The 113257-nt window shown below is 71.0% G+C and carries 97 protein-coding genes, 1 tRNA gene, 2 pseudogenes and 1 other annotated feature (1 of these 101 cut by a window edge); of the genes and pseudogenes, 57 read left to right on the forward strand and 43 right to left on the reverse strand.

Annotation, left to right across the window (positions count from 1 at the left end):
* Positions 1–117: 117 nt before the first annotated feature.
* A complete protein-coding gene (locus tag J5Y10_RS18995; protein ID WP_209375681.1) occupies positions 118–2244 on the reverse strand; it encodes a sensor domain-containing protein in 2127 nt (708 codons plus the stop codon).
* A 175-nt stretch (positions 2245–2419) separates the two neighbouring features.
* Here J5Y10_RS18995 and J5Y10_RS19000 point away from each other — a divergent pair, with 175 nt between their 5' ends.
* Positions 2420–3064, forward strand: a complete 645-nt coding sequence (locus tag J5Y10_RS19000) for a TetR/AcrR family transcriptional regulator (protein ID WP_209375682.1) — start codon at positions 2420–2422, stop codon at positions 3062–3064.
* 25 nt (positions 3065–3089) lie between these two features.
* On the forward strand, positions 3090–4295 hold the full coding sequence (locus tag J5Y10_RS19005) for an MFS transporter (RefSeq protein ID WP_209375683.1): 1206 nt from the start codon (positions 3090–3092) through the stop codon (positions 4293–4295).
* 42 nt (positions 4296–4337) lie between these two features.
* On the opposite strand, the gene J5Y10_RS19010 is transcribed toward J5Y10_RS19005, so the two are convergent.
* Positions 4338–5252: a hydroxymethylglutaryl-CoA lyase gene (locus tag J5Y10_RS19010; RefSeq protein WP_209375684.1), complete on the reverse strand. Its 915-nt coding sequence runs from the start codon at positions 5250–5252 to the stop codon at positions 4338–4340.
* Positions 5249–6508, reverse strand: a complete 1260-nt coding sequence (locus tag J5Y10_RS19015; RefSeq protein WP_209375685.1) for a CaiB/BaiF CoA transferase family protein — start codon at positions 6506–6508, stop codon at positions 5249–5251. Before J5Y10_RS19015 ends, J5Y10_RS19010 begins: the two co-directional genes overlap by 4 nt.
* Positions 6509–6697: 189 nt before the next feature.
* Here J5Y10_RS19015 and J5Y10_RS19020 point away from each other — a divergent pair, with 189 nt between their 5' ends.
* Together J5Y10_RS19020 and J5Y10_RS19025 are read left to right on the forward strand one after the other, a co-directional pair.
* Positions 6698–8800, forward strand: a complete 2103-nt coding sequence (locus J5Y10_RS19020; protein ID WP_209375686.1) for a hybrid sensor histidine kinase/response regulator — start codon at positions 6698–6700, stop codon at positions 8798–8800.
* A gap of 168 nt (positions 8801–8968) precedes the next feature.
* Entirely contained in the window at positions 8969–10066 is a 1098-nt protein-coding gene (locus J5Y10_RS19025; RefSeq protein WP_209375687.1) for a trypsin-like peptidase domain-containing protein, read from the forward strand.
* 139 nt (positions 10067–10205) lie between these two features.
* Here J5Y10_RS19025 and J5Y10_RS19030 read toward each other — a convergent pair whose 3' ends face one another.
* Positions 10206–10841, reverse strand: coding sequence for a PAS domain-containing protein (locus tag J5Y10_RS19030; protein WP_209375688.1), 636 nt, complete (start codon positions 10839–10841; stop codon positions 10206–10208).
* Positions 10842–11491: 650 nt separating this feature from the next.
* Between J5Y10_RS19030 and J5Y10_RS19035 the strand changes: the two genes are divergently transcribed.
* Positions 11492–12178, forward strand: coding sequence for a winged helix-turn-helix domain-containing protein (locus J5Y10_RS19035; protein WP_209375689.1), 687 nt, complete (start codon positions 11492–11494; stop codon positions 12176–12178).
* Positions 12179–12190: 12 nt separating this feature from the next.
* Positions 12191–13624, forward strand: a complete 1434-nt coding sequence (locus J5Y10_RS19040; RefSeq protein ID WP_209375690.1) for a sensor histidine kinase — start codon at positions 12191–12193, stop codon at positions 13622–13624.
* A 278-nt stretch (positions 13625–13902) separates the two neighbouring features.
* On the opposite strand, the gene hrpB is transcribed toward J5Y10_RS19040, so the two are convergent.
* Positions 13903–16338 carry an ATP-dependent helicase HrpB gene (gene hrpB / locus J5Y10_RS19045; RefSeq protein ID WP_209375691.1) on the reverse strand — a complete coding sequence of 812 codons (2436 nt, stop codon included), beginning with the start codon at positions 16336–16338 and terminating at the stop codon, positions 13903–13905.
* Between the two features lie 120 nt (positions 16339–16458).
* Between hrpB and J5Y10_RS19050 the strand changes: the two genes are divergently transcribed.
* Complete coding sequence (locus J5Y10_RS19050) at positions 16459–17001, forward strand: DUF1003 domain-containing protein (protein ID WP_209375692.1); 543 nt, start codon at positions 16459–16461, stop codon at positions 16999–17001.
* Between the two features lie 172 nt (positions 17002–17173).
* Here J5Y10_RS19050 and J5Y10_RS19055 read toward each other — a convergent pair whose 3' ends face one another.
* Both J5Y10_RS19055 and J5Y10_RS19060 read right to left on the reverse strand, forming a co-directional pair.
* Positions 17174–18661: a mannitol dehydrogenase family protein gene (locus J5Y10_RS19055; protein WP_209375693.1), complete on the reverse strand. Its 1488-nt coding sequence runs from the start codon at positions 18659–18661 to the stop codon at positions 17174–17176.
* 205 nt (positions 18662–18866) lie between these two features.
* The gene (locus J5Y10_RS19060; RefSeq protein WP_209375694.1) at positions 18867–19520 is read right to left on the reverse strand and encodes a hydrolase; all 654 of its coding nucleotides are present in this window, start codon (positions 19518–19520) and stop codon (positions 18867–18869) included.
* A 152-nt stretch (positions 19521–19672) separates the two neighbouring features.
* On the opposite strand from J5Y10_RS19060, the gene J5Y10_RS19065 reads away from it, so the two are divergent.
* Positions 19673–20563: a LysR family transcriptional regulator gene (locus J5Y10_RS19065; protein ID WP_209375695.1), complete on the forward strand. Its 891-nt coding sequence runs from the start codon at positions 19673–19675 to the stop codon at positions 20561–20563.
* 190 nt (positions 20564–20753) lie between these two features.
* On the opposite strand, the gene J5Y10_RS19070 is transcribed toward J5Y10_RS19065, so the two are convergent.
* Positions 20754–22229, reverse strand: coding sequence for a SulP family inorganic anion transporter (locus J5Y10_RS19070; RefSeq protein WP_209375696.1), 1476 nt, complete (start codon positions 22227–22229; stop codon positions 20754–20756).
* Positions 22230–22298: 69 nt separating this feature from the next.
* Positions 22299–22354: a sequence feature (sul1 is cis-regulatory element that is thought to sense ions involved in sulfur or methionine metabolism; They are found in Alphaproteobacteria), on the reverse strand.
* A 112-nt stretch (positions 22355–22466) separates the two neighbouring features.
* Here J5Y10_RS19070 and J5Y10_RS19075 point away from each other — a divergent pair.
* The 4 genes from J5Y10_RS19075 (at position 22467) to J5Y10_RS28005 (ending at position 26154) form a co-directional block, all read left to right on the forward strand.
* Complete coding sequence (locus J5Y10_RS19075) at positions 22467–23420, forward strand: aldo/keto reductase (protein WP_209375697.1); 954 nt, start codon at positions 22467–22469, stop codon at positions 23418–23420.
* 44 nt (positions 23421–23464) lie between these two features.
* On the forward strand, positions 23465–25597 hold the full coding sequence (locus tag J5Y10_RS28535; protein ID WP_209375698.1) for a protein-disulfide reductase DsbD family protein: 2133 nt from the start codon (positions 23465–23467) through the stop codon (positions 25595–25597).
* Positions 25577–25661: transfer RNA gene (locus J5Y10_RS19085), tRNA-Leu, on the forward strand. The genes J5Y10_RS28535 and J5Y10_RS19085 overlap by 21 nt, the downstream gene beginning before the upstream one ends.
* Positions 25662–25821: 160 nt before the next feature.
* Positions 25822–26154, forward strand: a complete 333-nt coding sequence (locus tag J5Y10_RS28005; RefSeq protein ID WP_245214876.1) for a DUF2934 domain-containing protein — start codon at positions 25822–25824, stop codon at positions 26152–26154.
* A 50-nt stretch (positions 26155–26204) separates the two neighbouring features.
* Here J5Y10_RS28005 and J5Y10_RS19095 read toward each other — a convergent pair whose 3' ends face one another.
* A complete protein-coding gene (locus tag J5Y10_RS19095) occupies positions 26205–26630 on the reverse strand; it encodes a hypothetical protein (RefSeq protein ID WP_209375699.1) in 426 nt (141 codons plus the stop codon).
* 182 nt (positions 26631–26812) lie between these two features.
* On the opposite strand from J5Y10_RS19095, the gene J5Y10_RS19100 reads away from it, so the two are divergent.
* Positions 26813–27211 carry a DUF2934 domain-containing protein gene (locus J5Y10_RS19100; RefSeq protein WP_209375700.1) on the forward strand — a complete coding sequence of 133 codons (399 nt, stop codon included), beginning with the start codon at positions 26813–26815 and terminating at the stop codon, positions 27209–27211.
* A gap of 19 nt (positions 27212–27230) precedes the next feature.
* Here J5Y10_RS19100 and J5Y10_RS19105 read toward each other — a convergent pair whose 3' ends face one another.
* Positions 27231–27977, reverse strand: coding sequence for an SH3 domain-containing protein (locus J5Y10_RS19105; RefSeq protein WP_209375701.1), 747 nt, complete (start codon positions 27975–27977; stop codon positions 27231–27233).
* Between the two features lie 156 nt (positions 27978–28133).
* Here J5Y10_RS19105 and J5Y10_RS28910 point away from each other — a divergent pair.
* Both J5Y10_RS28910 and J5Y10_RS28785 read left to right on the forward strand, forming a co-directional pair.
* Positions 28134–28472: pseudogene (locus J5Y10_RS28910) on the forward strand (DsbA family protein); the annotation flags it as partial.
* Between the two features lie 32 nt (positions 28473–28504).
* Entirely contained in the window at positions 28505–28789 is a 285-nt protein-coding gene (locus J5Y10_RS28785; RefSeq protein ID WP_209375702.1) for a DsbA family oxidoreductase, read from the forward strand.
* Here J5Y10_RS28785 and J5Y10_RS19120 read toward each other — a convergent pair.
* The 14 genes from J5Y10_RS19120 to J5Y10_RS19185 all read right to left on the reverse strand — a co-directional run bounded on the left by J5Y10_RS19120 (position 28786) and on the right by J5Y10_RS19185 (position 45450).
* Entirely contained in the window at positions 28786–29991 is a 1206-nt protein-coding gene (locus J5Y10_RS19120) for a hydroxysqualene dehydroxylase (RefSeq protein WP_209375703.1), read from the reverse strand. The two genes, J5Y10_RS28785 and J5Y10_RS19120, sit on opposite strands and share 4 nt — an antisense overlap.
* Positions 29992–30235: 244 nt before the next feature.
* Positions 30236–31843 (reverse strand): squalene/phytoene synthase family protein, encoded by a 1608-nt coding sequence (locus J5Y10_RS19125; RefSeq protein WP_209375704.1) that lies wholly within the window; start codon positions 31841–31843, stop codon positions 30236–30238.
* 10 nt (positions 31844–31853) lie between these two features.
* Positions 31854–32951 carry a glycosyltransferase family 2 protein gene (locus tag J5Y10_RS19130; RefSeq protein ID WP_209375705.1) on the reverse strand — a complete coding sequence of 366 codons (1098 nt, stop codon included), beginning with the start codon at positions 32949–32951 and terminating at the stop codon, positions 31854–31856.
* Positions 32952–32992: 41 nt separating this feature from the next.
* Positions 32993–33787, reverse strand: coding sequence for a lysophospholipid acyltransferase family protein (locus J5Y10_RS28540; protein WP_209375706.1), 795 nt, complete (start codon positions 33785–33787; stop codon positions 32993–32995).
* Between the two features lie 6 nt (positions 33788–33793).
* Positions 33794–35392, reverse strand: a complete 1599-nt coding sequence (locus J5Y10_RS19140; protein ID WP_209375707.1) for a phytoene desaturase family protein — start codon at positions 35390–35392, stop codon at positions 33794–33796.
* Between the two features lie 5 nt (positions 35393–35397).
* Positions 35398–36945, reverse strand: a complete 1548-nt coding sequence (locus tag J5Y10_RS19145) for a phytoene desaturase family protein (protein ID WP_342452968.1) — start codon at positions 36943–36945, stop codon at positions 35398–35400.
* 100 nt (positions 36946–37045) lie between these two features.
* Positions 37046–38632: an acyl-CoA dehydrogenase family protein gene (locus tag J5Y10_RS19150; RefSeq protein WP_209375708.1), complete on the reverse strand. Its 1587-nt coding sequence runs from the start codon at positions 38630–38632 to the stop codon at positions 37046–37048.
* Positions 38633–38744: 112 nt separating this feature from the next.
* Entirely contained in the window at positions 38745–39749 is a 1005-nt protein-coding gene (locus J5Y10_RS19155) for a DUF3140 domain-containing protein (RefSeq protein ID WP_209375709.1), read from the reverse strand.
* On the reverse strand, positions 39746–40537 hold the full coding sequence (locus tag J5Y10_RS19160; protein WP_209375710.1) for a DUF5872 domain-containing protein: 792 nt from the start codon (positions 40535–40537) through the stop codon (positions 39746–39748). The genes J5Y10_RS19155 and J5Y10_RS19160 overlap by 4 nt, the downstream gene beginning before the upstream one ends.
* Before the next feature lie 61 nt (positions 40538–40598).
* Positions 40599–41438 carry an aldose epimerase family protein gene (locus J5Y10_RS19165; RefSeq protein ID WP_209375711.1) on the reverse strand — a complete coding sequence of 280 codons (840 nt, stop codon included), beginning with the start codon at positions 41436–41438 and terminating at the stop codon, positions 40599–40601.
* 6 nt (positions 41439–41444) lie between these two features.
* Entirely contained in the window at positions 41445–42287 is an 843-nt protein-coding gene (locus J5Y10_RS19170) for an NAD-dependent epimerase/dehydratase family protein (protein ID WP_209375712.1), read from the reverse strand.
* 325 nt (positions 42288–42612) lie between these two features.
* Positions 42613–43893 carry a TRAP transporter large permease gene (locus J5Y10_RS19175; RefSeq protein ID WP_209375713.1) on the reverse strand — a complete coding sequence of 427 codons (1281 nt, stop codon included), beginning with the start codon at positions 43891–43893 and terminating at the stop codon, positions 42613–42615.
* 22 nt (positions 43894–43915) lie between these two features.
* Entirely contained in the window at positions 43916–44449 is a 534-nt protein-coding gene (locus J5Y10_RS19180; protein ID WP_209375714.1) for a TRAP transporter small permease, read from the reverse strand.
* A 2-nt stretch (positions 44450–44451) separates the two neighbouring features.
* On the reverse strand, positions 44452–45450 hold the full coding sequence (locus J5Y10_RS19185) for a TRAP transporter substrate-binding protein (RefSeq protein ID WP_209375715.1): 999 nt from the start codon (positions 45448–45450) through the stop codon (positions 44452–44454).
* A gap of 150 nt (positions 45451–45600) precedes the next feature.
* On the opposite strand from J5Y10_RS19185, the gene J5Y10_RS19190 reads away from it, so the two are divergent.
* The 9 genes from J5Y10_RS19190 to J5Y10_RS19230 all read left to right on the forward strand — a co-directional run bounded on the left by J5Y10_RS19190 (position 45601) and on the right by J5Y10_RS19230 (position 54893).
* Positions 45601–46953, forward strand: coding sequence for an amidase (locus J5Y10_RS19190; protein ID WP_209375716.1), 1353 nt, complete (start codon positions 45601–45603; stop codon positions 46951–46953).
* 227 nt (positions 46954–47180) lie between these two features.
* Positions 47181–48263: a CgeB family protein gene (locus J5Y10_RS19195; RefSeq protein ID WP_209375717.1), complete on the forward strand. Its 1083-nt coding sequence runs from the start codon at positions 47181–47183 to the stop codon at positions 48261–48263.
* A gap of 280 nt (positions 48264–48543) precedes the next feature.
* Positions 48544–49299 carry a sugar phosphate nucleotidyltransferase gene (locus J5Y10_RS19200; RefSeq protein ID WP_209375718.1) on the forward strand — a complete coding sequence of 252 codons (756 nt, stop codon included), beginning with the start codon at positions 48544–48546 and terminating at the stop codon, positions 49297–49299.
* Positions 49296–50105, forward strand: a complete 810-nt coding sequence (locus tag J5Y10_RS19205; protein ID WP_209375719.1) for a TIGR04290 family methyltransferase — start codon at positions 49296–49298, stop codon at positions 50103–50105. The genes J5Y10_RS19200 and J5Y10_RS19205 overlap by 4 nt, the downstream gene beginning before the upstream one ends.
* Before the next feature lie 41 nt (positions 50106–50146).
* Positions 50147–50887: a PIG-L deacetylase family protein gene (locus tag J5Y10_RS19210; RefSeq protein WP_209375720.1), complete on the forward strand. Its 741-nt coding sequence runs from the start codon at positions 50147–50149 to the stop codon at positions 50885–50887.
* Positions 50884–51936 carry a glycosyltransferase gene (locus tag J5Y10_RS28545; RefSeq protein WP_209375721.1) on the forward strand — a complete coding sequence of 351 codons (1053 nt, stop codon included), beginning with the start codon at positions 50884–50886 and terminating at the stop codon, positions 51934–51936. Before J5Y10_RS19210 ends, J5Y10_RS28545 begins: the two co-directional genes overlap by 4 nt.
* A complete protein-coding gene (locus J5Y10_RS19220; protein ID WP_209375722.1) occupies positions 51921–52910 on the forward strand; it encodes a GNAT family N-acetyltransferase in 990 nt (329 codons plus the stop codon). Before J5Y10_RS28545 ends, J5Y10_RS19220 begins: the two co-directional genes overlap by 16 nt.
* On the forward strand, positions 52907–53773 hold the full coding sequence (locus J5Y10_RS19225) for a class I SAM-dependent methyltransferase (protein WP_209375723.1): 867 nt from the start codon (positions 52907–52909) through the stop codon (positions 53771–53773). The genes J5Y10_RS19220 and J5Y10_RS19225 overlap by 4 nt, the downstream gene beginning before the upstream one ends.
* 109 nt (positions 53774–53882) lie before the next feature.
* Positions 53883–54893, forward strand: coding sequence for an ATP-grasp domain-containing protein (locus J5Y10_RS19230; protein ID WP_209375724.1), 1011 nt, complete (start codon positions 53883–53885; stop codon positions 54891–54893).
* A 54-nt stretch (positions 54894–54947) separates the two neighbouring features.
* On the opposite strand, the gene J5Y10_RS19235 is transcribed toward J5Y10_RS19230, so the two are convergent.
* The gene (locus J5Y10_RS19235) at positions 54948–56033 is read right to left on the reverse strand and encodes a M15 family metallopeptidase (RefSeq protein WP_209375725.1); all 1086 of its coding nucleotides are present in this window, start codon (positions 56031–56033) and stop codon (positions 54948–54950) included.
* Positions 56034–56319: 286 nt separating this feature from the next.
* Positions 56320–57639, reverse strand: a complete 1320-nt coding sequence (locus tag J5Y10_RS19240; protein ID WP_209375726.1) for an FAD-dependent monooxygenase — start codon at positions 57637–57639, stop codon at positions 56320–56322.
* Between the two features lie 181 nt (positions 57640–57820).
* On the opposite strand from J5Y10_RS19240, the gene J5Y10_RS19245 reads away from it, so the two are divergent.
* The 3 genes from J5Y10_RS19245 (at position 57821) to J5Y10_RS19255 (ending at position 60729) form a co-directional block, all read left to right on the forward strand.
* Positions 57821–58159: a P-II family nitrogen regulator gene (locus J5Y10_RS19245; RefSeq protein WP_209375727.1), complete on the forward strand. Its 339-nt coding sequence runs from the start codon at positions 57821–57823 to the stop codon at positions 58157–58159.
* A gap of 26 nt (positions 58160–58185) precedes the next feature.
* Entirely contained in the window at positions 58186–59565 is a 1380-nt protein-coding gene (locus J5Y10_RS19250) for an ammonium transporter (protein WP_280855545.1), read from the forward strand.
* A 144-nt stretch (positions 59566–59709) separates the two neighbouring features.
* A complete protein-coding gene (locus J5Y10_RS19255; RefSeq protein WP_209375728.1) occupies positions 59710–60729 on the forward strand; it encodes a DUF808 domain-containing protein in 1020 nt (339 codons plus the stop codon).
* A gap of 277 nt (positions 60730–61006) precedes the next feature.
* Here J5Y10_RS19255 and coaE read toward each other — a convergent pair whose 3' ends face one another.
* Complete coding sequence (gene coaE, locus J5Y10_RS19260) at positions 61007–61603, reverse strand: dephospho-CoA kinase (protein WP_209375729.1); 597 nt, start codon at positions 61601–61603, stop codon at positions 61007–61009.
* On the reverse strand, positions 61600–62469 hold the full coding sequence (locus J5Y10_RS19265; protein ID WP_209375730.1) for a shikimate dehydrogenase: 870 nt from the start codon (positions 62467–62469) through the stop codon (positions 61600–61602). Before J5Y10_RS19265 ends, coaE begins: the two co-directional genes overlap by 4 nt.
* 186 nt (positions 62470–62655) lie before the next feature.
* On the opposite strand from J5Y10_RS19265, the gene J5Y10_RS19270 reads away from it, so the two are divergent.
* The 6 genes and pseudogenes from J5Y10_RS19270 to J5Y10_RS19295 form a co-directional block, all read left to right on the forward strand.
* A complete protein-coding gene (locus J5Y10_RS19270) occupies positions 62656–63936 on the forward strand; it encodes a DEAD/DEAH box helicase (RefSeq protein ID WP_209375834.1) in 1281 nt (426 codons plus the stop codon).
* Positions 63937–64039: 103 nt separating this feature from the next.
* Positions 64040–65152: a calcium:cation antiporter gene (locus J5Y10_RS19275; protein WP_209375731.1), complete on the forward strand. Its 1113-nt coding sequence runs from the start codon at positions 64040–64042 to the stop codon at positions 65150–65152.
* 97 nt (positions 65153–65249) lie between these two features.
* On the forward strand, positions 65250–66197 hold the full coding sequence (gene gshB, locus J5Y10_RS19280) for a glutathione synthase (RefSeq protein ID WP_209375732.1): 948 nt from the start codon (positions 65250–65252) through the stop codon (positions 66195–66197).
* Between the two features lie 140 nt (positions 66198–66337).
* Positions 66338–66688, forward strand: coding sequence for a hypothetical protein (locus J5Y10_RS19285; protein ID WP_209375733.1), 351 nt, complete (start codon positions 66338–66340; stop codon positions 66686–66688).
* A gap of 490 nt (positions 66689–67178) precedes the next feature.
* The gene (gene argC / locus J5Y10_RS19290) at positions 67179–68156 is read left to right on the forward strand and encodes an N-acetyl-gamma-glutamyl-phosphate reductase (RefSeq protein WP_209375734.1); all 978 of its coding nucleotides are present in this window, start codon (positions 67179–67181) and stop codon (positions 68154–68156) included.
* Positions 68157–68401: 245 nt separating this feature from the next.
* A pseudogene (locus tag J5Y10_RS19295) lies at positions 68402–68596 on the forward strand (transposase); the annotation flags it as partial.
* A gap of 276 nt (positions 68597–68872) precedes the next feature.
* On the opposite strand, the gene J5Y10_RS19300 reads toward J5Y10_RS19295, so the two are convergent.
* Positions 68873–69265, reverse strand: a complete 393-nt coding sequence (locus tag J5Y10_RS19300; RefSeq protein ID WP_209375735.1) for a hypothetical protein — start codon at positions 69263–69265, stop codon at positions 68873–68875.
* Between the two features lie 802 nt (positions 69266–70067).
* The gene (locus J5Y10_RS19305; protein ID WP_209375736.1) at positions 70068–70946 is read right to left on the reverse strand and encodes a LysR substrate-binding domain-containing protein; all 879 of its coding nucleotides are present in this window, start codon (positions 70944–70946) and stop codon (positions 70068–70070) included.
* A 122-nt stretch (positions 70947–71068) separates the two neighbouring features.
* On the opposite strand from J5Y10_RS19305, the gene J5Y10_RS19310 reads away from it, so the two are divergent.
* The 5 genes from J5Y10_RS19310 to J5Y10_RS19330 all read left to right on the forward strand — a co-directional run bounded on the left by J5Y10_RS19310 (position 71069) and on the right by J5Y10_RS19330 (position 77130).
* Positions 71069–72235: an acyl-CoA dehydrogenase family protein gene (locus J5Y10_RS19310; protein WP_209375737.1), complete on the forward strand. Its 1167-nt coding sequence runs from the start codon at positions 71069–71071 to the stop codon at positions 72233–72235.
* Between the two features lie 10 nt (positions 72236–72245).
* Entirely contained in the window at positions 72246–73376 is a 1131-nt protein-coding gene (locus J5Y10_RS19315; RefSeq protein WP_209375738.1) for an ATP-grasp domain-containing protein, read from the forward strand.
* Positions 73373–74242, forward strand: coding sequence for a succinate--CoA ligase subunit alpha (locus J5Y10_RS19320; RefSeq protein ID WP_209375739.1), 870 nt, complete (start codon positions 73373–73375; stop codon positions 74240–74242). Before J5Y10_RS19315 ends, J5Y10_RS19320 begins: the two co-directional genes overlap by 4 nt.
* Before the next feature lie 27 nt (positions 74243–74269).
* On the forward strand, positions 74270–75244 hold the full coding sequence (locus J5Y10_RS19325; RefSeq protein WP_209375740.1) for a Bug family tripartite tricarboxylate transporter substrate binding protein: 975 nt from the start codon (positions 74270–74272) through the stop codon (positions 75242–75244).
* 1298 nt (positions 75245–76542) lie between these two features.
* Positions 76543–77130, forward strand: a complete 588-nt coding sequence (locus tag J5Y10_RS19330; RefSeq protein WP_209375741.1) for a helix-turn-helix domain-containing protein — start codon at positions 76543–76545, stop codon at positions 77128–77130.
* A gap of 168 nt (positions 77131–77298) precedes the next feature.
* Here the strand turns inward: J5Y10_RS19330 and J5Y10_RS19335 are convergent, their stop codons facing one another.
* From J5Y10_RS19335 to J5Y10_RS19350, 4 genes are all read right to left on the reverse strand, one after another.
* On the reverse strand, positions 77299–77529 hold the full coding sequence (locus tag J5Y10_RS19335) for a hypothetical protein (RefSeq protein ID WP_209375742.1): 231 nt from the start codon (positions 77527–77529) through the stop codon (positions 77299–77301).
* 249 nt (positions 77530–77778) lie between these two features.
* Positions 77779–78834: an FkbM family methyltransferase gene (locus J5Y10_RS19340; protein WP_209375743.1), complete on the reverse strand. Its 1056-nt coding sequence runs from the start codon at positions 78832–78834 to the stop codon at positions 77779–77781.
* Between the two features lie 85 nt (positions 78835–78919).
* Positions 78920–79270, reverse strand: coding sequence for a hypothetical protein (locus J5Y10_RS19345; RefSeq protein ID WP_209375744.1), 351 nt, complete (start codon positions 79268–79270; stop codon positions 78920–78922).
* A 62-nt stretch (positions 79271–79332) separates the two neighbouring features.
* On the reverse strand, positions 79333–80106 hold the full coding sequence (locus J5Y10_RS19350; protein WP_209375745.1) for a prepilin peptidase: 774 nt from the start codon (positions 80104–80106) through the stop codon (positions 79333–79335).
* A gap of 105 nt (positions 80107–80211) precedes the next feature.
* Here J5Y10_RS19350 and J5Y10_RS19355 point away from each other — a divergent pair, with 105 nt between their 5' ends.
* The 10 genes from J5Y10_RS19355 to J5Y10_RS19400 all read left to right on the forward strand — a co-directional run bounded on the left by J5Y10_RS19355 (position 80212) and on the right by J5Y10_RS19400 (position 90277).
* Positions 80212–81939 (forward strand): GspE/PulE family protein, encoded by a 1728-nt coding sequence (locus J5Y10_RS19355; protein ID WP_209375746.1) that lies wholly within the window; start codon positions 80212–80214, stop codon positions 81937–81939.
* Positions 81939–83159 carry a type II secretion system F family protein gene (locus J5Y10_RS19360; protein WP_245214877.1) on the forward strand — a complete coding sequence of 407 codons (1221 nt, stop codon included), beginning with the start codon at positions 81939–81941 and terminating at the stop codon, positions 83157–83159. The genes J5Y10_RS19355 and J5Y10_RS19360 overlap by 1 nt, the downstream gene beginning before the upstream one ends.
* A gap of 1 nt (position 83160) precedes the next feature.
* Complete coding sequence (locus tag J5Y10_RS19365; protein ID WP_209375747.1) at positions 83161–83613, forward strand: GspH/FimT family pseudopilin; 453 nt, start codon at positions 83161–83163, stop codon at positions 83611–83613.
* Complete coding sequence (locus J5Y10_RS19370) at positions 83603–84007, forward strand: type IV pilus modification PilV family protein (protein ID WP_209375748.1); 405 nt, start codon at positions 83603–83605, stop codon at positions 84005–84007. The genes J5Y10_RS19365 and J5Y10_RS19370 overlap by 11 nt, the downstream gene beginning before the upstream one ends.
* Positions 84004–84630, forward strand: a complete 627-nt coding sequence (locus tag J5Y10_RS19375) for a prepilin-type N-terminal cleavage/methylation domain-containing protein (protein WP_209375749.1) — start codon at positions 84004–84006, stop codon at positions 84628–84630. The genes J5Y10_RS19370 and J5Y10_RS19375 overlap by 4 nt, the downstream gene beginning before the upstream one ends.
* 114 nt (positions 84631–84744) lie before the next feature.
* Positions 84745–85749, forward strand: a complete 1005-nt coding sequence (locus tag J5Y10_RS19380) for a PilN domain-containing protein (RefSeq protein WP_209375750.1) — start codon at positions 84745–84747, stop codon at positions 85747–85749.
* The gene (gene gspM / locus J5Y10_RS19385) at positions 85746–86327 is read left to right on the forward strand and encodes a type II secretion system protein GspM (RefSeq protein ID WP_209375751.1); all 582 of its coding nucleotides are present in this window, start codon (positions 85746–85748) and stop codon (positions 86325–86327) included. Before J5Y10_RS19380 ends, gspM begins: the two co-directional genes overlap by 4 nt.
* Positions 86324–87097 carry a hypothetical protein gene (locus J5Y10_RS19390; RefSeq protein ID WP_209375752.1) on the forward strand — a complete coding sequence of 258 codons (774 nt, stop codon included), beginning with the start codon at positions 86324–86326 and terminating at the stop codon, positions 87095–87097. The genes gspM and J5Y10_RS19390 overlap by 4 nt, the downstream gene beginning before the upstream one ends.
* 23 nt (positions 87098–87120) lie before the next feature.
* Positions 87121–89451, forward strand: a complete 2331-nt coding sequence (gspD, locus tag J5Y10_RS19395; protein WP_209375753.1) for a type II secretion system secretin GspD — start codon at positions 87121–87123, stop codon at positions 89449–89451.
* Positions 89438–90277, forward strand: a complete 840-nt coding sequence (locus J5Y10_RS19400) for a type II secretion system minor pseudopilin (protein WP_209375754.1) — start codon at positions 89438–89440, stop codon at positions 90275–90277. Before gspD ends, J5Y10_RS19400 begins: the two co-directional genes overlap by 14 nt.
* 21 nt (positions 90278–90298) lie before the next feature.
* On the opposite strand, the gene gspG is transcribed toward J5Y10_RS19400, so the two are convergent.
* Positions 90299–90712, reverse strand: a complete 414-nt coding sequence (gspG, locus tag J5Y10_RS19405; RefSeq protein WP_209375755.1) for a type II secretion system major pseudopilin GspG — start codon at positions 90710–90712, stop codon at positions 90299–90301.
* Between the two features lie 36 nt (positions 90713–90748).
* Between gspG and J5Y10_RS19410 the strand changes: the two genes are divergently transcribed.
* Positions 90749–91153 (forward strand): lytic transglycosylase domain-containing protein, encoded by a 405-nt coding sequence (locus J5Y10_RS19410; RefSeq protein WP_209375756.1) that lies wholly within the window; start codon positions 90749–90751, stop codon positions 91151–91153.
* 69 nt (positions 91154–91222) lie between these two features.
* On the opposite strand, the gene J5Y10_RS19415 is transcribed toward J5Y10_RS19410, so the two are convergent.
* Together J5Y10_RS19415 and J5Y10_RS19420 are read right to left on the reverse strand one after the other, a co-directional pair.
* Entirely contained in the window at positions 91223–92122 is a 900-nt protein-coding gene (locus J5Y10_RS19415; protein ID WP_209375757.1) for a ferritin-like domain-containing protein, read from the reverse strand.
* A 148-nt stretch (positions 92123–92270) separates the two neighbouring features.
* Entirely contained in the window at positions 92271–96980 is a 4710-nt protein-coding gene (locus J5Y10_RS19420) for an FkbM family methyltransferase (protein ID WP_209375758.1), read from the reverse strand.
* A 774-nt stretch (positions 96981–97754) separates the two neighbouring features.
* On the opposite strand from J5Y10_RS19420, the gene J5Y10_RS19425 reads away from it, so the two are divergent.
* Both J5Y10_RS19425 and J5Y10_RS19430 read left to right on the forward strand, forming a co-directional pair.
* Positions 97755–99062 carry a cation:proton antiporter gene (locus J5Y10_RS19425; protein WP_209375759.1) on the forward strand — a complete coding sequence of 436 codons (1308 nt, stop codon included), beginning with the start codon at positions 97755–97757 and terminating at the stop codon, positions 99060–99062.
* Positions 99063–99673: 611 nt separating this feature from the next.
* Positions 99674–101716 carry a TonB-dependent receptor gene (locus tag J5Y10_RS19430; RefSeq protein WP_342452970.1) on the forward strand — a complete coding sequence of 681 codons (2043 nt, stop codon included), beginning with the start codon at positions 99674–99676 and terminating at the stop codon, positions 101714–101716.
* 97 nt (positions 101717–101813) lie between these two features.
* On the opposite strand, the gene J5Y10_RS19435 is transcribed toward J5Y10_RS19430, so the two are convergent.
* On the reverse strand, positions 101814–102752 hold the full coding sequence (locus J5Y10_RS19435; protein WP_209375761.1) for an alpha/beta hydrolase: 939 nt from the start codon (positions 102750–102752) through the stop codon (positions 101814–101816).
* Positions 102753–102976: 224 nt separating this feature from the next.
* Between J5Y10_RS19435 and J5Y10_RS19440 the strand changes: the two genes are divergently transcribed.
* From J5Y10_RS19440 to J5Y10_RS19455, 4 genes are all read left to right on the forward strand, one after another.
* Positions 102977–103318, forward strand: coding sequence for a DUF3649 domain-containing protein (locus J5Y10_RS19440; protein WP_209375762.1), 342 nt, complete (start codon positions 102977–102979; stop codon positions 103316–103318).
* Positions 103315–104907 carry a PepSY-associated TM helix domain-containing protein gene (locus J5Y10_RS19445; protein WP_209375763.1) on the forward strand — a complete coding sequence of 531 codons (1593 nt, stop codon included), beginning with the start codon at positions 103315–103317 and terminating at the stop codon, positions 104905–104907. Before J5Y10_RS19440 ends, J5Y10_RS19445 begins: the two co-directional genes overlap by 4 nt.
* Positions 104904–105227 carry a DUF3325 domain-containing protein gene (locus J5Y10_RS19450; protein WP_209375764.1) on the forward strand — a complete coding sequence of 108 codons (324 nt, stop codon included), beginning with the start codon at positions 104904–104906 and terminating at the stop codon, positions 105225–105227. Before J5Y10_RS19445 ends, J5Y10_RS19450 begins: the two co-directional genes overlap by 4 nt.
* Positions 105228–105470: 243 nt before the next feature.
* Entirely contained in the window at positions 105471–106442 is a 972-nt protein-coding gene (locus tag J5Y10_RS19455; protein ID WP_209375765.1) for a Bug family tripartite tricarboxylate transporter substrate binding protein, read from the forward strand.
* A gap of 333 nt (positions 106443–106775) precedes the next feature.
* On the opposite strand, the gene map is transcribed toward J5Y10_RS19455, so the two are convergent.
* Positions 106776–107582 carry a type I methionyl aminopeptidase gene (gene map, locus J5Y10_RS19460; protein ID WP_209375766.1) on the reverse strand — a complete coding sequence of 269 codons (807 nt, stop codon included), beginning with the start codon at positions 107580–107582 and terminating at the stop codon, positions 106776–106778.
* 32 nt (positions 107583–107614) lie between these two features.
* Positions 107615–108232: a TetR/AcrR family transcriptional regulator gene (locus tag J5Y10_RS19465; protein WP_209375767.1), complete on the reverse strand. Its 618-nt coding sequence runs from the start codon at positions 108230–108232 to the stop codon at positions 107615–107617.
* 354 nt (positions 108233–108586) lie between these two features.
* Here J5Y10_RS19465 and J5Y10_RS19470 point away from each other — a divergent pair, with 354 nt between their 5' ends.
* Both J5Y10_RS19470 and J5Y10_RS19475 read left to right on the forward strand, forming a co-directional pair.
* Complete coding sequence (locus J5Y10_RS19470) at positions 108587–109606, forward strand: SPFH domain-containing protein (RefSeq protein ID WP_209375768.1); 1020 nt, start codon at positions 108587–108589, stop codon at positions 109604–109606.
* Positions 109603–110829, forward strand: coding sequence for a diacylglycerol kinase catalytic domain-containing protein (locus J5Y10_RS19475; RefSeq protein ID WP_209375769.1), 1227 nt, complete (start codon positions 109603–109605; stop codon positions 110827–110829). The genes J5Y10_RS19470 and J5Y10_RS19475 overlap by 4 nt, the downstream gene beginning before the upstream one ends.
* Positions 110830–111055: 226 nt before the next feature.
* Here the strand turns inward: J5Y10_RS19475 and J5Y10_RS19480 are convergent, their stop codons facing one another.
* The 3 genes in view from J5Y10_RS19480 to J5Y10_RS19490 are tightly spaced (each overlapping or abutting the next) and all read right to left on the reverse strand, a layout consistent with a single transcriptional unit that may run on beyond the window.
* Positions 111056–111547: a RidA family protein gene (locus J5Y10_RS19480; RefSeq protein WP_209375770.1), complete on the reverse strand. Its 492-nt coding sequence runs from the start codon at positions 111545–111547 to the stop codon at positions 111056–111058.
* Complete coding sequence (locus J5Y10_RS19485) at positions 111544–112014, reverse strand: c-type cytochrome (protein ID WP_209375771.1); 471 nt, start codon at positions 112012–112014, stop codon at positions 111544–111546. Before J5Y10_RS19485 ends, J5Y10_RS19480 begins: the two co-directional genes overlap by 4 nt.
* On the reverse strand, positions 112011–113257 hold the 3' portion of the coding sequence (locus J5Y10_RS19490) for a flavin monoamine oxidase family protein (RefSeq protein WP_245214880.1). The gene runs 271 nt beyond the window's last position; only the last 1247 of its 1518 coding nucleotides appear in the window; its start codon lies off the right edge, out of view — the gene reads right to left on this strand; its stop codon occupies positions 112011–112013. The genes J5Y10_RS19485 and J5Y10_RS19490 overlap by 4 nt, the downstream gene beginning before the upstream one ends.

Below are 113257 nucleotides of genomic sequence, written 5' to 3' on the forward strand. Positions count from 1 at the left end.
CCGCCCAGGCCTCATCAGACAGCCAGAACAAACGCGCCATGTCCACCTCCTGATCAGCCAAACCCGATCAGGAGACAAAAACGCCAACGAACGTAGAGAGTTGTTTGGGTTCCCTACCTAGGCCGCGTCCCGCAGCGCCCCCTCCCCCGGCTCGCCCCGGCGACTGCTGGCGAAGGCGGCGATCCAGTCCGCCACCTCGCCCGCCGGGCAGGGCCGGCTGATGAAGTAGCCCTGCACCTCCGGGCACCCCTCGGCCCGCAGCATCGCCACCTGCCGCTCCGTCTCCACACCCTCTGCCGTGGCGGAGACGCCGAGGCTGTCGCACAGCCCCGTCACCGCGCGCACGATCGCCGCCGCCTCCGGCTTCGTGCCGAGGTCCTTCACGAAGCTCCGGTCGATCTTGATGCGCGTGAAGGGAAGGTTCCGCAGGAAGCTGAGCGAGGAGTAGCCCGTGCCGAAATCATCCATCGCGATCTGGATGCCCAGGGCCCGCAGCTCCCCCAGGATCGCGGCGGCGCCCTGCACGTCGTCGATCATCGCCGTCTCTGTCACCTCCAGCTCCAGCCGGTCGGCGCCCAGCCCCGTCTCCTCCAGCGCGGCGGTCACGCGGTGCACCAGGTCGGGCAGGCGGAACTGCGTGGTGGAAAGGTTCACCGAGACCTTCACCGGTTCTGGCCACCCCGCGGCCTCCCGGCAGGCGGTCCGCAGGACCCAGTCCCCGATCTCCGGCATCAGCCCCACCTCCTCGGCGAAGGGGATGAACTCCGCCGGCGGCACCTGCCCGCGGGTCGGGCTGCACCAGCGCAGTAGGGCCTCGAAGCTCGTGATCCGGTCCCGCGCCATGTCCACCACGGGCTGGTAGTGCAGCGCGAACTCGCCGAGCGCGAGCGCCATGCGCAGGTCCCGCTCCAGCTCCCGCCGCTGCTGCATCACCAGCTCCATCCCCGCCTCGTAGACGCGCTGGCAGCCGCGCCCCGACTCCTTCGCTCGGTAGAGGGCAAGGTCGGCGTTCCGCAGCAGCAGGTCCGCCTCCGTCCCGTGCAGCGGCGCCAAGGCGATGCCGACGCTGGCGCCGATGGTCACCTGCACGCCCTTCACGTCGATCGGCCGCGCGATTTCCCGGATCAGCCGCTCCGCCAGCCCCGCCGCGTCCCGCTCGCTCTCGCAGGCGCCGAGGAGGATGGCGAACTCGTCCCCGCCCATGCGGGACACCGTGTCCTGCTTCCTCAACTGCGCCTGGATGCGCCCGGCCACCGCCTGCAGCACCGCGTCGCCCACGGGATGCCCCAGCGTGTCGTTCACCGGCTTGAACCGGTCCAGGTCCAGGTACAGCACCGCGCAGCCGCCCACCGGCCCGGCCAGCGCCGCGTCCAGCCGCGCGCCGAAGGTGGCGCGGTTCGGCAGCGCCGTCAGCGTGTCGTGATGCGCCAGGTGGACGATCCGGTCCTCGATCACCCGCCGCTCCGTGATGTCGTCCAGCGTCGAGACCCACCCTCCCTCCGCCAGCGCGCGGTGACTGATCGCGATGGACCGCCCCTGCCGCCGCATCTCCGAGGAGATGGTGCCCTGCGCTCGCGCCAGCCGGGCCAGATGGTCCTCCCTCGCCCGCGTCACCCGCTCCGCCGTCTCGGCGTAGTCCACCTCCCCGTTCCCGTGCAGCTGCCACAGGATGTCGGTGAAGGTCGCCACAGGCCGTCCCGCCTCCCCCTCCAGGTCCAGCATCTCGCGCAGCCGGTTGTTGGACAGCACCAGCCGCTCCTGCGCATCGAACAGCGCGAGCCCCTGCGACATGTTGTCCAGCGCCAGGTCCAGGTTCTCCCGCAGCCGCCGCACCTGCTCGTCCTGACGCCGCTGCTCCGTCAGGTCCCGCGTGATCTTTGCGTAACCCACCAGCACCCCCGTCTCGTCGCGGATCGGATCGATCACCACGTGCGCCCAGAAGCGTGTGCCGTCCTGCCGCAGCCGCCATCCCTGTCCCTCGAACTTCCCGGTGGCGAGCGAGGTGGCCAGCGCCCGCTGCGGCAGCCCGGCCCGGCGGTCCTCCGGCGTGTAGAAGCGGGAGAAGTGGTGCCCCACGATCTCCTCCGCCCGATACCCCTTCGCCCGCTCCGCCCCGGCATTCCAGTTGCTCACCGTGCCGTCCGGGGCCAGCAGGTAGATCGCGTAGTCCGTGACCCCCTGCACCAGCAGGCGGTAGAGCGTGTTGGCCTCGTCGGACGCAGGCGGCGGCGGAGTGGTGGGCACGTGCGGGTTCCCGGTGCGGCGGATGCGGCATCCAGTTGGCCGGCCGATCCAGTGGCGCGCCCGTCCTGGGTGCTGGGTCCGGAGGCTAGAGGCCATCGGTAAGCAGGACGTGAACGGGCCCCCGCCACCCGGCAGGCGCCTTGATTAGGAAATGATCGTTCCCTAATTTCCGGCCATGCCTGCCCCCTCCTCCACCCCGGACCTGGCCGCCCCTTCGGCAGATCCGCCGCGCCGCGGCCCCGGCCGGCCGCGCGCCTTCGACATGGACGTCGCGCTGGATAAGGCGCTCCTGGTCTTCCGGGAGCGCGGCTACAACGCCACCTCCGTCAGCGACCTGGCCGAGGCGATGGGGCTGGCCACGGGCAGCCTCTACAAAGCCTTCACCGACAAGCGCGGGGTCTTCCTCGCGGCCTTCGCGCATTACGAGCGCCGGCGCCGGGCCGAGCTGCAGGGCCTCATGGACCCGGAGCCGACGGGCTTCGGCAAGCTGCGGGCGCTGCTGCACAGCTACGCGGAGCTGTCCCACGACAGGGAGGGCCAGCGCGGCTGCCTTGTCACGGGCACGGCGAACGAGCTGGCGACGCTGGACCCCGAGATGGCCGCGCAGGTGCGCGCCACCGTCGCCCGGACGGAGGCGGCGATCCGCGACCTCCTCCGCCTCGGGCAGGTGGACGGCACCCTGTCCGCGGCCCTCGACATCGATGCCGCCGCGCGGCTGCTGCTGAGCGTGCTGCAGGGCTTCCGCGTGGTCGGCAAGCTCGGCCGCGCGCGCGACGAGATGGTGGCGGCCGCCGACCAGGCGCTGCGGCTGCTGGCCTGATCCTCTCCACCCAAGGACCTCCCCCGTGAGCACGGTACTTCTCGACGCGGCACCGGTACGGCCGGCCGCCGGCCTCCCCTCCTGGCTCACCCTGCTGCTGGCGACCGCCTGCGGGCTGATCGCCGCCAACATCTACTACGCCCAGCCGCTGGTCGGCCCCATCAGCGCCTCGCTCGGTCTCTCGCACGGCGCGGCAGGGCTGATCGTCACAGTGACGCAGATCGGCTACGTGGCCGGGCTGCTCTTCCTCGTGCCGCTGGGCGACTTGGTGGAGAGCCGGCGGCTGGTGATGGTGGTGGTCGGGCTCTGCGCGACGGCGCTGGCCGGGGCGGCGGTCTCCACCGGGGCGCTGCCTTTCCTGATCGCCTCGCTGCTCATCGGGCTCTGCTCCGTCGCCGTGCAGATCCTCGTGCCCTTCGCTGCCCACATGGCGCCGGATGCGACGCGCGGGCGCGTGGTGGGCAACGTGATGAGCGGGCTGATGCTCGGCATCATGCTCTCCCGCCCGGCCGCGAGCTTTGTCGCGGACCTCCTGGGCTGGCACGCGGTCTTCTGGATCTCGGCGGTGCTGATGGTGGGCATGGCCGCGCTGCTGGGCTCCGTCCTGCCCCGCCGCCAGCCGTCGGCGGCCCTGCGCTACGGCCGCCTGCTCGCCTCCATGGCCGGGCTGATGCGGGGCGCGCCCGTGCTGCGGCGGCGCGCGCTCTACCAGGCCGCCCTGTTCGGCGCCTTCAGCGTTTTCTGGACCACCGTGCCCCTCTTCCTCGCCGAGACCTACCACCTCAGCCAGAGCGGCATCGCCCTCTTCGCGCTGGCGGGCGTCGCCGGCGCCGTCGCGGCCCCCATCGCCGGACGCTGGGCGGACAAGGGATGGAGCCGGGGCGCGACCGGCCTCGCCATCGTCCTCACCGCCGCATCCTTCCTGCTCGGCCGCTTCGGGCTGGGCGGCACCACCGCCGGGCTCGGCCTGCTCGTCCTCTCCGCCATCCTCCTGGACTTCGGGTCCACGGCGAACCTCGTCCTGGGACAGCGCGCCATCTTCATGCTCAGCGCGGAGGCGCGGAACCGGCTGAACGGGCTCTACATGGCCACCTTCTTCCTCGGCGGCGCGGCCGGCTCCGCGCTCGGCGGCTGGACCTATGCCGAGGGCGGGTGGTCGCTCGCCAGCTGGGTCGGCTTCGCCCTGCCCCTGCTGGCGCTGGGCTACTACCTCACCGAGCCTCGACCCTGAAGGCCGCGAAGGGGGAAGGGGTCAGCCCCTTCCCCGCCCGTCCTAGGCCGCCTGCTGAGCCGCGCGCCGCGCCGCCGGCACCCCGCGCATCCGCCCGCCCGGCATCCCGCCGGGGATGGTGGCGGCAAGGTCCGCGGCCTCCAGCAGCCGGTCCCAGTCGATCCCCGTCTCCACCCCCATGCGCCGGAACAGCCAGGCCACGTCCTCCGTCGCCACGTTGCCCGTCGCGCCGGGCGCGAAGGGGCAGCCGCCCAGCCCGCCGGAGGCCGAATCGAAGATCCGGCACCCCGCCGCCCAGGCCGCGGACACATTGGCCACGCCCATCCCGTAGGTGTCGTGCCCGTGGAAGGCGAAGCGCTGCCCCCAGGAGGCGAAGGCCTTCTCGAAGACCCGCCGCACCTGGTCCGGCGCGGCATTCCCGGTGGTGTCGCAGAGCGCGATCTCCATGGAGGGATCGAGCGCGACGATCCGCTCCACCCAGTCCAGCGCCTCCTCGTCCGGGACCACGCCCTCGAAGGGGCAGTGAAACACGGTGGAGAGGTTGAAGCGCACCAGCAGTCCCGCCGCCCGCGCATCCCGCACGATGGCGGAAAGATCGGCGAAGGACTCCTCCCGCGTGCGGTTCAGGTTCGCCTCATTGTGGCTCTCCGTGGCCGACATGAACAGGCCCAGCCGCTGCGCGCCCGACCCCGCCGCCAGCTCGAAGCCGCGCCGGTTCGGCACCAGCACCGTGCACTCCAGCCCCGGCAGCTCCAGCGCCGCCTTCAGCACCTCGCCCGTATCCGCCATCTGCGGCACGGCGCGCGGCGAGACGAAGGAACCGATCTCCATGCGCCGGATTCCCGCCGCGTGGATGGCCCGCACCAGCGCGATCTTCCTCTCCGTCGGGACGAAGCCGCCGATGGACTGCAGCCCGTCGCGCGGGGCGACATCGCTGATCGTGGCCGCAAGACTCATCGGGCATCCTCCTTCAGCAGCGTGCCGAACACGTAGTCGTTGTGCTGCCCCACCGCAGGGCCGGGCCAGCGCACCATGTCGCGCGGCGGAATGCCCTCGAAGCGGAAGGGCGCGGCGGGATGCGGCACGGTGGCGCCCACCAGCGGGTCCTCCACCTCCAGCATCATGTCCCGCGCCTGGAAATGCGGGTCCTCCGCGCAGTCCTTCATGTCGTAGAGGCGGGAGCACGGCACCTGCACCGCCTCCATCGCCTCCTGCGCCTCCTTGGCCGTCATCGTCCGCGTCCAGGCGGCGATCGCCTCGTCCAGCTCCGCGGCATGGGCGCAGCGCCCGGAATTGCTCGCCATGCGCGGATCACCCGCCAGGTCCGGGCGGCCGATCCGCTCCATCAGCCGCCGGAAGATAAGGTCCGAATTCCCCGCGATGGCCAGCCACTTCCCATCCGCGCAGGGATAGGTGTTGGTCGGCGCCGCGCTCGGCAGCGCGGCCCCCATGGGCTGCCGCACCCGGCCGAGCAGCCCGAACTCCGGCAGCATCCCCTCCATCAGCGAGAAGACCGAGGAGACGAGGTCGAGATCGATCGTGACCCCTTTCCCGCCCTCTGGCCCATCCGCCTTCCGGTCCCGCCCCCAACAGGCCGAGACGAGCGACAGCGCCGCGTACATCCCCGCTAGGTCGTCGCTGATCGAAACGCCGCAGCGCGGCGGCGGCAGGTCCGTCCGCCCGGGATTGGCGGTCAGGTGCCGCAGCCCTCCCATCGCCTCCCCGATCGCGCCGAAAGCCGGCTTGTCGCGATACGGCCCGTCCTGCCCGTAGCCGGACACGCGCGCGATCACGAGGCGCGGGTTCTCCGCCCGCAGCACATCCGGCCCCAGCCCGATCCGCTCCAGGTAGCCGGGCCGGAAATTCTCCACCAGCGCGTCCGCCCGGGCACAGAGGGCACGAACCTTCTCCCGCCCCTCCTCGCTCTTCAGGTCCAGCACGACGGACAGCTTGTTGCGCCCGTGGATGGAGAACCACACGGCCCGCCCATTCACCCGCGCGCCCCAGTCCCGGTGCGGATCGCCCTCCGGCGGCTCCACCTTGATCACCTCCGCGCCCAGGTCGGCCAACAGCCGCGTGGCGAAGGGCGCGGCGATGTAGTGTCCCAGCTCCACCACCCGCAGCCCGGCCAGGGGCAGGCGGGGGTCCTGCGGCGGAACCTCCGGGGGCGGTGTCGGGCCAGCGGCATCCGGGCCGCCATGACCGTCCGACATGGGCATTCCTCCTGTATCGGCGCGGATGTTCCGCGCCGGCGCCGCCCTGGCAAGGGGCCGGGCGGCGGAAACCCGGGCCGCGACGGCCTCTTACAGCGGGGTTGCCGGCCCTGGTGGACGCCAGCCCCCATCCGGCGCAGAGAGCGGCCCAGCCGGCCTTTCCGCCGGACCGTCGAGAAGCAGGTGCGAATGGAGCCCCAGGGAGACCCTCAGGACAGGCCGGAACCCGAGGAGCACATCTTCCTCGCCGGTGGTGGCGAACTGGGGCGGCTGATCGCGGCCTATAACTGGACATCCACCCCCCTCGGCCCCCTCGGGTCCTGGCCCGGCCACCTCCGCACCACCGTCGGCCTCCTCCTCCGGTCCCACGTTCCCATCGTCACGCTGTGGGGGGAGGACGGCATTATGATCTACAACGATGCCTACTCCATCTTCGCCGGCGGCCGTCATCCCCGCCTTCTCGGCTCCAAGGTGCGGGAGGGCTGGCCGGAGGTCGCGGACTTCAACGACAACGTGATGAAGGTCGGCCTCGCCGGCGGCACCCTCTCCTACCAGGACCAGGAGCTCACCCTCCACCGCCACGGCCGGCCGGAGCAGGTCTGGATGAACCTGGACTACTCCCCGATCCCCGGGGAGGACGGCCGCCCCGCCGGCGTCATCGCCATCGTCGTCGAAACAACGGGCAAGGTGCGCGCGGAAGGCGACCTGCGCGTCACCGCCCAGGCCCTCGCCCAACTCAACGCCGAACTCGGCCAGCGCGTGGAGGAGCGCACGCGCGAGCGCGACCGGATGTGGCGCCTCTCGACCGACGTCATGCTCGTCGCCGACTTCAACGCCCGGGTGGAAGCGGTGAACCCCGCCTGGACCACCCTTCTGGGATGGGGCGAGACGGAGCTGCTGGGCCAGGACTTCATGGCCCTCATCCACCCGGACGACATGGAGGCCACCCTGGCGGAGGTGGCCAGCCTCTCCTCCGGCCGCACCACGCTGCGCTTCGAGAACCGCTACCGCCAGAAGGACGGCGCCTACCGCTGGCTCTCCTGGACCGCCGTTCCGGACGAGCGGTTCATCCACGCCGTGGGCCGCGACATCCAGGCCGAGAAGGAAGCGGCCGAGACCCTGCACCGCACCGAGGAGGCGCTGCGGCAGAGCCAGAAGATGGAGGCCGTCGGCCAGCTCACCGGCGGCATCGCGCACGACTTCAACAACCTCCTCACCGGCATCACCGGAAGCCTGGAACTGCTGCGCACCCGCCTCGCCCAGGGCCGGCTGGTGGACCTGGACCGCTACATCACCACCGCCCACGGCGCCGCGGGCCGGGCCGCCGCCCTGACGCACCGCCTCCTCGCCTTCGCGCGGCGCCAGACGCTCGATCCCAAGCCCACCGACGTGAACCGCCTGGTCTCCGGCATGGTGGACCTCATCCGCCGCACCGTGGGGCCGGAGATCACCGTGCAGGTGGTCGAGGCAGGCGGTCTCTGGCCCGCGCTGGTGGATCCGCCGCAGCTGGAGAGCGCGCTGCTCAACCTCTGCATCAACGCCCGCGACGCCATGCCCGACGGCGGGCGCATCATGATCGAGACCGCGAACAAGTGGCTGGACGAGCGCGCCGCGCATGAGCGCGACCTGCCCCCCGGCCAGTACCTCTCCCTCTGCGTCACCGACACCGGCACGGGCATGACGCCGGACGTGATCGCCCGCGCCTTCGACCCCTTTTTCACCACCAAGCCGCTCGGCCAGGGCACCGGCCTCGGCCTCTCGATGATCTACGGCTTCGTCCGCCAGTCCGGCGGCCAGGTGCGGATCTATTCCGAGCTGGGCCAGGGCACGACCATGTGCCTCTACTTCCCCCGCCACCACGGCGCGGAGAGCCCGGCCGAGCACGACGCCGCCCTCGCCTCCGCCCCGCGCGCGGAGCGCGGCGAGACCGTGCTGGTCGTGGACGACGAGCCCACCGTCCGCATGCTCGTGACGGAGGTGCTGGAGGAGCTCGGCTACACCGCCATCGAGGCGACCGACGGCAATGCCGGCCTGCGCGTCCTCCGTTCCGACGCACGCCTCGACCTGCTGGTCACCGATGTCGGCCTGCCCGGCGGCATGAACGGCCGCCAGCTCGCCGACGCGGCGCGGGAACTGCGTCCGGAGCTGAAGATCCTCTTCATCACCGGCTATGCCGAGAACGCGGCCGTGGGCCACGGCCTGCTGGAGCCGGGGATGCACGTGCTGACCAAGCCTTTCCCCATGGACACCCTGGCCGGCCGCATCCGGGACCTGATCGAGGACGGCGCCTGAACCGACACGCCCCCCCCGCGGCAGCCCGAACGAAAAAGATGACGGGCGGCCCCGGGGAGAGAGGATTCCTTCCCCCCTCACCGGGGCCACCCGCTTGAACCCCGGCCCGTTCTTCCCTCTCTATGGCGGGACGACCTCGCGCCGCACTCCGGAGAGCCAGAGCACCCCATGCGTTCCCCCTTGCCCCGCCGTGCCGCCCTTCTCGGCTTCGCGGCCCTGGCCGCCGCCCCCGGCTGCACCCCTCTCGACGCCCAAGCCCAGGGCACGGGCTCCCCGCGCCTCACCGTGGTCCCGGATTTTGCGGACTTGGCCGCCGCCGTCCTGCCGGCCGTGGTGAACATCGCCGTCACAGGCGAGCAGACCGCCCAGATCCCCCCCGAACTGAAGGGCACCCCCTTCGAGCGCTACTTCCGCGAACGCCGCGGCAACCGCCAGCAGGTGCAGGGCGCCGGCTCCGGCTTCATCATCGATTCCTCGGGCTACGTGGTGACGAACAACCACGTCGTCGGCTCCGCCGCCCGCGTCGTCGTCTCCCTACAGGACGGGTCCGAGCACCCGGCCCGCGTGGTCGGCACGGATGAGCTGACCGACCTCGCCCTCCTGCGGATCGAAAGCCGCACGCCCCTGACCGCCGTGCCCTGGAGCACCACCCCCGTCCGCGTCGGCCAGTGGGTCCTGGCCTGCGGCAACCCCTTCGGCCTCGGCGGCACCGTCACGTCGGGCATCGTCTCCGCCCGCGGGCGCGAGATTGGCGCAGGCCCCTTCGACGACTTCATCCAGACCGACGCCGCCATCAACCCCGGCAATTCCGGCGGCCCCCTGTTCAATACGGCGGGCGAGGTGATCGGCATCAACACCGCCATCTACTCCCCCTCCGGCGCCAGCGCGGGCATCGGCTTCGCCACCCCGTCCGACCTGGCGAAGGGCGTGATCGAGCAGCTCAGGCGCGACGGTCGGGTGGAGCGCGGCTGGCTCGGCGTCGCCGTGCAGGACATCGGCAACGAGGGCCCGCGCGGCCGCCGCGGCGTGCAGATCCAGGGCGTGGAGCGCAACTCCCCCGCCGCCCGGGCCGGCCTGCGCCAGGGCGACATCGTGAACACCCTGAACGGCGACAGGATTGAGACCTCCCGCGCGCTGATCCGCTCGGTGGCCGGCATCGCGCCGGGCCAGGGCGTGCGGCTCTCCATCACGCGGGATGGCCGGGCGCAGGACGTGAACGTGCAGGTGGGGCGCCGCCCGGCCGGCACGGGGACGCCGGCGCAGTAGCGTCCCCCGGAAGGGGCCGCGCACCTGACCGGCGGCCCATCGGCGGCAACCCATCGGCCTCGCGAACCCGGCAGCCGGCGGAGGCGGACCCAATGTCTGGAGCAGGCTTTCTCCGTGAAGCCTCTCCAGCCTTCCGCTCTCAGTGCATCGGCTTTGGCTGAGGCTCGCCTTTCGCCTCCTGCGCGCCCGTTGATCGCACCAGTTCGTGGCCGAGCGCGATCAGAAGAGGACGGGCAACCGCACGCAGGCGCCCACCTTCGGCCCCCATCTGCTCCAGTTCTTGGTAGGTCGAGATAGCCTTGTCGGTCGCCCGGATTAACGGGCTCAGTTCTCCCTCGGATTGCATGGTCAGGAAGACGGCCCCTTCCTCGACATGCCCCTCCTTCTTGCTCTCCGTGATGTCGATGACGATCCCACGGCCATGGATGACGAGACCGTTCTCACCGACCTCGAAGCGACCGCGAGCCAGAATCCAGCGCGTGTCGCTTGGGGAAGGGCAGGTCCGGTACTCGGCCACGAACAGCCCCCCACGCGCGAGGACATCGGTAATCTGGCGCTGAAAGAGGGGGTAATCATCCGGGTGGATCGCATCCGACGCGGCCTGGAGCGGGAGGCCTTGCTCGGCCTGGCGAACCGGAAGGCCAAAGAGGGCGGCGCAGGTCGCGTCAACCCGCATGCGGTCGCCGACGACCTCCCATTCCCAAACCCCGACCTTGGAGGCGGAAAGAGCGTCCGGCAGGAAATTGGGGTTCGACTTTCCGATCGCAAAGGCCATGCTTCCGTCTCCCCAAGCCTCCCAAAGGCCGTTTTCTTTGCACTTAGCGATACGACAAGTAAACTGAACGGCATTGTTGCACTATCGCGGTAGATTTGCATGCTGGCGGACATCTTATGATGGCTCAAGCCCTACTTGTTCTTACCTTCTTTGCTTGAAACAGCATCGAGCCCGCGGCCGCGTTCGATTTGCCAGATGAGCACTCGTCCCGCAGGGCACCGCAGGCTGTCCTGGCCGTCGTCGGGCTCATGGTCATGCCGCCGGTCATGGGCGTTACACATTCCCCAAAAGAAATGTTGGAGGAATGCCCGTCAGGTCGGGAAGTTTGCCCTGGCAATCCGGATATTTCCGCCGCGAACTGCCGAATCCTTTGTTTCATAACATGGTTTACTCAAACCGCCTTGTCCGAAGGCCGCCAAACTCCAGGCGTACCGCCGGATCCTACGCCCGGCAGCGGTCCCGTGATCCGTAAGCCGGTGGCCGACCCAGTTCGACAACCGGGTCCAACCCCGCCGCACCCGCCGGCAAGGCTCGTGCCCCGCCCCGAAAAACCAGCCCCCCGCCGCGCATGGCCGCCAGACCGGGGGTGGTCTGGCAACCAGCCCCTCCCCGCGCCATTGTGAACGCAAAGAACGAGCCCAAGGACCACCATGCGTATCCTGCTGGTCGAGGACGATCCCGAGGTCGCCCGCTTCGTCCGCCGCGGCCTTACCGAGGCCGGCCACTCCGTGGAGCACCGCGACAACGGCCGGGACGGCCTCTTCGCCGCCGCCGGCGAGCCCTTCGACCTGCTGGTGCTGGACCGCATGCTGCCCGGCGGCGTCGATGGCCTGCGCCTCGTCGAAACCCTCCGCGCCCAGGAGAACCGCACCCCCGTCCTCTTCCTCACCGCCCTCTCGGCGGTGGATGAACGGGTGCGCGGCCTGAAGGCGGGCGGCGACGACTACCTCACCAAGCCCTTCGCCTTCGCTGAGCTCCTCGCCCGCGTGGAAGCCCTGGGCCGCCGCCCCGCCGCGGAAGTCCCCGCCACGAAGCTCCGCGTCGCCGACCTGGAACTGGACCTCCTCTCCCGCACCGTCACCCGCGGCGGCAAGCGGATCGACGTGCAGCCCCGGGAATTCCGCCTGCTGGAGCACCTGATGCGCCACGCCGGCCAGGTCGTCACCCGCACCATGCTGCTGGAGAAGGTCTGGGACTACCACTTCGACCCCCAGACCAACGTCATCGACGTCCACGTCTCCCGCCTGCGCCAGAAGCTGGACCGCGGCTTCGACCGGCCGTTGATCCACACCGTCCGCAACGCCGGCTACATGATCCGGGCGGAGGAAGCCGCCTAAGGGCGCGGCCCGATGCCCACGGAGGAGGTCCGCCGCGCCCCCGTCCCCCGCCTGGTGGACAGCGCGGGCTTCCGCTTCGCCGTCTTCTTCGCCGGCATGTTCCTGCTGGGCGGCGTCGCCTTCGCCGGCATCGTCTGGTACAACACAGCCGGCGGGCTGGACCGGCAAACGGACGCCGCCATCCGCGCCGACGTCTCCGCCCTCCTCGCCCGCTACCGCGAATCCGGGCGCGACGGCGTGCTACAAGCCATCGCCTACCGCCTGACACGCGACGGCGACGACCAGGACCTCTACCGCCTGACGGACTCCGCCGGCACGATGCTCGCCGGCAACCTCGATCCCATGCCCGACGAGCTCTCCGGCCCCCCGCCAGAGAGCGAGGGGCTGCGCTGGCTCCGCGCGGGCATGGTGCGGGACGGCGTAGGAACCGAGGTCCGCATCTACCGCGCCGACCTGCCGAACGGCGACCGCCTCCTCGTCGGCCGCGACGAGGAGGAGCGGCTTCACCTGCGCGAGCTCCTGGCGCGCGGCCTCGGCTGGGCCGCCAGCGCCTCCGGCCTCATCGCCCTCATCGGCGCCCTGCTCCTGCGCCGCGCCCTGCAGTCCATGCTGCGCCCCGCCGCCGACACCGTCTCCGCCATCGCCGGCGGAGACCTCTCCCAGCGCGTCCCCCTCTCCGGCCGCGACGACGAGTTCGACCGCCTGGGGCGCACGCTGAACGCCATGCTGGACAAGGTCGCCACCCTGATGGCCGGCATCCGCGGCGTGTCCGACGCCATCGCCCACGACCTCCGCACCCCCGTCGCCCGCGCCCGCGGCCGTCTGGAGGAAGCCCAGGACGCCGACCCCGAAGCGATGCGCCGCGCCATCGAGCAAGGCATCGCCGACCTGGACGCCATGACCCGCATCTTCCAGGCCGTGCTCCGCATCACGGAGGCCGAGGCCGGCGCCCGCCGCGCCGCCTTCGCCGCCATCGACCTCACCCCGCTGCTCGCCGATGCCGCGGAGCTCTACGAGGCCATCGCGGAATCCCGCAGCGTGACCCTGGAAGTGGACCTGCCGGAAACCCTGCCCCTGACCGGCGACCGCGACCTCCTCCTCCAGGCCGTGGCGAACCTGCTGGACAACGCCGTGAAGTTCTCCCCCGCGGGCAGCCGCATCCGCCTCTCCGCCGAGACCCGGGGCAGCACCCAGCGCGTCACCGTCGCCGACGAAGGCCCCGGCCTGCCCGCCCCGGACCGCGCCCGCGCCGGCGAACGCTTCTTCCGCGCCGACAACGCCCGCACCACCCCGGGCTACGGCCTCGGCCTCTCCCTCGTCCGCGCCGTGGCCGGCCTGCACGGCGGCGCCCTGATCCTGGACGACACCCACCCCGGCCAGACCCCGCCCGGCCTCTCCGCCACCCTCTGCCTGGATGCGGGGCCGGTGCGCCCGGCCGCGGATTGATGGAGACCCAAAGGGTTCCGCCCCCTGCCCCCCCGCCGGGAGCCTGAGGCTCCTGGACCTGCATCGGGCTGCCGCGAAACTGACTTGAGCTGTCACCCCTTACGATCGGCACTCATCCCGCCTCTCCAGTCGCCCCAGGTCCAGGACCCGACGCGCACCGCCAGTGAAGCAAAACGAGCCTCTAGAAAAAGACGATGGTGAGGGGCCCGGGGAGAGGAGGAAGAACCCCTCCCTCCTCTCCCCGGGACAGACCACCAGCGCAGGAGCAGAACAAAGCCCTACCCCCGCGAAGGATCCTCCGGCCAGGCGTGCTTCGGATACCGCCCGCGCATCTCTCGCCGCACCTCCGCCCATCCCCCGCCCCAGAAGCCGGAGAGGTCGGAGGTGACGGCGATGGGCCGCCCGGCGGGGGAGAGAAGCGAGACCTGCAGGGGAATGCGCCCGCCCATCAGTGGCGGCGTCCCCGCCAGGCCGAACAGGTGCTGGGCGCGCGCCTCCAGGGCGGGAACCTCGCGGTCGTAGTCGATGGCGGCGCTGCGGCCCTCCGGCAGGTCCACCCGGGCGGGAAGCTCCGCGTCCAGGCGCCGCTGCATCTCCCAGGCCACCAGCCCGCGCAGGATCGCCACCGCATCCAGTGACTTCAGCTCGGAGAGCCGGGAAAGCCCGTTCAGGTACGGCGCCAGCCACTCCGTTGCACGGGCCGAGAGCGCGGCGTCGGACACATCCGGCCAGGGCGCGCCCTCCGTGACATGGGCCCAGCGCATCCGCGCGCGCAGCTGGATCGCCGCCTTGGACCAGTCCAGGTCGCGGAACCCGCGCCCCGCCGCCGCCCGCGCCAGCGCCTCCGCCACCCCGGCCGGATCGGCATGGGGAAGATTGGCTTCCTCCAGCACCAGCGGGCCGAAGCGCAGGCGGCGGCGGGTGACCACGGCATTGGCGCGCGCGTCGAACTCCGTCACCTCCTCCCGCACGAAGCGCTCGGGGAAGCGGGCCTCCAGCACGGCGCGGTCCAGCGGGGCGGCCATGCGGATGCGCGCCTCCGTCCCCGCCAGTTCGAGCGCCGCCACGGCCAGCAGGGGCGCCTTGCGGAGGGGATCATTCGCCGCCAGCCGCGCTCCCTGGCCGGAAGCCAGCCGGAACGCCCCCTCCATCGTCCCGCGCCGGGCCGCGATCCGGTCCGGAAAGCCCGCCGCCAGCAGCGCGGCGGGATCGCCCTCCGGCTCCGTCCGCTCCGGCACGGAAAGGCGGCGGCGATGCAGTTGCGCCGTGCGGCGGATGCGCTGCACGGTGGCGCGGTCCGCCTCCGGGTGGTCGCCGCCGCGCAGCAGGTCCAGGCGCGTGTTCAGGTCCACATGCGCTTCCCGGTTGCGGATGGGATCGCGCTCCTCCAGCAGGGCCGCCAGGTCGGCGGCCAACGCCCCTTCGCCCGCGCCCCGCGTCTCCACCATCACCCGTGCCAGCCGGGGGTGGGCGCCCAGCCGCGCCATGCGCCGCCCCGTGGCAGTGATGCGCCCTTCTCTGTCCAGGGCATCCAATTCCTGCAACAGCGCCCGGGCCGCCGCCACCGCGCCGGCGGGCGGCGGATCAAGAAAGGGAAGCCCGCCGGGCTCCGCGCCCCAGGCCGCGCAGTCCAGCACCAGCCCGGACAGCTCTGCCTCCAGCATCTCCGGCCGGTCCGCCAGGGGCAGCCCGCGATGCAGCGCCTCCGTCCACAGCCGGATCGCCACGCCCGGCTCCGTCCGCCCCGCGCGCCCCGCCCGCTGCTCGGCCGCGGCGCGGGAGATGCGGACGGTGACCAGCCGCGTCAGCCCCGTCGCCGCATCCAGCCGCGGCGCCCGGCGGAACCCGCCATCCACCACGATCCGCACCCCCGGCACGGTCAGCGAGGTCTCGGCAATCGAAGTGGCCAACACCACCTTGCGGCGGCTTGAGGGATTGAGCGCCCGGTCCTGCTCCGCCGGCGGCATCTCCCCGTGCAGGGGCAGCACCTCGGCCGCAACGCCCGCCAGCCGCTCCTGCGTCCGCCGGATCTCTCCCCACCCCGGCAGGAAGGCAAGCACGTCCCCGGGATGCTCCCGCAGCGCCTCCCGGATCGCACCCGCCATGGCCTCCGGCAGGTCGCGCGGCTCCCTGATGTCGCGCGGGCGGTTGTGGACGACCACGGGAAAGGCCCGCCCGGCGCTCTCGATCACGGGCGCCTCCAGCAGCCCCGCGAACCCCGCCGCGTCCAGCGTTGCGGACATGGCCAGCAGCCGCAGCTCCGGCCGCAGCGCCCGCTGCAGGTCCAGGCACAGCGCCAGCCCGAGATCGGTGTCGAGGTGCCGCTCATGCGCCTCGTCGAACAGAACGGCCGAAACCCCCTCCAGCCCCGGATCGGACTGCAGCCGCCGCACCAGCAGCCCCTCCGTCACCACCTCGATCCGCGTGCGGTCGGAAACCGCCCGGTCCAGCCGCGTCGAGAGACCCACCAGCCCGCCCGGCGCCTCCTCCCCCGCCAGGTCCGCCATGCGCCGTGCCGCGGCGCGCGCGGCTACCCGCCGCGGCTCCAGCACCAGGATCTTCCCCGTCGCCCAGGGCTCCTCGATCAGCACCAGCGGCACGATCGTCGTCTTTCCCGCGCCGGGCGGGGCCACCAGCACGGCGTTCGGCCCCTCCCGCAACGCCGCGGTCAGCGCCGGCAGGGCCTCGGAAACGGGAAGTTCGGGCAGGTCCATCGCGCGCCCGTCTCGGCGGGGCCGCGCGCCTTGTCAAACCTTGGGACGAAGCGGCCCGCCCGGCGTTCCCACACGGCGGCACAGCCGCCCCACCCCAGCCGCCCCGGGAAACACGCCACCATGCCGGCCAGCTCACCAACCATCCGACCACCCCGCCCGGAAGGCCTCGCCGCGGCCCTCACCCGCAACATCCAGGCGCTGGAGCAACGCCGCAAGCACGACGAGGCCTCCGCCACCCGGCAGGAGCGCGTGGCGGAAGCCATCACCCGCTTCACCGGCAGCATGACCTTCGTCTACATCCACCTGGTCCTCTACGGCACGTGGATCGCCATCAATCTCGGCCTCATCCCCGGCGTGCCGAAGTTCGACCCCTCCTTCGTCGTGCTGGCGATGGAAGCCTCGGTGGAGGCCATCTTCCTCTCCACCTTCGTCCTCATCAGCCAGAACCGCATGGCCGCCGCCGCCGACAAGCGCGCCGACCTCGACCTGCAGATCAACCTCCTGGCCGAGCACGAGCTGACAAAGCTCTCCCGCCTCGTCGTCCAGATCGCCGAACGCATGGACATCCCGGCCGAGGCCGACCCCGAAATGCGCGAGGTGGAGGAGGACGTGGCGCCGGAAGCCGTGCTGGACGAGATCGAGGCGCGCCAGGGTCAGCACTGACCTGTCGCGCGGGCGACCCTGCCGCGGACGCCACGGATACCATGCTTGCCACGAGGCAGCCGAGAGAAGCGGGCTCCCAGCCCGGGCGAGTGTTGTGTCACGCGGCTGAACTTCCCTCCCCCGGCTGCCCGTCTACCATCTCGTCCCGATGCGCCGGTTCCGGCCGTGGCGCCTAGGTTCCCAGGCCCATCTCCCGCACCGCCGCGTCCAGTGTCCTGGCGGCGCCGACGTCGTAGAGAGACCCAAGCCAGCGCCGCAGCGGGGCGACGAGGCGGTCCTCCTCGCCCAGGCGCCCGAAGAGCGGCTCGATCGACAGCAGTGGCGCCGGGTCGGGCCCGCCCTCCGCCGCCTTCGCCCTCAGCAGCTCCGCCATGGGGTGACGGATCTCGATCGGCACGCCGGCATCGTCCCGGCCGCGCAGACGCCTCATCCAGGCCGCGAGCGCCAGAGCCAGCAACTCCACCTTCCCGCCCATGGCCAGGCTCGCCTCGATCGGCATGAGAAGGAGGTTGATCGGCGCGTCCGTGTTGATCCGCTCCACCGTGTCGGCGATGGCGGGGTTGGCGAAGCGCGCGATCAGGGTGCGCTTGTAGTCGCCCAGGTCGATCCCCGGCACCGGGGGCAGGGTGGGCCCGGTCTCGCGGTCCATCAGCGCGGCCATGTAGGCGCGCAGCCCTGGGTCCGCCATGGTCTCGTGCACGTAGGTATGGCCGATCAGCCGCCCCAGCGCCGCGATCGCCAGATGGCTGCCGTTCAGCAGCCGCAGCTTCATCATCTCATAGGGCGCCACATCCGGCACGAACTGCGCGCCCACCCTTTCCCATGGCGGACGGCCGGAGACGAAATGGTCCTCGATCACCCATTGGGTGAAGCCCTCGCAGAAGACCGGCCAGCGGTCCTTCAGACCATAGGCCTTCTCCAGATGCGCCACATGGTCCGGCCGCGTCGCGGGCGTGATCCGGTCCACCATGGTGTTGGGGAAGGCGCCCTCCGCCTCGATCCAGTCGGCGAGCCGCGCGTCCCGCATCCCCGCCAGGGCCAGCACGATGCGGCGAAGCACGTCACCGTTGTTCTGGATGTTGTCGCAGCACAGCGCGGTGAAGGGGGCGTGCCCCGCCGCCATGCGCCGCCGGTAGGCCTCCACGATCACCCCGATCGCGCTCCGCGGCCGTTCCGGGTGCTCCAGGTCCGCCCGGATCAGCGGGTGCTCAGGGTCCAGCTGACGCGTCGCCGGGTGCAGGCAGTAGCCGTTCTCGCTGACCGTCAGGCTGAGGATGCGGATGGCGGGATCGTCGATCCGCGCCAGCAGCGGCGCCGTGGAGTCACCGGCGAAGAGCAGATCTGCCAGGGAGCCGATGACGGAAGCCGTCTCCTGTGCTCCGTTCCGCTCCACCAGGGTGTAGAGCCCGTCCTGGGGCACCAGGCTGTCCCGCACCCGGCGGTCCCCCGGCATCAGCCCTGCACCGAGAATGCCCCAGCGCAGCGCCGCCGGGTCGTCCTGCATCAGCGCGTGGGTGTAGCGGGCCATGTGGGCGCGGTGGAACGCGCCCGGGCCCAGGTGCACGATCCCCGCCCTCACCTGCGCGGGGTCGTAGCGAGGCACACGGACGGAAGGGTGGAGGCGGGGAAGATGGGCACGACTGAGTGCGAGAACGTCCACGCCGGCCCATCCCTCCTGTCCAGTCTGCATTGAGCCTCGCCCGCTCCACGCGGGCAAGTCACCCGCTGCCGGGATCGGTGTCCAGTCAGTTTAGGCTCCGTGGACCCACCGAGCCATGTGCGCGCACGGGCCTATCCAGTTGCAGCATGTGTTCTGGCCCGCCTGGGATCACATCGCTCGCGCCTCCCGTCATCCCCTGCCGGGTTCAGCCTGAAGTGCCCGGCACCGGCGTGTTGAGCAGCTGCTGCTCCCACAGATAGGCGATGCCGCTCCCACCCGCATGTTGCGTGATCACCTTCGTCAGCGCGACGGCCTGCTCGGTCCGGGCCCAGTCGCGCTGCCACTCGGCCGCCAGCGCCAGCCAGGTCATCATGTTCGCACCTGCCGCGATCATGCGCTTGATGGCGACCTCATGAGCCTCGACCGAGACGCCGCCCGACGCATCGGTGACCACCGTCACATCCCAGCCCTCGCCGAGGGCCTGGATCGCCGGCATCGCGACGCAGACCTCGGTCCACAAGCCCGCGATGACCAGCTGCTTCCGTCCCGTCGCCCTGACCGCGTCCACCACCTTCCGGTCTTCCCAGGTGTTGATGAACGTCCGGTCGATCACCTCCTGGCCGGGGAACACATCGGTGATCTGGGGGAAGAGGAGGCCGCCCCGCTCAGCGATCACGCTTGTCAGGATGGTGGGGACGCCGAAGACCTTGGCGGCTTTCGCCAGCCCGGCCGTGTTGTTGATCACCATCTGCGGTTCGTGGCTGTTCACGTTCGCAAGCTGATAGGGCTGGTGATCGATGAGAACGAGGACCGAGTCCTCGGGACGAAGAAGCGAAGCAAGGCCATTCCGGAAAGTCATGGGTCGTCCTCTGCCGCTGGTGTGAGGGAGGCGGTTTCGCGGAGAGACATGCGCCGACGGTGGCGGTGTCCGGGCGGGACATTGTCGTTCCGGCTTGCATCGCAGTAGCCCCGTGTGGTGCTAAGCTGTGTCGCGCATCGGGGAACGCCGGCTTGGACATCGAGGATCTGCGGACCTTCGTGGAGCTGGCCGATGCCGGTGGCATCTCGATCGCGGCCCGCCGGCTTGGCGTCTCCAAGTCGGTCGTCAGCCGCAGCCTCGCCCGGCTCGAGACGGAACTCGGCATTCAGCTTCTCGCACGGACCACGCGCGGCGCCGCCCTCACGGAAGCCGGCAGCACCTTCCGGGACCATGCGGCCCGGGCCTGCGCCGAGATCGACCTGGCGAGGGAGACGATCCTGCCCGCCGGCCACCTCTGTGGCCGACTGCGGGTCGCCGTCCCGCTGACCTTCGGACCGACCCACCTCGCGCCCGTGCTGGCCGACATGGCGCGGCAGCACCCGCAACTCCACATCGACACATCCTACACCGACCGCTTCGTCGATCTCATCGCGGAGGGCTTCGATTGCGCGATCCGGATCGGCTATCTTCCGAATTCCAACTTTATCGCAAGGCGCGTCGGGCCGATCCACGGCAAGCTTGTCGCGAGCCCGGACTACATCCAGGCTCACGGCTCTCCCGAGACGCCGGACGAGCTCCTCGGCCATCAGGCCCTCATGCAGGGGACCGAGGCCTGGCAGTTCATGGATGGCGACCGGATCGTCACGGTTCGCCCGCAAGGACGCTTTAAGGCCGACAACGGCACAGCGCTTGCCGCCGCCGCACTGGCAGGCCTCGGCATCGCCTGGATCCCGGACGGAATCACCCGGGAACACTTGGCCTCCGGCGCGCTTGTTCCGGTCATGACGCGATACCCGCCGCCTCCGGCGGGCGTCTACGTCATCCGCCCGCCCGGCCACCTTCCCGCACGAAAGATACGGGTTCTGACGGATCTGCTGATCGAGTGCTTCAATCGCGCTCCGAGCCTCAAAAGTGCAGGGTAGTGAAGGCTCAAGGCCAGGAACGGAGCGTCGCCCCACACAAGCGGCGGCGCGCACGGTCGAGGATCAGCCATAGCGACCGGGACATGCCGATGCAGGCCTGCGGGACACGACGGCGGATGCAAGCTTGCGCCCGCTACCAGCAGACCGCAGGCAGCCCGCAGATGGCCGAGATGGCCCCCCTCGCAGGGAGCTACCCCGCCTGGATCGCCGGCCCGTGCCGGTCCACCAGCACCGCGCTCGCCTCGTTCAGCCCGATCACCTCCACCGCCGCACCATGGCGCCGCAGCTTCGCCACCACGCCCTCCAGCGCGGAGACGGCGGTGATGTCCCACAGATGCGCCCGCGTCAGGTCGATCCGCACGCGGGCCGCGGCGTCGCGGGTGTCGAACGCATCCGCCAGGATATCCGCGCTGGCGAAGAAGACCTGCCCCGTCACGGTGTAGCTCCGCGTGTCGGTGGCCGCGTCATAGGCGGTGGACACGTCCATCAGCCGCATCACCTTGAAGGCGAAGAACACGCCGCTGAGCAGCACGCCCACCGCCACGCCGAGCGCGAGGTTGTGGGTGAACACCGTTACGACCACCGTCGCCAGCATCACCGCGCTGGACACCTTCGGGTGCCGCGCCACGTCCCGCAGCGACGACCAGGAGAAGGTCTCGACGGAGACCATCACCATGATCGCCACCAGCGCCGCCACCGGCACCTGCGCCACCCAGGGCCGCAGCAGCACCATCAGGATCAGCAGGAAGGCGCCTGCCGTGAGCGTGGAGACGCGGCCGCGCCCACCGAAGCGGACATTGCCTACGGTCTGCCCGATCATGCCGCAGCCGGCGATGCCGCCGAAGAACCCGGCCGCCAGGTTCGCCAGGCCCAGGCCCGTGCATTCGCGGGCCTTGCTGCTGGTCGTGTCCGTCAGCTCGTCCACCACGCTCGCCGTCATCATGGACTCCAGCAGGCCGACCACGGCCATGGCGAGCGCGTAGGGCGCGATGATCGCCAGCGTCTCCAGGCCGAAGGGCACGTCGGGGATGAGGAAGTGGGGCAGCGAGTCCGGAAGCCGCCCGAGATCGGCCACCGTCCGCACGGGCATCGGCACGACTATCGTGAAGGCGGTGAGAACGAGGATGCAGATCAGCGGCGAAGGAATTGCCGTGGTGATCCGCGGCAGCAGGTAGATGATCGCCAGCCCCGCCGCGATCAGCGCGTAGGTGTGCCAGCTCACCCCCAGCATCTGCGGCACCTGCGCGGAGAAGATCAGGATCGCCAGCGCGTTCACGAACCCCGTGCGGACGGATTTTGAGACGAAGCGCATCAGCACGTCCAGCCGCGCCAGACCGAAGGCGATCTGGAACAGCCCCGCAAGCACCGTGGCCGCCAGCAGGTATTGCAGCCCGTGGCTGGCGACGAGCGCCGCCGCCACCAGCGCCACCGATCCGGCCGCGCCGGAGATCATCGCCGCCCGCCCGCCCGCGAAGGCGATCACCACGCCGATAACGAAGGAGGCAAAAAGCCCGACCTCCGGGTCCACCCCCGCCACGAAGGAGAAGGCGATCACCTCCGGGATCAGGGCGAAGGTGCCGACCATGCCGGCGAGAACATCGCGTCGCAGCGCGGCAGGGCCCGCGAACCATTCGGTCCGGTCGCGGGAAACAGGTCGATTTTTCATAAGGAGTTGCTTCCGCAAGAGGCACGCGAAGGCACCGCGTGGCGGCACCGGGAGAAGTCGCGTCTGATGCGTTGTCCGGCGGATCGGCGGCCGGAAGAGCCACCCGGGATTTCACCGGGTCCGGGATGAATGGCCCGATGCTAGCCGCCACCTTGCTGCATTGCAACACGAACCGCCCCCTGGCGGGAGGCGCCAACCGCGCCCAACTTCGGGCCGCATCGCGAAAAGGATCCCCCCATGCAGAAGCGCCCGCTCGGCCGGTCCGGCCTGGAGATCGCCCCCCTCGTCTTCGGCGGCAACGTTTTCGGCTGGACCACGGATGAGCCCACGGGCTTCCGCCTGCTGGACGGCTTCGTGGATGCCGGGCTGAACGCCATCGACACGGCGGACGTCTATTCCCGCTGGGCCCCCGGCCACCAGGGCGGCGAGTCCGAGACGGTGATTGGCAACTGGCTGCGCGCCAACCCCGGCAAGCGTGAGAAGGTGCTGATCCTCACGAAGGTCGGCTCCGACATGGGCCAGGGCCATCGCGACCTCTCGGCGAAGTGGATCGAGGCGGCCGTTGAGAACTCGCTGCGCCGCCTGAACACCGACTTCATCGACCTCTACCAGAGCCACTGGCCCGCCCCGGGTACCCCGCAAGAGGAGACCCTCCGCGCCTATGAGAAGCTCCTGAAGGCCGGGAAGATCCGGGCGATCGGCACCTCCAACTACGACGCCGCGCTGCTCTCGGAATCGCTGCAGGTCGCCAGGGATCACGGCCTGCCCCGCTACGAATCCCTGCAGCCGAAATACAACCTCTACGACCGCGAGGAATTCGACGGCGCCCTCCGCGACCTCTGCATGAAGGAGGGGATCGGCGTCATCAGCTACTACGGCCTCGCCTCCGGCTTCCTCTCCGGCAAGTACCGCTCGAAGGAGGACCTCTCGAAGAGCAAGCGCGGCGCCGGGATTGAGAAGTACCTGACCCCCCGCGGCTTCCGCATCCTGGACGCGCTGGAGGCGGTGGCCGCCAACCGCAACGCCAAGCCCGCCGAGGTCGCCCTGGCCTGGGTCATCGCGCGGGAGGGCGTGACGGCCCCCATCGCCAGCGCGACAAGCCTGGAACAGCTCGAAAGCCTCGTCCGCGCCGTCCACCTCACCCTGGTGCCGGAGGATATCGCGGCCCTGGACGCGGCGAGCACGCCCTGACAGGCCGGTTGCGGCCGGGCGCGCATCGGCCCTATCCCCGGCCCATGCGCGCCCTCCTCCTCCTGCTGGCGGTCCTCCTCGCCCCCGCCACGGCGCGGGCAGTGGAGAGCGACGCGGTGGAGTCCCCCCGCGCCCGCGTCACCCTGGCGGCGGAGAACACGGCCGTCGCCCCCGGCCAGCCCTTCCGCCTGGCGCTGCGAATGGTCCTGGCACCGGGCTGGCACAGCTACTGGACCAATCCGGGCGATGCCGGCGAAGCCCCCGCCCTCGATCTCGCCCTGCCCGATGGCGGCGCCGCCGGCCCCCTGGCCCTGCCCGCCCCCACGCGGATCCCCGCCGGCCCGCTGATGAGCTTCGGCTACACCGGCGAGGCCCTTTTCCCCCTCACTGTCACCCCGCCCGCCAGCCTCCAGCCCGGCCGCCTCTACACGATCGAGGGCACCGCCCGCTGGCTCGTCTGCGCGGAGATCTGCATCCCCGAGGAGGGCGATTTCCGCCTGGACCTCCCGGTGGAAGCCACCCCGCGCCCTGACCCGGGGGCCGCCCCCCTCTTCCGCGCCGCCGAGGCCGCCCTTCCCCGCCCCCTGCCCTTCGCCGCCCGCGCTGGCTTCGAGGGCCGCCGCGGCGCCCTGGAGATCACCGGCCCCGGCCTTGCCCCCGGTGCGGTGAAGGAAGCCTTCTTCTTCCCCGAGGCGCCCGGCGCCATTGAGAGCGCCGCCCCCCAGCCCCTCTCCCTCCGGGACAGCGCCCTCACCCTCTCCCTCGCGCGTGGCCCCTTGCCCCTACCGGACCACCTCTCCGGCGTCGTCGCCATCACCGATGCCGCCGGGGTCCGCGGCGCCTACACCCTCTCCGTCGCGCCCGGCCCGATGCCCGCCGCCCCCGCAGGCCTTCCGCTGTGGCAGGCCGTCCTGCTGGCGGCCCTGGGCGGCCTGATCCTGAACCTGATGCCCTGCGTCTTCCCGATCCTCGCGATGAAGGCCATGGCCCTGGCCCGCCACGCCGGCGCCGGGCGCACGGCCCTGCGCGCCGAATCCCTCGCCTACGCCGCCGGGGTGGTCCTCGCCTTCCTCCTCCTCGGCGGCGCCCTGGTTGCCCTGCGCGCGGCGGGGATAGCGGCCGGATGGGGCTTCCAGTTCACCGCTCCCGCCTTCGTCGCCGCCATGGCCTGGCTGATGCTCGCCGTGGGCCTGAACCTCTCCGGCGTCTACGCCGTCGCCGGCCCCGCCCTCTCCGGCGGGCGCGGCAGCTTCGCCACGGGCCTGCTGGCGGTGGCCGTCGCCACCCCCTGCACCGCCCCCTTCATGGCCGCCGCCCTCGGCGCCGCCCTCGCCATGCCGCCCGCCGCCGCCCTGGCCGTCTTCGCCGCCCTCGGCATCGGCATGGCCGCGCCGCAGCTCCTCATCGCCCTCGCCCCCAACCTTGCCCTGGGCCTCGCCCGCCTCCTCCCCCGCCCCGGCGCCTGGATGGAGCGGCTGCGGCAGGCCCTCGCCTTCCCCATGTACGCCGCCGCCGCCTGGCTGGCCTGGGTCGTCTCCGTGCAGGCCGGCCCGGAAGGGCTGGGCTGGGTCCTGGCCGGCGCCGTGCTCGTCGCCTTCGCCGCCTGGGCCCTCGGCGCCACCCCCGCGGGCCGCGCGCGCTGGATCGGCCGCGGGGCCGCCGGCCTCGCCATGGCCGCCGCCCTCGCCACCCTGCCCGCCCTCTCCGGCACCGCCCCCGCCCCGCGTACGGAGGTCTCGGGCGAGGCCTGGTCCGCCCGCCGCCTCGCCGAATTGCGGGCGGAGGGCCGCCCCGTCTTCGTCAACCTCACCGCTGCCTGGTGCATCACCTGCCGCGTGAACGAGCGCGTGGCGCTGGAGACGGAGGCCACCCGCGACGCCTTCGCCCGCGCCGGCATCGCCGTGCTGACCGGCGACTGGACCCGCGGCGATTCCGCCATCACCGCCCTCCTCCGCGAACAGGGCCGGGAGGGCGTGCCCCTCTACCTCCTCTACCCACCGGGCGACGGCGCCCCGGTGGTGCTGCCGCAGATCCTGACGGAGCGGATGGTCGGCGAAGCCGTCGCCGCGCTGCCTCGCCCCCCAGCCCGCCCCCTGGCCCTCCCCCTGGCCCGCCCGGATGACGCGCGAACGGGAAGCGCTATGCTGCGCCAGCCTCCCCCCTTGGCGGAACGGTAGACGCAGGCGACTTAAAATCGCTCACCCTTAGGGTGTGCCGGTTCGAATCCGGCAGGGGGGACCATTTCCCGTCCCGACAGAACGGCACGCCGCTCCGGCGCATGAACGGCCCCGCGGCCCTGCCCCTAAGGCAAGCGCTTGTGAAGGCCTCGCCGGTAGGCGCGGTGCGCCCGGCTTCCCATGGTCCTCTATGCCGATCCGGCACCGTCCAAGGGAGGGACCCCATGCAGGACCAGGAACAGGGCCGCATCAGGGAACGCGCGCACGCCATCTGGGAGGGCGAGGGACGCCCCGAAGGCCGCCACGCCGAGCACTGGCAGCAGGCGGAGCAGGAGATGGGCTCCGCCGGCCGGCAGCCGGAGCTGACCGCCCAGGGCGCCACCCCCGCCGCCGCCTCACCGCCCCGGCTCAACCCCGGGGACGATGCGGCGCCCGGCACCCCCGGCACCGGCGAGGATGTCTGCCCGACCTGTCAGGGCTCGGGCCGCATCGAAGGGCACTCCTGCGAGGATTGCGGCGGGACGGGGATCGTCATCAAAGGGGTGGCCGGCGGCTGACGCCGCCCCGCGCAGAACAGGGGGGGCGGTCCGGGAAGGACCGCCTCCTCTCAGCCCGCGCCCACCTCGCAGCGCGCCAGGCGAGGCAGCCCCGGCGGGTTCAGCAACCCCGCATAGGCCCGCCAGCCGTCCCGCGTCGCCGGCGCGGAAACCTCCGGCTCCTCCCGCAGCGGCACCACCGGCCGGCAGAGCTCGCGCAGCAGCCGCGCCGGCGGCGCCCCGCGCGCAATCCCCGCGCCCGCCCTGGCGATCACGTCCACATCCTCCCGCTCGATGAGCGCGGCCACCACCCGGGCGGCCTCCCGCTCGACCATCGGCAGTGGCCAGGCCGGGTGGTAAAAGCGAAACACCTCCACCGCATCGGCCCAGGCGACCCCTTCGGGAACGCCGCGCGCGACGGCCGAACGGAACAACCGGGCGGCACGGCGGGCGGCCAGCACGTCAAGATCGGGCGGGGCATGACGGGACTCGGGCATGGGCGAAGGATAGCCCGACAGGAACAATCAGTGAACACGAAGTTAATGGCCGCCGCGCCGGAACCCGCGCCCGGCATCTCCCTTCGATGAATTCCGGGTACCCAGGGGACAACATTTCTTGCCCCAGGTTGGTGCCGGGGGGAGACAATGGGATTAGCACAGCGTCACGGGCAGAGAGAATCATGACGGACGAGAAGCGTATCCGCGAGCGGGCCTACGAGATCTGGGAAAGCGCGGGCCGCCCCGAAGGCGAGCACGACACCCACTGGACCCAGGCCGAGCGCGAGGTCGCGGCCACCAGGACTGGCTCCCGGGCCTCCGAGGATGAGGCACGCCCTGTCCCGAAGGCCGGGAAGAAGGCCGAGGGCAAGTCGCCCACCCCGACAGCGCCGGATGGCGGCTCCACCCCCGCCGAGGCCGCCGCAGCCGCCAAGTCCGTCGGAAAGAGTGCCGAGAAGCCCAAGGACAAGAAGAAGGCCGCAGCGGAGACGGCTTCCACCGCCCCCGCGGCGTCGAAGCGCGGCTCCGCCCCCGCCAGGCCCGCGAAGTCCGACACCAAGGGCAAGGCCAAGAAGGCCTAGTCCCCGGCCGGCCCCGTCCCTACTGGACGGAGGCCAGCGCCGCCGAGGACTGCCGGGCCGCGACGGAGCTGTGGACCCAGCCCTCCGGCTCCGTCTCCCCCACCTGGAACCAGCCGCCCGGCGCGGTGCCGAACACGTTCATCACCGTGCCCGAGCGCGCCACGCGCAGCACCGCGCCCCCGCCGCCCGGCGAGGTCCGGACATTGCCGTTCTGCCGCATCACCACGGTCCCGGCGGCGGCGTTGGCCGGCGCGGCGTTGGACGCGGCGGTGACGAGGTCAGGGGTCGCGGGCGGCACCGGCTGCACCTGATCCAGCACCGGCAGCCCGTTCGGCAACGGCGGCGTCGGCGCGCTCACCGTCGTGCCCCCGGCGCGCTGCACCGGCCCGCCGCCCTCGAAGCAGCGGCCGACCAGCTCGACATAGACGCGCGTCGCCTCGACGTTGCTGCGCCCGATGAACTGCTCCACCTCCGTCGCCCCGTTCCGCTGGCTCACCACGGAAACGAAGGGAATGTACACGGCATCCCCCGCCACCGTGGCCTGCCCGCAAACGGCATAGGTGTCAGCCATCGCCTGGCGATAGGTCTCAACGGCGCGGAAGCGCAGCGTGTTTGCATCCCGCGCAACGCCGCGCACGCGCTCCTCCGCGGCAGTCCTCACACGGGCCATCGCGCCGTCATCGGCCTTCGCCGCGGGCTTCGGCGCCGCATCCTCCAGGCACCCGCCCAAGGCCAGCAGCCCGACGAGGAGAAATCCCTTGCGCATCATATCTCTCCACCCGGGAATTACGACGGATCCAGAACGCGCGACCGGCTCGTTTCATTCTTTCACGATCGCGTGCCAGCCCTCTTGCGATGTTGCGCCGTGGCACGGCCGGTCCGCCCGTGCTTCCCTGCGCGCTGCGGAAGAGGGAGCCGGAAGATGTCGGAGAACGCAGCGACGCTGCTGGTGGTCGTGGACACCGTCTGCCCCTGGTGCTGGGTGGGCAAGCGCCGCATGGACCGGGCCCTGGCGACCCTGGCGGGGGAAGGCCTGCGCCTGTCCCGCCACTGGCACCCCTTCCAACTCAATCCCGACATGCCCGCCGGCGGCATGCCCCGCGCCGAGTACCGCGCCCGCAAGTTCGGCAGCGTGGAGCGCGGCCGCCAGCTCGACGCCCGCCTCGCCGCCGAGGGCATGAAGGACGGCATCCCCTTCGACTTCGAACGGATCGCGCGCAGCCCCAACTCCCTGGACAGCCACCGCCTGATCCGCCTCGCCGGGCTGGAAGGCGGCGCCCCCTGGCAGATGCCGTGGCCGAGGCCCTCTTCTCAGCCTATTTCGCCGAAGGCCGCGACATCGGGGATGGAACGGTCCTGGCCGCCATCGGCGACGCCGCCGGCCTGTCCCCGGGCCGGGCCGCCACGATGCTGGCATCCGACGAACTGGCGAAGGAGGTTGCGAAGGACGCCGCCCGCGCCACCGGCCTCGGCGGCGTGCCCGCCGTCATCCTGGACCGCCAGCTCATCATCTCCGGCGCCCAGCCCGCTGAGGCGATGGCGGAGGCCATCCGCGCCGCCCTGCGAACCGTCACCTAGCCGGCAAGCGCCCGCGCCGCCCGCCGCCCGGACCGCACCGCGGCGTCGATTGTCGCCGGCAGCACCGGCTCCATCCAGTCCCCCGCCAGGGCCAGGTTCGGCAGCACCCGCACTGGCGGCGGCGGCGGGTCGCCCGGCCGGTGGCGCGGCGTCGCGCGCTTCTCCTTCACCGCGCGGCAGGGCGGCGGCACCTCCGGCCACGCCCCCGGCAGGTGGAAGGCCGCCGCCAGCGCCCGGATCTCCGCCCAGGCACGCGGCGTTAGATCCTCCGCCGACTCCCGAGCCTCCGCATCCGCCGCGCTCACCGTCACCGCCACGGTATCCGGCCGCACCAGCACCCACTGGCACAACCCTCCCAGCACGCCGAGGAAGCGGACCGGTCCCTGGGTCTTGTGGTCGAAATGCAGGTTCAGGATCGGCGCATGCGCCGCCGGAACGGAAATCTCCGGCAGCAGGCGCCCCGCCTCCCAGGGCGGCAAGGCCAGGATCACGGAATCCCCATCCCCTAGCGCCAGCGTACCATCCGCGAACTCCAGCGCAATCACGCGCCCGTCCCGCCCCTTCTGCAGCCCGCGCAGCCGCGCCCCGTTGCGGATCTCCACGCCCCGTGCCCGCAGCGCCGCCAGCGCCGGCTCCACCAGGTCCGGCCCCAGCCCGCGCCGCGCCACCAGCAGCCGCGCCGCCCCGGGCGCCCCGACCCGCCGCAGCACCGCCCCCAGCTTGCGCGAGGACGCCTCCGCCACCGGCGTGTTCAGCGCCGCGATCACCAGCGGCTCCACGAACCCCCGCAGGAAGGCCGGATGCGCGGCCATCGCCCCCGCCACCGCCACATCCCCCGGCCCCGCCAGCCGCATCAGCGCGCCCAGCGCCTGGACGCCCGCCCCGTCCGGCCGCCGGTCCTTGCGCCACCATCCCAGCGGGGACAGCGCCACCCGCCGCGCCCGCCCATCCGCCATGTCCAGCACCGGCAGCCCTCCCGGCTCCGGCTCCACCCACCCGTCCCGCGCACCGATCTCCCGCAGGAACCCCAGCGCCGCCCGGTTTGCGCCCACCAGCGCGTGGGTCCCGTTGTCCAGCCCATCTGCCAGCGCCCGCGCCCGCCCGCCCGCCAGCGGCGCCGCCTCGTGCACCACCACCCGCCCCCGCGCGGCCAGCGCGGCCGCCAGGCCAGCCAGGCCGGCACCGATGACGTGGGTGGTCATGGGGTGGTTGCCCCGGTCTTCGGGGAAGGGCGGCGCCCTTCCCCGCGCCCCAACCCGGCAGGAAACTGAGTTTCCTGCACCTTCCATCTGTCAAACGCCCAAGGCTGGTGGGGCCCCTTCAGGACCCCACCAGCCTTGGGCATCTCTTTTACAGGCGGGAGGCGCAGGAACCTCAGATTCCCGGCGGATAGGGGGCCCGGGGGAAAGGCAGCGCCTTTCCCCCGAACACCGCAGGACACTCCCATCACCACCCCAGCGCCATCGCCGCCAGCCGCGCCTTCTCGCCCGGGCTCAGGCGGGGCCGGAGGCGGGGCGCGTGGAAGCCGCGGGCGGCCAGGCGGCGGAGGATGCGATGATAGGCCCACATCATCACCCGGGCCGGGCGCAGGGGCTTGCTGTTCGCGCCCTTGGCAAGCTCGGCCTCGGCGGCGGCGAAGCCGGCCTCGGCGCGGGCCATCAGCCGGTCGCAGGCCTCGAAGAGGTCGGGCCGGGCAATCAGGGTCCCCGCAGCTGCATCGGGGCCGAGCCAGGAAAGCGGGATGTAGACGCGGTCGCGCACAGCGTCCTCGTCGATGTCCCTGAGGATGTTGACGAGCTGAAGCGTGCGCCCGAGCGCCAGCCCGAAGGCCTCCGCCTCCGGCGCCCCGAAGATGCGGACCGACAACGCCCCGACGCTGCCGGCCACGCGGCGGCAGTAGAGGTCGAGCGCGGCCTCGTCGGGAATGCGGAGCCGGGCGGTGGAATCCGTCTCCATCCCCGCGATCATCGCCTCGCACTCGGATTTCGGCAGGTCGAAGGCCTCGCGCGCCCAGAATAGCTCACGGGACACCGCGCAGTCCGGCGCGTCCAGCTTGGCCCGCCACTCCGCCAGGAACTGCCGCTTCTCCGCCTCCGGCGCCGCGCCGTCGGCGATGTCGTCCACGGCCCGGCAGAAGGCATAGACGGCATAGAGCGCCCGCCGCCGCTCCCCCTTGAGGCTGGCCATCCCGCGCGAGAAGGAGGACCCGGCACGCGCCACCCGGGCCCGCACCAGCGCGGCATCCGAAGGCCCATTCGTCGGCGCGGCCAGCAACGCGCCCAGCACATCCGCCTTCGTCAGCGCCACCCGCCCGGCCATCGGATCGGCCGCCCGCAGCCGCGCCAGCAGGCGCCGCGCGCAGCCGATCGTGGTGGCGGACTGGAAGGCCAGCCGCCGGCTCTTCAACAGCCGCGGCAGCGCCGAGGCCACGTCCAGCAGCGTGTCCGTCCGGTCCAGCAGCGCGTCCAGCACGGCCCGGCGCGGCCCCGCCTGCGTGAACACCTCCTCCACCCCGCCGACCTCGGCCATCCAGGATTGCGGGATGTAGATCCGCCCGATCGTGTCCCGGTCCACGCCCATGTCCTGGATGTGGTTCAGCACCTGCAACGAGGTGCAGAGCGCATCCGCCGCCCGGATCGCCGCCGGGTCGTCGTCCCCATGGATCCGCAGCAGGAACCGCCCCACCGGATCGGCAGAATGCGCGCAGTAATCCGCCAGCGCGTCCCAGTCCGCGCAGGGCTCGTTCCGGGAATCGCGGCGGAAGGCGACGAGCATCTTTCGCGCCTCTTCCACCCCGGCCCCGCTCTCGCGTAGCGCGGTCGCCTCGGGAATGCCGGGCCCGCCATCCAGCGCCGCCTCGATCAGGTCCAGCCGCCGCAGCTTCTCCTCGGGCGGCAGGTCGGGGCTGTCCCCGATGTCATCGGCCATCCGCACCACGCGGTAGAAGGCGAGCACCTTCCCCCGCACGGCGGGCGAGAGCAGGCGGGAGGCGACGGGGAAATTCTCGGAATCCGGCCCGCGCGTGGCGGGCCCGGCGGCAATGCTGGCGCTCATGACGGCCCGCTTATGCCCCATCCGTCGCGGGATAGGCACGGCCCTTCCACCCCGCCGGCCGCCCGAGGGCGGATCGGACGAGCGCGGTCCACTGGATGGCAAGGGCGGTGAGGACGGTGGCGGGGTGCAGGGGAATGGTCCAGCTCGGCTCCCGCCCCCGCCAGGTGATGGCGGCGCGGGTGATATAGGTGAGGATGAGGGCCGCCGCCGCCAGGGGACCCGGCAGCAGCAGCCAGGGCATCAGATGCCCTCCCGCCAGCAGGAGAGTCCAGACCGGCAGCCCCACCGGCGTCGCCATCCCCTCCCGCGCGTTCTTCGCGAATCCGCCCCAGGCCTCGCGGAAGCCGCCGTACATCCGGCACTCCGCCAGCGGCGCGCCGTCCACCACCTCCGTCCGGTGCCCGGCGGTGCGGAGGTTGCGGGCCAGGTGCAGCCCGTCATGCAGCTTGCTCCGGAAGGCCCCGTGCCCGCCCACCGCCTCATAGGCGCCGCGCTCCACGAGGATGAGCTGCCCGCAAGCCGCCGCCATGCCGGGATGGCTGGTGGCCGCGCGCCCGCCGCCGGGCAGGTAGCCCATCATCATCAGGTTGATGGCGGGAACCGTCAGCCCCTCCCCCAGGGTGCGGATCACCTGCCGCGGCACGCCGGTCACCAGGGCGATCCCCTTCGCCGCCGCATGCCCCGCCATGGCCGCCGCCGCCGCCGGCGCCAGCCGCACATCGGCGTCGATGAACAGCAGGTGCGTCCCCCGCGCCGCCTCGGCCAGCCGGGCGCAGGCATGCACCTTGCCCGTCCAGCCCGGCGGCAGCGGCGGCGCTTCCAGCAGCCGCAGCCGGGAATCGGCCCCCGCCCGCGCGGCGACGATGGCCGGCGTCGCGTCGCGCGACCCGTCATCCATCACCAGCACCTCCACCGCCACACCCGCACTGCCCAGCGCCGCGTCCAGGCAGGCGCCGATATTCTCCGCCTCGTCGCGGGCTGGAATGAGGATGGAAACGAGCGTTCCGGGCGCGGGGGCCGCCGTGGCGCGGGGCTGCCGGGACAGGTTGGCCGCGGCCATTCCCGCCGGCAGCGCGGCCAGGGCCAGGGCAAGCGCCTCCAGGATCATCCGCCCACCCCGCCGCGTCCCCCCATCATCACGCCGGCCCTCTAGCCCGATTCCGCCCGGCGCGCATGCCGGGGATCGAAGCGCCGCCCGCGCAGCAGGGCCACGAACCGGCGCCAGAGATCGTAGAACCCGCCCATCCCCTCCGCGCCGGAAACCAGCACGGTGAAGCGCCCGGGATCGCGCGTGAAGGCCTCCTCCGCCAGCCGGTCCATCGTCGCGGTCAGCGCCGCGCGGATCCGCTCCTCCCGCGCCTCACGGTCCAGCGCCAGCAGCTCGCGCGCCTCAATCGGCTCGCCGAAGGCGGCCAGCATCTCCGGCCGCCGCTCCGTCCAGAACACGTAGTCCAGCGCCAGGGGCAGCACCAAGGCGTCCGGCGCCATCTCCGGCAGCCGCGTCACCCCCGGCGCGATCGCCACCGGCCGTTCCCGCACGTCCTGGAACCGCCCCGGCGCGTTCATCCACAGCATGGCGCGCGGCGCTTCCAGCACCGCCTTCGCCGTCCGCAGGAAAGCCACCGCCCCCCGCGCCCCCGGCTCGATCCCGAAGACGCCCAGGCGCCGCATGAAGCCGTACTTCCCCATCGCCGCCGCCTCCATGGGAATGAAGACGTGGCGGGAGGGAAACAGCCGCGCCGGCAGCAGCATGAAGGCCACCCCGTCCCACCAGGACGGGTGGTTCGCCAGCACGATCAGCGGCCGCCGTCCGGTCTCGGGCGGCATTCCCCAGTGCGGCAGACGCAGCGCGCCCATGTGCCGCCGGAAGAAGCGCGCGAAGACGACGTGGAAGAAGGCGAAGGACCGCGCGTCCCGCAGCACCAGGGGGGACGGCGGTTCCATGCCCCTTTACTCGGCGGCCTGGGCCAGCAGGGCGTCCCGCATCCCCGCCCGCTCCGCCGCCGGCGACATGCCCGCCCCGCCCAGGTCCTGGTCCATCGCGTCGGCGGCGATCCAGCCGGACATCATCACCATCGGCATCCCCGGCCCGGGATGCGCCGCCCCGCCCGCGAGATAGAGCCCCTTCACCGCCCTGGACCGGTTCCCCGGCTTGAAGGCCCCCGTCCAGGCCCCGTGGGAGGCCAGGCCGTAGATCGCGCCGTCCAGCACCTTGTAGCGGTCATGGATATCCTGCGGCGTCAGCGCGCTCTCCACCACGATCCGCTCCTCGATATCCTCCATGCCAGCCGTGCGCTTCAGCTTGTCGAGGATGGTCTGCCGATAGGCCGGGAACATCTTCGACCAGTCCTGCCCGGGGCGGAGATGCGGCGTGTGCACCAGCACGTACAACGCCTCCCCCCCATCCGGCGCCACGCTCGGATCGGTGGAGGACGGCGCGGCGAGATAGGCCGTGGGATCCGGCGCCGGAATTCCCTTCTTGTAGATCGCGTCGAACTCCTCCTCCGCGTCGCGGGAGAAGACGAAGTCGTGATGCGCCAGATGGTCGTACCGCCTGTTCAGCCCGAGATAGAGCACCACGCCCGAGCAGGCCGGCTCGAACCCCTTCCTCTCGTACTTCCGCCCGGTCTTCCCGCCCACCAGCTCCTTGTAGGTCCGCAGCGCGTCCATGTTGGAGATCACCGCGTCGAAGGGGATCGTCTGCCCCTTCGCCACCACCCCCGCCACGCGCGTCCCGCCGTCGCGCAGGTCCAGCCCCGTCACCTCGGTGCTCGGCCGCAACTCCGCCCCGAGGCTCTCGGCGAGCTTCATCAGCCCCTCCGCCACCGCGCGCGTGCCGCCCACGGGATACCAGATCCCCTCGCTCGCCTGCATGTCGCCGATGCTGCACAGCACCGCCGGCGCCAGATAGGGCGAGGAGCCGACATACTGGCAGTAGTGGTCCAGCATCTGCGCCAGCCGCGCGTCCGGCACATGCCCGCGGATCACCTTCGCCACCCGCTTGCCCATGCCGAGCGCCATCACGTCCTTCAGCGTGTCGGCGCGCATGTTCGCCTTGAAGTCGATCGTGTCGGCGATCCCCTCCACCGGCTTCCAGAAGAAGAAGCCCTCGGAAATCCGGTGCAGGTTCTCCGACATGCGCTGGAACTCGCGGTAGCCCGCGCCATTCCCCGGCGCGAAGGACTCCATGTCCCGCGCCATCTCCTCCACGTTCTCGCGCAGGTCGATCCGCGTGCCGTCCTCGAAGAAGCAGCGCCACTGCGGGTCCAGCCGGATCAGCGGCAGGTCGCGCGCCTGCTCCCGCCCCGCCTCGGCGAAGATGCGGCGCAGCACGCGCGGCACCGTCAGGATCGTCGGCCCCATGTCGAAGCGGAAGGACCCGCCATTGCGCCCGCCCGGCTCGTGCGGCGCCTCCAGGTTCAGCACGGCCGCCTTGCCGCCCAGCCACTCGTTCTTGTCGAACAGCGTCACCTGGTGCCCGCGCGCCTGGGCGACGCAGGCGGCGGCGAGGCCGCCGAGGCCGCCGCCGATGATGGCAACCTTGGCCATGATGCTCAGATCCTCGTGGAGACGGGCGCGCGGCCGAGATCGCGCAGCAGCAGGTTCGCGCTGATCCGCGCGCCCTCGTAGATCACCGGCAGGCCGGAGCCGGGATGCGTCCCGCCCCCCACCAGATACAGACCCTGCGTATCGCCGAAGCGATTTCCCGGCCGGAACATGAGCATCTGCCGGAGATCATGCGCCAGGTTGAAGGTGGCGCCATAACCCACGGCAAACTCGTCCCGCCAGTCGCGCGGCGTCACGCACTTCTCATAGCGGATGCGGGATTCGATATCCCCGATCCCCAGCGCCCGCAGCCGGTCCAGCGCCAGCTTGCGGTAATGCCGCGTATCCGCCTCCGTCCACTCGTGGCCATGCGTCAGGTTCGGCACGGGCACCAGCAGGTAGAGGCTGGAATGCCCCGCCGGCGCCATGGTCGCGTCGGTCGCCACGGGGTTGTGGAGGTAGAGGGAGGGCACATCCGGCACCGTCCCGCTCTCGATCTCCCGGATATTCCGCTGATAGTCCTCGGAGAGCAGGATGGAATGGTGCGCCAGGTCGGGGAAGGTGCCCTCCACGCCGAGATAGAGCATGAAGGTGGAGCAGGAATAACGGGCCTTCCCGATCTTCCGGTCGGACCACTTCCGGCGGATGGCATCCGGCACCAGCCGCGGCATGGCATGGGCGAAATCCGCGTTCAGCACCACCGAATCCGCGGGAATGAGGGAACCGCCCGCCTCGACCCCCGTCGCCCGGTTCCCCTCGAAGACGATCCGGTCGGCCGGCGTGTTGAAGCGGAACTCCACGCCCAGATCGGCCGCCACCCGCGCCATCGCGGAGGCCACGGTGCCGCAGCCGCCGCGCGGGTGGAACACCCCGTGCTCGTACTCGAGGAAGCTGAGGATGGTGAACAGGCTGGGGCAGCGGAACGGGCTCATCCCCAGGTATTTCGTCTGGAAGGAGAAGGCGAGCCGCGTGCGCGGGTCCCGGAAATGCCGCCGCAGGTCGGAATCCACCGATCGGCCGGGCTTCAGCAGCGGCAACGCCCGCAGCATGTCCGCCCCCATCACATCCGCCGCCCGGGTGAAGGCCCGCTCTAGCACCGGCCGGAAGGCGGCCAGCTTGCGCCGATTCTCCTCCATGAAGGGGCGCACCCCCGCGGCGTCCCGCGGGTCGATCTTCGCCACCTCCGCCTCCATGCGGGAGAGGTCGGGCGTCGCGTCCAGCGTCACGTTGCCCGCGGCGTTCTCGAAGATCAGGCGGTACTGGGGGTCCAGGCGGATCATCTCCACCTCGTCCTCCAGCCGCACCCCGCACTCCGCGAAGACCTCGGCGAGGATCCGGGGATAGAGGAAGAAGGTCGGCCCGAGGTCGAACCGGTACCCCGCCTCCGTCTCGATCGTCCGGCTGCGCCCGCCGACCACCCGGTCCTTCTCCAGCACCGTCACGCGGAGCCCCCGCGCGGCCAGCAGCATGGCCGAGGCCAATCCGCCCGGCCCGGCGCCGATGATGACGGCATGCGGCCGTTCGGGACGCAGGGAGGGGCGACTGAGGGCGTTCACGCGGTCTCCGGCGGCAAGGGCTGCCACAATGTTTGGGCGGATGAGGAAGGCGCAAGGTGCGCGTCGCGCTTTCGCCCGCGGGTTGTCGGGCCATGAAGGGTCACGCGGGCGCCAGGGCCTCCTCCAGCCGGGCCTTTGCCCGTGGCAGCAGGCGCCGCAGGAAGAACCCCGCCTCCTCCGCCAGGGCCGGCTCCACCACCGCGGCCCGGGCCAGCCAGGCCCCGCCCAGCACCCAGCCCGCGGCGTCCAGGAAGGGCACGGCCCCCGCCCCGGCCACCTCCGGAGGGGCGAAGGCAAGGTGCGACGCCGCCTCGGCCAGCGCCTCCGCCGGCCCGCGCAGGGCCGCATCCGCCGCCCCCGCTTCCGCCGCCAGGGCCCGGAAGGCCGGCAGGTCCCGCGGCAGCTTGCGGAGGACAAGGTCCATCGCCTGGATCCCGTTGGTCCCCTCGTAGATCGGGGCGATCCGCGCATCGCGCCACACCTGCGCCGCCCCCGTCTCCTCCACGTAGCCCGCGCCGCCATGCACCTGGATGCCCAGCGAAGCCACCTCCACCGCCCGGTCCGTGCACCAGGCCTTGCAGACCGGCGTCAGCAGCGCCAGCCGCGCCTCCGCCCCCGACTCCCCCGCCCGCGCCCGGTCCAGCGACACGGCGCAGTCCAGCGCGATCAGCCGCGCGGCCGCCGTCACCGCCCGCATCTCCCCCAGCATCCGCGCCACGTCCGGATAGGCGGCGATCGCCCGCCCGCCCTGCTCCCGCCCGGCCGCATAGGCCTCGGCCAGGGCCGTGGCGCGGGCGCACTGCCCCACGCCCTCCACCCCCACCGCCAGCCGCGCCGCGTTCATCATGGCGAACATGACGGGCAGGCCGCGATGCGGCTCCCCCACCAGCTCCCCCTCCGCCTCCTCGAAGATCATCGTGCAGGTGGGCGAGGCATGGATCCCCGCCTTCTCCTCGATCCCCCCGCAGCGCACCCCGTTCCGCCGCCCATCCGCCAGCACTTTCGGCACCGCGAAGAGCGAGATGCCGCGCGAGCCCGCCGGCGCATCGGGCAGCCGCGCGAGCACGAGGTGCAGGGTATTGGCGGCGATGTCATTCTCGCCCCAGGTGATGAAGATCTTCCCCCCGGTGATCCGAAACCCGCCCGCCCCATCGGGAACGGCGCGCGTCCGCACGGCCGAGAGGTCGCTCCCCGCCTGCGGCTCCGTCAGCCCCATGGTCCCGTTCCACTCGGCGGCGATCAGCGGCGGCAGGAACCGCGCCGCCTGATCCGCCGAGGCATGGTGCGCCAGCAACTCCACCGCCCCCGCCGTCAGCATCGGCATCAGCCCGAAACCCATGTCCGCGGAGGAGACCAGCTCGAACACCGCCGCCCAGACCGCGTGCGGCAGCCCCTGCCCGCCATGCTCCACGGGCGCCGCCACCCCCTGCCACCCCGCCGCCTGCCACTCCCGCAGCAGCCCGGCGTAATGCGGGGGCACACGGACCACGCCGTTCTCCAGCACGCAGCCCGCACGGTCGGCCTCCCGCCGGCCGGGGGCGATCCGCTCCTCCGCGAAGCGCGACGCCTCCTCCAGGACCGCGACCAGATCCGCCTCCGCCAGAGGCGCCCCGAGCCGCCCGGCCAGCTCCGGCAACCCGTGCAGGCGGTTGAGCGCGAGGGCGAGCTGCCCGGCAGCCCCCATCATGTCGCGGATCCCTTGACGAGAAGGCCCATCATCCCGGCCCCGAGGACAAGCGCGTCTCCCATGCCCCCATTCTGCGCCGGGAAGGGGCCGGGCGTAACCCGGCCCCTCCGCCTCAGCGCTTTCCGGGCTTGCGCGGCGCGGTGCCGCGCCCGGCCGGGCCGGATTTCGCCGGGCCGCGGCGCACCGGCGCGCTCACCTTCTTCGCGGCCGCCCGCGCCACGCGCTTCGTGCCCGCCCCGGCGCCGCGCGCCTTCGGCGCCCCGCCGACGGCCGCCTTGCGAACGGTCCCCTTCACCGTCCGGGCCGCCGCGCGGGTGGTGGTGCGGGCCTTGGCGGCCGTCTTGCGGGCCACCGCCGCCGGCTTGCGCGCGGGCGATGCCTTCGCGGCGTCCCGGGCCGGCGCCTTGCGCGCGGCGGTCCCGGCCTTCGCCGCGACGCTCCGCTTCGAAGCAGCAGCAGCACCGGTCCGCTTCGCCGCCGCCCCGGTCGCACGCCCGGCCGTGGCCGCACTCCGCTTCACGGCCGAGCCCGCCGCACGATTCACCGTCGCGCGCTTGGCAGCCGTGCCGCCGTCGCGCTTCGCGGCGGCGCCGGCACCTCGCCTGGCCGGCGCGCCGGCGGCCGGCTTCGCGGCGGCGCCAGCCGCCCGCTTCGCCGTCGCCCGCTTCGGCGCCGTGCCCGACGCGTCCCGCGGGGCCGCACTCCGCGCCGCCGCACGACGCTTCGGCGCCGCCTCACCACCCTTGCGGGCCGCGGGCGCCCGGCGCGGCGCCGCCGGCTTCTTCATCGGGTCATGCCCCCAGTTCATCAGGCTGTAGCGCCAGCGCGTATGCTCCACATCGCCGTCCGGCCGCTGCGCCAGGTGCCGGTGCACGTAGCCCACCACCCTCCGCATATGCCCCAGATCCTCATCGGAAGGATCGCCCTTGTGGACCTCCAGCAGCCGCAGGATGTGCCGCCCGCTCTCGTGCCCGATGGATTCGGACTCCCCCTCCGGCGTGATTCCGACGGAACGGCTCTCCTCCGAGCCCAGCCACTTCTTCAGCGTGGCAGGGGTCATGTTCACGGCGGCGCGGAACTCCCGCAGCACCGCCTCGCGGTCGGGATCCCCGCTCACGCCTTCGTCCCTCCCTTCGGGCCCTTGGAAGCAGCGCGCCGGGTCGCAGCGCTCTGCCGCGCCGCCGCGGCGCGCCGGGGCGGCGCCTTCTTCGCGGCCGGAGCCTTCCGCGCCGTCGTCGCCCGCTTCGGGGCCGCCTTCTTCGGCGCGGCCTTCTTCGCGGCAGGCGCCGCGCGGCGCGCCGGCGCCTTCGCAGTGCTCTTCGCGGGCGCCGCGCGCTTCGCCGCCGGCTTGCGCGCCGCCGTCGTCCGCTTCGCGGCCGCCGCGGTCCTGGGCTTGGCCGGCGCGGCGCGGCGCGTCGCCGCCGGGCTCCGCTTTGCCGCCCCCGCTGCCGCCCGCTTCGCCTTCGCGGGCGTCTTCTTAACGGCCGTCTTCCGCGCCCCGTCCTTCCCCGTGTCGCGCGCCTTCGCCGTCTTCCGCGCCACATCCGCCGGCTGGCGGGAGAACTGCTCCCCCTTCGCCGTGTCGCGCCGCTTGGCGGCCGTGGTGCGCGCGTACTCCTCGTCGCTCAGCGTCTCGCGCGCCTTGCGCGGCAGGTAGCGCTCATGCGTCTCCCCGCTCTTCTTGCCGGACTTGGTTCCCCAGTCCTCCTTCGTCCACTGCGTCAGGCTGTTGTCGGCGCTCTTCCCGCCCTCGTAGCCGCCACCGGCCTTCTTGTACTCGGCGACGGCAAGTTGCGCCTTGCGCGCGGACCACTCGCCGGCGTCGCCGCCCTTGCTGCCGCGCGTGACGCGCGCCTTCACCTTTTCCCAGAGCTTCTCGTCGGTGCGCTTCGCCCGTGCGGCCATGTCGCGGTCCTCCGTGGTTCGGAGGCGAACGCAGCACGATTCGCAAGGGTTGCAGGTTGCATCACATGCGCGGCAGCAGCACCGCCCGCCCCGTGATCGTCCCGCCGCGCGGCAACCGCGTCATGTCGCCCAGCGCGGCGAGTCCCGGGCGGTTCGCCACGTCCGGCACATGACTCACCGGCTCCGCGGAAATCACGGCCGCCCCGTGCGGCGCGAAGACCTGCAGGTTGCCCGCCCAGGACTCCTCCCCGCGCAGCGCGAAGGCCACATCGCCGAGATCGAGCCGCACCTCGCCCGACCATCCCGTGTAATGCGTGTCCAGCCCCGCGAAGACCTCCTCCCCGCCATCCAGCCCGGAGGACGGCACGGCCGCCACCGGCAGGTTGCGATCGTCGCGCGCCAGCGTCCCCGTGGCGGAGAAGGCGATCTGCGTGCCCGGACGGCGCACGAAGAACGGGTGCAGCCCCGTCCCGAACGGCATCCCGTCCACGCCGAGATTCGTCACGGCCAGCGTCAGCGAAAACGCCTCGCCCACCGCCACCTCCAGCCGCGCGGCGTAGTGGTAGGGCCCCTCCTCCACCTCCTGCACCAGCACCGCGGAATCCGCCCCCGCGCGCTCCACCGCCCAGGGGTGCTCGCGCCCAAACCCGTGCAGCGCCGTCCGCTCGGCCACGCGGTTGCAGGGAAAGTGGTGCACGCCGCCGGGATAGGCCAGCCGCCCCTCATCCAGACGGTTCGTCCAGGGCAGCATCAGGAAGGCGCCCGCCCAGTTCTCGTTCGGGTCCGCCCCCGCCGGCAAGGGCAGCAGCACGTCCCGCCCGGCATGGGAGAGCGCGGCCACCGCGCCCCCCCGCTCCGGCAGCAGCGCCGCGCGCCAGCCGCCGCCCGTGATCTCGATCACGCGCCCTCAATCCAGCGAGAAGGCGTCCTTCGGCGAGGGCACCTTTCGCGTGTACCCATCCGCCGTATAGCCGCCGCCCTGATAGCGCTCCGTCACCGGATCGCCGGAGACCTTGTCCCCCACCTTCTCCCGCCAGGGCTCGGAGGAATCCTGCGGCTGCCACCCGATCCGGTCGCGATGGTCCGCGCCCCAGTAGGTGTCGGCATTGTCCGAGGCGCCCCAGACCACCGCATGCCCCACGCGCGGCGCTGCCACGAACTTCTCCACCAGCCGCGCCAGGTCCGCATAGGAGAGCCAGGTGGACAGCATCCGCCGGTCCACCGGCTCGGGGAAGGAAGACCCGATCCGCAGGTTCAGGTTCTCCACCCCGTGCTTGTCCCAGTAGAGCCGCCCCATCAGCTCCCCGAAGGCCTTGGAGAGCCCGTAGAAGGTGTCCGGCCGGAACTCGCAGGTGGCATCCAGCCGCTCCGCATTCCCGCTCGGCCGCTCATGGAACCCGATCGCGTGGTTGCTGCTGGCAAACAGCACCCGCGCCCCCTCCCGCCGCGCCGCCTCGTACACGTGGTACAGCCCGCGGTAGTTCGGCCCCAGCACCGTCTCGAAGGGGTGCTCCGTGCTGATCCCCCCGAAATGCAGGATCGCCTGGCACCCCTCCGCCAGCCGCAGGATCGTCACCCCATCGTTCAGGTCGGCCTTCGTGAACGTCGATCCCTCGGGAACCGTGTCCGGAAACGGCGCGATATCCGTCAGCCGCAGCACCCACCCGGCCTCGCCCAGCGCCTTCGTCAGCGCGCGGCCCAGATTGCCGGATGCTCCGGTCAGGAGAAGGGGACGGGTCTTGTCGGTCATTCGGGCCTCGGCGGCGATTCGGGGTTGGATGGACGTTCGCGCGGACGACGGGTCAGGGGAAGATGCCTGCAAGGGCGGCCTGTCCCGGGGAGAGGAAGAAGGAATTCTTCCTCTCCCCGGCCCCCTCACCATCATCTTCTTTTAGGCTTTAGGATCTCTCGGCTGGCGGTGCGCCTCGGGTCGATGACCCGAGTCGACTGCAAGGGCCGGACCAGACCATCCCCCGAAAACCCCGGGTCAGTCCGGCGCCGCGGCAGCCAGGCGGGGTTCCAGGGGCCTCAGGCCCTTGGCGGGGGTTCCAGGGGGCGGAGCCCCCTGGGGCCGATCAGCGGAACACCCCCGGCAGCCACAGCGACACCCACGGCACGTAGGTCACGATCATCAGCACGATGAAGCTGGCGAGGTAGAAGGGCCCGCTCGTCTTCGTCGCGTCCCACATGGAGACCTTCCCCACGGCACAGGCTACGAAGAGCAGAGGCCCCACCGGCGGCGTGATCAGCCCGATGCCGAGGTTGAGGATCAGCACGATGCCGAACTGCACGGGGTCCATCCCCGCCGCGATCGCCACGGGCAGGAACACGGGCGTGCCGATCATGATCAGCGGCGCCATGTCCATGAAGGTGCCGAGGACCAGCAGCACGACGTTGATCAGCAGCAGCATCATCAGCGGGTCGGTCGTGACCTGCTTCATCAGGTCCACCGTCATCGCCGGCACCTGCATCAGCGCCATCAGCCACCCGAAGGCGGAGGCCGTGCCGATGATGAGCATCACCATCCCCGTGGTGCGCACCGCGCCCAGCACCGCCTCTCGGAAGGCTTCCCAGGTCATGGTGCGGTACACCAGCCCGATCACCAGGATCGCGTAGATCACCGCCACGCAGGCGCTCTCGGTCGCCGTGAACACGCCGGAACGGACGCCCGCGAAGATGATGACAATGAGCATGAGGCCGGGGATCGCCCCGATCGTCAGCCGCAGCAGCGCCCCCCATCCCGGGAACTTCTCCCGCGGATAGCCGCGCCGCACCGCCACGACATAGGCCGCGCCCATCACCGCCAGCATCAGCAGCAGGCCGGGGACCAGCCCCGCCGTGAACAGGTCCGCCACGCTGATCGCGCCGCCGGCGGCGATCACGTAGAGGATCATGTTGTGGCTCGGCGGGATCAGCAGGTCGATCAGCGCCGCATTCGCCGTCACGTTCACCGCATAGTCCGGCGCATAGCCTCGCGCCCGCATCTGCGGGATCATCACGCCACCCACCGCGGAGGCATCCGCCACCGCGGAGCCGGAAACCCCGCCGAACAGCGTGGCGGCCAGCACGTTCACCTGCCCCAGCCCCCCGCGCAGGTGCCCCACCATGGCGGAGGCCAGCCCCACCAGCCGGTCCGCGATCTGCCCGCGCATCATCAGGTCGCCGGCGAAGACGAAGAAGGGGATGGCCAGCATGGAGAAGACGTTCATGCCGGAGGAGATCTGCTGGAACACCACCACCGCGGGCAGGTCCATCCAGAGCACCGTGACGAAGGCGGCGATGCCCAGCGCGAAGGCAACGGGCGTGCCGATGAGCAGCAGCAGCGTGAAGCTGCCGAGCAGGACCGCAATGTCCATGGTAAAGCCCCGGGGGACGCGCTCAGGCGTCGGTAAGGATGGGTGTGGGGTGCGTGTCGGCCGGCGCCAGATGCCCGGTCGCGTGCGCCAGCAGCCGCTCGATCCCGAACAGCGCGATCAGGATGCCGCCGATCACCAGCGGCATGTACTCCACCGCGCCGTTCAGCCCGATGGTCGGCAGCACCGTGTCCGCCACCTCGGAGGCCAGCTCGGCCGTGAACCAGGCCATGCCGAGGCCGAACAGCGTGATGCACAGGTCGGAGATCACGTCGAACAGCCGCCCGATCGGCGCCGGCAGCACGGATTTCAGCGTGTCGAAGCCCATGTGGAAGCCCTCGCGCACGCCCACCGCCGCCGCGCCCATGATCACCCAGGCCATGAGCAGCATGGAGACGGATTCAGCCCAGGCCGGCGTATCGTTCAGCACGAAGCGACCGAACACGGCCCAGGCGATCACCACCACCATCACCACCAGCGACACGCCCGAGACGAACAGGGCAATGCGGCAGATCAGGTCCAGCGCGGCCGAATAGCCGCGCTGCGCGTTCCCGACCATGATCAGGCGGTTTCCCGGATCTTGGCGACGATGCCCTTCATCCGCGCATCCCGCACGAACTGGTCATACACCGGCCCCATCCCCTGCTCGAAGGGCGCCTTGTTCACCGTGTTGATCTGCGAACCGGCCGCGATCACCGCGGCCTTCGCCGCGTTGCTCCGCTCCTGCCACATGCGCCGCATCTCCGGCACGCTGTCCTTCGCCGCCTGCCGCATCATGTCCTGCAGGTCCTTCGGCAGCTTGTCGTAGCTGCGCTTGGCCATCACCAGCACCTCCGGCGCCATGGAGTGCTCGGAGGCCGAGTAGAACTTCGCCACCTCGAAGTGCCGGAAGGACTGGTAGGAGGGGTAGTTGTTCTCCGCCCCGTCCACCACGCCCGTCTGGATCGCGGAATACACCTCGCCCGTCGGCAGCGGCGTCGCGTTGGCGCCGAAGGCGCGCATCATCGCCACCCACATGTCGCTCGGCTGCACGCGGATCTTCAGGCCGCGCAGGTCGCCCGGCTCGTTGATCGCCCGCGTCCGCGTGTAGAAGCTGCGCGCCCCGCTGTCGTAGTAGCACAGCGGCACCAGGTTGTGCCGCGCGAGGCCGGAGACGATGTCGTCCCCGATCGCCCCGTCCAGCACCCGGTGCATGTGGTCCTCGCTGCGGAACAGGAAGGGCAGCCCGGGGATCACCGTCTCCGGCACCAGGGAGTTCAGGCTGGCGGAGTTCACGCGGTTCAGGTCGATCACCCCGAAGCGCGTCTGCTCCAGCGTGTCCTTCTCCTCGCCCAGCGTGTGGTTGCCATAGACCTGGATGCGGACGCGCCCGCCGGACTTCTCCTCCATCTGCTTGCTCATCCACTTCACGGCCTCCACGGTCGGATAGCCGTCGGGATGCACGTCGGAGGAGCGCAGCGTCACGGTCTGCGCCTTGGCGGGATTCGCGAGGAAGGGCGTGGCAAGCGGCGCGGCGAGCGCGCCGAGCAGCACCGCACGGCGCGGGGCACGGATCGTCATACGGGATCTCCTGGACGTCAGGCCCTCAAGGGCCCCATTCGTTGGGCCAACGGTGCTGCTATGGCAGTCTGCTGTCAACGGTCTTCACGGCCCCGCTTCCACGACCACGCTCCATGGACGCCCGGCACGGCCCGATCCAATCTCCCGCGCATGAGGACCATCGAAGACGCTGCCCGCGCCCTGCAGGCCGGCGAGATCACATCCGCGGCCCTGGTGGAGGAAGCCCTGGCCCGCATCGCCGACCCGGCCGGAGAAGGCGCCCGCGCCTTCGTCGCCGTGCAGGCCGATGCCGCACGCGCCACCGCCGGCGCCATGGACGCGCTGCGCCGCGCCAACCGCGCCCCCTCCCGCTACGCCGGCATCCCCATCAGCGTGAAGGACCTCTTCGACCAGGCGGGGATCACCACCACCGCCGGATCGCGCGCGCGGCGGGACGCACCGCCCGCCACCGCCACCGCCCCGGCCATCGCCCGGCTGGAACGCGCGGGCTTCGTCGTGCTCGGCCGCACCAATATGGTGGAATTCGCCTTCTCCGGCACCGGCCTCAACCCGCACCACGGCACCCCCGCCGCGCCCTGGGACCGCGCCAGCACGCCGCGCGCCCCTGGCGGCTCCTCCTCCGGCGCCGCCGTCGCCGTCGCGGACGGCATGGGCTTCGGCGCCATCGGCTCCGATACGGGCGGCTCCTGCCGCGTCCCGGCCGCCCTCTGCGGCATCACCGGCTTCAAGCCCACCGCCCGCCGCGTTCCCCTGGCCGGCGCCTTCCCCCTCTCCACCACCCTCGACAGCATCGGCCCCCTCGCGCCCAGCGTCGCCTGCTGCGCCGTGCTGGACGCGGTCATGGCCGGGGAGGAGGACGCCACAGCCCCGCAGGCCAGCCCGCTGGAGGGCCTGCGCCTCGGCCTGCCCAGCAACACCATCCTCTTCGACGGGCTGGACCCGGCCGTCATCGCCGCCTTCGACATCGCCCTGCGCCGCCTGGAAGCCGCCGGCGCGAAGCTGATCGACCTGGACCTGCCGGAGCTGGCGGAGATCCCCCGCGCCACCGCCCGCGGCAACTTCCCCGCCGCCGAGGCCTGGGCCCTGCACCGGGACCTCATCACCCGCTCTCGCGACCTCTACGACCCCTTCGTCCTCGCCCGCATTGAGCTCGGGGAGAGGATGACGGCCGCCGACCTCTACGACCTCACCGCCGCCCGCGCCCGCATCATCGCCGCCGTCGCGCCCCGCACCGCGCCCTTCGACGCCATTCTCTCCCCCACCTGCCCGATCACCCCGCCCGCCATCGCGGACCTCGAAACCGCCGAGGCCTTCAACCGCACCAACCTCCTGCTGCTGCGGAACACCAGCATCGGCAACTTCCTGGACCGCTGCTCCATCAGCATCCCCTGCCAGGCGGAAGGCGAGGTGCCGGTCGGCCTCATGCTGACGGGCGAGACTATGGGCGACACGCGACTCCTCGCCGTGGCCCGCGCCGTGGAGGAGGCGCTGCGAACGGCCTAGCCCCTCCGGGGCCGCCCCGGACGCCGTCCGCAACCACATGCGACAACCCGAAGGAAATTCTTTCACCCGCCGGAGCGCCGGGAAGCGACGACATCCCCGCCCTTACGCAATGGTGAAGCCCTGGACTCTTGATGCCCACGCCCAGGGCCCCAGGATTGTACCTGCCTTTCCGGACGCTCCCCCATGCCCCCTGCCCCGCTCCCCGCCCCACGGAGAAACGACGCCGCATGAGGCTCGTCGTCTTCGGCCTCGCCGTCTCCTCCTCCTGGGGGAACGGCCACGCGGCGCTCTGGCGCGCCCTCATCGCCGCCCTGCTGGCCGAAGGCCACCGCGTCACCTTCTTCGAGCGCGACGTCCCCTACTACGCCGAGAACCGCGACCTCCACGCCCTGCCCGAGGGCGGCGAGCTCGTCCTCTACAAGGACTGGGACGAAGCCCTGCTCAAGGCCCGCCACGCCCTCGCCGAATGCGACGCCGGCATGGTCACTTCCTACTGCCCGGACGCGGGGGCGGCCACGGCGCTGCTGATGGACTCCCGCGCCCTCCGCGTCTTCTACGACCTCGACACCCCCGTCACCCTCGCCCGCCTCGATGCCGGCGAGGATGTCGGCTACATTGGCCCCGAAGGCCTGGGCGGCTTCGACCTCGTCCTTTCCTACACCGGCGGCGCCGCGCTGGATGCGCTCCGCACCCGCCTCGGCGCCCGCCGCGTCGCCCCCCTCTACGGCTCCGCCGATCCCGCCATCCACGCCCCGGCACCGGCCCCCGCGGACCGCTACGCCCTCTCCTACCTCGGCACCTATGCCGAGGACCGGCAGGCCGCCCTCGAAACCCTCTTCCTCGCCCCCGCACGCCAGCGCCCGGACGCCCGCTTCGTCATCGGCGGTGCCCAGTACCCCCAGAGCTTCCCCTGGGGCACGAACATCTGGTTCCGCCGCCACCTCCCCCCGCCCGAGCACGCGGCCTTCTACGCCGGCTCCCGCCTCACCCTGAACATCACCCGCGCCGCCATGGCCGCCTCTGGCTGGTGCCCCTCCGGCCGCCTCTTCGAGGCCGCTGCCTGCAACGTCGCTCTCCTCTCCGACAACTGGGAGGGCCTCGACACCTTCTTCGAGCCCGGCCGCGAAATCCTCATCGCCTCCACCACCGAGGAAGCCCTCGCCGCCATCGACCTCTCCGACGAAGCGATCGCCACCATCGCCCGCCGCGGCCGCGAACGCTGCCTCGCCGAGCACACCGCCGCCCGCCGCGCGCGCGAGATGGTCGAAGCCATCGAGGCCGCCTCCTCCCCGGCCCTCTCCCGCGCATGAAGGCAGCCCCGGTGGCCCCAGGTGAGGCTTTGCCTCCCCTGGAACCCCTCCACCGGGGTGGCAACGGCCACCCCGGACCCCGCGATCGGGCTACCGCGGATACGATGCCCGCTGCTTCGCGTTGGGCACGAATCACCACGTCCCACGCCGAGGGTCATGGACCCTCGGCGCACGACAGCCGCACATTCCGCGGCAGCCCGACAGAAAAAGATGAGGGGTGGGTTTCAGGGAGGGGAGAATTCCTTCTTCCCTCCCTGAGGCCACCCGGAGCACCAGCAGCATGACGAAGACCTGGGGCATCATCCCCGCCGCCGGCCAGGGCACGCGCATCCAGCCCCTCGCCTTCTCGAAGGAGCTGCTCCCGGTGGGAAGCCGCATCGACGAGAACGGCACGGAGCGCCCGCGCGCCGTCAGCGAGCACCTCGTCGAACGCATGGTCCTCGGCGGCGCGGACCGCATCCTCTTCGTCATCTCGCCGCTGAAGTCGGACATCCTCCGCTACTACGGCGCCCGCTACGGCACGGCCGACATCGCCTATGCCGTGCAGGAGCGCGCGGCGGGCCTCTGCGACGCCATCTTCCGCGCCGTTCCCTTCGTGCGGGACGACGAATGCGTCCTCATCGGCCTGCCCGACACCGTCTGGTTCCCCGCGGACGCGCTGCGCCGCCTGCCGGACGACCGCCTCGCCTTCCTTCTCTTCCCCGTGGAGAACCCCGCGCTCTTCGACGCCGTGGACACGGACGAGGAAGGCCGCGTGCGCGAGATCCAGGTGAAGCGCCCCGATGCCGCCACGCACTGGATCTGGGGCGCATTCAAGATGCCCGGCCACGTCTTCCGCGCGCTGCACGCACTCTGGGAGGCGAGGGAACGGCAGGACGAATACATCGGAACCCTCGTCAACGCCTGGATCGCCCGCGGCAACAGTGCATGGGGCATCCGCGCCGGCACCAGCTACGTGGACACCGGCACGCTGAACGGCTACCGCGACGCCTCCCGCCTCCTCGACGTGCCGCAGCAGGCCGGAGAAACCGCATGAGCAACTGGACACCCGAAGCCATCGCCGCCCGCGCGGCCGAGCTCGGCCCCTGGTTCCACAACCTCGACCTGCGGGGCGTCCGCACCGCGCCCGACCACTTCCTCGGCGACTACCCCGCCAACAAGTTCCGCAACTTCGCCCACGTCATCCCCGCCGACCTCACGGGCAAGACCGTGCTCGACATCGGCTGCAACGGCGGCTTCTACTCGATGGAGATGAAGCGCCGCGGCGCCGCCCGTGTGCTCGGCATCGACTTCGACGAGGACTACCTGGCCCAGGCCCGCTTCGCCGCCGAGGTGGAAGGCCTGGACATCGAGTTCCGCCGCCTCTCCGTCTACGACGTCGCCCGCCTCGGCGAGCGCTTCGACGTGGTGGTCTTCATGGGCGTGCTCTACCACCTCCGCCACCCGCTCCTGGCGCTGGACCTCATCTTCGAGCACGTCGCCGGCGACCTCCTCCTCTACCAGTCCATGCAGCGCGGCAGCGACGAGATCGCAAGGATCCCGCCCAACCCGCCCTTCACGGAAACCGCGATCTTCGACGAGCCCGGCTACCCCAAGCTGCACTTCATCGAGGGCGAGTACTCCAACGACTTCACCAACTGGTGGGCGCCCAACCGCGCCGCCTCCGCCGCCATGCTCCGCTCCGCGGGCTTCACGATCGAGGCCGAGCCGGAACCGGAGGTCTTCCTCTGCCGCCGCGCGAAGCGCGACCAATCCTTCTACGGCGCCGTCTATCCCGCGCGCGGCCCGGACGACGCGGAAGGCGGCGGCACCGCGCCGACGGCGCCGGACGTTTCAACCTGAACACGCAGGACCTGCTCGCGCGCCTTGCCGCGCGCGCGCCGGTGGAGGCGCCGGCGGCTCTCGTCATCGCGCATCCCGATGACGAGACCCTTGCCGCCGGCGCCGTCCTCCCCCTGTTCCGGAACCTGCTCATCGTGCAGGTGACGGACGGCGCCCCGCGCAACCTCGCGGACGCCAACGCTGCCGGCTTCGCCACCGCCGAGGCCTATGCCGAAGCCCGCGCCCGCGAACTGGAAGCCGCGCTGGCCATCGGCAACGTCCACGCCGCGCACACCACCCTCGGCGCCGCCGACCAGGGCGCCGCCCACGCCATGCCCGAACTCGCCCGCGCCCTCGCGGCCAGGCTGCAGGCGCACGACACGCAGGCCGTCCTTACCCACGCCTATGAGGGCGGCCACCCCGACCACGATGCCACCGCCCTCATCGCCGCCGCCGCCGCGCGCCTCGCAGGCATCGAGACCCTGATCGAGTTCCCGCTCTACCACGCGGCCGAGCACGGCTGGGCCGTCGCTACCTTCCTCCCCGGCCCCGCCCCCACCACCCTCGACCTCACGCCGGAGGAACAGTCCCGCAAGCGCGCCATGCTCGCCGCCTTCGCCACACAGCGATCCACCCTCGCCCAGTTCCCGGTGGCGCAGGAACACTTCCGCCCCGCCCCGGCCCACGACTTCACCGCCCCGCCCCGTCCCGGCCAGCCCCTCTATGAGCGCTACGGCTGGGGCCTGGACTTCGCCCGCTGGCGCGAACTCGCCGCCGCCGCGCAACGCGACCTCGCGCGATGAACGCCGCCCCCCTCACGATCCTCTCCGTCGCCTATCCCCTGGCCCCCGTCGGCCCGGATTCCGTCGGCGGCGCCGAACAGGTCCTCTCCACCCTCGACCACGCCCTCCACGCCGCCGGCCACCGCTCCATCGTCATCGCGCAGGAGGGCTCGACCACCGCCGGCACCCTCCGCCCCATCCCCCGCCCGGCCGGCCCGCTCGACGAGGCCGCCACCCGCCGCGCCCAGGCCGAGACCGCGAACGCCATCGCCGCCACCCTCGCCGAAACCCCGGTGGACGCGATCCACCTCCACGGCATCGACTTCCACGCCTACCTCCCGCCCCCGGGCCCCCCGGTCCTGGCCACCCTCCACCTCCCCCCGGGCTGGTACACCGCCCCCGCCCTCGCCCCCGTGCGCCCGCGCACCTGGCTCCACACGGTTTCCACGGCCCAGCACGCCGCCCTCCCGCCCGGCTGCACCGCCGTCCTCCCCCCCATCCCCAATGGCGTCCCGGTGGAGGAACTCGCCACCGCCCGCCACGCCCCGCGCAGCTACGCCCTCACCCTCGGCCGCATCTGCGAGGAAAAGGGCCAGCACCACGCGCTGGAGGCCGCCCACCGCGCCGGCATCCCCCTCCTCATCGGCGGCGCCGTCTTCCCCTACCCCGCCCACGAGCAGTTCTTCGCCGACCACATCAGGCCCTGCCTGGACGCGCGCCGCCGCTTCCTCGGCCCCCTCGGCTTCACCCGGAAGCGCCGCCTGCTCGCCGCCGCCCGCTGCCTCCTGGTCCCCAGCACCGCGCCCGAGACCAGCTCCCTCGTCGCCATGGAGGCCGCCGCCTGCGGCACCCCCGTCATCGCCTTCCGCTCCGGCGCCCTGCCCGAAGTGGTGGAGGATGGCGTCACCGGCTTCCTCGTGAACGACGCCACGGAAATGGCCGAGGCCATCCCCCTCGCCGACACCCTGGACCGGCCGGCCATCCGCGAAACCGCCCGCGCCCGCTTCTCCCGCACCCGCATGGCCGCCAGCTACATCGCCCTCTACAGACAGCTATGCGCCACGACCTGATCACCACGAACGAGGCCATCCCCGCCCTGCGCGAGGAATGGGAAGCCCTTTGGCGCCGCGCCGGCGCCCGCCCGTTCCAGTCCCCGGCCTGGCTCCTTCCGTGGTGGAGCATCTTCGGCACCGCCCACCCCCGCATCGCCGCCCTGCGTGACGAAGGCGGCACCCTCCGCGCCCTCCTCCCCCTCTACCGGCTGGAGGAAGCGGGAACCGCCAAGCTCCTCCCCATGGGCGTCGGCATCACCGACTACACCGACGCCCTGCTCGACCCCGAAGCCCCGCCGGACGCCGTCACCCACCTCCTCGCCACCGCCCTGGCGAGTGAGACCGCCCCCTGCGACCTCCCCGACCTCCCCCCCGACGCCGCCCTCCTCGCCGCCCCACCCCCACAGGGCTGGCGCGCCGAAACCTGGCCCGGCGAGCCCTGCCCCGTCCTCACCCTGCCGGACAGCATCGAGGCCCTGCGCGGCCCGATTTCCTCCAACACCCTCCGCAAGCTCCGCATGTCCCGCCACCGCGCCGACCGCGCCGGCGGCTGGTCCGCCACCACCGCAAGACCCGAGGACGTCCCCGCCCTGTGGGAACACCTCGTCGCCCTGCACCAGTCCCGCTGGACCCGCAAAGGCGAGGAGGGCGGCGTCCTCGCCGACCCGAAGGTCCTCGCCTTCCACCGCACCGCCCTGCCCGAGCTGCAGGCCGCCGGCGCCCTCCGCCTCCACGCCCTGAAGATCGGTGGAGAGACCGCCGCCGTCTTCCACACCCTCGCCGGCCCGGACCGCCTGCACCTCTACATCGGCGGCTTCGACGAGACCCGCGCCTTCGAGAGCCCCGGCACCCTCCTCCTCGGCCACCTCATCGAATCCGCCGTCACGGAAGGCCTGCGCGAGGTCCACTTCCTCCGCGGCGCCGAGCCTTACAAATACAGCTGGGGCGCACAGGACCGCCCCAATACCGGCCGCCGCCTCACCCGCGCATGAGCGATCCCATCGCCCTCTGCCTCGCCGGCCAGCTCTCCCCGGAGGTGGCCCTCGCCCGCCTCCTCCTCACCGGCACCGCGCCCGACCAGATTCCCGCCCGGCTCGTCCATCACCAGGCCCCCGGAAACCCCGCCTGGCACCGCCTCCACGCCCTCGCTGCCCGGGCCGATGCCCTCGAATCCCTCGCCGCCATGCTCCGCGAGGCCGAGGTGGACCACGACCCCACAAACGCCGCCCCCGAGGCCGCGATCGCCACCATAGCCCGCATTTTCGACCGCGCCGTCGCCCGCGCCCCGGAGGCCAGCGTCGCCGCCTATTCCCTGAACGACCCCGCCATCCTCGCCGCCGCCACGGAAGAGATCCTCGCCTGGCTCAAGGCCGAGGCCCTCATCGCCCCCACCACGGACGTGCTGGACCTCGGCTGCGGCATCGGCCGCGTCGCCGCCGCCCTTGCCCCCCATTGCCGCAGCGTCCTCGCCCTCGACGTCTCGCCGGGCATGATCGAGGAAGCCCGCCGCCGCCACGGCAACCTCCCCAACCTCCGCTTCGCCACCACCCCCGGCACCGGCCTCGCCGACCACCCCCGGGCCGGTTTCGACCTTATCCTATCCGTGGACAGCTTCCCCTACCTCGTCCAGGCCGGCATCGCCGAAGCCCACCTGCAGGACGCCGCCCGCCTCCTCCGCCCCAATGGCGCCCTCGCCATCCTCAATCTCTCCTATCGCGGAGACCCCGAGGCCGACCGCGCCGACGCCGCCCGCTGGGCCACGGAAGGCGGCTGGCACCTCACCGCCAACGGCACCAACCCCTTCACCCTCTGGGACGGCTGCGCCTTCCTGCTCCGGCGCCCGGAAAGCGCCTGAGGGGCTGCCCACCCCGGCCTTCACGCCGGTCCCGCTCACCCCACCCTTTCTCACGATGACCAGCCGCCCTATCTGTCATCACCACAACAGCACATCGTGAGACGCCAGAATGTCCGGGATCCACATCATCCACGAAAACCCCGAGTGGCTGCCGCCGCTCGCCGCGGCCCTGGATGCGCGCGGCCTCCCCTGGGAGGACTGGAACCTCTCCTCCGGCACCTTCGACCTCTCCCGTCCGCCGCCGGAGGGCGTCTTCTACAACCGCATGTCCGCCTCCTCGCACACGCGCGGCCACCGCTACTCGGCGGAGCTGACGGCGGCGGTGCTGGCCTGGCTGGAGCGCTTCGGCCGCCGCGTGGTGAACGGCCCTCGCGCCCTCGACCTCGAGATCAGCAAGGCCCGCCAGTACGCGGCCCTGGAGACCGCGGGCGTCACCGTCCCCGGCACGGTGGTCGTGCGGGGCGAGGCGGAGGACGTGGTGAAGGCCGCCCGCGCCCGCTACGGCAGCGGCCCGCTGATCCTCAAGCCGAACCGCGGCGGCAAGGGCCTGGGCGTCCGCCTCTTCGCCGACCCGGACGCCCTGGCCGCCTTCCTCGCCGACGCGCCCGAGGACGAGCTTCCCGCCGACGGCCTCTGGCTGCTGCAGGACTACATCCGCGCCGCCCGCCCCTTCATCACCCGCGCCGAATTCGTCGGCGGCCGCTTCCTCTACGCCGTGGAGGTGGACACCTCCTCCGGCTTCGAGCTCTGCCCCGCCGATGTCTGCGAGGTGCCCAGCCCCTCCGCCGCCGTCGGCGACGCCTTCTGCCCCGTGGGCGAGACGCCCGCGAATGCTCCGGTCGCCGCACCGCGCTTCCGCGTCCTGCCGGACGGCATCCCCGCCGAGCAGCGCGCGAAGCTGGAAGGCTTCCTGAAGGCCAACGGCATCGAGGTGGCGGGCATCGAGTTCATCCGCACGGCGGAGGGCGAGGTGCTCACCTACGACGTGAACACCAACACCAACTACAACCCGGCCGCCGAGGAGGCCGCCGGCCTGACGGGCACGGACCGCTCCGGCCCCGGCGCCATCGCCGCCTTTCTCGGCGCCGAGTTGGCGGGCATCCGGCGCGCGGCCGCCTGATCCGGCAACGGGGTGAGGAGCCCTCTCCTCACCCCGCACCTCAGTCCAAACCGGTCACGACACCAGGGCCTCGAACTCCGCCACGGCATCCCGGCGCAGCCAGGAATCGATCTTGTGCCTCTTGACCGGGCCATGATGATTCACCGTGCGCCGCAGCAGCCGGGCGACGTACTCCATCGCCAGGGGATGGTCCTTCTTCATCGCGCGCTGGAAATCGTCGCCATCCAGTGATCCCACCTTCGCCAGCACGAGACCTTTCAGTTCCTGCCCGAAGGCCATCGAATTCGCGCTCACCTGCCAGGCGCCCGCCTCGATCGTGTCCGGCGTCACCGAAGTCGGATTGGTCGTGTCCACGCCGGCGTTCCAGTCCCACGAGGATTCAAACCCCGCCAGCACCCGCAGCACCTCCAGCATGACGGCCCTGCGATGCCGCAGCCCCTGCCAGGGGCCGAGCACCCCGAGCACGTTCGAGTAGATGTCCGCCAGCTGGTTAGGGGCGAAGATCTCGTCCGGCGCCGCCCTGCCCCAGCCCACCAGCTCGGCCAGGAAGCTGTCCGGCGGCGCGCCGCGATTGAAGACCGTCTGCTTCGTGGCGTGGAAATCCACCTTCGGCAGCGCCGCCCGCAACGGGCCGGCCACGGACCGCGGGTTGACCACGAACTCATCCACCTCGAAGTGCATGGGATCGTTGAAAGCGGCGCCCCAGGTGAACCCCAGCGCCTCGAAAACCGGCGCGATCGGCGCGGTCGTCCCGCCATTGCTGCCATCGCCCGCGTTCAGGTCGATCGCCGTGCCGAAGGAATGGTTGGACGGCAGCTTGCTGAGGGCACCGCTGGTCGGCCGACGCAGACGTGCATTCTCCGTCCCGTCGAAGGTCCTGACGTGATGGAGGAGCCCCATCCTTTCGATGTCCTCGAAAGCCTTGAGAAGCTGGGCATGCGCCTTCTTGTGGAACCGGATGGCGCCCCCGTGCGCGTTCTTCACGTTCTTGAGCTGCGGGACATGAACCCGCGTGATCTCGTTCGAATCGAACCCGTCGATGAAGGTGATGCTGTCGCCGCGAACCCAGGCGTCGTGCTTCGTCCTGAACTTCACCACCCCGAAGAGGGGATGGTCGAACGTGCCGATCATGCCGGCCATAACGCTTCTCCGGAGGAACCGGCGCATCGTGCAAAGGATTTCGTGTCGATATCAATACGATTCGCGCGACCCCCGGCGCCGTGCCCCCGCGGCGCGTCAGCAACGAATCAAAAGTCACGCACCGCAGCCCGCAGCGAACCGGCCCTGCCCCGAGAATGCGATCCCGCGCCGGGCTTCTCCGGCCGGCAGCAGACCGGAGAGGAGCAACACCTCATCGGCCCGAACGGGATGCGGCCGGAACCCGCAACCCTGCCGGACAGCGCGCGCCCGAAGCAGGCCCGCCCCGCTACCCCGCCCCGCCGCGCCCCGTCAGAAGCGAGGACGCCACCCCGCCCCCCATCCCCATCGCCCGCCGCGCGAAGAACCCCTTCAGCCCGGGCATCCGGTCCACCGCCGCGATCCCCAGCCGCCGCGCCACCCGCACCGGCGCGAAGTCGTTCCCGAACAGCCGCTCCAGCGCATGGGTCGCCCCCAGCATCACCAGGGAATCCGGCCGCCGCGCCGCCTGATAGGCCGCCAGCACCCCTGCCCCGCCCGGGTCCTCCCCCCGCCGCTTTGCCGCCACCAGCAGCTCCGCCAGCGCCGCCACGTCCCGCAGCCCGACATTCAGCCCCTGCCCGGCAATGGGGTGGATGCCGTGCGCCGCATCCCCCACCAGCGCCAGCCGCGTATCCGTGAAGCGCATCGCCTGCAGGGCGGAGAGCGGGTAGGACCACCGCCCCCCGACCAGTCGCACCCGGCCGAGATGGTCCCCCATTCGCCGCGTCACCTCCCGCGCGAAGCCCTCCGCCCCCATCGCCATGAAGTGCGGCGCCAGGTCCGCCCGCTCGGACCACACGATGGCGGACGCGTGCGGGAACCCTTCCCGCGCCGCCACCGCCCGCTCCCCCTCGCCCTCCGGCGACATGTCGGAGAGCGGCAACTGCGCGAAGGGCCCGTTCGGCAGGAAAGCCTCCAGCGCCCCGCCCCGGTGCGGCCGCTCATGCGCGATGGCGCAGACGATGGCGTGCGTACGGTAATCCAGCCGCGCCGCCCCGATCCCCGCCCCGCCCCGCAGGCTGCTGTTCCGCCCCTCGGCCGAGACCGCCAGCCGCGCCCGCACGCTCCGCCCGTCGGAGAGCCGCGCCACCACCCCCTCCGGCCGCCGCTCCAGCACCGCCGTCATCGGCGCCAGCACGGCCAGGTTCGGCAGGGCCGCCAGCCGCGCGTTCAGTGCCACCCGCAGCGCCCGCGCCTCGACCATCCAGCCGAAGGCCTCCTCCCCCATCTCCTCCGCATCGAAGTGCAGGTGCAGCCGCGAAGGCCGCTCCCCCGGCCGCCCGTCGCTCACGCGGATCCCCGTGATGGCGCAGGGCTCCCCCAGGGCCTTCCCGGGGAGCAGCGCCCAGACCCCCGCCGCCTCCAGCAGGGTCCGGCTCCCCGCCGCGATGGCATAGGCGCGCCCGTCGAAGGCCGGCAGCTCCATCGGCGGCAGCGCCTGCGCGTCCAGCACAGCAACCGAGAGCCCCGCCGTCGCCAGCGCCGCCGCCAGAGTCCCCCCCGCCGGCCCCGCCCCGATCACCAGCACGTCAAGCTCGGCACCCGGCAGCTCGGGGATCGGCATCATAGGATCATCCTGCATCACGGCGCGGTGTTCTGCCCATGATTTGGGCAGTCCGCCAGCCCCCGCAACCTCCCGCCCGCGCGCAACAGCCCGCGACCCCGCAACCCCGCACGCGCTTGTAACGTGCATGGCACGCAACTCGCATGAACGCCCCCGTACAGCGGAGGAAGGGGGCCGCGAAACGATGAAACTGGTGATGGCGATCATCAAGCCGTTCAAGCTGGACGAGGTGCGCGAGGCGCTGACCCCGCTCGGCGTGCAGGGGCTGACCGTGACCGAGGTCAAGGGCTTCGGCCGCCAGAAGGGCCAGACCGAGATCTACCGCGGCGCGGAGTACCAGGTCTCCTTCCTCCCGAAGCTGAAGATCGAAGTGGCCGTGCCGTCCGAGCTGGTGGACGCCGTGGTGGAGGCGATCGCCACCACCGCCCGCACCGGCAAGATCGGCGACGGCAAGGTCTTTGTGCTCGACCTGGAGCGCGCGCTCCGCATCCGCACCGGCGAGACCGACGCGGGGGCCCTGTAAGAGAAATGACGAACAAGGAAACGACGATGCGACCCGATACGCGCGCCGCGGGGGGAACGTGGCTGGGAATGGCCGCCGCCGCAGCCCTCATGCTGGCCGGCCCCGCCCTGGCGCAGGACACTCCTGGCGCCGCCGAGGCGGCGGCCGAAGCCGCCACGGTGAACACCGGCGACACCGCCTGGATGCTCACCTCCACCGCCCTCGTCCTGATGATGACGGTCCCGGGCCTCGCCCTCTTCTATGCCGGCATGGTCCGCAAGAAGAACGTGCTGGCCACGATGATGCAGTCCTTCTCCATCACCGCGATCGCGACGATCGTGTGGATGGTGATCGGCTACAGCCTCGCCTTCGGCGAGGGCGGCGCCTATGTCGGCGACCTCTCCAAGCTCCTCCTCCGCGGCGTCGCGGAGAACTGGGACAAGCCCTTCACCCTCGGCTCGGGTGACGCCGCGGTGGCCTTCACGGTCCCCGAGACGGTCTTCCTGATGTTCCAGATGACCTTCGCCATCATCACCCCGGCCCTCATCACCGGCGCCTTCGCCGACCGGATGAAGTTCTCGGCCATGGTGCTCTTCACCATCCTCTGGCTGGTCGTCGTCTATTCCCCGATCGCCCACTGGGTCTGGCACCCGAATGGCTGGCTCTTCGCCCTCGGCGCGCTGGACTTCGCGGGCGGCACGGTCGTCCACATCAACGCCGGCGTCGCGGGCCTCGTGGCCGCCGTCGTCCTCGGCAAGCGCGTGGGCTACGGGCACGACAACATGTCGCCCTTCAGCCTGGCCCTCGCCGTGATCGGCGCCTCCCTCCTCTGGGTGGGCTGGTTCGGCTTCAACGCGGGCTCCGCTGGCGCCGCCGGCGCGCGCGCGGGCATGGCCATGCTCGTCACGCAGGTGGCCGCCGCCGCCGCCGCCCTCGCCTGGGTCTTCGTGGAGTGGGCCGTGAAGGGCAAGCCCTCCGTCCTCGGCGCCATCTCCGGCGCCGTCGCCGGCCTCGTCGCCATCACCCCGGCCTCGGGATTCGTCCTGCCTGTGCCCGCGCTGATCATCGGCGTGGTCGCCGGCCTCACCGGCTTCTGGGGCGCCACCGCCCTGAAGCACTGGTGCGGCTACGACGACAGCCTGGACGCCTTCGGCGTGCACGGCCTCTGCGGCATCGTCGGCGCCCTGCTGACGGGCGTCTTCGCCTACGGCCCGCTCTCCGCCACCACCGCCCTGCCGGAAGGCACCTCCGGCAGCACCGCCCAGCTCATCATCCAGTTCGAGGCAGTGGCCGCCACCTTCATCTACACGGCCATCGCCACCTGGATCCTGCTCAAGATCGTGGACGTCATCGTCGGCCTCCGCGTCACCGAGGAGGAGGAGCGCGAGGGCCTCGACGTCTCGCTGCACGGCGAGCGTCTCGGCTGAGCCCGTCGGGGCCGATCCACCCGATCGGCCCCTGAACGGAAGGGCCCCGGCGGAGCGATCCGCCGGGGCCCTTTCCTTTTCTGTCCCGCAAGCAACATTGCCTCCATCCGCCGGTTAACCGCCCGACCGCCGGATGAGGTGCGCGTGAGCCTGGGACTGATCGCATTGCTGGACGACGTCGCCGGCCTCGCCAAGGCCGCCGCCGCCTCCCTCGACGACATCGCGGCCGGCGCCGCCCGCTCCGGCGTGAAGGCGGCCGGCGTGGTGATCGACGACGCCGCCGTCACCCCCCGCTACCTCACCGGCTTCAGCGCCAGCCGCGAACTCCCGGTCGTCTGGCGCATCGCCCTCGGCTCCGTCCGCAACAAGCTCATCATCCTCCTCCCCGCCGCCCTCCTCCTCAGCGCCGTCGCCCCCTGGGCCATCACCCCCATCCTCATGCTCGGCGGCGCCTACCTCTGCTACGAGGGGGCGGAGAAGGTCTACGAGGCCATCCACCCCGGCGCCGCCCACGGCCCGGAGCAGACGCGCGGCGCTGCCCCGCCCGATCCCAAGGCCTTCGAGGACGCGAAGATCCGCTCCGCTGTCCAGACCGACCTCATCCTCTCCGCCGAGATCATGGCCATCTCCCTCGCCAGCATCCCGGAAGGCTCCTTCCTCCTCCGCGCCGCCATCCTCGCCCTCGTCGGCCTCGCCCTCACGGCACTCGTCTACGGCGGCGTCGCCCTCATCGTGAAAGCGGACGACGCCGGCCTGGCCCTCGCGAAGGCCGAACGCCCGGTCACCGGCCCCTTCTCCCGCACCGGCGCCCCCACCGCCGCCGACCGCCTTCTCCGCCCTATCACCAAGGCCCTCGGCCGCGCCCTTGTCCAGGGCATGCCCCCCTTCCTCCGCCTCCTCGCGATCGTCGGCACCGCCGCCATGGTCTGGGTCGGCGGCGGCATCATCATCCACGGCCTGGAAGGCTTCGGCCTGCCCTTGCCCGCCCATATCTCGGAAGCCGCCTCCCACGCGGCCGCGGCCGCCCTCCCGGCCATCGGCCCCTTCCTCTCCTGGCTCGCCGGCGCCGCGGTCTCCGGCATCCTCGGCCTGCTCGTCGGGGCGGTCCTCATCCCGGTCGTGGCGCACGGCATCGCACCGCTCCTCCGGCGGGTGCGCGGGTAGCCCCAGGGGGAGAGAAGGAATTCTCTCCCCCTGGACCCCCTCTCATCTTTTTCTGTCGGGCTGCCGCGGGATGCTCGTCCGATGGCGCGCCTGAGGTCGATGACCTCAGGCGACTGACAGCAGGGCCCGGACTGACGCGGATGCAGAATCCCTTGTGCTGCCTTCCGTCATCGCATTCGCGGCAGCCCGATGCAGGTCCAGGAGCCTCAGGCTCCTGGCGAAGGGTCCAGGGAGGCGGCGCCTCCCTGGGGCCACCAGCACGCCCGGACGAAAGCCCTCACCCGTGCCGCAGCACCATCCGCCGCACCGCCCGCTGCGCGTGGTGCCGGGACAGCCCGGTATGGACGATGTCATCCGCCCGCCGCCGCCGCAGCCCGTCCGGCACCTGCCGCGCCAGGATCGCGGACAGCCTCTCCTCGCTCATCCCCTTCCGCCGCAGCACCCGCGCGCGCTGGATCGCGGCCGGCGCGGTCACCACCACCACCCGGTCCACCCGGCGCTCCCCTCCGGTCTCGAACAGCAGCGGCACGTCCAGCACGGCCAGCCGCGCGCCCCGGCGCCGCGCCGCCGCCAGGAACCGCCGCTCCTCCCGCCGAACCAGGGGGTGCACGATCCTCTCCAGCCGGTTCATCGCCGCGTCCTGGCCCAGCACGGCGCGGCGCAACGCCTCGCGGTCCACGGCACGGCCCCGCGGCGTCTCGCGCGTGGTGCCGGGGAAGGCGGCCTCGATCGGGCGCACGGCCGCACCGCCCGGCCCCTGAAGCCGGTGCACGGCGGCATCCGCGTCGAAGACCGGCACGCCCAGGCGGCGGAAGGTTGTGGCGGCGGTGGATTTGCCCATCCCGATCCCGCCGGTCAGGCCCCAGACCTTCATGCGGCGGCCCGCTGCGGGATATCCGTGGCCACGAAGTCCCGCAGCTCCGGCGTCACCTCCGGCAGCACCCCGAACCAGGCCTGGAACCCCCGCCGCCCCTGGTGCAGCAACATCCCCAGCCCGTCCACGGCCGCCAGCCCCCGCGCCCGCGCGGCAGCCAGCAAGGGCGTCTCCAACGGCACGTAGACGATATCCGCCACCACCGCCCCCACGGGCAGGGGGCGCAGGTCGATCTCCAGCGCCGGCTGCCCCAGCATCCCCTGGCTCGTCGTGTTCACCAGCAGCGCCGCCCCTTCAAGCGGCGGCACCGAAGCCACCTCCACCGGCGCCCCATGCCCCGCCAGCTCCCGCGCCAGCGCCTCCGCCCGCGCCGCGCTCCGGTTCACCAGCGTCAGCCGAGGACACCCGGCCCCCAGCAGCGCATGCGCGACCGCCCGGGCCCCGCCCCCGGCGCCGAGCACCACCGCGGGCCCCGAAGCCACCGCGAATCCCGGCGCCTGCTCCCCCAGGCTCTGCAGGAACCCCCAGCCGTCGGTGTTCCACCCCTCGATCCGCCCGTCCTCGCGAAACACCAGCGTGTTCACCGCACCGATCCGCCGCGCCTCCTCCTCCACCAGGTCGCAGGCGGCGAAAGCGGCCTCCTTGTGGGGGATCGTGACATTCGCCCCGCCGAACCCCAGCGAGGCCAGCGCCCGGACCGCCGCGGCGAAATCGCCGGGCGCGACCGGCAAGGGCATATAGGCCCCGTCGATCCCATGCCGCTCCAGCCAGAAGCCGTGCAGCCTCGGGGAGCGGGAATGGGAGACGGAGTGGCCGAGAATCCCGGCCAGCCGGCTCGTTCCGGTCAGGGTGCGAAGGGCCTGCATCCCCAGGCCATAGCCCAGCCCCGCCCGCGGCGGCAGGGGGCGCCCCGCGCCGGTCGGAAATGACGCTTTTCGGACGCGCCGCTCCCCGCATTGACGCAGTGCAGCATCGCCCATAAAAGCCCGCCACCCCACCAGCGAAGCCCCAACAGGCGCAGCCTTCACCAGCGCCGGAGGCGCCGCTTGACCATGTCCATGACCTTCGCCGACCTCGCCCTGGCGCCGCCCCTGCTGCGCGCCCTGGCGGAAGAAGGCTACGCCCACCCCACCCCCATCCAGGCCGGATCCATCCCGCTGCTGCTGGAAGGCCGCGATCTGCTGGGCATGGCCCAGACCGGCACCGGCAAAACCGCCGCCTTCGCGCTGCCCCTGCTGCACCGCCTCGCCGCGAATCCCCGCCCGGCGCCGAAGGGCGGCGCCCGCGTCCTCGTCCTGGCGCCCACGCGCGAGCTGGTCTCCCAGATCGCGGACGGCTTCGAGAGCTTCGGCCGCCACATGCAGCCGAGCGTGACGACAGTCTTCGGCGGCGTCAGCCAGTTCCACCAGGTCAACGCGCTGAAATCCGGCGTGGACATCATCGTGGCCGCGCCGGGCCGCCTGCTGGACCTGATCCAACAGGGTCTCTGCGACCTGTCCCAGCTCGAGGCGCTGGTGCTGGACGAGGCCGACCAGATGCTCGACATGGGCTTCGCCAAGCCGATCGAGCGCATCGTCGCGACCCTGCCGAAGGACCGCCAGACGCTGCTCTTTTCGGCCACCATGCCGAAATCCATCGCCGCCCTCGCCGAGAGCCTGCTGCGAGACCCGGCGAAGGTCGAGATCGCCCCGCCCTCCACCACCGTGGACCGCATCGAGCAGTCCGTCATGTTCGTCGACGCCGCCGACAAGAAGGCCGCGCTGCTCTCGCTGCTGCAGGCGCCCGGCATCGGCCAGGCCGTGGTCTTCACCCTGCAGAAGAGCATCGCCAACGAGGTCTGCACCTTCATCACGGAAGCCGGCATCACCGCCGAGGCCCTGCACGGCAACAAGTCGCAGGGCCAGCGGGAGCGCGCGCTGGAAGCCTTCCGCGCGGGCACCGTACAGGTCCTGGTCGCGACGGACATCGCCGCCCGCGGCATCGACGTCGACACCGTCACCCATGTCTTCAACCACGACCTGCCGAACCTGCCGGAGAGCTACGTTCATCGCATCGGCCGCACCGGCCGTGCGGGCCGCAGCGGTTTCGCGGTCACCCTCTGCGACGCCGAGCAGCGCGCCTGGCTGCGCGACGTGGAGCGGGAGATCGGCCGCGCCCTAACCGTCAGGGCCGACCACCCCTGGCATTCAGAAGCGGCGCGGAACTCCACCATGCGCCCCCCCGTGCTCGGCGGCGCGCCGGTCAAGGAGATCAAGCCGCAGCAGAAGCGCGAGCGGAAGATCTGGACCGAAGAGGAGAAGCTCGCGGCCCGGGCCGCCGCCAAGGCGGCCTGAGACAGGGCCCGACAAGGCGGGGGGGGTCTTCGCCACCCCGCCGGCAACCCTTCGGTGAACCGCAGCGCTCGTCGACCTGTCCGGAACAGGTTACAGCGTCTTCATGTCCTCCATCCACCACAGCCCCCTCCGCTGGGACGGCTGGCTGCCCCCCGTCATCGGCCTCGGGGCCGCCCTCGCCCTCGGCCTCTCCGCCAGCGGCTGGCTGGCCCTGCCCGTCTTCGCCCTCCTGCTCCTCTCCGTCCGCGCCGCCGTCCATCACGCGGAAACCGTGGCCGCCCGGGTGGGCGAACCCTTCGGCACCCTCGTCCTCGCCATCGCCGTCACGGTGATCGAGGTCGCCCTCGTCGCCTCCATGCTGCTGGACAGCGGCCCGCCCAAGCCCACCCTGGTGCGGGACACCCTCCACGCCGTCGTCATGCTGGTGGCTGCCGGCCTCACAGGCCTCTGCATCGTCCTCGCCGCCCTGCGCCACCGGGAGCCCGGCTTCAACGCCGGCGGCGCCACGGCCCTGCTCTCCGTGGTCGCGGCGCTGGCCACCCTCGTGCTGATCCTGCCCAACCACACCCGCGCCGCACCGGGCCCGGAATTCAGCCCCGTCCAGCTCATCACCGTCGCCGGACTCTGCCTCCTGCTCTGGCTCGTCTTCGTCCTCGTCCAGACCGTCTTCTACCGCAGCTACTTCATCCCCGAGCAGCCGCGCACAGCCGTGCTGGAAAGCGTCGGCGCCTCGCTCGAAGCCATCGACGTCCGCCCCGGCCCCCGGGAAGCCGGCATTGCCGCCGGCCTCCTCCTCCTCGCCCTCGTCGCCGTCGTCCTGCTGGCGAAGACCGTGGCCCCCGTCATCGGCGGCACCGTCACGGCGCTCGGCCTGCCGGAAGCCGTGGGCGGCGTGGTCGTCGCCGCCATCGTCCTCATGCCGGAAACCGCCACCGCCCTCCGCGCCGCCCTCGCGGACCGGCTCCAGGCCAGCCTGAACCTCGCCCTCGGCAGCGCCATCGCTACCATCGGCCTCTCCGTCCCCATCCTCGTGGCCCTGGCCCTCTGGCAGGGCATCCCCCTGCAGCTCGGCGTGTCGGACGCCGACACCGTCCTCCTCGCCCTCACCTTCCTCATCGGCATGCTGGCGCTGTCGGGCAGCATCACCAACCTGCTCCAGGGCTGCGTGCTGCTGGTGGTCTTCGCCGCCTGGCTCATGGCCGTCTTCATCCCGTGACCCTGGCCCTGGCCCTGCCCCGCCGGACGACACCCCCCTGGCGCACCGCGCCAGGGAATGCCACCAACCCCGGGAACGCGATCACGGACGGACACCCATGGCGAAGACCCTGCGGGTAGCAGTGCAGATGGACCCGATGGAGAGCATCGGGATCGAGGGCGACAGCACCTTCGCCCTGATGCTGGAGGCCCAGGCCCGCGGCCACGCCCTCTGGCACTACCATGTGAAGGACCTGGCCCTGCATGGCGGCCGCGTCACCGCCTGGGCCCACCCGGTTGAGGTCCGCCGCGTGAAGGGAGACCACTTCACCTTCGGCGAGCGCGTGGAGTTGGACCTCGGCCGCGACGCGGACGTGGTCCTGATGCGCCAGGACCCGCCCTTCGACATGGCCTACATCACCGCCACCCACATCCTGGAGCACATCCACCCGAAGACCCTGGTGGTGAACGACCCCGCCAGCGTCCGCAACGCCCCGGAAAAGCTCTTCGTCACCCACTTCCCGGACCTCATGCCGGAAACCCTGGTCACGGCGGACCGCACCCAGATCATGCGCTTCCGCGAGAAGCACGGCGACATCATCGTCAAGCCGCTCTTCGGCAATGGCGGCGCCGGCGTCTTCCACCTCCGCCCCGACGACTCCAACCTGAACTCCCTCATCGAGATGTTCACGGAGCGCTCCCGCGAGCCCCTGGTGATCCAGAAATACGTCCCCGCCGTGCGCCAGGGCGACAAGCGCATCATCCTCGTGGACGGCGTGGCCATGGGCGCCATCAACCGCGTCCCCGCGGAGGGCGAGGCCCGCTCCAACATGCATGTCGGCGGCAAGGCCGTGCAGACCACGCTCACCGACCGCGAGAAGGAGATCTGCGCCGCCATCGGCCCGGAGCTGAAGGCCCGCGGCATGATCTTCGTCGGCATCGACGTCATCGGCGGCTACCTCACCGAAATCAACGTCACCTCCCCCACCGGCCTGCAGGAGGTCGCCCGCTTCGACGGCGTTCACCTGGAAAAGGCCATCTGGGACGCGATCGAAGCGAAGCGCTGAACGCCCAGGGGGAGAGAAGAATCCTCTCCCCCTGGGCCCTTCCTGGCCCGGAGCCGGATGATCCACCGGCCAGATCATTGCCCTGTCGCGGGAAGCACGCGCACCCTGACCCGCGGCTTCGATGTCAGGCACAAGCACCCATGCGCTTCTCCGAGGGTTCGGCTGCGAACACCCTGGCCTGGGGCGTGCTGGGCCTGCTGTTCTGCGCGTCTGTCGCAATGGTAACGGTCCTGGGCTTTGTCGGCCTCCTGCTCCTCGGCGGCCTCACGACCCTGGTCTGCGTGCTGGCCGAACTGAACCAGGACACGCCCACCTGGGGCATCGGCGTGTTCAAGGCGCGCATGGACAGCAGCGGCTCGCCCGAGCAACGGGCCGCCATGCTGGCGGACCGACAGACACTGACCTCGCCCATCCGCTTCTACCGCCGTTGCGGACTTGCACTCGTCGGTCTCGGCATAGCCGGGGCTATCTTCCAGGCATGGCGTCCCTAGAGAGCGGTCCGGACCGAACCGGCGGTTGCGGAAGGAGGGGAATGCTCTCCGGCTGAATGACCGGGCCCTCTCCCCGAACGGCCTCTTTCGGCAGCGGGTTTGAACCGCGTTGCCCGGCCGAGAGCTCCATGGCCGCTTTCGAAGGCTCATGCTGGGAAGCGGCCGCTCGTGGGCAGACCTGATCTTTGCTGTTTCCGACACGAAGCCGCCTTGGCGGGCGGGGCCACAGCGACAAACCCTCGTTGACAGATGTTCGGCCGGATCACTACCGTCTGCCCCATGGGTGACCTTCGCCTCCGCACCACGAACCGACGCCGTCGCTGCTTCTCAGCGGCGGCTTCCGTGGCTGCGTGCAGACAGGCCCCTCTCCCGGTGAGGTCCGCCCCCTAGCGGTCCACCCCTGAGGCGGCATCAGCCCGCATCTTCGAACCCCCGCAGCCCTTGGCTCCGGGGGTTTTTCTTTGCCCTTTTTCCAGCATCGGACACCATCATGAACCTTCGCGTCGGCATTGTCGGGATCAGCGGTTTTGGCGGCGGCGAGGCGATGCGCCTGATCGCGGGCCACCCGTCCTTCGAACTGGTCTACGCCGCAGGCGAGGGCAGCGCCGGCAGTCGGCTGGGTGACCGCTTCCCCGGTGCGCCGGCCGAGCTGGCCGAGCTGGTGATCGAGAAGTGGGACCCTGCGACCCTGCCGAAGCTCGACGTGCTGTTCGCGTCGCTGCCTACGGGCACCTCGGCCGAGGCGCTGGCGCGCGTCTCTAAAGACATGAAGATCGTCGATATCGGCGGCGACCACCGCTACGTCGAGGGTTGGGCCTACGGCCTGGCCGACATCTGGCCAGCCCAGATCGAGGGCCAGACCCGTGTTGCCAACCCCGGTTGCTTCCCCGCGGCGACGCTGACGGCACTGGCGCCGCTGCTGGCCAATGGGCTGATCGAGCCCGGCAACATCATCATCGACGCCAAGACCGGCATCTCCGGTGCTGGGCGGGGCGGCGCCGACAGCCGGTTCGGCTATGCCGAGAGCAACGAGAACCTGGTGCCCTACGGTCTGCTGGAGCACGTCCACATGCCCGAGATGGCGGGGACGATCGAGCGGCTGAGCGGCGGCAGCGCGGCCGGGCTTGTGTTCACGCCACACTTGGTGCCGATGACCCGCGGCATCCTCGCCACCATCTACTGCCGCGGCCGCGCCACCACGGACCAGTGCCTGGACGCGGCGCGGCGCTTCTACGCCGGGCGGGCTTTCGTCCGCGTGACCGACAAGCCGCCGCAAACCAAATGGGCCACCGGCTCGAACCTCGCCCTCGTCAGCTATGCGGCCGATCCAGAGCGCAACCTGGTGATTGCGATGGGCGTGGTCGACAATCTCGGCAAGGGAGCGGCCGGTCAGGCCGTGCAGAATGCGAACCTGATCTGCGGCCTGCCAGAGATCACGGGGCTGGGTGGCGCACCTGTCTGGCCATGACCTGCGCCAGGTCTGCAAACCACCAACCCGGCCATCCACCGTCCGGGAAGTCGTGTCCGCTTTCGGAAAGGGAATGACGAACTGCGGATGGCCGACATGGGCACAACCCATATCGGCCATCCGCCTTCAATGTGCCCACAATTGCCGGAAGTCCGGAACGCCCTTCAGACCGCTAGGCTCTTTAAACTCTTGGGATTCCCGAGGGGGCCGGTTCGTGATTCAAGGTTGCTTTTGGGGAGGCGGCGTTGGGCGTGCTGGATCGGCTGGTGTTGAGCGACGCGGCCTGGAAGCGGATGGCACCGCTGGTCATCGGGCGGTCTGACCAGAGGGGCTCGACCGGGCGCGACAACCGGATGTTCGTCGAGGGCGTGCTGTGGATCGTCCGCACGGGCGCGCCCTGGCGCGATCTGCCCGAGGTCTTCGGCGAGTGGAACAGCGTGATGTCCACCTTGGCCCCCACCGCATCGAGGATCGCGCCACGATAGGCCTCGATCCGCTGCGAGCGCTGGTCGCCGCCCTTTGGCTCGGCCCTCATCGCGCCCGTTGCGTGGAACACCCGGACCCAGCGGATGGCCGTGGCCACCCCGACCCCGAAGCGCTCAGCGGCCCCGCGGCGCGAAAGCCCGCCCTCCACTGCCCCAACGACGCGGCTGCGAAGATCCTCCGATAAGGCCCGGCCCATCCATGCTGGCCTCCTTACCAGCCCCCTGAGCGAATCAGACCGCTGCCGCGTCGGGCAAGAGCATTCGAATCCGAATGCTCGGATCATGCTCTAGGTTGCCGTAAATGCTGGCTGAGCCGTTCAGGTGGATCAGCGTATGCTGAAGGAAGCGGCCAGCCACGAACGAGCCCAGTCTCACGCCGATGTTGATCAGCTTGACGCTCGCGCCAATCACCCAGCTCTGCGTTGGAATATTGAAGCGCATTACTGACACCATTTCCACGATCTTGGGGCGGATCTCGGCCTCCTCGGTCCAGACAATATGAATGCCGTCTGAGCAAGGTTCGAGGTGCACCAACATCCGTCGACCGAGCGCGTCGTGTAGCTTGTAAGGATGGCTGACCCTATTATCAGTGCAGCTGCCAGTACGAAGGTGCTCGGAAGGCATGGTGAAGCTGTCACGATCAGTCCTGACACCTCGATAGGAGACCAGCGCCCATACTATTCCCTTCGAAGCTTGGCATGGTAGGCGGAGACAGAATGCGCCAGGGCAAGGAACCGAGATGCACCGCCTCTTCTTGCTAAGTGTTTTTTTCCTTGCCAGCTGCGAGACGCCGCAACACGTCACGCCACGTTCCGGTCTCCCTTCTGCTACCCGCAACGCTGCTACGCCGAGATCTGGCGGACATGTGGTGATCAGCCCGCCAGCTAAGCGGCTCCGGCCGGAACCAGAGGCTCGGGGGAGGCGAGAAGGCGTGGATCGCCGGATTGATGAGAGCCGCCTACACGCCCCGGTTGTGGATGCAGAGGGAGAGGGAGCCGCCGGCCAGAGAACGGCGGATGATGCAGGTACCTATCGCTTAATCAGAAACGCTATTGGATGCGTCACCTCTGAAGGCCTGCGCGAAATTGAGACGCACCCGGCTGCAAGCGAATACAACCTTACCAGTTTGCCCAGCTTTGCTTCAAATTTCGGCTGCAAGCTCGCTCTCAAAGGCACCGCGTGGCGGTCGGAGGCGGCTGTTGGAGAATATCGACGAATGCGGCCCGTTGAAGGGAACTCGATCGGAACGGCATTGTATTTTCACAACTTCAATCTTCAGAATGTCGCAGGAGGAGCCGTTAGATAACGAATAGCTAGGCTTCATTTGTATAGGGCGCGAAACGCCGGCGGCGTTCCGACAGAGGGGGATAGGGTTTTTCCCCGGAGGAGAATGGGACGCAGGCAGCTAGCCGGATTAGGTCCGCGGTCATGCCTTAGTTGCGCCAGCTTCCTCCTGCATCCACTGCGCGAAAGTACGTAGCGCCGGCCGCGCCGCTGTATCAGCCGGGTAGGTGAGATAGTAGCTGGTGCCACGTCGCAGGACGACGTCAGACACCTCCTCTAGCCGTCCCGCTTTGACCTCGGCCGCAAGATAGCGCCGCTGTGTCAGCCCTATGCCGAGCCCATCCGTCACCGCTTGCCAGACAAGAGCGAGGTCATCGAAGGCAATGGTGCGCGCCGGCGATCCTGTCATGTCCGCGGCAGCCAGCCAGTCTGCCCAGTCCCGTGGCCGACGTTGGTGGATGATCAGCGTCTCCCCCAGGAGTGCCGCAGGAGCCCCGTGCTCCAGCCGCGCTCGAGAGCCAAGTGGGCCGAAGGCGACGAGTTCGTCTTCGAAGAGTTGTACGGCGACGAGACCCGGCCAGATCCCCCGCCCGTAGCGAATGGCGGCGTCCACACGCTCCCGGTTGAAGTCGACCGGATCGTGACCGGAGGAGAGAGTTACCTCTATCTCCGGATACCGAGCCTGGAACGAAGCGAGACGCGGGATGAGCCAGCGCACAAGGAAGGTCGTGTAGGCACGCACTGCAATCCGGGTACGCCCGGGGCTGTCGCGTAGCGCGTCCGTGGCGTCCGCGATCTCTCCAAGGGCACGGGCGACAGTACCAGCGTAACGGCGACCAGGCACAGTCAGGCGCAACGCGCCGCCATCACGCTCGAACAGTGCGATCTGGAGAACATCCTCCAGATTGCGGACGTGCCGCCCGACCGCGGTGGGCGTGACCAGCAACTCCTCCGCCGCGCGCGCCAGGGTGCCGTGGCGGGCCACCGCCTCGAAAGCCTTCAACGCGTTCAGCGGCGGCAATCTACGCAAGGTCCACCTTTCCGGCGCGGAGCTTATGTCAGGAGAAGGCTGCAGAAAAGTCGGTGGCGGGCACCACCCCGTCACGGCACCCTGCCGTGGTGAAGAGCATCCAGGGGTGCGGCATGGAATTCAAGATCAGCGAGGCGCAGCGTGAGATGATCGTGGCTGTGCGGGCACTTGCGCAGACAGAGTTCCGGCGGGACGCCGCGAAGTGGATGGACGGCACCTTTCCCTGGCCGAACATGAAACGTTTGGCGGAGCTCGGCGTCCTCGGCATGTCGGTGCCGGAGGAATACGGCGGCCTCGGCCTTTCCATTCTCGACAGCGCCCTCATCCTGGAGGAGATCGCGAAGGTCGACTACGTCACCGCAATGGCCGTGCTCGGTGAGGCGGGTGTGCAGACTCGCGTTATCTCCCACTATGCACCGAAGGCGATCAAGGAGCGCATCCTTCCCCGCGTCGTCTCAGGTGATTGTATCCTGGCGATCTGCATGACGGAGCCAGATGCCGGGACGGATGTGGCCAACTACCGCACCAACACCGTCCGCAAGGGTAACCATCTCGTCCTTAACGGAGCCAAGACTCTCATTTCCCGCGCCGAGGAGGCGGGGATGTTCGTCGTTTTCACCCGGGTGGAGGGCAAGCCAGGACGCGAGGGGATAGGTTGCGTGCTGGTGGAGCGCGGCACCCCCGGTCTCGCCGTCACCGGGACCTATCACACCATGGGCGGGGAGAACCTGCACGAGGTGCAGTTCAACGACGTGGAGCTGCCGCCGGAGAACCTCGTCATCGAGGAGGACGGGTTTCGCAAGCTGCTCACCGCCTTCAACACCCAGCGCTGCCTCAATCCCAGCATTTCCCTTGGCCTCGCGGAGGGCGCTTTTGACGAAGCGGTTTCCTACGTCAAGGAGCGCAAGATCTTTGGCAAGGCCATCGCGTCGTCGCAGGGCATTCGATGGAAATTTGCTGACATGTTCAGGGAGATCGAGGCAGCACGCGGCCTGCTCTACCGCGCCTGCATGACAGCCAGCCCCTTCCCCGATCCCATCATGGCCGCCACCGCAAAGGTGTTCTGCAACGAGATGTCCATCCGCGTGACGAGCGAGGCCATCCAGGTCCACGGTGGATACGGCTTCACCGACGAATACCCGGTGTCGCGCCTCTTCCGCGGAGCACGCTACGGCTCCCTCGGTGGTGGCTCGTCAGAGTCCCTGCGCGATCTCGTCGGCAAGCGCATTCTGGAGGGCGCCGACCTGACCGACGGCATCCTCTCCCTCGACACCTATTGAGGGCAAGGCGGTGCTGCTGATCGAAGCGGATGGCAAGGCACTGCTGGCGCGGCACGGTCTTGCCGTGCCGCGCGCGGCCCTGGTGCGTGCCGGTGAGGCCGCGGGCTTCTGCCTCGACGGTTCCGGCCCCTGGGTGGTGAAGGCGCAGGTGCCAGCGGGCGGGCGTGGCAAGGCGGGTGGCATCGTTCTCTGCCGAACCCCGGAGGAAGTCGAGGTGTCGCTGGCACGGCTGCTCGGCACCACGCTACGAGGCCATCCCGTCACGGCCTGCCTTGTGGAAGAGGCCGTGTGCGGTGCCGCGGAGCACTACCTGTCCCTGATGGTGGATCCGGCGGGCCTGGGCATCCGCATCGCTTGGTCCCGCGCGGGAGGAGTTGAGGTTGAGTCGGCCGCTCCGCCCGCCGCGTGCACCACATCGCCCGACGAGGCCGCTATCCTCGCAGCCGCAGAGGAGATCCTGGCGACTGCAGATCCGGCAGAGCGCACGGCGCTGCGCGGCGCAGTTCGCGACCTGGCACGCGCGCTGCTCGCGGAGGGCCTGCTGCTGGTGGAGGTGAACCCTCTTTTCATCGGTTCATTCGGTACGTTGGCCGGCGATGCCAAGGTGGTGCTGGATCTGAACCTCGCGGAGGGACAGGCCGACCTTCGCGCCCTCGTCCTGGCACGGCCCGACGCCTATCCGGACGCCGTCCGCAAGCTGCAGGAGGGCTTCGACTACGTGGAGTTGGACCCGGAGGGCGAGGTGGGCCTCGTTACAACCGGCGCGGGCCTCTCCATGGTAGTGGTGGACGAGATGACAGCCGCAGGGCTCCGGCCGCTCAACTTCTGTGACCTGCGGACAGGCCAGCTTCGCGGCGATCCTACACGGCTGGTGCGCGTGTTGGACTGGATCTCCGCGCGGCCCTCGGTATGTGTCGTTCTCGTCAACATCTTTGCCGGCATCACTGACCTGGGCGAATTCGGCCGGTTGCTATCCGACGCGCTCGATAGGACGGGCCTGCGCCTGCCGGTCGTCGCGCGTCTCGTCGGCACCGGCGCCGCGGCAGGGCGGGCGGAGTTGGCGCGGCGTCACCCCGGCGTGATCGTGGAGGACGACCTGCTCGCGGCAGTCGCCCGGGCGGCGACTCTGTGCAAGCCATGATTCCCTCCCTCTCCGCTGGCACGAAGGTTCTCGTGCTCGGCCTGACCGGCCGTATGGGACGCGCGCACGCTGCCCGGATGCGGGCCTATGGCACCAACATCGTGGGCGGAACCGCCATTCGCGTCGGCACAGCAGAAGAGCAGGACGGCCTGCCCATCTTTCCCGACATCACCGCCGCCGTCGCCGCGACCGGAGCACGCGCCGCCATTGCGATGACCCCGCCCGGTGGTACCCGTGCCGCCGCCGAGAGCGCCTTTGCTGCAGGGATCTCGCTTCTCGTCACGGTGGCGGAGGGTGTGCCGGTCCATGACGCGCTGGCCATCGGCCGCGCGGCGCGGGCGGCAGGCGTCACCTGGGTCGGCTCCTCGACGCCGGGGCTCGCCGTGCCGGGCGCGACCAAGATCGGCTTCCTGCCGGACGTGGCGCTGCGCCCCGGTGAGATTGGCCTGATGAGTAAGAGCGGCACCCTGTCCTACGAGGTGGGATACCGCATGGCCGCGCGTGGCCTGGGCCAGAGCCTGTGGGTCGGGGTGGGCGGCGATCCCGTGAAGGGAACCCGCTTCGCCGACCTCCTGCCCGTCTTCCAGGCCGACCCGCGCACCCGCGCCATGGTGTTGGTGGGCGAGGTGGGCGGCGCCGAGGAAGAGGAGTTCGCGGACGCCCTCACGGCCACGCGGGGAGCCAAGCCGGTGCTGGCCGTCATCGCAGGACGTGAGGCGAAGGAGGGTGTGTCAATGGGCCATGCCGGCGCACTGACCTGGGGCGAATTCGGCACCTATGCGTCCAAGCGCGCCCGCCTCACCGCCGCCGGTGCGCGCTGCTTCGATAACGTCGAGGCGCTCGTGGAGGCGCTCGCACAGGGCTGAGATCGCCAACAACGGGAGGGAACAATCATGGCCGAAGGCCAGATGGAAAAATTGACCCGTCGGACAGCACTCGCACTGCCGTTGCTTGCCGCGCCGGCCCTCGCGGAGCCGGCCTGGCCGCGACGCCCAATCCGAATCATTGTTCCCTTCGCACCTGGCGCCAGCAATGACCTGATCGCTCGCGCCACGGCGAACGGACTGCAGCCGGTCCTGGACGTGCCTGTGGTGGTGGAGAACAAGCCGGGCGCGGGCGGGGCCATCGGTGCGGCAAGCGTCGCAGCCGCTCCCGCCGATGGTTACACAGTGATGATCGCGACGACCTCCATCGCTATGGCCGCGGCGGTGCAGCCCACGCCCTACGACCCGGCGCGGGATTTCGATGCGGTGCGGCTACTGGCTCAGGCGCCGATCGGTCTCGTGGTCGCGGGGAATTCGCCGTTCCAGTCGGTGACGGACCTTCTTGCCGCGGCGCGGGCAAAGCCTGGTACAATCCGCTACGGCTCGGCCGGACCGGGGACGGTCAATCACTTCGCCGGCGCGCTCTTCGCCCTCCGCGCCGGCATCTCCATGGAGCATGTGCCCTATCGCGGCATGAGCCCCGCCATCATGGACATGCTCGGCGGGCGCATCGAGGTGAACTTCCCGTCGCTCCCCTCCGTCTCGGGGCAACTTCGCACGGGCGAGGCACGGTTGCTCGGCGTACTGGCGCCGGAGCGGCAGGGCGACATGCCGGAGGTGCCAACGGTACGGGAGGCCGGGGTGAACATGGACCTTCTGTTTTGGTGGGGAATTCTAGGCCCGCGTGGGATGCCTGCCGCCGTGACCGCGCGTTTCGACAAGGCGCTGCTGGATGTACTGGGCACAGCTGAGGTGCTGCGTTTCCTGGCAAACGAAGGAGCGTCACCGGCGCGTACTGGCGCGCGAGCATTCCAGGCGTTTCTCGCTGCTGAGACGACGCGCTGGGCAGAGGTCGCCCGGGCGGCAGGCATCATTGTCGGCTGACCGTGTCATCGAGTGTCCTGATTGCCTGCGGCCTGTTAGCGGCTGATCCAATCGAGGCGTGCCGCGACCAGCACTGCCCCAAGCTGGCGGTAAGGGGCCAGGTTGGCGCGGGAGGGTATTGGCTCCCCTCGCGACACCAACGGCTTCGCTCTGCTCGGAGAGGACGTCAAGCGCCAGGGATCGGACTATCTCCCGGCGCCCGATGCTGGGCCTCAAGCGACGAATAGCAAGTCGCTCGCGGAGAGCGGGGCGGCATTTGACAGGCGGGCGATCTGGACTGGCCACGATCAACTCAAACTATCGGCGTCCCAGTAAAGCCCACCCGCGCCGCCGCCCGCAGTGTCGCAGAGCAGCACGCCACCCGGGCCGCTTGCGGCCGGCGCAGCATTCGCGATCAGCGCGGGGGCAAGGCCGAAGCCGGTCCCGAACGCGCTCCGCGAAATCATCACCTTGTCTAACCCAACGTCGAAGTCATCGACCGGTCCACGGCAGAAAAGAGTGGCGCGACGTCTGAGAAAAGTTGGGCCGCCCCGGCGCTCCCGATCAGCTCGTCCACGCCCACCCCGCCCGAGAGCGTGTCGTTCGAGGTGGAATCCGTGAACAGCTCCGTCGCGCCGCGCCTCCGATCCTGCCAATTCCGGTCGGGGTCCGGGCCCTTCCCGCGGCAGGGAAGGCCTTTCAGGAGCGCTGCCGGGACAGGTCCTCTCCACCTGCTGCCGTTTCGAGCAGGTGTGAAGCGGAACCCATGCGGTTAAAGGTCAGTTCATCCGGACCGTGGCGGCCGGTTTGTCTGCTAGCCATCCCGTTCAGGCATAGCACGAGCGAAGCTGAACCTCTTGGCTTTCCCCCGGCAGAAGCCCGCGAGAGCGGCTTAGAACCGAAATTTTCGCAATTCTGCCCGCAACTTAAAGTGATCACAGATGATTGGGGGTTAACTTTTGCTTGCGCTTTGGTACGAGCAGCGGCCTCAGCAGGCAAAAACTTGAGCAAGAAATTCCCTTGGAGTCGGTTTCATAAAGAGTTTCTTTCTGCCGAACTGGCTCAGAGCGGGAAAATTTTTTGCTCTCTCCGTCTTGGTTGAAGGCGGTCAGAAGCCTCTACCACAAGTTGTATTCTCAACATTCGGCGATTTGCTACAAAACGACACAGTGCAGCGGCCGCGAGCGAAATTTCGCAATCGGTTTGCCGAAAAAATTCGAAATCGTGGCCGAACGGTCTATTTTTGTATTCAGTTCCAAAGAAGGAACGGAGTTGCTGCCATGAGGCGCGACCAAGTTGCCCTAGGAAGATGATCGACCATGACGACGGCTGCCATCCAGTTTGCTGCAGGACTTCCGAGAGACGGCATGAGCCCGCGGAACCGCTCCGAAGTAGCGATCATGTCCCGGATTGCCGAGCAAGAAGACCGCGCAGCCAAGTTCGCAGCTCGGCACGATTTCCACGTCCAGAACGCTTTGGCGAGCGTTGATCCGCGCTCCACGACCTTGTCGGATGCCGCAATCGGGCGCGAAATCCGGGAACTCCGTCGTGCCCAGGGGCGGACACAGAAGGACCTGGCGAGAAGGATAGGCGTCACGGGCGCGCAGCTGCACCGTTACGAGGTGGGGACCACCCGGATCGCGGCAAGCCGGCTCATCGCCATCGCGAATGCCCTGGAGATCCGCCCAGACCTCCTGATCGCGGCCGGGTCTAGGCAGGACGCTGCGGCGCTGCCCGTGCCTGCCGCCCAGTCCGACTTTGGGGACGATATCGTCGAACTGCTCGAAGTCTTCATGTCGATCTCCGACCCGAAGCAGCGAAGCGCGCTGGTCGCCGTGGCGAAGATGATGGCGGAGCGGTACAATCATCACCCCCAGGCGTCTTCCGGGGCAGCATCCGAAGCTTGATGGTCTGCTGGGCCCTACCACCCCTTTCTTGAAGGGCCGCAAAATGCCGAGGGAGCGGTGGTGCCCTCGGAACGCGATGTTGGTTCGCTAGGGCGGAAAGACCGGGGGAGGTCTCGGCCTCAGAGAAGGTTCGCGCCCAGCACCTGCCGCCGCAGCGATGCTGGTCTGTTACCCTTCCCTGCCCTCCTGCTCGCTCTTCGCAGCCTCTCCGGCCGCCTCCACTGCACTCGGCTCGCCCACCGCCTGCAGGCCGGCTGCCGTGCTCCGCAAGAGCATCGTTACCCTCTCGGGTACAGGCACCTGCTCCACCAGCCCTGCCTTCAGCATGCTCTGGAACACCGCGCTCCGAGCAGCGGCCTGAAGGTTCGGCGGCGCCTCGGCCAACCGTGCCAGGTGCATGGCGGCATGCACTGAGGAATGGTGTCCATGTGGGCGGGGGAATTTTGTTCTGGCTCGTCGGGGCCCTCGTTAGGACCCGCCCAGCCGGGCCCTACGACCCAAAGCCCTGACGAGAGGGTGTCAGGGTAGTGAGGAAGGATGTTAGCGGTCCCCCTCGCGCCGCCGCTACGTTGCTCCGTCCCGATAGATCACCAAGCAGAACATTGGATCGGACCAAGCACCGGAAGGCGCCCTGCTTCGGCCGTGGTTTCACGCCGCGGTTCCGGTTGCTTGGCGCCTCGCACGGCCGCTCAAACGGTCCCAGAGTCCCCCGCCCGAGCGGGGCCGCGCGACAAGATCCACGTGGTCCACCATGCGCGCGCGATGGATGGCCATCACGACCTCCGGGTCACCCTGCGCCGGGGTGAGCGAGGCGTCCGGCTCGATGACGAAGAGGTCGTAGCCCAGGTCCAGCAGCCATCGCAGGTAGACCTCTCCGGACACGCCGGAGATCCCGGCCATCATGCCCGGGCTGAACTCGCTAACGATGACCGGCCTGTGCCGGCGGATGATGCCCTCACAGCCCAGGAGCGCGGTGTACTCGGCGCCCTCCACGTCCACTTTGATCAGATCGATGGACCCGGCCTCCGGCACCACACGGTCGAGCGGCAGGCAGGCGACCGTGCGCGCCTCCAGAATGGCCGCGCTCCGTGCTTCCAGCGTGGAGGTGGTGCCGTTGGAGTGGGATGTATTCAGGGCCAGCAGGCCCGGCGCGCGCCCGGCGGCGGCCTGGAGCACCGTGACCTGGGCAAAGCCGTTCAGGACGCGGCTCGCCTCGATCATCCGCGCGTTGCCGGGGTTCGGCTCCACCGCGAAGACACGCCCCGTCGGACCGACCAGCGCGGCGGAGAGCATCGTGAAGTAGCCGATGTTGCCGCCGATATCGAGCACGCCCATGCCGGGCCGCAGGACCGAGCGGAAGACCGCCGCCACCTCCGGCTCGTAGCCGCCGGCGAGAACATGCTTGCCAACGGCAGCATCGGAAGGGGAGGCAAACAGGCGGAACCCGTCCCCCTCCGCAATGGCGTAGTCCGCGCTCGCATCCGCTTCCGTCAGACGGCGCCGCGCGAACTCGAGGCTGTTGACGTAGCTGCCCACCACCGCCTCCAGCGGCTCGCCGACGCGCGACGAGTGGCCCGCCCACTCCTCGGCATTGGGATGGCGGCCCAGCAGGAGGCGAAAGCAGTGAAAGATGTCGTCGAGCGAGGCCCGGCCATCATAAGGAATGGCCCATGGCTGGGCTTCGCGGTCCGGTTGGGACGACAACGCAGCTCTCTCCCTTATCCGATCCGCTTTCGGTCCAGTGATAGCGGCAGGTCCGGTCGGCACCAAGCCCGCCCGGCAGGGCTCCTCAGGGCTGGACCTGGACGTAGAGGCGGTTGGCGAGCACCTGAACGTCGTAGCGCCGCAGCTCCTCGTGGCGGCGGGGGATCCAGCCCTCAGGTGTCAGCTCGTAGCCGACGCTCGTCATCGTCGCGTAGCAGATCACCGCGTTGGCCCGGTCGGTGGGCGCCTCCACGGCGCTTCCGTCCACGATCCGGTTGTACTGGTTCCACTGGCGCACCGTGCGGGCCACGATCCGGATGACCTCGTCGCGGCCGCAGAGAAGGCTGGGGGTCGCGCTCGCCTCCGGGGCGGCCGCCAGGTTGCCCGCCGTCGCGCCCATGATGGCGAGGATCGCCGTTCGCAGCCCAGATCGCATCGAAACGCCCCCCTGCCTCAACCCATCTTGCCGCGTCGGGAAGGCAGGTCGCAATCCGCCTCCTACCCCGTCAGCGCCCCGCCGTGGAGCCTGACCAGCAGGAGTCCGAAGGCCAGACCGGGGCCGAAGGGCAGGCTCGTCGTGGCCCCCAGCGGCTCCCCCGGCCGGCGGCGGACCAGGGCTGTGGCCAAGCCCGCCAGCGCGGCGATCACCACCACAGCGTCCAGCCCTTGCCACCCGACCCAGGCCCCTGCCGCCGCCAGCAACTTGGCATCGCCTCCGCCCAGCCCTTCCCGGCCCCGCCATGCCCGGTAGGCAAGGGCGACGAGGCGGAAGGCCGCGTAGCCGAGGACGGCCCCGATCGCGTGGTCCGTCAGGGCCCAGGGCTCCAGCGCCAGGGTGGCGCCCAGGCCGCCGACCACCAGCGGCAGGGTCAGCACATCCGGCAGCCGCCCGTGCTCCAGGTCGATCCAGGCGAGGGCCAGAAGCGTCCAGCCGAGCGCGAGATCCGCCCAGAGGCGCCCCGGCCCCGCATCGCCGGGGGCCAGCACGGCCCCGAGGACCACCCAGAGCGCCACCCCGAGCGCGGCCAGCTCCACCTTCCAGTGAAAGGACGGAATGGGGGCCGCGCAGCCCCGGCAGCGCCCGCGCAGGGCGGCGTGGCTGACGAGCGGCACAAGATCGAGGGCCCCTAGATTTCGCCCACAGGCCTCGCATCTGGAGCGGGAGAGAGCGACCGGCTCGCCGCGCGGGAGCCGGCGGATCAGGACGCCAAGAAAGCTACCGACGAAGGGCGCCAGGAAGAGCGGAGCGAGCCATTCTGGCCAAGCCGTCATTCCCGCCCCTTCCCCTGTGGTTACCCCAGGTGGCCGCCCCGGCCACTTGCGCCCGCCCGGCCGCGTGGTTACCTCGGCGGAATGCCGGAAGGTGCCCGCACCCTTATGCCATCGGCGACCGCGACCTTCGAGCCCGTCGCCACCGAAGGCCCGGTCGACGAGGCGGAGGCGCTCCTCGCGCTGCTGGTCGCGGCGGGCCGATGCGACCCCCGGGCGGTGGAGCGCGCGCGCGGCATGGCGGCCGGCACGGGCCGGCGGGCCGATGCCCTCCTCGTCCAGCTCGGCCTCGTCACGGAACGGGAACTGGCCCAGGGCTTCGCCGACCTGCTCGGCCTGCCCCTCGCCCTGCCCGCCCGGTACCCCACCGAGCCCGTGCTGCCGGACCGGCTGGCCGTCCGCTTCCTGCGCCAGGCGCGTGCCCTGCCGCTGGCGCTGGACGGCGGCACGCTCTCCATCGCTCTGGCCGATCCGCTGGACCGTTTCACCCCTTCGGCGGTCGCCGCCGCGACCGGACACGCCGTCGCGGTCGAGGTCGCGGTGCCGGTGGAGCTGGAGGCCGCGCTCGACCGCCTCTACCCCGACGCCCCCGCCGCCGCGCCGGAGGGAGAAGGCGAGGACGGCCCGCTGGAGGAGGATGCCGAGCGGCTGAAGGACCTGGCGAGCGAGGCGCCGGTGATCCGGCTGGTGAACGGGGTCATCGCGCGCGCGGTCGAGACTCGGGCCTCCGACATTCATATCGAGCCCTTCGAGGACCGCCTCCGCATCCGCTACCGGCAGGACGGCGTGCTGGTGGAGGCCGAGCCGCCGCCCGCCCGGATGGCGGCCGCCATTGTCTCCCGCATCAAGATCATGGCGCGGCTGGACATCGCGCAGCGCCAGATGCCGCAGGACGGCCGCATCAAGCTGGCCGTCCGCGGGCAGGAGATCGACTTCCGCGTCGCCACCATCCCCTCCCTGCACGGGGAGACGGTGGTGATGCGCGTGCTGGACCGCAGCGCGGTGGCGCTCGACTACGAGGCGCTCGGCCTCGCGCCCGGCGTCGTGGCGCGCTTCCGCGCGGCGCTGGAGCTGCCGAACGGTATCGTCCTCGTCAGCGGGCCGACGGGATCGGGCAAGACCACCACGCTCTACACCGGCCTGCTCGGGCTCAACTCCGTGGAGCGCAAGGTCGTCACGATCGAGGACCCGATCGAGTACCAGCTTCAGGGCATCGTGCAGAGCCAGGTGAAGCCGGGCATCGACCTCACCTTCGCCTCCCTCCTCCGCGCGGAGCTGCGTCACAACCCCGATGTGATCATGGTCGGCGAGATCCGCGACGGCGAGACCGCGCAGATCGCGGTGCAGGCCGCGCTGACCGGCCATCTTGTGCTGTCCACCGTGCATACGAACTCGGCGGCGGCCACCATCGCCCGGCTGCGCGACATGGGGCTGGAGGACTATCTGCTGACCGCGGTGCTGCGCGGCGTCCTGGCGCAGCGCCTCGTCCGCCGCCTCTGCACCCATTGCCGCCGGGCCGAGGAGGCGCCGGAGGCGGTGGTGGAGCGCTTCGACCTGCGGCGCCGCGCGCCCTCCGGCCCGATCCGCCTCTGGCATCCCGTGGGGTGCGAGCACTGCCGCAACACCGGCTATCGCGGCCGCATGGCGGTGGCCGAGTTCCTGGAGCCGGACGCAGCGATCGAGCGCCTGATTCTCGACCGCGCCGACGGAACGGCGATCGAGCGCGCCGCGGTGGCGAGCGGCATGGTGCCGATGCTCGACGCCGGGCTGGACGCGGCGCTGTCCGGCGAGACGACGCTCGAGGATGTCCTCCGCAGCATTCGCGCCGACGCCTGATGCCGGCCTTCCGCTACACCGCCGTCACGCCCGCCGGCGAGTTGCGGCAAGGCGTGATGGAGGCGGCCGACGAGGCGGCCGTGATCCGCCGCCTCCAGGGCGAGGGCGCGATCCCCATGAAGGCCGAGCCCGACACGGGCGGGCGGCTGCGGAGCCTGCTGGATACGCCGCTCGGCGGCGGATCGGGCGTCTCCCGCCAGGAGGTGACGGACTTCACCCGCGGCCTCGCCGTGATGCTCGGCGCGGGGCTCGACCTGGACCGCTCCCTCCGCTTCCTCGTGGAGACGGCGCCGAGCCGCCGCGTGGCCGCGCTGCTGGACGCGCTGCGGGCCACGGTGCGGGACGGTGCCTCCCTTACCACCGCGCTCTCGCGCCACCCCGGCACCTTCCCGCCGCTCTATGTCGGCATGGTCCGTGCGGGGGAGGTCGGCGGGCGGCTGGCGCCGACGCTGGAGCGGCTGGCCGGGCTGCTGGAGCGCCAGCGCGCCCTGGCCGCCGGCATCCGTTCCGCCATGATCTACCCGTCGATCCTGCTGGTGGCGGCGATCGGCTCCATCGCCCTGCTGCTCACCTCCGTGCTGCCGCAGTTCGTGCCCCTGTTCGAGCAGAACGGCGCCTCGCTGCCCGCCTCCACCCAGTTCCTCGTCGATGCCGGGCACGCCGTCTCCGCCTACGGCCTCTACGGGCTGCTGGCGCTGCTGGCCGCCTTTCTGATCTTCCGCGCCGCCATGCGCCAGCCCGGGCCTCGGCTGGCGCGGGACCGGCTGCTGCTGCGGGTGCCGGTGCTGGGCGGGCTGATCCGGGACGTGCTGGCGGCGCGCTTCGGCCGCGCGCTGGGCACGCTGCTGGTGAACGGCGTGCCGTTGATCGGCGCGATGGAGGTGGCGCGCGGCACCCTCGGCAACCGCGAGGCGGAGGAGGTGGTGGACCGCGCCGCCCTGACCGCGCGCGGGGGCGAGGACCTCTCGGCGGTGCTCCAGGCCTCCCGCGTCTTCCCGCCGCGGCTGACGGTGCTGCTGCGGCTGGGCCACGAGACGGCGCAGCTCGGCCCCATGGCCCTGCGCGCGGCGGAGATCCATGAGGAGGCGGCACGGCTGGGGATGGAGCGCATGGTGTCCCTGCTCGTGCCGGCCATCACCATCCTCATGGGCGGGGTCATCGCGGGGATCGTGTCGTCGCTCCTGCTCGCCATGCTCAGCCTCAACGATCTCGCCGGCTAGGATGGGCGCCTCGCGCCAGGCCGGCTTCACGCTGATCGAGGTGCTGGTCGTCCTGGCCGTGATCGGCCTCGCCCTCGGCATCGTCGCCGGGCGGGGTCCGGCGCGCAGCCCGGCGCTGGAGGCGCGGGAGGCGGCGGGGGAGGTCGCCCTCGCCCTGCGGCAGGCCCGCGGCCTCGCCATCGCCAGCAACCGCCGCGTGATCTTCGTCCTGGATGTCGCCCGGCACGCCTACCGGGTTGATAACGGCCCGGTGCGCCCCCTCCCCGCCGCCCTCGACCTCGCCATGACCGCCGCCGTCGGCGAGGCGGGGGAGAGCCGCACGGCGACGGGTATCGGCTTCTCGCCCGATGGCAGTTCCTCGGGCGGGCGCATCCGGCTCGCCGCCGGCGCGGTGCGGCGCGTCGTCGCCGTGGACTGGCTGACCGGCCGGGTGAGCGTCGCCGATGCGCCCTGACCGGGACGGCGGCTTCACGCTGCTCGAGGTGCTGATCGCCTTCCTGATCGCCGCCATGGCGCTGGCGGTGCTCTTCCGGACGGCGGTGGAAGGCCAGGCGGCGGCGACCACGGCCGCCCGCTACCAGGAGGCCCTCTCCCGCGCCCGCTCCCGCCTCGCCGCCGTGGATTCCATCCCCCTCCAGGCCGGGGATCAGAGCGGCGATGACGGCGGGGGCTACCGCTGGCGCACCCGCGTCGCCTCCGTGGCCGAGGGCGCGCCGGTTCGCGAGGGGCCGCCCTCGCCCGCCCTCTACGCCGTCGCGGTTGCCATTGCCTGGGGCGAGGGAAGCGGCGCGCGCAGCGTGCAACTGGAGACCCGGCGGCTGGGCCCGCCGGCGCCGCGGCCGCCATGAGGCGCCCGCCCCCTCGTGAGGAACCGGTCCGCGATCGTGGCTTCACGCTGCTGGAGGTCCTCGTCGCCCTCGTCGTGCTCGGCTTCCTGATGGCCGGCCTGACCCAGGGCACGCGCTTCGGCCTGCGCGCGCTGGATCGCCAGGCCGCCCGCGCCGCCACGGCCGGCGACCTGGACGCGGTAGATCGCGTGCTGCGCCGGCTGGTGGAGGGGATGGACGCCGGGAACGCCCGCGAGCCGCCCGAAGTGGAGGGCGGCCGCGCGGCGCTGCGGATGGTCACCGATCTCGGCGCCGCCGCGGCCGCGCTCGGCGACGGCGCGGCCGAAGTTGCGCTGGCGGCGGAGGGCGGGCGCCTCGTGATGCGCTGGCGCCCGGCGCGTCACGTCACCCCCACGGCGGCGGCGCCGACCCCGCGCCGCGCGGTGCTGCTGGAGGGCGTGGCCGGGCTCCAGATCTCCTACTGGGGCATCCCCGAAGGCGGCGGCGCCCCGGGCTGGCAGGGCGAGTGGTCGGGCCAGGCGCTACCGGGCCTCGTGCGGTTCCGGCTGGTCTTCCCCGCCGGTAGCGGACGGCGCTGGCCCGACATCGTGGCGGCACCCCGGCGGGAGCGGGACGGCACCTAGGGGCACGGCGTGTCCGTAGCCTTGCCAGATGCGCCGGTATAGGTTTCCCCAGCGTGGGTTGGGGACGTTCGCGTGGGACTGGTGGGGGACGTGGCGGTCTGGTGGACCGGACAGATGCGCGAGCTTCTGTCCGCCGGCATGCGGCCATCCGAGGACCGCTCGGACGCGCTGATCGCGACGCTCCAGCCGGCCGACGCCTCTCTCTCCCTCTCCCGGCGGAGACGTGGGCGGGAAAGTCCTGCCGGCGCCTTCTCCATCGATCCTGCCGGGGCCACCGCGCTCCGCCGTCAGCTCGGACCCGGGCGACGGGCGCCTCGCCTGCTGCTCCGGGTGCCGCCCGCCCTCGTGCTGGAGCGCCCGGTGACCCTTCCCCTTGCCACGGAGGGAGAGCTGGACCGCGTCCTCGCCTATGAGCTGGACCGCCTCTCCCCCTTCCGGGCGGAGGAGGTGTTCTGGACCTATGCGGTCGAGGGGCGGGACACCTCGGCGGGCCAGATCCGCCTTCGCCTCGCCCTCGTTCCCCGCCAGGGGCTCGAGGCGGCCCTGGGAACGCTGCGCGCCGCGGGAATGCCGGCGGCGGGCCTCCTCGCGCCGCGCGGCTCCGGGGGGAGCTGGTCTTTCGGGCTGGAGGCACCCGGCACGGCACGGGAGCCGGCCGGCCGCCGCCTTGCCCTGCGCCTGGCCGTGGCCGGTTGCGCGGCGCTGGCCCTGGTCGCCGCGGCGCTGCCATTCCTTCGCCAGCAGCGGGCACTGGCGGCGGCCGAGGCACGCATCGCCGCGAGCCGGCCCGCCGTGACCGAGGTGGAGGCGCTGCGCCGCAGGACGGCCGAGCGCGCCGGCGGGAACGACGCGCTGTCCGCGGAGGCGGCCCGCCTCGGCCGCCCGCTGGAGGCGCTGGCGGCGCTGACCGCCATCCTGCCGGACGACACCTTCCTCACGGCCCTGACCCTGCGGCAGGGCGTGGCGACGCTGACGGGCCAGTCCGCCGGGGCGGCGCGGCTGATCGCTGCCCTTTCCGCCGATCCCTCCATCCGTTCGGCCGCCTTCGCCGCCCCCGTGACCCGCCAGGAGGGCGGGCGGGGCGAGGTCTTCACCATCCGGGTGGATTTCGGCGCGTGACCTCCTCTGCCGCAGGCCTGCCGACGGGGACACGGGGGCGCGTGCTCGCGCTCGGCATCACGGTTCTGCTCCTCGCCGCAGTCTGGCTCGGCGCGGTGGCGCCGCTGCTGGACTGGCACGCGGCAAGGTCGGAGCGGCTGGCCCAGCGCACCGCCCTGGCCGCGCGCATGGCGGCGGTGGCCGAGACGCTGCCCCGGCTGCGGCAGGAGGCCGTGGCCGTCGGGGGCGCTCCGCCCGCCCTGCTGGAGGGCACATCGGATTCCCTCGCCGGCGCCGCCCTGCAGAGCCAGGTGCAGGAGATGGCCTCGCGCGCGGGCATCACGCTCGGCAGCGCCGAATTGCTGCCCGCCGAAGCGGCCGGCCGCTACCGCCGGCTCAGCCTTCGCCTCTCGGTCAACGGCTCCTGGCCCGCCCTCATCGCCCTGTTGCAGGCGCTGGAGGAGGGGACGCCGCGCATGCTGGTGGATGAGCTGCAGGTGAGGGACGCCCCTTCGATCGCGCCCGGCGCGGGGCGCCCGGTCGCCGCCAGCCTCACCGTGATCGCCTTCCGCGCGGGCGGCGAGGCACCGGCGCGGTGAGCCGTCTTCCCTTCCTTTTCCTCGGGCTGCTCGCCTCCGCCCTCACGGCGGCGATCCTTCTTCAGCTCGAGCCCAGCGAGGAAGCGGGGAACCTGCCCGAAGCCGCACCGCGCCGCGCGCCCGTCCAGGCGCCTGCCCCGGCTGCCGGCCAGCCCGGGCGCACGGCGGAATGGGTCGCGACGATCCTCGCCCGCCCTCTCCTCAGCCCGGACCGCCGCCCGGCGGCGCCCGGCACGGCGGCCGCGCGCCCGGCGGACACCGCACTGCCGCGGCTGACGGGCACGCTCGTCACACCCGCCGGGCGCAGCGCCATCTTCGCGGGCGGTTCCGCCCCCCTGGTGGTTCGGGAGGGCGGGCAGGTCGGCGCCTTCACTGTTCGCCGGATCGAGCCAGGGCAGGTCACCTTGCAAGGCCCTGAGGGGCTCCGCACCCTGGGCCCCCGCTTCGATCCGAACCGGCCTGCGGCGGCCGGCACGGGGGCGCCGGCCGGCACCGCGGCCCCGGCCCAATCCCAGCTGCCCCGGCCGCCAGGGCCGGCCGCCGGTACCGTTCCCGCCGGCGCCGGGGCATTGCCGCCGCTGCCCACCCCGGGAGGACCGCCGCTGCCGGCGCCTGGCGGGCCGGGGCTGCCGGATGCCCCTTCCCCCGAGGACCCGGGCGCGGCAGAAGGGGCCGTGCCTTTCGAGCAGAACGCCACCCCATCCGGAAGCGACATCCTGCGCAACGCGAACCGTCAATCCGACAGTGCAGGCCCGGGAGGCGTTCGGTGAGCTTCGGCCCCATGAAGCCATGGTTGGCGCTGCGACGCCTGGCGCCCGCCGTCGCCCTGCTCGGTGCCGCCGCATGCGCCACCCGTGACCCGCCCCTGCTGGAGCCCCTGCCGCCTGTTACAGCCGGGACCGGCGCCGCCGCCGCCCGGGTGAACGGCCTGCTCGGCACGCCCGGGGTGAACCTCGCGCCCCAGGTTAGCCTGGGCACGCCGACCGCGCTCGGGACCGCCCCGGCCGGGACGGGCATCTCCGACATCGCGCCAGGGGCCGCGGACATCTCGCTCGACTTCGCCGACACGGATATCCGCGAGGTCGTGTCCCAGGTTCTCGGCGGCGTGCTGCGCGTGAACTACACGATCGATCCCTCCGTCCGCGGCACGGCGACGCTGCGCACGCCGCAGCCGCTGAACCGCGTGCAGGCCCTGGCGGCGCTGAACACCCTCCTCGCGCAGAACGGCGCGACGGTGGTGCAGAACAATGGGCTCTACCGCGTGCTGCCGATCGCGGCGGCCGCCTCGGCCGGGGGCGGCGCGGCCCCGGCAGCGGGCGGCGTGGCGGGCGGGGGCACGGCGGTGCCGCTCCGCTACGCCTCCGCGGACGACTTGGCGCGGGTGCTGCAGCCCTTCGTGGCCGGCGGCGGGCGGGTCGCGGCCGATCCCGGCCGGAACGCCCTGATCGTGAGCGGGGATCCGGCGACGCGGGACACCCTGCTGAGCCTCATCGCCGCCTTCGACATCAACATCCTGGCCGGCCAGTCCTACGCCGTCTTCCCCGTCTCGGCGGGCGATGCGCGCGACTACGCGACGGCCCTGCAGGAGGCACTGCGCGGGCAGTCCGCCGGCGGCGGCCAGGGGGGCGGCTCGCTGGCCGGCCTCGTGCGCGTCGTGCCGATGCAGCGCATCAACGCCGTCCTCGTCGTCTCGGCCCAGCCCCGCTACGTGGAGGATGCCCGCCGCGTCTACGCGCTGGTGGAGCGGACGCGCCGCGCCAATGTGCGGGGCTGGAGCGTCTACTTCCTCCAGAACGGCCGCAGCAACGATATCGCCTATGTGCTGCAGCAGGCCTTCACCCCGGGCCGCGTGACGGCCCAGCCCACCCCGGCCGGCGGGACCGCCCCTGGGCGCCAGACCCGCGGCGTCGCCAGCACGGGCGGTGGAACGGGCACCAGCGGATCCGGCATCGGGACGAGCATCGGGGTCGGCCAGCGCGGTGGGGCGGCCTCCGGCGGCATCGGCGGGTCGGGCGGCACGGCCCCGTCCACGGGCGGGTCCGCGGCGCTGGCCCCATCGGCCCCGGCGGCAGGACCGGACGCCTCCGCCAATCCGCTGCTCGGCGGGCTGGACCCCAGTGAGGCGGGCGGCGGCACGGGCGGCGCCGTGGAAAGCATGCGGATCATCCCGCACCCGCAGAACAACTCGCTGCTCGTCTATGCCACCCCGCAGGAGCGGGAGACGCTGGAGACGACGCTGCGGCGGCTGGACATCCTACCGCTGCAGGTGCGGATCGACGCGACGATCGCCGAGGTCACGCTCAACGACCAGCTCCAGTACGGCACGCAGTTCTTCTTCCGCACGGGCGAGTTCAACGGCGTGCTCTCCACCGCCGTCGCCGCCGCGGCGACGGGCGGGCTCAACACGGCGATCCCCGGCTTCGTCTTCGCCGGGCGGCGTGGCGACGCGGGGCCGCTGGCCATCTCCGCGCTGCAGGCCGTCACCGACGTGCGCGTCCTCTCCTCGCCCCAGCTCGTCGTGCTCGACAACGAGCCGGCGCGGCTGCAGGTGGGCCAGCTCGTGCCCTTCCTGACGCAGAGCGCGCAGAGCACGCTCACCACCGGCGCGCCGATCGTCTCCTCCGTGGACTACCGCGAGACCGGGGTGATCATGGAGGTGACGCCGCGGGTGAACAGCGGCGGCCTCGTCACCCTCGACATCAGCCAGGAGGTGAGCGACGTGGTGCCGGGCACCACCACCACCGGCCTCAACTCCCCCACCTTCTCGCAGCGCGTCGTGCGCACGCGGGTGGCGGTGCAGGACGGGCAGACGGTGGGGCTGGCCGGGCTGATCCGCGACAACGCCTCGCGCGGGAACCAGGGCATCCCCTGGCTCAGCAACATCCCCATCCTCGGCTCCCTCGTCAGCACCCAGGACAACAACCGGCAGCGGACGGAGCTGCTCGTTCTCATCACGCCCCGGGTCATCAGCGACCAGCGCGACGCCCGTGCGCTAACCGAGGACCTGCGCGACAGCCTCTCCAATGCCGCCGCGCTGCCGGGCGAGCTGCAATCCCTGCCCCTGTCCGGATCGCCCGATCCGCAGGCGCGGGTGCGGCGGCGGCTCGGCCTTGATCCGCGGTAGCCACCGCGCGGATGAGGGGCAGCGCGGCTTCGCGCTGCTCCTGGTGCTCTGGACCCTCGTGCTTCTGACGCTGATCGTCTCCTCGCTCGTCGCCGGCGGGCGCGGGGAGGTGCGGCTCTCGGCGAACCTTCGCGCTGCCGCGACGGCCGAGGCGCTGGCGGACGGCGCCGTCCACGAGGCCGTCTTCCGCCTTCTCGACCCTTCGGAAGCCGGGTGGCGCGGTGACCGGGTAGGGGATGCGGCGCCCCGTGAACTTCCGCTGCCCGGCGGGCGCGCCGTGGTGCGGATCGAGGACCAGGCGGGGCTGGTGAACCCGAACACCGTCTCGGACGCGCTGATGGAGGCGCTGCTGCGCCGGGCCGGCGCCGATCAGCGGCAGGCGCAATCCATCGCCGCCGCCATCGCCGACTGGCGCGCCCCCACCGCCGCGCCGCGCCCCATGGGGGCCAAGGCGCCGCAGTACCGGCAGGCCGGGCTGGATTATGCCCCGCCCGACGCGCCCTTCCGCTCCGTCGCGGAGCTCCGCCTCGTGCTGGGCATGACGCCCGTCCTCTTCGACCAACTGGCGCCGAACCTGACGGTGTTCCGGGAGGGAGACCCGGAGGGAGCGCTGGCCCCGCCGCTGGTGCAGCAGGCGCTCCGCGACGTGACGGGGCAGGCGAGCTTCCCGGCCCAGCCGGCGGTCGGGGTCCGGGTGCTTACCATTTCGGCGGCGGCGTCAGGACCGGGCGGTGGGCGCTTCACCCGCCGTGCCGTGGTCCGGATCGGCAGTGCCCTCTCGGAGCGGCCCTACCGTTTCCTGGCCTGGGACCGGGTCGAGGACTGATCCCGCCGCCGGGCTGGCTCCCTAGGGATTGCAGATCAGGCTATCGCCAGTCCCGCTCCCGTCCGCGCCCCGAGAGCAGAGGTCGAACTCCTTGCCGCTCCGGGTCGAGGGGCTGCGATATTCGTAGGGGCGGTTCCACGGATCGACCGGTACGCCTTCTCCCCGCAGGTAGGGACCATTCCAGGAGGTGGCGCCGGATGGGCGCTGCACCAGGGCCTGCAGGCCCTCCTCGGTCGAGGGATAACGCCCGGCATCGAGGCGATAGAGGTCCAGGATCGAGACGATGCGCTCGATGGACTGCCGGGCGACGGAGTTCCGGGCTCCTCCGAGCTGGCGCAACGCGGCCGGGGCGACGAGCCCGATCAGCAGGCCGAGGATGGCGATGACGACAAGGATCTCGAGTAGGGTGAAGCCGGCCTCCGCGGAGCCGGCCATCTTGCCGCCCGTGGCAGCCGATGGAAGGATCGGCGCATGCCCGTTCCCTACCTGGCCTGCATGGCGCTCGTTGCCCAGATCTACGACCTGCCGCCCCGGGTCCTCCCCTCCATCCAGGCCGTCGAGGGCGGGCGTCCCGGCCTGGTCATGCGGAACGCCAATGGGTCCGAGGATCTGGGCGTCATGCAGGTGAACACCGTCTGGCTCTCGTCCCTGGTGCGGTACACCGGCCTCGACAGCGCGGAGGTCCGGAAGCGGCTGATCGAACGCCCCTGTTTCAACATCGCCGCGGCCGGCCTGATCATGCGCACGCATCTGAATGCATCCAGCGGCGATCTGATGCGCGCCGTGGGCAACTACCATTCGCATACGCCCCTGCTCCACCAATCCTACCGTGCGCGCGTCATCAGCGCCGCGACACGCCTCTTCGCCGTCCGATAGGAGGGCTGCGCGGCCGCCGCAAGCGGCCGCGCAGGTTCCGAAGGGTGCCGCGCGTGGCACCCTTCAAGTTCAGGAACGGATGGTGCCGTTCATGCCGGCCGGGAAGAAGAGGCCGCTCGAGGCGTTCTGCGCTCCGTAGACAATGTTCAGAACCTGCCGCGGCGAGCGGCGGAAGGTCTGCGCCTGGGAGTCGGTCGGCGCGAAGTTGTACATGCTTGTCGCCGTTGTGACGCCCACCTCGTCCGCCGCGCCCGAGAGCTGGGCGCGAAGGGCGGTGACGCTGTTGGCCGCCGCACCACCGCCAATGTTCGCGATGAGGGTGCGGACCGCGCCCGCGTGATAGGCCTCAACCGCCAGCACGGAGGCCGCGTAGGAGACGAAGTCGCGGTTGCTGATCAGGCTGGCGGCGCCGCCATAGGCCGTCACGCCGACATCCTCGAACACGAAAGCGCCGAGAAGGAAGCTGACCTCGTCCGCGAAGGGGTTGAAGGTCTGGCTGCCGTTGATGAGGCCGGCGGCGCGGGCAAGCGTGGTGAAGGCGGTCGCGAAGTCGATCGCCGGACGCGCCACGGCGGAGGAGCCGAGCACGGCGCGGATGAACTTGACATGCGCCTGTTCGTCAATCGCGATCTTCGTCATGTACTGGCGAAGGTAGTCAGAACGGAAGTTCACCGCCGAACCACCCGTCACACCGCCGGACGCGCCAGTGCCGCCGGTGTCACCGGCGGCCAGGCCGGAGCCCGTGACGCCGCGCAGGTAGTACTCGGCCTCCAGGTACTCCAGGTTGAGGGCGAAGTTGAAGATGTCGGCATCGGTGATCGACTGGGCCTGGGCAGGCGCGGACGCGACGGTCATGCCACCCGTCGCGAGGGCGGCGACGGCGGCGCCGGCACCGACACGGCGCGCCAGCAGGCGGCGGCCGACCGCTTCCGTGGCCGGTGCAACCGGCTTCTCAATGGAATTCGTCATTTAAAGGCTGTCTCCGGACGAACAGGACCGTGCCCTCCTGCCAGAAGGCATGAAGGACCAACGGGACAGCCTGGCGGCCGCCAGAGCAGTTACTGTTCAGACCCTCTTCCGGATGCAGCCTTACCGTTCGAAATATGGGCGATCTCGATCACGTCTTTGTGTCACTGCGCGAAACGCTGCTCACGCCCCGCGTTGTTATCACTTTTGTTGCTGCCAGGCCGAGGATCAGGCCCTGCATGCGGCGGGCGACGAGGTTCCAGGCGCGCGTCCCGAGCCAGCCTCTCGCGGCCGCGCTGACCCTGCCCTGCCTTGCAGGATCGGCCAGGAGACCTCCCAGGGCCTCGGCGAGGGCCTGCGGGGAGATGCCTTCAGCGCGGATGACGGCATCCCCCACCTCGTCGAAGATGGAGAGCGGCGTCACCAGCACCGGCGGCCCCGCGGCCATCGCGTCCCGCACGGAGGCACTCGAGCTCTCCTTCGAGGCCTGGGTCGGGAGGGCGATGACCGTGCAGCCTGCCAGGAGGTCCAGGACCTCCTCCTCCGGCAGGAACTCCGTATGCCATTCGATCGCGTGCTCGATCCCCTCCGTCCGGGCAATGGAGCGGCAGCGGGCGATCTCATCGGTGGAATGAGCCGTCCCGTAATCCGCGTTCACTAGCCGGAGCCGGGCCTCGGGCCAGGTGCGGCGCAGGATGGCGAAGGCCTCGACGAGCTCCGGGAGGCCCTTGCCCGGCAGGAAGAAACCGTAGCTGCCGATGACCGGCGACCCCGCGAGCCTTGCCGGCGCGGCACTGGCCGGCAGCGGCGCCTTCACGCCGTGCGGCATCAGCGTCACGTTCCCCGACAGGCCAACCGTCCGCAGCCGCTCCAGGTCGGCGATGGAATGCACGAGGATGCGGTCGGCGCCTCCCAGGGCGGACAGGATCGCTTTCCGGCCCGGCTCGGCCTGCTCCAGAAGGTGTTGGGTGTTGTGGAGGGTGACGATCACCGCCCTGTCACGCAGGGCCGGGCCCAGGAGCAGATCTGCCAGCAACGCCCAGCCAATCAGGCCGGGCTGATGCTGCAGAACGACCACCTGGGGATCCTCCGCCATGATGGCGGCGCCGAGCGTGTCCGGAATGGCCGGATCGCCCATGGTCCAGGCGGGGCTGACGGCGTGGGCGAGCGGGTTTCCCGGACGCCCGGCCAGCGTCCAGCGCGTATCCGGCAGGATGGCGTGGGACGCGATGCCGGGATGCTCGGGCATCGCCTGAACGAGCTGGCGCGCGTATTCCGCCACGCCGCAGCGCACCTCCCAGCTCGTCACCCAGGCGACCCGGATCGGCGGCGCCGGCGGCGCGAGCAGGAGATCGAGCGCCGCTTCCTCGAGACGCTCCACGAAGGGCGCCCTGCGGAGACGCTGCGCCACCTGCAGCCGCGCCCTGCGGGTGCGTTCGGCGAGCGCGGCCCTTCCCTCGGCCGAGCGGGAGGCCAGGGCGAATTCGCGCAGGGCGTCCACGAGGTCATCCTCGTCGGGCTCGATCCACAGGGATCCGGGCGTGGCGAGATGGCTGCCGGACGGGGCGAAGCGCCAGCGGAGCAGCCGGGCCGTCTCCTGGTCGCAGAAATCCATGTGGCCGCCATACCCCGTGACGATCAGGGGCAGGCCCGCCGCCATGGCCTCGGCCGCGGGCAGGTTATAGCCCTCGCCGCGGGTCGGCAGCACCATGGCGTCCGCGTCGCGGTAGAGCGCCAGCAGTTCCTCCTCGGGGAGGTCGCGGTCGATCAGCTCCATCGCGGGGAGGCCCGGGTCCTTCGCCCGCAGCGCGGCGAGATCCTCGGCCACGGTGTTGTGCGGGTTGGGGAAGCCCTTGATCACTAGCCGGACTGGATCACCGTGCCGGAAGGCGCGCGCGAAGGCGGCCAGCAGGATGTCCACGCCCTTCCGCGGAAAGCAGGATGAGACGTGGAGGAAGGTGAAGGGCCCTTCCCTGCCCGGGGCCGCGGCGAAGGCCCTCGCCCGCCCGATCGCCTCCATCGCCGAGAGGTCGGGCGCATGGCCGACGAGGCGCACGGGGATCGGCAGTCCGGAATCGACGAGCGCCTTGGCCACGAAGGCGGTGGGCGCGAGCACGGCGCGGAACCCCGCCGCCAGCCGGTCGATCGTGGCCGCCGGGAGGAGGCTCTCCTCCCAGAACAGCAGGGCGAGCGGGAGGTCGCCCGGATGCTCCGGCACGTGGACAGGGTAGTGCTGGCTGATCACCACTTCCGGCCCTGTTTCGGCCGGTCCGCGGCCCGCCAGGGGTGCGAGCCGGGATCGCTCGGCCGCCGGCACGCCCGACAGGTCGTCGGTGCGCTGCCCCTCGACGGGTTGCAGGCAGACATGGCCGGGGCGCTCCGCCTCGATCGCCAGGGCGATCGAGCGGTTCACGGCGGCCAGGCTGTAGGTGCCGGCGACGTGCCCGGCAACCGTGAAGCGCAGGTTGGGGCGGAGCGCAGTGCGCGCCGTCTCGTCCCCTGGGGGGACGGCACCGGCCAGGCCAAGGGCTTCGTGCAGGGCCGGGAGCTGCTGTTGCAGCGCGAAGCGCTGGATCGCAGCGCGTTGCGCTGCCATCAGCGCCGCGCGGCGGCCGGCGTCCCGCGCGATCTCCAGCATGCGGGCCGCCACCCGGTCCGGCTCACGGCTGTCGAGCAGGCCTTCGGCGCCGCCGAGCGTGTAGGGAATGGCCCCGCTCGGCCATGCCAGCACCGGGACGCCGTGGATGATGGCCTCGACCAGCGGCACGCCGAAGCCCTCATGGTGGCTCAGGCAGAGGAAGAGGTCCGCCTCCGCGAAGCGCGCGTGCAGCTCCTCCGTGGAAACGAGGCCCGTGAGGACCAGCTCCGCTTCCAGCCCGTGCCGCCGCATCGCGGCGTCGATGTCGCTGAGATAGGTCCCTTCGCCATCGAGGCGGCCGACGAGGACGAGCTGGCAGGGCCGGTCTATGGCCGAGCGGAAGCGCGCGTATGCCTCAACGACTTCGACCTGCCCCTTCGCATCCGTCACGCGCCCGGTGAAGAGAACGGTAAAGGGGCGGGAAGCGGGCAGCCTCGGCCGTGCCGCAGCCTCACGTTCCAGGCGGTCCAGATCGAAGAGAAGGGTGCAGGCGCGCACCGGGGCATAGCCGAGCGCCCGCAGGGCGATGGCGTTGTACTCGCTGTCCGCCAGGGCCGCGACGACGTGCGGGCGGATGGTCTCCAGCTGCCGCAGGCCGAGCTTCGCGTATCGCTGCAGGGTCGGCGACCCGGCCAGGAGCTCCGGCGGCGTGATGTTGTGGTAGAGAAGGATCTTCGGCGCGGGGCTCGCCAGGACGCGCTCAAGCGCATCGTGGCCCATCGAGTGCCGGACGATCAGGACATGGTCAGCGTGCCTCGGCAGCTCCTCGAGCAGGCGCAGCTCGTCCTTCATCCGGGGATCGCGATGCTCGACGAAGATGTCGCTCCGGTAGCCCATCCCCCGCAGAAGATCCCTCACGAGGATCATCGCGCTCGTGATGGCATCTCCATAGGCCGAGCCCGAGTGAAACTGATGGACGGCGTGAAGCGGCCGCATGGCGGAGGGCAGGGTCGGGGAGGCCTGAACCGCTTCGACGACACGGGGCCCTTCGGTCGGCGTGACGGCCCATTCCGGGGTAACCGCCGGTTCGGCAATGGGCTCGATAGCCGTCGGATGTGCCGGAAGCGCCTCCGGCCCGGGCGCTGCCGCGCTCTGTTCCGGCGTTTCGGCCGCAACGAGTGCGGGCGGGCTGCGGCGGGCCAAGTGCCGGACGGCGTCTCCCACGGCCCGGATCGGCGCCGTGACCTGCCAGGACGTGCTGGCACGCAGGGTTCCGAGCAGCCGGCTCGACTCTGCCGCGTCCCGCTCGACGGCGGCGGTGTGCGCGACGAGATGGGCGACTTGCCCCCGCAGGCCGTCGATGACGGCGTTGAGGCCGGTGATGTGCCGGTCCATGGCATGGAGCCGGGCCGTCAGCCCGTCGATGTCAGCCGCAGCCGCTTCGCGGGAGGCTGCTGCCGCGGCCCTGGCCTCAGCCAGATCCCGAACCAGCTCAAAGCCGCGGGCATAGGCGCTGCGTGCCGAAGCTTCCGCGGTTTCCGCCCGGCTTATCGCGGCCGCGACCTGCAGGTCCTGCCCACGGTCCACCCTGTCCTGATCGACCGCACGGCGAAAGTCGTCGAAGACGTTGACGGGCACCTGGAAGTGCCGTGAGAGCACATCGTATTTCTCGTCAGAGAGGTAGTATCGGTTCAGTCCGTCGAAGAAGACGAAGCGGTATCCTGCGCCCGTCAGCAACCCCTCCCAGCCGGAATGGGTCTGCACCTCCGACATGGGCGCCGTGGCTTCCACGAGCACGATCCAGGGGCGGAACAGGCTGAGGTCACAGCCCTCCAGCACCGCCCGCTCCGACCCTTCCACATCGATCTTGAGGAAGTGGATGGTTGGGGGAGCATGCTCCGTGAGGATGTCGGTCAAGCTCCGGACGCGAACGGTCCGCGAGTTGTGCGTCAGGCCCTGGGAGGTGATATCCTGCGCGACATCGTCCTGTGTGGTCGAGAGACCCGTCTCGGCGACGACGTGCAGGGTGGCTTCGCCCGAACCGCTCCCGGCTGCGATGTCGAGGTTGATGTCCCGGGGGCGGGCCGCCCGGAGCCGTGCCGAGAATTCAGGCACAGGCTCAATGTTGATGCCAGTCCAGCCGCGATCGTAGAAGGCCCTTGTGACGGAGTCCTTGTCGGGATCAGCGGCTCCGACATCCACGTAAAAACCGGAAGATTGCTGCTTCAGCGCACGCCAGAGTAGCACGTCCTCGAAGTTCTGGGCGTACGAAAGAAATGGCATGTCGCCCCCCTTAGTGGTCTTTGGATCGCACTTGGCTTGTTGCTCGTCAATATACGGACGGGCCTCTGCCAAGGGCAGATCTCTCACTCCGATGATGGCGCTGGTCGCCGCTCCCAATGCGCGACAATATTCATTAATTTCAACGTACTATGCTTTCCACTCCTTCAGAGTTCGCCTCATGATCGCTGGGCCAAACGCCTGATGAGGATAATGGCGGCTGCGAGCGTGAGGAACGCGACGGCGGACCTGATGGGGGCCTCGTGATCGCGGGCGAGACGTCAGCTGCGGCCCGTCCAGGTCGAAGAATTCTCAACTGCGCAGAGCCGCCGCCGTTCACCTCCCCTCAGCCGTTATGAAGCAGGCGATTACCTGCAGAACATTCGCACCCAGTTCTCACCGCTGCTCCAATCTTCTCCAGGCGAACTTTTCCCTGGGTAGATTGGTATCGCACTGTTCCGTATGCGTCCCTGATTTGCGGCGCGCACCTCGATACTTCAAAGGCAAAATCCGCGCCGCTTTCTCTCCGGAGCGCGATTTTTCTCCGAAGCCTGGGATTTGGGCGATTTGGTCCACAAGGTTTAGGACATTGTAATCGTTTCTCCTTCTTTTGCGGTCGTCGCCCGGAGTTGGCGCTCCCCCACCTCGGGCGGTCCAACTTTTCTCCTCACCCCGCGTTAACCTATGAGCCAAGGTCGTGCCGATCGTGGGTGGTGCCCTAGCCGTGTCACCTGCCCCGTTACGCCATCCCTCCTTACCTCTCCTCAGTACGGACGCATGACGGCCAGCAACGTGCTCCCCGACCCCTATATCCTCGCGCTCACCGGCTTCGGGATCCTTGTCGCTCTCGTCGCCTGGCTGCCCCTGGTCCTCAAGCGCCTGCCGCTCTCCTTGCCGATCGTCTGCATCGCGCTCGGGGCCGCCCTCTTCTCCCTGCCGCAGGTGACGATCAGGCCGCTACCCCTCAATCACCCGGAGGTCACCGAGCGCTTCACCGAGTTCGTGGTGATCATCGCGTTGATGGGCGCCGGCCTGAAGCTCGACCGCATCTTCGACTGGCGACGATGGGCCGTGACGTGGCGGCTGCTCGGGATAACCATGCCGCTCGGCATTGCCGCCATTGCCCTTCTGCTGGGATGGGGGTTGGGGCTGCCCTGGGTGGTTGCTCTCCTGCTCGCGGCCAGCCTCGCCCCGACCGATCCCGTCCTCGCCGCCGACGTCCAGGTGGGCCCGCCCAAGACCGGCGAGGAAGACGAGGTGCGGTTCGGCCTGACTTCGGAGGCCGGCCTGAATGACGGGCTGGCTTTCCCCTTCGTCCATCTCGCGATCGGCCTTGCTGCGGTTGCCGGCACCGGCGAGCCCTGGTTCGCCGAGTGGTTCACCTACCGCGTCCTGTGGGAGATCGGTGCTGGCGTCGGGGCCGGCTGGCTGATCGGCCGCGCCTTCGGGTGGCTCACCTTCCATGTTCCGGCGGAGACCAAGCTGGCCAAAACCGGCGACGGGCTGATCGCCCTCTCCGCCACGCTCGTCTCCTATGGGCTGACCGAGATCATTCACAGCTACGGCTTCCTGGCCGTCTTTGTCACCGCCGTCGCCTTCCGACACGCGCACCGCGAGCACGACTTCCAGCTTCAGATGCACGCGGTGACCGAGCAGATCGAGCGCATCGCCATGATGGTGCTGCTTCTGCTTTTCGGCGGTGCACTGGTGAGTGGCCTGCTGGCCCCCGTGACTTGGGCCGATGTGGGGATCGCTGCCGTGGTCCTGCTCGTCATCCGGCCAGTGACGGGCCTCATCGGCCTGATCGGCTTTCGCGCCGACCGGAGCGAGAAGCTGACCCTGGCCTTCTTCGGCATCCGGGGTGTCGGTTCCTTCTACTACCTCGCCTACGGGCTGAACCACATGCAGGTGGCGGGCGCCGAACGCCTCTGGGGCCTTGTAGGCCTTATCGTTCTCATGTCGGTCCTGCTGCACGGGCTCACCGTCACACCCATCATGCGGTCGCTCGATCGCCAGCAGGGCCGCGACCCGGATGCGGAGGAGGCGACACCACCTCCGGGGCCGCAAGGATCGGCGCAGTCATAGAGGCATGCAGGCTGGGGGGATGGCATTGCCTCCCGCCCAATTATCGGGGGAAGGCAGCGCTGCATGTCGGACGGTCGCTCCCCCAAGATTGTAAGAAGGTTGCCTTATCCGGAAGGCTCGTCAGCGCGTGCTGCACGAGGCGCTTGATCTGATCCTCCGTCGGTCCAGTACCGCCGGTCTGTCAGTGCCATAGGTCCTTTCCCAAGGAGTAAGCCAGCTCCGGTCCCGTCTCTCCGGTCACGAGGTGCGTCCGTGGCACTGCGAGTGATTTGCAAGCCACAGTGGTTCTCAAAGGACAGCCCGGACCAGGGAACACGCCCGAACCGGGCCCAGGGCCAATTGACGTTGAGAGCCATTCGCAATTAAGGCGCCGTTCAAGTCGACTTCGAGAAGGAGAGGCCCCTGTGAGTGGAGCCTACCACCCGTGCATGTCCGGTTCCGCCGATACTTCCGAAGATCGTGAGAGGGCCTCGGGCCGCGCTGCGAACGTCAAGTCCTTCGCAGGTGCAATGGTGGCGTGCGGACTCGCCCTAGCCTCAACGGCCCAGGCTCAGCAGGGAACAGGGACTGGCGCTGAATCCGCGACCGGCACCACCTCCGGCGCTATTGCCGTGCCGACAGTGGACGTCACCGGCACCGCCGTGTCGGGTGCCGGGACCCTGCCGCCCCCCTATGCGGGCGGACAGGTGGCGCGCGGCGGCTCGCTCGGGCTGCTGGGCACCAGGGACCTGATGGACTCACCCTTCAGCACCAGCAGCTTCACTTCCCAGGTCATCGAGGACCAGCAGGCGCGCACGGCGGCGGACACGCTGGTCAATGATTCCTCCGTCCGCCTGACCACCGGCGCCAACGGCTTCGACGATACCTTCTCCGTCCGCGGGTTCCAGGTGGGAGCCCAGGATGTCGGCCTGAACGGGCTCTACGGGCTGCTCTCATCCAACCGCGCCCAGGCACAGTACATCGAGCGGATCGAGCTCCTCCGCGGCCCGGGCGCGCTCATCAACGGCATTGCGCCTGGCGGCAGTATCGGTGGCGCCATCAACATCATCACCAAGCGGGCCGGCGACGACCCGCTGACCCGCCTGACCCCGGTCTTCATCAGCAACGGCAACTTCGGCATCCAGGCCGATATCGCCAGGCGCTACGGCGCGCAGAGCGAGTGGGGCGTGCGCTTCAACGGGCTGTACCGCGACGGCGAGGCCTCGATCGAGGACGGCAACCTGCGCAGCGGCCTCGCCGCGCTGGGGCTGGATTACCGTGGGGATCGGTTCCGCTGGTCCGTGGATGGCATCTTCCAGCGCGACGACACCAGGAACTTCCGCCCCCAGCTCACCCTCTCGACCGCGATCCCCTACATCCCCTCTCCCCCGGACTCCCGCAGCAACTGGTTCCCCGGCACCCGCCTTCGCCAGCAGGACAGCACGATTGCCACCCGGGCCGAGTACGACGTGGCGGATTGGATGACCGTCTATGGGGCGGTCGGCTACCGTGACGGCTGGAACGAACAGACCTTCCCCGATTCTCGCCCGGGCGGCGCCGACGCCCTCGGCAATTTCAGGGTCACCAACGCCGACTACGATTCCTATACCAAGACCTTCAGCGGAACGGTCGGCGCGAATTTCCGGGCCAACCTGCTCGGCGTCGGCCACAGCTTCAACATCGGCTATTCGGGGCTTCGGCAGGATGCGGGCAACGCCTACATCACCTCCGCCATCACCTACCCATCCAACATCTACAACCCGTCGCCGCTTCCGCCCATCACCGCCCCGCGCACCGACCCGCAGCGCGCGTCCATAACGGAGTTCTCGAGCTTCGCCCTGGCCGACACGCTCTCCTTCCTCAACGACCGCGTGCTGCTGACCGGCGGCGTGCGATTCCAGAACGTGCAGGTCAACACCTACAACACGGCAACCCAGGCGCGGACGAGCCAGTACGACGCCAACGCGACAACGCCCGTCGGTGGCCTTGTCGTGAAGCCCTGGCAGAACGTCTCCCTCTACGCGAACTACGCCCAGGGCCTGACCCGCGGCCAGATCGTCGGCGCCGGCTACAACAACACCGGCGAGGTCCTCGCACCCTTCAAGTCAGAACAGATCGAGACGGGCGTTCGGGTGGACTGGGGCAGCGTCACCACCACCGCCTCGGTCTTCCAGATCACCCGCCCGAGCGCCGTCCGCACCGCGGCCAACAACCTAGCCTATGACGGCGAGCAGCGGAACCGGGGTCTGGAGCTCTCGGCCTTTGGCGAGGTCACGCCCGGCCTTCGCGCCCTGGCCAGCGCAACCTTCATCAAGCCCGAGCTGACCAGCCCCACCAACCCCGCGGAGCGCGGCAACGACGCCCCGGGCGTGCCGGACAAGACCTTCTCGGGCTCGCTCGACTGGGATGTGCCGTGGGTGCCTGGCCTCGCCCTCAACGGGCGCCTGATCTACACATCGGGTTCCTACCTCACCAGCGCCAACACCCTGCGGTTCGACGGCTGGACCCGGGTCGATTTCGGCGCCCGTTACAGGACGGAGATCGCCAGCAAGCCGGTCACGCTGCGAGCCAACCTCGAGAATGCCTTCGGGGCGGATTACTGGCTCACCACCGGCACCTTCGTGACCGTGGGGTCGCCGCGTACCGTCATCGTGTCGGCCTCCTTCGACTTCTGAGGACCGGGCGATGATGCGTCCGGGGAAAGGGCGAGTTCCTTCTTCCTTTCCCCGGAGCGGGCAGACAGCGAGGAACGGGGGTGAAGCCGTGCCGCGATCAGCGCGCCAGAATGAAGCGGAGCCCGCGCTGCACAGCCACGGGGAATGCGGACATGTGCCCGTCATCCGGCAGCACCTCGAAGCCCAGTTCCAGCCCCGGCAGGGGCCGCAGCCGATCCGCCAGTTCCCGCGCCCCGTCTACCATACGCATCATCTCCATCCGGGGACGCCAGGCCGGATCGTGCCAGGGCGCGAGGCCCTGCTCGTAGGCGCCCACCGTCATCAGCAGGCGCAGCGGCGCCGGGCGGTCCGGGCGCGCGATGAAGCGCTCCGCCGATTGCAGGACCGCATTCTCCTCCCACCAGATGGCCGGGCTGCCCGCCACATGATCCCGGAAGGTGCCTGGCCGGGTGAACAGGGCGTGCAAGGCGAAGAGCCCGCCGAAGGAATGACCGAGGACCGCATGGCGCGACGGATCGACCGGTGCCGATTGCGCGGCCAGCGGCTTCACCGTTTCCTCGATGAAGTCGAGCAGCTCGTCCGCCCCACCCGTCCGTGCGCCGGGGCGGCTATCCGCGGGCGGCATCTCCCGCCCTGGCGGCGGCGTAAGGTCGAAGCTGCGGCGAACGAGATCGTAGGGGCCATCCGTCCTGTACCCGATGCCCGCCACCACAGCGGCGGAGCGGATCCCGGCCTCGCGCGGCAGGAAGGCGAGCACGCGGATCGTGTCCACCACCATGCCCATCACGGCATTGGCGTCGAGCACGGTGATCATCGGCCAGCCCTCACGCGGCGGCTCGCCCGCGGGAACGTGGAGGAAGACACGGAAGGGGTGCCCGCCGCGGGACTCCAGGTCGTGCTGGGTCGTCCTCGGGATGGGCACGGGTCCCTGCGCCCGCGCCAGGGCCGGCAGGGCCAGGGCAGCGGCAAATGGCGCGAGTTGGCGGCGTCGCAGGCGGATGGAGAAGGGCAGGTGCGGGAGAGCCGGTCGGTTCATCGGGCTAGTCATGGCACAGACGGTCTCTGTCGAAACCGGACTGCGCCGCTATTCAGGTGCGTGCGGCAAAACGTCATCGGCACGCCTGGACAGGGATGCCGAGCCCACTCGGATTCCACTTCCTGTATCCCATTCGAACCGGCCAGCAGAGCTCGCCGTCGCGCGCTTTGCCGGCCCCGAGATTCCCATCGTTCGCTCGTGCGTGCTGCGCTAGAGGCCTCGGCATGACAGTCGGGGTGGCGCTCCGCGTGCGCGGAATCAACGAGAGCGGTGGCCGGTGGCGCGCCGTCGGCATCGCCGTGCGGGTGGCCGCGGCAGTCCTTGGCGGCTACGCCCTGGCCACGCTCTCCTCCGTGGCGCTCGCCGTCACGCTGCCCATGGCGCGGGCGGATGCGGTGCTGACGGGGATGATGGCGGGGGTGGCCGTCCACGCCGCCTCGGCGATCTGGGTCTTTGCTGCGCGGAGCGCGGCGCGGGCTTGGGGCGGGCTGCTCGTTGCCGCGCTGCCGCTCGCGGCCATGGCTCTGCTCGGGCAGTGGCAGGCTACAGGGAGGATCCTGCCGTGAAGACCGGCTTCCGGCAGTCCATGGCTTGGCTGCACACCTGGTCCGGCCTGCTGGCGGGCTGGATTCTCTTCGCCGTCTTCCTGACCGGCACGGCCAGCTACTTCCGCCCGGAGATCACCGCCTGGATGCGGTCCGAGGCGTACCGCGCCGGCCCGCCGACGCCATCTGCCCAGCCCATGGTGGACGCGCTGGCCCGGATGGCGCCCGGCGGCTTCACCCTGCTGCTGCCGGACGGGCGGGAGACGCTGGGCAACGCCTACTGGCGCGAGAGCGGGGCCGGCCGCCGCGGCTTCCGGGAGGCGATCCTGGATCCGGCGACGGGCGAGCTGGTGGCGGGGCGGGAAACGCGGGGCGGCGAGTTCTTCTTCCGGCTGCATTTCCAGCTCCACTACATGAGCCCGCTCTGGGGACGCTGGATCGTCAGCTTCTGCGCCATGATGATGCTGGTCGCGATCATCAGCGGCATCGTCACGCACAAGCGCATCTTCGCGGACTTTTTCACCTTCCGCCCGCGCAAGGGCCAGCGCTCCTGGATCGACGCGCATGCGGCGGTCGCGACCCTCGCGCTGCCCTACCACGCGATGATCACCTTCACCGGGCTGGTCACGCTGATGCTGATGCTCATGCCCTGGGGCATGCAGGTGGCCTACCCCGGCGATCCGCGCGGCTTCAGCAACGAGGTCTTCGGGCGCGCGGCCGCCGGGCGCCCCTCGGGGAGGCCGGCGCCGCTGGTGCCCGTGGATCCGTTGCTGGCGGAGGCCTCGCGGATCTGGGGCGGGGCTCCGGCCGGGCGCATCGCCGTCTCCCACCCCGGTGATGCCGCGGCGCGGGTGGAGGTGCTGCGCGGGCCGGAAGGGCGGCTCTCGAACCAGCGCGACGCCGTGATCTTCGATGGCGTCACCGGTGCCCTGATCGCGCGCGAGGGCATGACAAGCGGCGCGGCGGCAACGCACGGCACGATGTACGGCCTGCACCTCGGGCGTTTCGCTGGGCCGGTGCTGCGGGCGCTGTTCTTCCTCTCCGCCCTCGCCGGCACAGCGATGGTCGGCACCGGTTTGGTCCTCTGGGCGGTGAAGGAACGGCAGGCGGCGGCCAAGGCTGGCCGCATCGGCTTCGGGCTGGGGCTTGTGGAGGTGTTGAACCTTGCGACCATCGCCGGCCTTCCCGCTGCCATGGCCGCCTTTCTCTGCCTCAACCGCCTTCTTCCTGCCGGCCTCGCCGGGCGGGCTGATTGGGAGGTGAACGGCTTCTTCATGGTTTGGGGCACCCTGCTCCTGCACGCCGCCCTGCGCCTGGGCGGCCGGCGCGGCTGGGTGGAGCAGTTCGCCCTCGCCGGCCTGCTCGGGCTCGGCCTGCCGGTGTTGAACGCCCTGACGAGCCCTTGGCACCTCGGCGTCACTCTGCCGGCTGGGGAGTGGCGGTTGGCCGGGCTGGACCTGATCGTGGCGGCGCTCGGTGCTCTCCTCGGGGGCGCGGCGATCCTCCTCGCTCGCCGCCAGGATTTGCCGGCCCGGAAGGTGCGGAAGATGGCGCATGGGGCGGCACCGGCCGTGCCGCCCACCATGCGGCACGGGCAAGCGGCGGAATGACGACCCTGGCGCTGGCCTTGGCCTATGCTGGCTTCACGGGGCTGTGCCTCGCGATGGAACGGCACCACGAACAGGTCTTCGGCACTCGTCGGGTTCCACCTATGCGCGGGTCCCTCTTCCGGGGCGCGGGGTGGCTACTGCTCGTCATTTCCCTCCTCGTGTCTGTGCTGGGGGCGGGCCCGGTGCTCGGCATCCTTCTCTGGGCCGGGCTGCTCACAGCCGCCGCCCTGCTGCTGGCCCTCCTCCTGGCCTTTACGCCGCGGGCGGCTGCCGCCGTCGCGCTGTCGCCTTTCCCCGTCGCGCTGCTTCTGATGCTTTAGGGCCTTTGACGCGCCCACGGCCGCTGTGGGTGACGAGCGACGTTTTCCCTCTCCGGAGAGGCGTTCGTCTCCGGAGATTGGGATTTGGGCGATCGGCCTTTCAACATACCGCTTCGCCCTCAAGCTCCAAGGTCCTCTGGCGGAGGGGGGCCGTTCTCATCACGATCCAGGGCCGGGATCGCCGTACGGAGTGAGTCTCGGCACTCCGTGCTAACCTCCTCAGCGATAAAGGAGGAAACGTGTATGCGCTCTCGCCGCTCTCTGCTCGCTGCCGGAGGACTGACACTGCTCCCTGGCGTGGCACTAGCCCAGAGTTGGGAGCCCAGCCGCCCCATACGCTTCGTTGTCCCCTTTGTCGCAGGCGGTAGCACCGATGTCGCAGCGCGCGTCATCGCGGAGCGCATGGGGCCGATCCTCGGCCAGCCAGTGGTTGTCGAGAACCGGGGCGGCTCCGGAGGGAATATTGGCGGCGAGATGGTGGTGCGCGCCGCGCCGGACGGCCATACGATCCTGATGGGCGTCACCGGTCTGTTGACCACCAATCCGCATATCTATCGTGCCATGCCTTTCGACCCCGCGAAGGATCTGGCGCCGGTCTCGATGGCGTATACGAGCGACCTGGTCATCGTGGTGCCGAACAGCCTGCCGGTCCGCACCCTGCAGGAGTTCGTGTCCTACGCGAAGGCACGGCCCGGCCAGCTCTCCTTCGGCAGCTCGGGTCACGGCGCCTCGACGCACACGGCAGCGGAGTTGTTCCGGCTCCAGGCCGGGGTCGACATGCAGCACGTGCCCTATCGCGGCAGCGGGGCGGCGATCAACGACCTGATGGCGGGCACGATCCAGATGATGGCGATCCAGATCGCTGGCGCGGTCGGGCAGATTCGCGATGGCCAGGTCAAAGCCTTGGCGGCCACAGGCCCGCGCCGGCACCCGCTGATCCCTGATGTCCCGTCCATCGGCGAGGCGGGGTTCCCAGGAGCCGTGGCCACCAGCTGGGGCTGCGTCATGGCACCGGGCGGCACGCCGGCGCCGGTCATCGCCGGTCTGAACCGGGCCGTGGTGGAGGCGCTGGCAACGCCCGCGGTGCAGCTGCGCCTCTCCGGTGCCGGCGTTGATGGCGAGGCCTCCACGCCCGAGGCACTGGCAGCCTTCCTGGAGACCGAGCGCGAGAAGTGGGGCCGGGTGGTGCGAGAGGCCCGCATCAGCGTGGAGTAGCGCTGTGGGAGCCGCGAACGGTATCACGCCTGCGGCGCAAGCTTGAGTCGTGAGGCGCCTGCATGGCGTAACAGCTTGGGATGGTGGCGATGAGTGGAGACGCCTAAGCCAGGGCTAGATCCCTGGTGTAGCCAGCGAGCTGTTGAAAGGTCCTCGCGGCTCTGCGCAGCTCGCGGCTGGCAAGGAACCGGTACAGCACCGTATTCCACCTCCCCTCCCGCGGCAGAGTTTGGCCGTCAGGGCAACGGCCGCTTTCGGGACGGCGCCTGGCGAGTGCAGACCCGTGCCGTGCCTTGAGCGGTCTGGCGATGGGCTCCGAAGTGCAGGCGCCGGCTATTCCCTGGTGTAGGGCGGCCGGGTGAAACCAGCGGGCGAGAGTGTGAAGATCTCGCAGCCGCTCTCGGTAACCCCGACGCTGTGCTCGAATTGCGCGGAAAGACTGCGGTCGCGGGCCACGGCGGTCCAGCCATCGCCCAGGATCTTCACCTCGGGCCGGCCTGCGTTGACCATCGGCTCCACTGTCAGGAACATACCAGGGCGAAGCTCCGGGCCTTTACCCCTCTGGCCGTAATTGAGGACGTTTGGCGCGGCATGATAGGTGCGGCCGAGCCCGTGGCCGCAGAAATCCCGCACCACTGCGAACCGCGCGGCCTCGACATGGCTCTGGATCGCGAAGCCGATGTCGCCCAGGGTGGCCCCAGGACGCACGACGGCGATGCCGCGCATCATCGCCTCGTAGGCCACCTCAATCAGCCGCATTGCGCGAGTGCTGATCTTCCCGACCGGGTACATGCGGCTGCTGTCCCCATGCCACCCGTTGAGGATGACGGCGAGGTCGATGTTGAGGATATCCCCTTCCACCAGCGCCCGGTCTCCGGGAATGCCGTGACAAACGACATGGTTCAGGGAGATGCAGGTCGCGTGGGTGTAGCCCTGGTAGCCCAGCGAGGCCGGGATGCCGCCGCGCTCCACGATGTACGCGTGGCAGAGCCGGTCCAGTTCCGCCGTGCTGATGCCCTCGCGAACATGCGCCGTGATCATGTCGAGCGTCTCCGCAGCGAGCCTCCCCGCGGCGCGCATGCCGATAAAATCCTCGGGCGCATGCAGCTCGATGCGTCGGTCGTCGACTGTGTCGGTCATATCGGCTCTGAAGGAATCTGTGGGACAGGGATTTAGGCCGCCCGCATCCCAGCGCCGCGCTTGCCCGCATGGGCGAGCGGCACTGCCGCGTGCAGCTCGGCGATCATCTGCCCGGCGAAGGTCGGAATGGCGCCTTTTGCCAGCAGGTGCGGACGGATGATGGCGATCGGCGCGTCAAAGATCAGGAACTTGGCACGCGCGAGGTCTTCTTCCGGGCTGGCGCCGGCACCGACCTGCGCAATGCAGGTGCGGAACGCCCCATCCATTTCACTCTCCAGCTTCTCCATCTCCTGCCGGAGACGTTCCGGTGGAGGTGCGTCCTCGAACAGGGTGACAGGCTCGTGCTGCAGGAGGAAGCGGGCACGTTGCCGGTCCTCCTCTGCCCAGGGCAGCAGAGCCAGCGCGGCCTCGCGCGGGCTTCCGGCCTGCAGAAGCGGGACCAGTACCCCCGCCAGCGAGCCGTAGCTGGCGTTCCATGCAGCGGCAAGGATCGCCGACCGAGACTCGAAGCGATGGTAGATTGAGCCCGTCGGGGCGCCGACCCGCCGAGCAATGGCCTGCATGGTTGCGGCGCCGGGACCACCTTCGGCCACCAGGGCAGTGGCGGCGTCGATGAAATGCTCTTCCGAGTAGCGGGCTGTCCTGACCATCGAAATAGTTTAACTGTTCTAGAATGGTCGGTCTATATCCTGATGCGGGCCTAGCATCCTCTTGCACGCTGTTGAGCTGACGCGGGATGACACCGCGATCCCGGAAATCGGCTAGCCGGCTCCGGCCTGATACCGCCGAGCTGATGAAGTGATCCCTCTGATCCAGGCCTGCTGTCGACCGGCGGCATTTCCCCGTGCTCAAGTTCCTGCCTGACCCGGCGCCGGCCATAGGAAACCGAGGGGTGATAGACCCGGGCGGTGTCGCCCAGACCGGGCATCTCCGCCGCGACCGTGAGCGGCTGATCTACCCCAAGGGGTTGCCGCCCCCCTCCCCCCGGTTCACCATGCCCGGGCATGGCCGAGATCACCTGGTTCTTCGCGTACCGCCACCTCCGCAGCGAGGCGTCGAGCCACGTCATCACCTTCCGGCGCGGCCAGCGCGTCCGCTCCGGCCGCGGCCTGGCCTTCTGGTTCCGCCCGGACCGCACGAGCATCGCCGAGGTTCCGGCCGATGACCGCGACACCGATTTCGTCTTCCAGGCGCGCTCGCGCGACTACCAGGTCGTCACGGTGCAGGGCACGATCACCTGGCGCGCGGCGGAGCCCGAGGCGCTGGCCTCCCGCGTGGACTTCACCATCGACCTTCGCACCGGGCGCCTCCGCACCGACCCGCTGGACCGTATCGCGAGCCTCCTCATCGGCCTCGCCCAGTATCAGGCCGCGCGCTACGTCGAGCACCGCCCGGTGAACGACCTCCTGGTGGAGGGTGCGGCGCCGCTGCAGGACGGGATCGCCGCGTCGCTCACGGCCGACCCCCGGCTGCGCGAGATGGGCCTTTCGGTGGTCACGGTCCGCATCGCCGGCCTCAGCCCGAGCGCGGAGCTGGCGCGCGCGCTGGAGACGCCGACCTTCGAGCGCGCGCAGGGGCTGGCCGACGAGGCCGCCTTTACCCGCCGCGCCCAGGCCGTGGAGAAGGAGCGCGCCATCGCCGAGAACGAGCTCTCCACCAGGGTCGAGCTCGCCCGGCGCCAGGCCGCCCTCATCGCGCAGGAGGATGAGAACGCCCGCCGGCAGGCCGAGGGCCGGGCCGAGGCAGGGCGCATCGGCTCCGAGGCCGAGGCGGCGCGCATCCGAGTGGTGGAGGCAGCCCGCAACGCCGCGGAAGGCGAGCGCCTGGCCCTGCTGCGCGACACCGACCCTGCCGTGCTGCAGTCCCTCGTGCTCCGCGCCTTTGCCGAGAAGCTGACGAAGATCGAGACGCTCAACGTCACGCCCGATCTCACGGCCGCGCTGAACGGCGTGCTGCGTGGCCGCGATGTGCCGCCCGCCGCAGCGCGGGGCGACGCGCCCAGGGACGTCTCGACGGGGCGGTGAGCGGCGCCCTCGCCCCCAGGCTCGTCCTCGTCACGCGCGAGACCGAGTACGAGGGCCTGCTGGCCCGCCACGCCACGCGCGGACAGGCCGACGCCTTCCTGCGCCGGCGATCGCAGAGCCTGGAAGGGCTGGACGCCCAGCGGGAGCACGTCACCGCCCTGCTCGCCGAGATCCGCGCGGCCGTGCCGAAGGGCTGGCGCATCGCCGCCGTGCGCCGCGCGGAGTTGGACCGCTTCCTTTTCGGGCCGGAGGACGTGGTGGTCGCGGTCGGCCAGGACGGGCTGGTGGCGAATGTTGCCAAGTACCTTTCCGGCCAGCCTGTGATCGGGGTGAACGCCGACCCCGCACGCAACGCGGGCGTCCTCGTTCCGCACACCGCCGCCGCGGCCGCCGCGATGCTGCCGGCGGCCGCGGCCGGGACCCTGCGCACGGAACGTCGCACGATGATCCGGGCCGAACTGGATGACGGCCAGGTCCTGCTGGCGCTGAACGAGGTGTTCGTCGGCCATGCCAGCCATCAATCCGCCCGCTACAGCCTGAGCCATGGGGGGCGCCAGGAGGCACAGTCCTCCTCCGGCCTCATCGTCGCCAGCGGCACGGGCGCGACGGGCTGGGCCCTCTCCATCGGCCGGGCGACGGGGGTGACCGTCGATCTGCGCCCCGACGAGCCGGCGGCGATGTTCCTGGTCCGCGAGCCCTGGCCGAGCAGGGCCACCGGCACCGGACTCGTGAGCGGACGTCTGGAGGGCGAGGACTCTCTCCTCATCGTCTCCCGCATGAACGAAGGCGGGGTGGTCTTCGCGGACGGGATGGAAGGTGACCGGCTGGATTTCGCCTGGGGCCGGACCCTTCGCGTGTCGGTCGCCCGGCAACACCTCCACTTCGTGCCGGGCGGCAATCCCCTGCCCGAGCCGCAGCGCTCCGTGCCCACGCGACGCCCCTCCCCCGCTTCCGGCCGTTCCCCGGAGAGAAGAGAGACGCGCCGCAACACGCCTCCAACCTCCCCTGCGGGACCGGCGGGCGCGGTCCGTCCTGCGCAGCGGGTCCGTTCCGCCGCTTCACCGAGACGACGGCGGTGGGGCCGCATCGCCGTCGCTCTCCTCATCCTCGCGCTGCTGCCCTACGCCTGCGCGCTGCTCATTTCCCCGCCCTCCGACACGCCGGCCGCGCTCGCCCCTTGGCCCGCAGCCCAGCCGGATCCGGCGGGGAAAATCCGGCAGTAGCGTTGCGGGCCGCGCTCGCCCGGCTTCCGGAGCCTCAGCACGTCGCTTCGACCTCGAATGAATTTGCCTCTGCCGGCGGGTGCTGCTGGCGCTCCGGGCCGCGCCGGGTGGTGCAGCGCCGGCACGACGTCAGGATGTGGGAAGAAGGTCCGAAGCCCGCCGCACCGGTTCAGCGCGAGGGACTGGCTGAATTCGGCCGATCTTGCCCCCGCGCCCGACCGCGATCTCAGGGACGGACGGCCGTGACCTCAATCTCGACAAGCCAGCCGGGGTTGACCAGCCCCGCCACCTGCATGACGGAGCGGGCCGGAAGGTTGGGCTGGGCCGGGGTGCCGTAGCGCTCCGTATAGGCCGCCATGAAGCCATCAAAGTCCATGCGGCCGCCCTTGTCGGGATCGCCGACAAGGAAGACCTGCATGCGGACGACGTCGCCCAGGCCAAGGCCGATGGAACGCAGCGCGGCCTCGATGCGGTCGAGGACGGATTTCGTCTGCGCGCGAGTGTCGCCGAAGGAGAGGACGGAGTTGCGCGGAGCGTCCGCGTTTGCCACGGCGGGCACCATGCCGCTGACGAGGACCTGCGTGCGGCCGGCGGGCACCTCCACCGCCATGGCGATGGGGAAGTTGGATCCGGGGGTGCGGTGGCGCGTGACCTCCTGCGCCACGGCAGGCAGGGTCGCGGCAGAAAGGATTGCGGCGAGGGTGAGCGCGCGGATCATTGGCGGAGGGCCTTCACGTCGTCGGGGGTCGCAGGGTCCGCGGTGAAGCGGTTGCCGAGATTGGTCCGGACATAGTTCACCACCGCCGCGACCTGCGCATCGTCCATCTGGTTCGCGAAGCCCGGCATGCCCCGAAGGCCATTGAGGACGATGCTCGCAGGGTAGGCGGCGGCTTCCAGCGTCGGGTTGCCTGCCAGCGCGGGATAGCGGCCGGCACCGGCCGCGCCGCGGCCATCGGGCATGTGGCAGCCGGCGCAGGTTGCGGCGTAGAGGGAGGCGCCGTCGCGCTGGCCGAAGCGGGTGGCGGAGACGAAGCCGTGGCTGTCCGAAGCCGCGCCGTCGTTCCGCTGCTGCGCGCTGGCCGGTGCCCCTGCAGCGGCCGGGGCCTGTTGCGACTGCGGCTGCTGCGCGATGGCCGGGAGCGCGAGGAGGGCGGCCGCAACGACCGTGAGCGTTACGCGGTTCATGCGGACACCACGCGGCGATGGAGGCGGGAGACGGCGTCGAGGGCGGAGAGAACCGCGCCCTCCTGCCAGGCGGGAATGTAGGAGGCGTGCTCGCCGGCCAGCAGGATGCGGTTATCGAGGGCGCAGAGGTTGTCGTAGTGCTCCGCGCGCGTCGCGTCCGTCCACATCCCGTTGCAGCCGAGCGCCCAGGGCACGCGGTGCCAGCCCACGGAGGCGCCCGTGTCGAACTCCTCCCGATATTGCGGGTGGATCTGGGCGCCCCATTCCACCGCGCGCCGGACACGTTCCTCCGGCGGCAGGGCGGTGAACTCGTAGGCATAAGGGCCGAAGGCATAGGCGCCGAGGAGGACGCCCTTGCCGCGCGAGCCGTAGCCATGGGCCGGGTACTGGATCATGCGGATCGGTAGGTCGGTGTAGGAGATGCCGGCATAGATGTGCTCATCCTGCTCCCAGAAGCGGCGCTTCATCTGCAGACCGACCTTCACGGAGGCCGCGTAGGGCACGGCCTGGATGGCGGCCGCCATCGGGCCGCTGACGTTCATCTCGAGCTGGCTGAGGATGGAGAGGGGGATGGTGGCCAGGCAGTAGTCGGCGCGCGCCTGCTGCACCTGGCCCGGGCGCCCCGTCTCCTCGAAGGCGACGGTCACGCCGCGCTCATCCTGTTGGATGCCTACGACTTTGCGGTTGTACTGGATCATGTCGCCGCACTCTCGCGCCATGGCCTGCGCGATCATGTCCATGCCGCCGACGGGCTGGAACATCGTCATCTGGAACTCGTAGAGCGCGCCCGAGGCGAGGTAGGCCCAACCGCGGGAGGCGAGGACGTCTTTCAGCGACATCGGCTCCGACGGCACGGGGCGCGCGTTCAGCCCGCCGCCCGGATCCTTCTCGAAGCCGCGGCGATCGGAGGTCAGCACGTTCTTCGTGTAGTTCAGGTCGCGGTCCAGGGCCCCGAAGGATCGGAGGGATTCGATGAGGATCTCGCCATCCTCCTTCGTGACCATCCCGTCCAGCTTTCCCTGCCGGGTGGATTTGGCAAGAAGCTCCGCGATCCCGCCGTGGTAATCGGACATGACCTCGCGGTAGCGCTTCGGCCTGCCGCCGAAAGCGCGGGTGCCGTGGACCATCGCGTTGTGATTGACCTGGATGAAGGGCTCCAGAGCGACGTTCAGCCGGTGGGCATAGTCCAGGATGCCCTGGTGGTTATAGGGGATGCGCCAGGGGCCTGGGTTGAAGTACTGGC

This window comes from Roseomonas indoligenes (assembly GCF_017813365.1).
Lineage (GTDB): Bacteria > Pseudomonadota > Alphaproteobacteria > Acetobacterales > Acetobacteraceae > Roseomonas > Roseomonas indoligenes.

What these genes read in the sequence shown, in the direction of transcription:
- J5Y10_RS19370 (WP_209375748.1), top strand. Translation starts at nt 83,603, where the DNA reads ATGCGCCCTGACCGGGACGGCGGCTTCACGCTGCTCGAGGTGCTGATC.
- J5Y10_RS19175 (WP_209375713.1), bottom strand. Translation starts at nt 43,893, where the DNA reads ATGGACATTGCGGTCCTGCTCGGCAGCTTCACGCTGCTGCTGCTCATC.
- J5Y10_RS19130 (WP_209375705.1), bottom strand. Translation starts at nt 32,951, where the DNA reads ATGATCCTGGAGGCGCTTGCCCTGGCCCTGGCCGCGCTGCCGGCGGGA.
- J5Y10_RS19100 (WP_209375700.1), top strand. Translation starts at nt 26,813, where the DNA reads ATGACGGACGAGAAGCGTATCCGCGAGCGGGCCTACGAGATCTGGGAA.
- J5Y10_RS19285 (WP_209375733.1), top strand. Translation starts at nt 66,338, where the DNA reads ATGCGCTTCTCCGAGGGTTCGGCTGCGAACACCCTGGCCTGGGGCGTG.
- J5Y10_RS19160 (WP_209375710.1), bottom strand. Translation starts at nt 40,537, where the DNA reads ATGGCCGCACGGGCGAAGCGCACCGACGAGAAGCTCTGGGAAAAGGTG.
- coaE (WP_209375729.1), bottom strand. Translation starts at nt 61,603, where the DNA reads ATGAAGGTCTGGGGCCTGACCGGCGGGATCGGGATGGGCAAATCCACC.
- J5Y10_RS19245 (WP_209375727.1), top strand. Translation starts at nt 57,821, where the DNA reads ATGAAACTGGTGATGGCGATCATCAAGCCGTTCAAGCTGGACGAGGTG.
- J5Y10_RS28545 (WP_209375721.1), top strand. Translation starts at nt 50,884, where the DNA reads ATGAACGCCGCCCCCCTCACGATCCTCTCCGTCGCCTATCCCCTGGCC.
- J5Y10_RS19240 (WP_209375726.1), bottom strand. Translation starts at nt 57,639, where the DNA reads ATGATGCCGATCCCCGAGCTGCCGGGTGCCGAGCTTGACGTGCTGGTG.
- J5Y10_RS19480 (WP_209375770.1), bottom strand. Translation starts at nt 111,547, where the DNA reads ATGATCCGCGCGCTCACCCTCGCCGCAATCCTTTCTGCCGCGACCCTG.
- J5Y10_RS19440 (WP_209375762.1), top strand. Translation starts at nt 102,977, where the DNA reads ATGACAGTCGGGGTGGCGCTCCGCGTGCGCGGAATCAACGAGAGCGGT.
- J5Y10_RS19450 (WP_209375764.1), top strand. Translation starts at nt 104,904, where the DNA reads ATGACGACCCTGGCGCTGGCCTTGGCCTATGCTGGCTTCACGGGGCTG.
- J5Y10_RS19265 (WP_209375730.1), bottom strand. Translation starts at nt 62,469, where the DNA reads ATGCAGGCCCTTCGCACCCTGACCGGAACGAGCCGGCTGGCCGGGATT.
- J5Y10_RS19485 (WP_209375771.1), bottom strand. Translation starts at nt 112,014, where the DNA reads ATGAACCGCGTAACGCTCACGGTCGTTGCGGCCGCCCTCCTCGCGCTC.
- map (WP_209375766.1), bottom strand. Translation starts at nt 107,582, where the DNA reads ATGACCGACACAGTCGACGACCGACGCATCGAGCTGCATGCGCCCGAG.
- J5Y10_RS19380 (WP_209375750.1), top strand. Translation starts at nt 84,745, where the DNA reads ATGCGCGAGCTTCTGTCCGCCGGCATGCGGCCATCCGAGGACCGCTCG.
- J5Y10_RS19345 (WP_209375744.1), bottom strand. Translation starts at nt 79,270, where the DNA reads ATGCGATCTGGGCTGCGAACGGCGATCCTCGCCATCATGGGCGCGACG.
- J5Y10_RS19365 (WP_209375747.1), top strand. Translation starts at nt 83,161, where the DNA reads ATGGGCGCCTCGCGCCAGGCCGGCTTCACGCTGATCGAGGTGCTGGTC.
- J5Y10_RS19180 (WP_209375714.1), bottom strand. Translation starts at nt 44,449, where the DNA reads ATGGTCGGGAACGCGCAGCGCGGCTATTCGGCCGCGCTGGACCTGATC.
- J5Y10_RS19465 (WP_209375767.1), bottom strand. Translation starts at nt 108,232, where the DNA reads ATGGTCAGGACAGCCCGCTACTCGGAAGAGCATTTCATCGACGCCGCC.
- J5Y10_RS19235 (WP_209375725.1), bottom strand. Translation starts at nt 56,033, where the DNA reads ATGGCCGGCATGATCGGCACGTTCGACCATCCCCTCTTCGGGGTGGTG.
- J5Y10_RS19060 (WP_209375694.1), bottom strand. Translation starts at nt 19,520, where the DNA reads ATGACTTTCCGGAATGGCCTTGCTTCGCTTCTTCGTCCCGAGGACTCG.
- J5Y10_RS19170 (WP_209375712.1), bottom strand. Translation starts at nt 42,287, where the DNA reads ATGACCGACAAGACCCGTCCCCTTCTCCTGACCGGAGCATCCGGCAAT.
- J5Y10_RS19350 (WP_209375745.1), bottom strand. Translation starts at nt 80,106, where the DNA reads ATGACGGCTTGGCCAGAATGGCTCGCTCCGCTCTTCCTGGCGCCCTTC.
- J5Y10_RS19125 (WP_209375704.1), bottom strand. Translation starts at nt 31,843, where the DNA reads ATGAGCGCCAGCATTGCCGCCGGGCCCGCCACGCGCGGGCCGGATTCC.
- J5Y10_RS19205 (WP_209375719.1), top strand. Translation starts at nt 49,296, where the DNA reads ATGAGCAACTGGACACCCGAAGCCATCGCCGCCCGCGCGGCCGAGCTC.
- J5Y10_RS19220 (WP_209375722.1), top strand. Translation starts at nt 51,921, where the DNA reads ATGCGCCACGACCTGATCACCACGAACGAGGCCATCCCCGCCCTGCGC.
- J5Y10_RS19230 (WP_209375724.1), top strand. Translation starts at nt 53,883, where the DNA reads ATGTCCGGGATCCACATCATCCACGAAAACCCCGAGTGGCTGCCGCCG.
- J5Y10_RS19455 (WP_209375765.1), top strand. Translation starts at nt 105,471, where the DNA reads ATGCGCTCTCGCCGCTCTCTGCTCGCTGCCGGAGGACTGACACTGCTC.
- J5Y10_RS19320 (WP_209375739.1), top strand. Translation starts at nt 73,373, where the DNA reads ATGATTCCCTCCCTCTCCGCTGGCACGAAGGTTCTCGTGCTCGGCCTG.
- J5Y10_RS19420 (WP_209375758.1), bottom strand. Translation starts at nt 96,980, where the DNA reads ATGCCATTTCTTTCGTACGCCCAGAACTTCGAGGACGTGCTACTCTGG.
- J5Y10_RS28535 (WP_209375698.1), top strand. Translation starts at nt 23,465, where the DNA reads ATGCGCGCCCTCCTCCTCCTGCTGGCGGTCCTCCTCGCCCCCGCCACG.
- argC (WP_209375734.1), top strand. Translation starts at nt 67,179, where the DNA reads ATGAACCTTCGCGTCGGCATTGTCGGGATCAGCGGTTTTGGCGGCGGC.
- J5Y10_RS19325 (WP_209375740.1), top strand. Translation starts at nt 74,270, where the DNA reads ATGGCCGAAGGCCAGATGGAAAAATTGACCCGTCGGACAGCACTCGCA.
- J5Y10_RS19105 (WP_209375701.1), bottom strand. Translation starts at nt 27,977, where the DNA reads ATGCGCAAGGGATTTCTCCTCGTCGGGCTGCTGGCCTTGGGCGGGTGC.
- J5Y10_RS19150 (WP_209375708.1), bottom strand. Translation starts at nt 38,632, where the DNA reads ATGATGGGGGCTGCCGGGCAGCTCGCCCTCGCGCTCAACCGCCTGCAC.
- J5Y10_RS19375 (WP_209375749.1), top strand. Translation starts at nt 84,004, where the DNA reads ATGAGGCGCCCGCCCCCTCGTGAGGAACCGGTCCGCGATCGTGGCTTC.
- J5Y10_RS19410 (WP_209375756.1), top strand. Translation starts at nt 90,749, where the DNA reads ATGCCCGTTCCCTACCTGGCCTGCATGGCGCTCGTTGCCCAGATCTAC.
- J5Y10_RS19310 (WP_209375737.1), top strand. Translation starts at nt 71,069, where the DNA reads ATGGAATTCAAGATCAGCGAGGCGCAGCGTGAGATGATCGTGGCTGTG.
- J5Y10_RS19015 (WP_209375685.1), bottom strand. Translation starts at nt 6,508, where the DNA reads ATGTCGGACGGTCATGGCGGCCCGGATGCCGCTGGCCCGACACCGCCC.
- J5Y10_RS19140 (WP_209375707.1), bottom strand. Translation starts at nt 35,392, where the DNA reads ATGGCCAAGGTTGCCATCATCGGCGGCGGCCTCGGCGGCCTCGCCGCC.
- J5Y10_RS19075 (WP_209375697.1), top strand. Translation starts at nt 22,467, where the DNA reads ATGCAGAAGCGCCCGCTCGGCCGGTCCGGCCTGGAGATCGCCCCCCTC.
- gshB (WP_209375732.1), top strand. Translation starts at nt 65,250, where the DNA reads ATGGCGAAGACCCTGCGGGTAGCAGTGCAGATGGACCCGATGGAGAGC.
- J5Y10_RS19035 (WP_209375689.1), top strand. Translation starts at nt 11,492, where the DNA reads ATGCGTATCCTGCTGGTCGAGGACGATCCCGAGGTCGCCCGCTTCGTC.
- J5Y10_RS19195 (WP_209375717.1), top strand. Translation starts at nt 47,181, where the DNA reads ATGAGGCTCGTCGTCTTCGGCCTCGCCGTCTCCTCCTCCTGGGGGAAC.
- J5Y10_RS19025 (WP_209375687.1), top strand. Translation starts at nt 8,969, where the DNA reads ATGCGTTCCCCCTTGCCCCGCCGTGCCGCCCTTCTCGGCTTCGCGGCC.
- J5Y10_RS19185 (WP_209375715.1), bottom strand. Translation starts at nt 45,450, where the DNA reads ATGACGATCCGTGCCCCGCGCCGTGCGGTGCTGCTCGGCGCGCTCGCC.
- J5Y10_RS19040 (WP_209375690.1), top strand. Translation starts at nt 12,191, where the DNA reads ATGCCCACGGAGGAGGTCCGCCGCGCCCCCGTCCCCCGCCTGGTGGAC.
- J5Y10_RS28540 (WP_209375706.1), bottom strand. Translation starts at nt 33,787, where the DNA reads ATGGAACCGCCGTCCCCCCTGGTGCTGCGGGACGCGCGGTCCTTCGCC.
- hrpB (WP_209375691.1), bottom strand. Translation starts at nt 16,338, where the DNA reads ATGGACCTGCCCGAACTTCCCGTTTCCGAGGCCCTGCCGGCGCTGACC.
- J5Y10_RS19355 (WP_209375746.1), top strand. Translation starts at nt 80,212, where the DNA reads ATGCCATCGGCGACCGCGACCTTCGAGCCCGTCGCCACCGAAGGCCCG.
- J5Y10_RS19435 (WP_209375761.1), bottom strand. Translation starts at nt 102,752, where the DNA reads ATGAACCGACCGGCTCTCCCGCACCTGCCCTTCTCCATCCGCCTGCGA.
- J5Y10_RS19000 (WP_209375682.1), top strand. Translation starts at nt 2,420, where the DNA reads ATGCCTGCCCCCTCCTCCACCCCGGACCTGGCCGCCCCTTCGGCAGAT.
- J5Y10_RS19330 (WP_209375741.1), top strand. Translation starts at nt 76,543, where the DNA reads ATGACGACGGCTGCCATCCAGTTTGCTGCAGGACTTCCGAGAGACGGC.
- J5Y10_RS19300 (WP_209375735.1), bottom strand. Translation starts at nt 69,265, where the DNA reads ATGCCTTCCGAGCACCTTCGTACTGGCAGCTGCACTGATAATAGGGTC.
- J5Y10_RS19020 (WP_209375686.1), top strand. Translation starts at nt 6,698, where the DNA reads ATGGAGCCCCAGGGAGACCCTCAGGACAGGCCGGAACCCGAGGAGCAC.
- gspG (WP_209375755.1), bottom strand. Translation starts at nt 90,712, where the DNA reads ATGGCCGGCTCCGCGGAGGCCGGCTTCACCCTACTCGAGATCCTTGTC.
- J5Y10_RS19270 (WP_209375834.1), top strand. Translation starts at nt 62,656, where the DNA reads ATGTCCATGACCTTCGCCGACCTCGCCCTGGCGCCGCCCCTGCTGCGC.
- J5Y10_RS19470 (WP_209375768.1), top strand. Translation starts at nt 108,587, where the DNA reads ATGGCCGAGATCACCTGGTTCTTCGCGTACCGCCACCTCCGCAGCGAG.
- J5Y10_RS19335 (WP_209375742.1), bottom strand. Translation starts at nt 77,529, where the DNA reads ATGCACCTGGCACGGTTGGCCGAGGCGCCGCCGAACCTTCAGGCCGCT.
- J5Y10_RS19050 (WP_209375692.1), top strand. Translation starts at nt 16,459, where the DNA reads ATGCCGGCCAGCTCACCAACCATCCGACCACCCCGCCCGGAAGGCCTC.
- J5Y10_RS19225 (WP_209375723.1), top strand. Translation starts at nt 52,907, where the DNA reads ATGAGCGATCCCATCGCCCTCTGCCTCGCCGGCCAGCTCTCCCCGGAG.
- J5Y10_RS19095 (WP_209375699.1), bottom strand. Translation starts at nt 26,630, where the DNA reads ATGCCCGAGTCCCGTCATGCCCCGCCCGATCTTGACGTGCTGGCCGCC.
- J5Y10_RS19415 (WP_209375757.1), bottom strand. Translation starts at nt 92,122, where the DNA reads ATGACGAATTCCATTGAGAAGCCGGTTGCACCGGCCACGGAAGCGGTC.
- J5Y10_RS19070 (WP_209375696.1), bottom strand. Translation starts at nt 22,229, where the DNA reads ATGAAAAATCGACCTGTTTCCCGCGACCGGACCGAATGGTTCGCGGGC.
- J5Y10_RS19275 (WP_209375731.1), top strand. Translation starts at nt 64,040, where the DNA reads ATGTCCTCCATCCACCACAGCCCCCTCCGCTGGGACGGCTGGCTGCCC.
- J5Y10_RS28005 (WP_245214876.1), top strand. Translation starts at nt 25,822, where the DNA reads ATGCAGGACCAGGAACAGGGCCGCATCAGGGAACGCGCGCACGCCATC.
- J5Y10_RS19200 (WP_209375718.1), top strand. Translation starts at nt 48,544, where the DNA reads ATGACGAAGACCTGGGGCATCATCCCCGCCGCCGGCCAGGGCACGCGC.
- J5Y10_RS19120 (WP_209375703.1), bottom strand. Translation starts at nt 29,991, where the DNA reads ATGACCACCCACGTCATCGGTGCCGGCCTGGCTGGCCTGGCGGCCGCG.
- J5Y10_RS19360 (WP_245214877.1), top strand. Translation starts at nt 81,939, where the DNA reads ATGCCGGCCTTCCGCTACACCGCCGTCACGCCCGCCGGCGAGTTGCGG.
- J5Y10_RS19010 (WP_209375684.1), bottom strand. Translation starts at nt 5,252, where the DNA reads ATGAGTCTTGCGGCCACGATCAGCGATGTCGCCCCGCGCGACGGGCTG.
- J5Y10_RS19190 (WP_209375716.1), top strand. Translation starts at nt 45,601, where the DNA reads ATGAGGACCATCGAAGACGCTGCCCGCGCCCTGCAGGCCGGCGAGATC.
- J5Y10_RS19030 (WP_209375688.1), bottom strand. Translation starts at nt 10,841, where the DNA reads ATGGCCTTTGCGATCGGAAAGTCGAACCCCAATTTCCTGCCGGACGCT.
- J5Y10_RS19250 (WP_280855545.1), top strand. Translation starts at nt 58,186, where the DNA reads ATGCGACCCGATACGCGCGCCGCGGGGGGAACGTGGCTGGGAATGGCC.
- J5Y10_RS19425 (WP_209375759.1), top strand. Translation starts at nt 97,755, where the DNA reads ATGACGGCCAGCAACGTGCTCCCCGACCCCTATATCCTCGCGCTCACC.